Below are 115,343 nucleotides of genomic sequence, written 5' to 3' on the forward strand. Positions count from 1 at the left end.
GCCGGTTTTCGGTTGATGTGACCCACTCGCAGAACCGTTCCCAAACGTTGGCGCTTTCGCGGCGTTGGAGAGTTGTGGTCATTTGTTTATGATTGCTATTGATTTTTCGAGGTTCTTATGATGTTGGGCAGGTGTTTGCCTGCTTGAATATTATATTACTCAGTTTTCTTTACATTTAGCAACATTTTAAACATTATTTTTACTTGTACCTGTGTTTTGATTAACTTATCTAAGATTCAATAGATCGAAAGAATAGAAGCTTGCTGTGAGCTGTGCCCCGTTGCGTTCCTGTAGCGTGTTGCCTTAACTCAGTCAGGCCGGCAACTCCCGTAGAGGAAAACCCCATGAACTTCTTCGACAAATTGCTTTATGCGATTGAACGCAATCAGAGCTTACTCTACGCGGGACTTGACCCCGATCCAGAGAGTTTACCTGAGCGATATCACACCGGCACCGGCACTAACAGTCTCCTGACAGGTTTGCGGGATTGGTTGCAAGACTCTATTACCCAAACCGCAGATTTCGTTTGCGCTTACAAACTCACCCTCGGCTTTTACCAGGCGCTTGGTGTTCCGGGACTAGAATTGCTCCAGCAAACCTTAGCTTCCATTCCGGCGCTGATTCCAGTCATTTTAGATGCCAAGCACAGCGACCTCAACACCAGCACAGTTTTTGCTCGAACAGTGTTTCAAGAGTGGGGCGTGGATGCTTGTACCTTAAGCCCTTATGCCGGCCTTGATCAGGTTGCCCCCTTTTTGGTTTATCCCGGCAAAGCAGTGTTTGTTCTTTGTGCCACTGCCAATTCTTCGGCGGCAGAATTGCAGGAATATCCAGGTCAAGAATTGCCCTTTTATTTACACTTGGTGCAGGCAGCGAAAACCTGGGGGACTCCCGAACAACTGGGTTTAGAAGTGGGTGCAGCGACACCGGAAATTTTGGCCCGCATCCGTGGGGAAGTACCGGAACGCCCCATTTTACTAGAGGGAGGCTGGCGAGATGATCGGGATCTGGCGAAGATCCTGGGTGCCGGCTTGAACGCTTATGGGGACGGGTTGTTGCTGCCGGCACCTTCACATTTGTTGGCAAGCGAACAGCCGGCTGAGGAACTGAGGGCATTACGCGACACAATTAATCATCAGCGATTTCAAGTTATGCAGGGAAGCCCCACCTGTGACTTATGGCTGCCAGATGTTTGTTTTTTACAGCATTCCGCCCACCGGGATTTAATATTGCAACTTTTTGACATTGGCTGCATTACGTTTGGCGAGCACGTCCAAGCCTCTGGAGCGATATTTCCCTATTATATAGACCTGCGTAAAATTATCTCCCAGCCGCAAATTTTCCATCAAATTTTAAGCGCTTACGCAGGAATTCTTCAACATCTTGAATTCGACAGAATCGCCGGCATTCCTTATGGTTCCTTACCCACTGCAACCGGCTTAGCACTGCGCTTGAAGCGTCCCATGATTTTTCCTCGCAAAGAAGCGAAAGCTTATGGAAGTGGACGGGTGATTGAGGGGAATTTCCATCCAGGGGAAAAAATTGTTGTGGTGGATGACATTCTGATTAGTGGAAAAAGTGCAATGGAAGGTGCGGAAAAACTTCAGTCTGCCGGTTTGAAGGTGGAAGATATTGTGGTGTTTATCGATCATGAAAAGGGCGTAAAAGATCGGTTGCAGGAGAAAGGATATCGCGCCCATTCGGTTTTAGGCATTTCTGAAATCGCTGAAACTTTACACCAAGCAGGCCGAATTGATAGTGAGCAATTTAAGATGTTTGCAGACGCACACTGATTGCCGCTCATTGACTTAAATTTACTTTGCTTTTTCAATGCAAAGGAGTCACGTAAAAGACTGGCAAGAAGTGTTAGGTTTTGCCGGCAAAGTTTTTGCTATCGGCTTACTTGGAACCTTCTGGGCTGGGAAGTGGAAGTAAGGTAATTTGAACGCCTTGGGTTCCTTGCGGAATTAATTTAAAATAAATTTCAGGAATGTAGGAAAGATTGTCATTTTTGATGACGCCGGCAGCAACCAGAGAATCAAGACAACTGCCAACAATATTGTCTCCATCTGCGTTCATTCGATGTTTTCCAATTAAACGAACTTTGACGGCTGCCCGTTGCAGGGGAAGCACCGGCAGCGAACTTTTTTCGCCCAATTGCTTAAAAATTTCAACTTCTGCATGATTTCGCCACGCGCGATAACGGGGGGGTAAAAATGTACCGTTAGCCGTGACTCTAGGGCGGGCTTTGGGAACTACACCACCTGGAATAAAAAAGGTGAGGGTATCGGTTGCCGGCACCAACGTTTCTTTGGGGGAAATTGGGGGTGCCGGCTCTAAAGTGGCAGCAATTTGAATCGGTTCCTCAACATTAGAATACAGCTCAGCTCGCTCACAATCTCTCAGCGCCAAGGCACTCGTTTCGCTGGCCGGCAGAATGGCGGGGGATGGCACTAATTTTGGCCAGCCTCTAGCTATTTGCATATAGGTTTGTGCAGTTCGTTCCGAGACGGTGCAACATTCCTTCAGCCAGGAAAGCCACCCTTCAGGAGTCAGTTGCTCCTGAGCTTGTAAAAGCCATTCTCCGGCGTTGCGGGCGTGTAGCAGCGCCGTTGTGGGAAATGCCACGCACTGCTGATGGGCGCTGTTAATGCGTGCTGCCAGTTCCGCTTGTGGGGGAATGGCCTGGGATTCCTGCACGAGCCGTTCTAGGAAGGGGGGTAGCAATTGGGTTGTTTGTGTCAAGGATTTTTTTAAACTCGCCGCTCTCAAGCTACCACAGCCAACCTACTGGGCAAATAAAATTAGCCGGTTGCCCAATGAATGTAGGGTTAAACCCCACCGGCTCCCTTACGGGTTCACGCCCCTACATCCACACTTTTAGGCAAAAGTCAACCCAAAAATTAAGATCCGATTAAACGCCCACTTATTTTTTGGCCCCATCCTTTTTCGCCTTCTGCTTTTCTCGCTTTGCCGCATCCTTTGCTGCTTTTTCTGCGGCTATCTTTTCTTGACGAACTTTCTCCTTTTCCTCTTCAATCTTGTTCAAATAATACTGATAATCTCCCAGGTACTCGCGCAACTCACCTTCGCGAATCTCGACAATTTTGTTAGCGACCTTAGAGATAAAATATCGGTCGTGGGAAACGAGAATCACCGTTCCCTCATAATTTTGCAGCGCTTCCTCCAGCATTTCTTTGGCCGGAATATCTAAGTGATTTGTCGGCTCATCCAAAATCAGTAAATTAGCCGGTCGCAGCAGCATTTTTGCTAAAGCTAGCCGAGCTTTTTCTCCACCACTAAGCGCCGCTACTTTTTTGAAAACCGTATCGCCGGTGAAGAGAAAGCGCCCCAAAAGGGTACGAACTTCTTCATTTTTCCATTCTGGAACTTCATCATGAATCGTTTCCATCACGGTTCGATTCAAATCTAAAGCTTCCGCTTGATTTTGCTCAAAGTAACTGGGAATAACATTATGCTCACCGAGTGTCACCATGCCTTCGCTGGGTTTTTCCATCTCCATAATTAGATGCAGCAAGGTGGATTTGCCTGACCCATTTGGCCCCAAGAAAGCCACGCGATCTCCGCGCTCAATCAGCAAATCTGCGCCTAAAAACAAGATTTTTTCGCCATAAGTATGAACTAAATCTTTGATGATGACGACTTCACGACCACTGCGCGGGGGGTTAGGAAATTGGAAGCGCAAGCTGCGGACATCTGCAACAGGTGCGTCAATGCGCTCAATTTTATCCAGTTGTTTCTCGCGGCTTTTGGCTTGTGTGCTGCGAGTGGCGCTGGCACGGAACCGATCCACGAAAGCTTGCTGCTGTTCAAGTTCTTTTTGCTGGCGTTCGTAGGCGCTGAGTTGGGCTTCTTTTAGCTCGGCTTTTTGGTTTAAATAAGCCGTATAATTACCCAAGTAGGTGGTAGAAACGCCGCGCTCGGTTTCGACGATTTGGGTGCAGAGCCGATCTAAAAATGCTCGGTCATGAGCGACGATCACCATTGGAATCGTTAAACCTTTGAGATAGGTTTCTAACCATTCAATGGTTTCTAAATCTAGGTGGTTAGTCGGTTCATCTAGCAACAGAAGATCGGGATTTTGCAGCAGGATTTTTCCTAAACTCATCCGCATCTGCCAGCCACCACTGAAGGCGCTAACTAAACGCTCGCCATCTTCAGGTTCAAATCCCATTTCTGGCAAAATTTTCTCAATTCGAGCGTCGAGTCCATATCCATCTAAGCCTTCAAATTGACGTTGCAGGCGATCCATTTGATTAATCAGTTTATCCAGTCTTTCTGGATTGGCTGTTTGCATTTCATGGTGTACCTGCGCTAGCGCGTGCTGCACGTCATTTGCTTCCTTAAACACCGTCCAAAACTCTTCGCGCACGGTGCGTGTGGGTTCAACCTCAAATTCTTGAGTTAAATAGGCGATGTGCAAACTCGCAGGACGAATGACTTCACCGGCACTCGGTTCAATTTCACCGGCAATGATTTTCAACTGAGTGGACTTGCCGGCACCGTTGACCCCAACCAACCCGATCCGATCGCCTGGTTTAACCTCCCAGCTCACGTCTTTCAGAACTTCGCCCGTGGGATAGATTTTACTAATATGTTCTAATCGCAGCATCAGAGTCTCCAGAATCAATGAGGTAACGGGAAATCAAATTTCTGAGTGAGCGCTTGGCTATCTCTTAAAAGTTATCAGCTACCCACTTAATCTTGCCAGAAAGTTTCCTCTGCTGCCGAACTTAAAACTTTCTCATTTTTCTGCCTTGGCTGCACCTCCTCAAATGCCGGCTCATCCTGACACCGGCTGCAATTTTTGCAAAAATTTCAAATAAGTGATATGCTTGTCGATTGTGTCTAAACAAATCTAGACAATGCCTAAACTAAAAACTCGCAAAGCAGCCGCCAAGCGTTTTAGAGCGACCGGCAGCGGCAAAATTATGCGCCGCAAAGCTTTCAAAAGTCACTTGCTACAGCACAAGAGTTCAACGCGCAGGCGCACTCTTTCTATGATGGCTGTGGTAGATGAACGTGACGCAGACAATGTGCGCTTGATGCTCCCCTATTTATAAGTCAGTCAGCGCTCAGTTGTCAGCCGGCTTTCAGGCTTGAAAAATGCAACTGACAACGGAGAGCTGCCAACTGAACCCTGAACCCTAGCAACTAACACGTAACCAACTAGCCATGACACGAGTTAAACGCGGTAATGTAGCCCGCAAACGCCGCAAAAAAATTCTCAAACTAGCCAAAGGATTTCGGGGTTCTCACTCGAAACTCTTCCGCACAGCTAATCAGCAGGTAATGAAGGCGTTGCGGAGCGCCTACCGTGATCGCAAAAAGCGCAAGCGGGATTTCCGACGTCTGTGGATCGCCCGCATCAACGCAGCAACGCGTCAACATGGCATGAGCTACAGCCAGTTTATGGGGAATTTGAAGAAAGCAAATATTCAAATCAACCGCAAAATGTTGGCTCAATTGGCAGTTCTTGATGCTGAAAGTTTCACCAAAGTGGTGGAAATGGCCAGCCAAGTCAAGTAAAAATTTCTCCCTTACCCCGTTTCCAGTAGAGGTGCGTCAGCGAACTATCTCTACTGGGAACGATTGAGAAATCAAAAATGAAGAAAAAGTCTCTTCAATTTTTAAGTTTTAATTTTTTATTTTTAATCGCTTTAGCATTTTGCTTGAGTGTAATACCGGCAGCCTTCACACCACCGGCACCCGTAGCGGCAGCAGAAATGAAAGCCATCCAAAAACGGGGCCGGCTGATTGTTGCCGTCAAGGATAATTTGCCGCCTTTGGGCTTTAGAGACAGCGCCGGCAACTTACAAGGGCTGGAAATTGATATTGCTCGCCAGCTGGCGGCAGAGGTGTTAGGAAGCCCCGACGCCGTGGAATTGCAGCCGGTAGCCAATCAAGACCGGCTTTCTGTTGTGTTAAATGGCCAAGTCGATATTACCATTGCCGGCGTGACTGCAACCGAAACGCGAGGCCGGTTGGTTGATTTCAGCGTTCCCTACTACCTGGATGGCACCGGCTTTGTCACGAAAAATGCCTCGGTGCGCCGGTTAGAGGACGTGGGAAAACAGACAATTGCCATGTTAGATAACTCTGACTCTATTGCCAATGTTCTGTATTTTTTCCCCAATGCCAATCTTGTTGGGGTAGATTCTTATGAAGCAGGACGAATGCTGATAGAACGCGGTGAAGCGGGTGTCTTTGCCGGCGATGGGAGCGTCCTTGCCGGCTGGGTGCAAGAGTATCGAGATTACCAGATTTTACCATTTCTCCTATCTGCTGAACCGCTATCGATCGTTATGCCAAAAGGATTGCAGTATTCCCCACTTCGTGTGCGAGTGCATAATGCAATTCGCCGGTGGACAGCAGAAGGTTGGTTGCGAGAACGGGCGATATACTGGGGCTTGCCGGTGCCTCAAGAATAGGCCGGCAAAAACTTTAAAAACCCCTATTTCCTCCCCTCAAAGATTTAGCACTATCTGCCTATACCTAACGGCACGGTGCGCTATCATCTGCGATTAAAAAATAAATTTTTAAAAAATATAGTTAAAAAGCTGCGACACGAATTTAATGGAATATCTAACTTATTAGATCTCATCAAAATTTTATTTTTTGATAAGATACACAGGAATTTCTACCACAAACTCCGCACCCTTTTCTGGGGATGAATAACACGTTAATTGTCCTTTGTGCTTTTCTACCACAATTTGATAGCTTGTTGATAAGCCTAATCCACTTCCTTTTCCTACCGACTTTGTTGTAAAAAAGGGATCAAACAAACGCAATAGCACTTCTTCGCTAATACCGGCACCATTATCTTTAACTCTAATCGTTATATTCTCTAAGCCGGTTAACTCAGTGCTAATCCAAATTGTTGGAGAAGAAGATTCTGGAAAATCTTTTCCTGTGCCTAGCTCAAAAGCATCTATAGCATTTGTTAACAGATTGAGAAACACTTGATTCATCTGGCTAGCGTAACAGGTAATTAAAGGTAAATTCCCATAGTTTTTGATGACTTTAATTTCTGCTCGGCTCCCTTCCTGTCTGAGTCGTGGCTGCAACAAAACTAAAGCGCTATCAATTCCCTCATGAATATCTACAGCTTTAATATCCGATTCACCCAAACGGGAAAAAATGCGTAATGCCAAGATGATTGTGTGGACGCGATCAACTCCCGTTTGCATAGAAGTGATCAGTTTCTCAAGATCGACCACAAGGAAACTCAGATCAATTGTTTGAATAGCTTCTTGAATAGAAATAGAAGGATTGGGGTATTCTTGCTGATAAAGATTGAGCAAGTTTACCAATTCATGGATGTATTGCCGGGCGGGACTAAGATTGCCGGCGATAAAGCTAATCGGGTTATTAATTTCATGAGCAATCCCAGCCACTAACTGATTCAAGCTGAGCATTTTTTCTTTATGAATTAATTGGGCTTGAGTTCTTTTGAGTTCGCTTAAAGCTTCTTGAAGCTGTGTGTTTTGAGTTTGAAGCTTATTTTGAAGATTTTGGATGGTTAGTTGATTTTGAATCCGAACTAAAATTTCTTCAAGATGAAAAGGCTTGGTGATATAATCTACGCCCCCAACCTGAAATGCTTTAACTTTATCTAAAACATCATCCATTGCACTTAAAAAAATTACTGGAATCGTTCTCGTTTTCTCGTCTTTTTTTAAAAATTCACAAACTTCATAGCCGTTCATTTCCGGCATATTAATATCTAACAAAATTAGATCAGGAAGCACAGTTCTTGCTGCAGTTAATGCCATTTTTCCATTAATTGCTTTACGAACACTATAACCCTGTTCTAGCAAAACAGAAGATAAAAAGCGAATATTATCCGGAGTATCGTCAACAATCAAAATATCAGGTTTTTCGAGAGCGGGTGGATGGTGAATCATTTGGCTCAACAGAGAAAAGTGATTTATGAAAATTTAGATGCTTCAAAAAACTGTTTTTAAAGTTTATAATCTGATATCTTTACCGAACAAAGTAATATAAATTAACAGCCTCAAAAATACTTTTTTGCTTATACCCTAACCAACTACTCTCCACCGGCACAAGCCACTCAATCTTCACACATCTTTCACCACTGAGGGGCTGATATAATAAGGTCAGTTGCCTGTTTTTCTGCCAAAGGTTTAGAAAACAAGTAACCTTGACCAAAGCTACAGTTAAGATTCCTTAATTGAGCTAACTGTTCCCCTGTTTCAATGCCTTCTGCAATGACATTCATTTTAAATGCCTCGGCCATGCTCATAATGGCTGGGACAAGTCCTAAACTATCTGGGGTTCCGTCTATATGACGCACAAAAGCGCGGTCAATTTTGAGGTTATCAACGGGAAAGGAATGCAGGTAACTCAGAGAAGAGTAGCCCGTTCCGAAGTCGTCAATACTCAACTCAATGTGCCGTTCTCTAAGTTGTTGGAGAATTTCAGCAGCGGATTTAGCGTTATCCATAATTACACTTTCGGTAATTTCTAATTTGATGGTGTGTGGCTCAAGTTGCGTTTCCTTCAAAATTTGGTCGATTTGTTCAATTAAGTCTGGTTGGGCAAACTGACGCACCGAAAGATTGATACTCATCGTGAGGGGATAATTTGTGAGTCTTGCCTGATTCCACTGGTGAAGCTGATGGCAAGCTTCGCGTAAAACCCAGGTGCCAATCGGGTTAATTAAACCTGTTTCTTCGGCGATAGGAATAAACGCTGCGGGAGGAATCAGCCCCCGTTCCCGGTGTTGCCAGCGTACTAGAGCTTCAAATCCAACAATGGTGCCGGTGTTAAGTGCAACAATTGGCTGATAGTGGAGGATAAATTCTTGTTGATTAACAGCCCTGCGAAGATCCGTTTCGAGATGCAAACTTTCGAGGGCTGCATCGTGCATTGCCGGCTCAAAAATGCGATACTGACCTTTCCCGGAAGTTTTCGCGCGGTACATTGCTGTGTCTGCATCCCGCAACAAATGTTCAGGCTGCTCGTAACTAAAATTTCCTAAAGCGATGCCTATACTGGCATTAATAAACACTTCTTGTCGTTTCAGTTGAAACGGTAATGAGATTGTTTTAAGTATTTGATCAGCGGCTTGGGTGGCATCGTTAATCGTTTCAATTTCTGTCAGCAAGAAGGCAAATTCATCACCACCAAAGCGAGCAATCGTATCGTTTTTGCTTAGTATTTTTTCTAAGCGACGAGCGAGGGCTATAAGCAATTCATCACCGGCTAAATGACCCAGAGAATCATTGACGACTTTAAAACGGTCACAATCGAGAAATAAGACTGCAAATTGATAGTCTGATTGTTCTTTGGCATAATTGAGCGTCTCTTCCAGACGATCCATAAATAAAACGCGGTTAGGCAAACTCGTGAGATCGTCATAGAGTGCCATCTTCAGCAGCTTATGTTCGAGGATCTTGCGTTCATTAATCTCCCGTTGCAATTCTTGATTCGCAACTTCTAGCTGATGGGTGCGCTCTTTAACTCGTTCTTCAAGTAAGATATTAAGTTGTTGGTTTTGGATTTCTGCTGCTCTTACCGCTAGTTGATTTTGAACTCTGACTAACACTTCTTCTATTTGAAAGGGCTTGGTAATATAGTCTGTCCCTCCAACTGCAAAAGCTTGAACTTTATTAAAAGCCTCATTGGAAGCACTCAAGAAAATCACCGGAATCTTGGCGGTTTTCAAATCTGCTTTTAGCTTTTCACAAACTTCATAGCCATCCATCATCGGCATCTTAATATCAAGCAAAATCAAATCGGGCACAAGCGTTTGTACAGCCGTCAAGGCCATCTGCCCACTCAACGCTTTGCGAACGTTATACCCCTGACCGCTGAGCATGGTAGAGAGAAGACGCAAGTTTTCAGGGGTGTCGTCAACAATGAGGATGTCTTTTTGGGTAAGGTTAACCTGATAAGAATTCATCTCAAGTTTGTTTAAATTATTGATTTAAAGCTGCTCATTGATGTGGTACATGGTAAAAAATTCCAAAGTTCCTCTCAATCTCCCGATTTTAGCCCAAAGCCGGTTGAGATAATTCCCTAACCTTATCAAAGCGAAAATTTTCCACTAAATCAGTCAAAGCGATAGCCAAAGAGGAATATTCTGGTGGAATCTGCTCAATTAGTTGCAACATCAACAAATCGCTACCTTGAGAGGCGGCATGATAGAGCTGTTGCACCCAATGAGCCGGCATCACTTGCAAAGCAGACGGCTCCAGCCGTGGCGAAATGGGGCACTCTTCAGGGGCAAAACCGGCTCTAAATTGGTCGTTGGCTGGAGTTTGATAGAGATAGCGCACCCCTAAATGTTGGCTGATTTTTAGCAGCATTTCCTGTTCTCGGAACGGTTTGCGAACGAAGTCATCACAACCGGCATCCAAAATCACTTGGCGATCTTCTTCAAAGGCACTAGCAGTCAGAGCAATAATCACCGTCGATTGACCCAATGCAGTGGCTTTAATGCGTTTAGTAGCTTCATAACCATCCATCACCGGCATCTGTATATCCATCCAAATTAGGTGCGGCTGCCAGCTTTGCCACAGCGTTATACCTTGTTCACCGTTCTCAGCTTCTTTCACCTCAAAACCGAGTGAAGTTAACATTTTGAATAGAAACAGTCGATTTGTTGGTTTATCCTCAACGATCAATAGTCGGTAGGTTGGTTGATCGGGAGCTAATCCCACGATCTTCTCATTGGCCGGCCCGATAGAATTGAGTTCACAACTCAAAACCGGCACCACCTGAATATCAAACTCAAATACACTGCCTTCCCCAACCGTACTGCTCAGGCTAAGGTTTCCCCCCATTAGTTGCACAAACTTTTGCGAAATTGGTAAACCCAAACCTGTGCCGGCACCTGACTTCAAGCCAGAAGTGGTTTGTCCAAAGGCTTCAAATAACTTATCAAATTCCATCGGGTCAATGCCCACGCCGGTATCACTGACCTCAAATCGCAATTGCATCCCCTTGCCGGCCGTGAATTCTCCCACCTCTACCCTCAGAGTTACACGGCCTTTTTGCGTGAACTTAATTGCATTTCCCAGCAGATTAATTAAAACTTGACGCAATTTACTTTCGTCTGTTTTAATAAATTGTGGCACGGATTGAGCGTGTTCAAAGCTTAGTTTTAATCCTTTATCTTTGGCTTTGATTTGCAGCAATTCAAACAGATTATTTAGCAGGCGATAGAGGTCAAATTCATTTTCATGCAGTGTTGTTCGCCCTGCCTCAATTTTTGACATCTCCAAAACATCGTTAATCAATTCCAGCAGATGTTCCCCACTGCGTGAGATGATCCCCACTGACTGCCGGTGTTCTGTATTTAAGCTGGAGTCTCGGTTCATCAGTTGAGTAAAGCCGAGAATCGCGTTGAGTGGAGTTCTTAATTCGTGGCTCATATTAGCCAGGAATTCACTTTTAGCGCGGTTCGCGCTATCGGCGGCGACTTTAGCTTTCATCAGTTCCACCGATTGTTGTTGAGTTTGGGCCAGCAGGTGCGCTTGTTGGATGGCCACTCCCAATTGTGCGCCAATCTGAACGACCATTTTAATTTCCGCCGATTGCCAGTGGCGAGGGCCGCTATTTTGATAGGTGGCAAGTAATCCCCATAACTGGTTACTGCAGAAGATGGGCACGATGATGTAGGCTCGTGCTTGAAATCGTTCTAACAGTTCCAGGTAACATTGATCGAAACCGGCCTCATAGACATTTGGCACGCACGTGTAACTGCGTCCTTGTTTGTAGATTCCGCCGGCAGTTTCTTGTAGGTAGGTATCGTGTACGGTGCTGTCCTCTGTCCCCAAAGTTGGGACGATGCAATCAACTTGATTAACCGCAACTTTGTTGAGTTCAAATTCCTGCTTTTGTTCTTCTACGAGCGCTTTCCAGCCGGCTGCCAGTGATTCTGATACGAATTCCCCACTCCAGTCTGGGTTGAAGCGATAGACTGCTACGCGTTCGCAGTTTAATGCTTGGCGCAACTCTTGGGTGGTGGCGCTAAAGATTGTCTCAATTTCTAAGGTTTGCCGCATTCGCTGGATCACGAAGGCGATGGCTTTTTCTCGTTCTGCGCTTTCTTGCAAGGCTAACTCTGCCTGCTTGTGCTCTGTGATGTCAGTCACCAAGCCATCCCAGATGATACTGCCATCTGGTTGCGGATCAGGCCGAGAGTTGCCTCGTAGCCACTTGAGTTCGCCGGCAACGAAAACTCGCCAGATGCAATCCCAAGGTTTAAGCGTTTTTGCTGAAGTTGCAATTGATTGATTGACAATGGCAATATCATCAGGATGCGTCAGCTTCCAAGACATATTAGCATCCTCTACCACCGCCTCTGGTTCTATCCCAAAGAGTTCTCGGCAACCGGCACTGGCATATAGAAAAGCCCTTGAACCATCGGGGTAGAGAATAAATTGATAAATCATCCCCGGTACGTTCTGTGCCAAATTCTGATACCGACTATTGCTCTGTTGCAGTGCCGCTTGTGCTTCTTGACGAGCCTGACTGATGGCGATAAATTCATTGACTAATCTCAGCCAATTAATCTCTTCTTGGCTCCAGAGCTTTGAGGAGTGAACCGCATCCAGCCCCATAAAGCCTACAACCTTGGCAGAGTAGAGCGTGGGAACGGCAAGCCGGGATTGAAAGGATATAAGTTCCTGATCGGCTACTTCGGTATCTGTGAGTGAGAACTCGGCGGGGATTTGAACAGTTTTGCCCATCAATAGCTGGCTGTGACCCCACACATCTATCTCGACTGGCCATAGTTGGAACTTATCGATCAATGGCTCAATTCCCTTGTCGCACCACTCGTGGGTCATCATTAAGTAGTGCTGGTTGTCGCAGTAACGGAAAAGATAGGTGTGATCGCTCCCCAGGAACTCACCAACGGCTTGCAGGGTGAAAGTGATAGCAGTGTCTAGGTTTTCGTCAATGAAAATCCGGGAAATACGGCTGAGCAAACTGTCCATTTCAGCTCGTTTTTTCAGCAAGTCTTCTGCTAATTTACGCTCTAGTTCTGCTCCCGCTCTAGCGACAAAAATTTGTAAAATCATCTCTTTGCCCGGATTTTGAACTATTGGCTCTACATCCAGCACAACTAAACTGCCGATTGTCTTGCCGGCAGAATCTAAAAGCGGAATTCCCCAGTAGCTTTGTGCCCCTAATTGAGCCAAATCTCGGTCGTTCGGAAAAAGTTCTTGCACTCCGGATGGGTAAAAATGGACGATTCCTTCCACAACATTTTTGCAAGGGGTGCCGGCTAATTCGTACTCAAAGTTTTCGCCAAAGTCTTCGCCCTTCCAGAATGCTAAGGTTCGTACTTTGGTTTTGCTATCATTTGCCACTTGGGTAACTAAGGCATAACGAACTTCCAAGACTTGGGCGAGATAATGGACACAGGCACGAAAGAACTCATGGCCGGTTGCAGAAGCTGTCCCCTCAGCAATTAATTGCAGTGCGGCTTCTCTCTGTTTGCGTTCGGTAATATCGGTATGGGAACCGGCCACGCGGTAGCTTACGCCCGAACTATCCCACAATGCCACTCCACGGGTGAGAATCCAACGATAGCTTCCATCCTTATGTAATGCTCGGAATTCTACCTCGTAATTAGGAATTTTTTTGGCTAAATAGGCAATCAGCACCGCCAACACCCGCTCTGAGTCTTCTGGGTGTATAACTTTTTTGAAGGAATCTATGTGGTTGGGAATTTCTGAGTCTTCATAGCCCAACATACTTTTCCACCGGGGGGACAGATAGGCATAGTCGGAGGGAATATTCCAGTCCCAAATCCCGTCGTTGACTCCTTCTACAGCCAAGGCGAACCGCTCTTCACTTTGGCGAAGTGCCGCTTCAGCTTGCTTGTGATTTGTGATATCGCTGAGGGTGCAAACAATTCGCTCTACACTCCCATCCTCTGCAATCTGCGGATCTGCATTTACTAGCAGCCATTTTTGAAGAAACGGGGATGAAGGATAAACGATGAAGGTAGAACTTTTTTGATCGTTTATCCGTCCTGTTTCAACCTTTTTTTGGATTCCCATGACTGTGTTGTGAATGGGTTGGCGCAGGGCGATGGCCTGTTGCACAGGTAGCTCTAGAGTTCGGAAAGGTGTACCATCTTCATGCAGAAAAAGCCAGTCCTCACCAAACACCTGATGCGGTAAATCCTGTGGTGGCTTGAGATTGAGAAGATTAGTCGCAACTTGATTGCAGATGAGAATTTCGGCATTAACATTGAGCAGCAACACACCCACTGGCATTTCGCGGATCAGCATCCGAAAGCGTTTTTCACTTTCCAGTAAGGCTTTTTGTCGTATTAAATGAGCTGTCAAACGCCGGTCGAACAGAGAGGTGATCAGGGCTAAGCTTAAAATGAACAGAGTGGCAATCCCAATGGCAATAGCCAGCCAGGACTGATTCATTGCTGGGGACTGCTGTACCGGCAAGAGGCTGTAAGGAATAAAGTGAGTCGCCATCATGCCGGTGTAGTGCATCCCGCTGATGGCCAATCCCATGACGAAGGCACTGCCGCATTTCTGCCAGATCAGCCCTTCTATTGATTGATGCTGTAGCCGGAAAGCCAGCCAAAGTGCGGCAAAAGAGGCTGTGATGGCGATGACGACTGATAGGCTGACTAACCTCCAGTCATACTCTATTCTGGCCGACAGTTGCATCGCTGCCATGCCGGTGTAGTGCATCCAAGCAATGGCAATTCCCATGCAAACGCCACCGCCGGTTAACAGATGGATTGAAACAGAGCGACTCAGCAGCCACAAAGCAATGCTAGATGCAAGAACCGCGCACATCAGCGAGAATAGGGTGATCCACATATCGTAGCTAACGGATTGAGGCAATTGGAAAGCAAGCATGGCAATGAAGTGCATTGACCAAATGCCGGTTCCCATTGCCGCTGCTCCTCCCAGAAGCCAAAGTAGGCGTCCCCGTTTCACCGCAGATTGCACTCGCCCTGCTAAGTCTAGGGCGGTGTAGGAGGCAATGACCGAGATCGCAAAGGAAAGGGTCGCTAAGCCTAGGTTGTAAGTGCCGGCCATTTCGATATGCATATATCTTTTTAAAGTTACAGATTGCTAAAAACTGATTAGTATGAAGTTCCAGAAGAAACTTACTTGATGATAGCTTTCCTTTCCTCAGATTTATTTATTATTGATTTAATGCAGAACTAATCTTTTTTTTATTAAATCGTTTAAAAAATAGTCATCAAAAATTTTTCGACAAAAAAAGTAAATTTGTTATTGCAAATTAATCGGATTTCTTTGAATCTATCTTTTTAATTTTCGAGCTTTCTAACCTACAGGAGATTGAGATAATTCCATAATTTTATCAAAGCGAAAATTCTCCACTAAATCAGTTAAAGCGATAGCCAGAGCGGAATGTTGTGGTGGAATCTGCTCAATGAGTTGCAACATCAACAAATCGCTGCCTTGAGAGCCGGCATGATAGAGCTGTTCCGCCCAATGAGCCGGCATCACTTGTAACGATGAAGCAGAAAGCTTAAACGCACAATCAAGCAATTCATCCTGGATGGCTTCGGCTTGTTCCCTCTGTAGGGCGTTGTTGGCTTCGTAAATATATTGCACCCCTAAATGTTCGCTGATTTTCATCAACAGTTCTTGTTCTCGGAACGGTTTACGAACGAAGTCATCGCAACCGGCATCCAAGATGCCTTGTCGCTCCTCTTCAAAGGCGCTAGCAGTTAGGGCGATAATCACAGTAGACTCACTGCCGGCACTGGCTTTGATGCGCTTGGTGGCTTCATAGCCATCCATCACCGGCATCTGCATATCCATCCAGATCAGGTGCGGTTGCCAGCTTTGCCACAGGGTTAAAGCTTGTTCACCGTTCTCAGCCTCTTTCACCTCAAATCCCAATGAAGTTAAGATTTTGAATAAGAAAAGTCGGTTCGTCGGCTGATCTTCAACAATCAACAGCCGATAGATTGGTTGGTTGGGGGCTAACCCCAGGATCTTCCCACTAGCTGGTTTAGTGGGGGCAATATTAGAACCCAAAACCGGCACCACCTGAATATTAAACTCAAATACACTGCCCTCCCCAACCGTACTGCTCAGGCTAAGGTTTCCCCCCATTAGTTGCACAAACTTTTGCGAAATTGGTAAACCCAAACCTGTGCCGGCACCTGACTTCAAGCCAGAAGTGGTTTGTCCAAAGGCTTCAAATAACTTATCAAACTCCATTGGAGCAATACCTGATCCTGTATCACTCACTTCAAATCGCAATTGCATCCCCTTGCTAGCAGTGGATTCTCCCACCTCTACGCTCAGAGTTACACGGCCTTTTTGCGTGAATTTAATCGCATTTCCCAGCAGATTAATTAAAACTTGACGCAATTTACTTTCGTCTGTTTTAATAAATTGTGGCACGGATTGAGTGCGTTCAAAGTTCAGTTTTAATCCTTTATCTTTGGCTTTGATTTGCAGCAATTCAAACAGATTATCTAACAGGCGATAGAGGTCAAATTCATTTTCATGCAGTGTGGTTCGCCCTGCCTCAATTTTTGACATCTCCAAAACATCGTTAATCAATTCCAGCAGATGTTCCCCACTGCGCGAGATGATCCCCACTGACTGCCGGTGTTCTGTATTTAAGCTGGAGTCTCGGTTCATCAGTTGAGTAAAGCCGAGAATCGCGTTGAGTGGAGTCCTTAATTCGTGGCTCATATTAGCCAGAAATTCGCTTTTGGCACGGTTAGCGCTATCGGCGGCAACTTTAGCTTTCATCAGTTCCAGCGATTGTTGTTTGGTTTGGGCTAGTAGTTGCGCTTGTTGGATGGCCACTCCTAATTGTGCGCCGATCTGAACGACCATTTTAATTTCCGCCGATTGCCAGTGGCGAGGGCCGCTATTTTGGTAGGTGGCAAGTAATCCCCATAACTGGTTACTACAGAAGATGGGCACGATGATGTAGGCTCGTGCTTGGAATCGCTCTAACAGTTTTAGGTAACATTGATTGAAACCGGCTTTGTAGATGTCTGGGATGCTTTTGTAACTGTTTCCTTGTTTGTAGATTCCGCCGGCAGTTTCTTGCAGGTAGGTGTCTTGAATTAATTTAGGACTGCTTTGTAGAGTTTTGGCTGTGCAATTGCCGGTGTTGACTGCGATTTGTTTCAGCTCACTTTGTTGGGTTTGTTCCTGTACTAGCACTTTCCAGCCGGCTGCCACTGATTCTGATACGAATTCCCCACTCCAGTCTGGGTTGAAGCGATAGACTGCTACGCGTTCGCAGTTTAATGCTTGGCGCAATTCTTGGGTGGTGGCGCTAAAGATTGAATCGATCTCTAAGGTTTGCCGCATTCGCTGGATCACGAAGGCGATGGCTTTTTCGCGTTCTGCGCTCTCTTGCAAGGCTAACTCCGCCTGCTTGCGCTCTGTGATGTCGCGCACGATGGAGATCACTTCAGAGCTGCCGCAGGCTACAATCCGAGCCTCATAATCGTGAAGTTGGTCATCAATGGGTAATTCATACTCTAAGCGTTGAATCTCGCCTGTTTCAAGCACTTGATCGCAGGCGGAGCGTAGATACTGAGCAAGATTTGGTGGGAAGATTTCTTGTAACGTTTTCCCCAAAAATTGGTCGGCAGGGAGAAAAGTTTTAATGTCTTTGGCCGGCTTGAAATCAATAAAAGTGCCATCAGCGCGGCTGCGGAAAATCATATCTGGTATCGCATTCAACAGAGCGCGATTCGTTGCTTCGCTTTGACGCAGTACCTCTTCTGCTTGCTTGCGATCCCGTGATTCCATCGCTAAGGCAGCCATATAGGCCAAATAACTGGCAAAATTTTGCTCCTCAATCGGCCAGTGTCGCGCGGTTCCCCTATGTTCTAAACAAATGACTCCCACCGTTTGCCCTTTGAAGTGAATCGGGACATCCAACATGGAGGCAATTGACAAAGGAGTTAGATAGGCAGTGCTAAACTCGCGCGTTCTCGGATCGGTATGAGCATTTCTTGCTGCAATGACTCGGTCTGTCTGTAAGGCTTGGAAATAATGGGGATAGTCAGTTATAGCAAGCGTCATCCCCTTGGTATGCCGGTTAGGCGTCAATTCATATAAATCAGCACAATACAAAGAAGATTTATCTGGCTCATAAAGCCACACACTGCCTCGTTCAACGTTGAGAATTTGGGTTGCCAGTTGGGTAATGGCTTCTAAAGCGGCACTAAGATTGCCGGCATACAAGCTCTTACTTTTTGCGAGTTCAAGCAATCCAGCTTGTTGCTTTCGCAGGCGAATTCCGCTTTCTCGCAAAGCAGATTCTGCGGCAATTCTTACGTTAATTTGTGTTTCCAAGACAGCGTTTGCTTGTACTAACTCAGCGGTGCGTTGGCGCAGTCCTTGAGTCGCCTCATTGACCCGAATTTCTAATTCCTCATAAGCATGACGCAGCGCCTGTTCTGCTCTCTCGCGCTGGAGTTCGGCTGCGGCTCTGGCAGCGAACACCTTCATAATCATCTTGGCGCTTTCTTCATTTGCTAAGGGCCGGTCATTGTTAATACATAGCGTCCCGATTACCTGCTGCTTTCCATCTAACAGGGGCGTTCCGAGGTAACATACTGCTCCCATTGCTTTCAACCCCTCAGCATTGGGGAATAGTTCCCCTACTTTGTCTCGGTAGTAGCATAAAGTGCCTTGCTCGACAACCGGCTCGCAGGGAGTGCCAGCTAGGTTATATTCAAAGTTCGTCTCTGCGTTGCTACCGGCCCAAAAAGCAAGGGTTTTTAAACTTTGAGGCTGTTCGCTCCCCAGTTCTGCAACAAAGGCGGAGCGAACGTTTAAAGCCGTTGCTAGATTCTGCACTAAGGCTGGGAAAAATTCTTCTCCTGTTACAGAAGCGGTTCCTGCCAGAATACTTTGTAAGGTTTGCTCGGTCTGCTGGCGTTCTACAATTTCTTGCTGTAGTTGCCGATTGATTGCTTCCAGTCTTTCTGGAGTTTGAAGCCCTAAAAATTGAGGCAGCAGCTTTACCAGTTGTAAGGCTGTGCAACAGGAAACTAAGGCGGTTAAAGCTTGCTCGATTCCTGTTAACCAGTAAGCTGGATGCCACAGCGTCCAAATGTCTAGCAAGTGTCCTGTTCCACACAGAATAATAAACGCTCCGAATAAGGCAAATCTCCCTAGAAAGGGCACATCCTTTCGCTTATACACGGAATAGATGAGCATTGCCGGTATTGAAAAATAGGCGAGGGCAATTATTAAGTCACTGACAATATGTAGCCCTACCAGCGGGGTTTTCCACAGGTAGCAGTGACCATGAGGCATGAATTGGCTCGGTGAAACGAAGTTTTTAAATATTTCCCACATTGGCCAACGCTCTAAAATCTCTCTAAGGTTAATTGTGCTTTATTTGAAATTTTGAAGCAGCCAAAATAAATTATTTTTTGATATAAATGCATTCATTAAAACTAATCAAAAGCAACGCGCTCAATGAACGCCCACCTTTTTTGCAAATCTTCATATATTTATGATATTTTCTTTTTACCGGCTTGTCCACTCTGAGCAACTACAGCAGAACTCGGTCAAGGGAAAGAGGTAGCTTAACTGCTTAACACAAAAATATCTTTTTTTTAAATAGATTATTTTTCATAATTCATTATTTATCTACTCTACAAAAATAGTATCTTGTGTTATATAGAGTCGATAATTTCATCATTAATGGTTACTAGGAGTCTCTTATTTAGAAATCTCTACATATTTTATAATTTATGTCAATTAGAAAATGTACTGTTTTTTTTAGACAGTTTATATTAGCCTGGACGGTTAAACGTTCGCTGTGGCGGGTTGGGAAAACAGCTTCAACATCTGTTGGCTAGAGGGCACCTTGCGTATAACTTTGTTAGCACAGAGTGTGATCATCCGGCAGATAGATTTTAGCCCTGATGGTTAGATGAAATAAAAGGGGAAATCGGGTGAAGGGGAGATGGGGTGAGGAATGCGCGGAGTTTAGCCGGCTCGTTTACAAGCCAAATGAGACGCGCCTTCGCTTAGTGGGTTGCCGGCTAGTGCAAATTAGATGTACGTTTCTGTAGTGGCGCGCCGGCAAAGTAAGGAGTCGTTCGCAGAACTGCCAAGCCAGATACAATAGTTAACAGATATTGAACTGTAGGCCAGATGACGCCTTCCCCAAAACTGGAGACTTCAAAATCAGTGAGCCAAAAATCGGCACTGCTATAGTGCGCTTGAGGTTGAAACGGCTGACTGCGCTTAAGAAAAATTTTCTCGATCACTTTGAAATCTTACTAAATTGGAGTGGAGAAAGGGAATGGCTGATGAGACAGCGCCACAGGAAAAGCGCGTCATTCAAGTAGCGCACGCAATACCGGGACGTGTGCGCCTGCGAATTACGGACAAAACCTTTGAACCGGCACTCGATGCCTTAGCGGATGAGTTACGGTTGCAAGATGGCATTTATGAAGTTTGTAAAAATCACGAAACCGGCAGTGTACTGATTTCCTTTAATTCAACGATGCTGCCGTTGCCGGTGTTGTTAGAAGAACTTGAAGAGTATGGGGTTGCCGGTTTAAACTCTCAAATATCGGCAGCAAATCAAATTGATCCGCTGGCTGCCTGGAAAAAACAAAGCCAGTCATTACTGCCGGTGATTGCCGGCTTACTACTAACCAGAAGTTTAGGATTGTTCGGCTGGCGGGCGATCTTTGCCTATATAATTACTGCCGGCACAACTCGCGAAATTATAAATATATTAGATTCGGAAAAGCCGATTATGCAATCTTTTAACAGTCCAGAAAGCAATATTAAAAATGGCAGCAAGGAAGTGAACGAAGCACAGCATTCAGTTGAAAATTCCACCTCTAGAATTGAATATCGCCTTCTCCATGCAATTCGCGGACGGGTGCGGTTTGGGGTGCCTCGCCTCACCACCGATCCAGAATATGCCGCACACTTAGAGCAGTTGAGCGCAGCAGCAGCCGGTGTTACAGATGTTCGGGTGAACCCTACAGCCGCATCTATTGTTATTAGTTATACTGCCGGTGCGATTTCTGATGCTCAGATGCGTTCTCATCTTGCCGAGTTAATTCAAGCTGCCGGCAATTCTCAAATTTTGACTGAACCTGTGCCAACTTCAGAAATTGAATCTGAAGAACTTACTGATTTACCGCCTAAATTTCCAACCCTTAATTCAGAGGTTGAGCCTCAGATATATCCGCCAAATGATCAAGCCTTGCTCTCAAAAGTTGAGTCTGAAATATCTCAGGTAAGCTTGGATGAGGTCGGAGAATCTCAACGACTTGATCGATTAACACCCAGTGAGCTATTACCGGCAAGCCTTGAGGTGCCGGTTGAGAGTCAATCGTTTGATAATCAGCTTGAAATCGAAACTCTAGAAAAACGTTCAACTGATCTAGCTTTGCTGCCGGCACCAACTGATAGTAGTATCATGCCGGCATCCGTCGATCAAGATGACGAGCTTGATGAATTCCCCGATGATGTTGAGATGTCTTTGTTCGATCATTTGGAAGAATTGCGACAGCGGATTTTTTATTCGCTGATCGCTGTATTCCTAGGTATTGTTGGCTGTTTTGTCTTCGTCAAGCCAATTGTACAGATATTAGAAGTGCCGGCTCAAAGCGTCAAATTTATTCAAATTGCTCCCGGAGAATATTTCTTTGTTTCCATGAAAACTGCCGGTTACAGCGGTTTGCTAGTAGCCACACCCTTTATTCTCTACCAAATTATTCAATTTGTATTACCTGGACTGACAAAGCGCGAACGCCGGTTCTTGGGTCCCATTGTGCTAGGTTCTAGCTTTCTATTTGTAGGCGGTTTAGCGTTTGCTTATTTTGCGTTAATCCCGGCAGCCTTGCAATTCTTAATCAGCTACGGTGCCGATGTCGTTGAGCAATTGCTGTCAATTGATCGCTATTTTGAATTTATTTTGCTGCTGTTGTTTAGCACCGGCATCGCCTTTCAAATTCCCGTCATCCAAATGCTACTCGGTTTGCTGGGTATTGTTTCCTCAAAGCAAATGCTGTCTGGCTGGCGTTACGTGTTCCTGGGTGCTGCCATTTTAGGCGCGGTTCTCACGCCTTCCACCGATCCTTTAACCCAATGCCTGCTGGGTGGTGCTGTCGTTACGCTCTACTTTGGCGGCACGGGTTTAGTGATGCTTTTGGGGCGCTGACATCGGGCCGGTTAGAAGCTTTGATGCAGTTATTTTATCTAGTTATGCTTCCTGAACAATCGCCAAAGACCTAGTAAAAAGAAGTATGTAATCAGTTTAAGGGTTGCTAGCACAAGAAAATTAGATGTAAGTTTGCTTGCCAGCGACCAGGCCGGTTTTGCTGAGGGTTAACCATGCCCTGTCCTGCAGTGTGTCATAATTCTAGGTATAAGGCACTACCGCGTTTAGGGCTAGGGAGAATGTAGAATATCCCAAAATAGCATTCCATAAATGTAATCAATACATTTTATAAAATATTTTGTAATGACAGATACCCATTCACCCACTAAATTTTCGTAACCTAGTATATAGCAAGCTTTTTATAGTTAGGAATGGAAACCCAAAAACCCGGATCTATACCACTGATGAAAAGCATCACCCTGAACCTCTAAAATTCCTTACCTCTGCTATAAGGACTGGATGACATCTACCGCTCAGTAGCGTTTAACCCTAATTGTTTGCGGTCTTAATTGAATTGCCACCCCCTGATGGCTGCATACGTTAGGTTAGAAGAGAAGATCCGTTGACTGGAACCATACAGCGTTTGTGACTTATCGAGCGTGCTAAACAATGTCTTTGAAAGTCGAACTTCTAGAGCCTCACGTAACAGAGTTTGAATCTAGACTCCTCTCCAGCAGAGAGCTAGCTGAGCAAATGCCAACGCCAACTGAAGTCATGTACCGCAGCTTTGTGGAAAACGCGGTTGTGGGGATGTTTCAAGCAACAACGAGCGGGCGTTTTTTAATGGCAAATTTGGCATTAACTCGCATCTGCGGTTATGAGATGCCGGCAGAAATGACAGCTTGTGCTATTAATCTGAAAGCTTTATTGTATGTCGCTTCAGGCCGGCATACAGAGTTGATCCATTTGTTGCAGCACCAGGCAAACGTCTACAAATTTGAATCTCAGATTTATCGCCTAGATGGCAGTAAAATTTGGATTTGTGAAAACCTCCGCGCTATTTTTGATGCTAACGGCAAAATGCTCGGTTATGAAGGGACAGTCGAAGATATTACCGAGCGAAAACAGGCAGAAGTCTCACTGCAAGACGCACTGCAAAAAGAAAAAGCACTCAAAAATCATTTCGTTTCAATGGTGTCTCATGAGTTCCGAGCATCTTTAACACTGATCGCAGCGGCTAGCAGCCTCCTCAAGCTTCACAGTCAAAAAATGACCTCGGATCTGAGGCAGAAATATTTCAATAAAATTTCTGAAGTTATCAACAACACAGTCGAGCTAATTGAAGGATTTATCACCATTAGCAAGGCTGAAGTTGGAACTTTAAAAATCAACAAATCGCCTCTTCTTTTACCCAAACTTTGCAAAGAGGTTTGGCAAGATGTTCAAATTATCACTGAAACAAACCATCGGCTGATTTTTTCTAATAATTGCCCGTGGGATACAGTCATTGCTGACAAAACCCTGCTTCGCCAAATCCTGCTTAATTTGTTCTTGAACGCGGTAAAATATTCACCTGAAGCTAGTTCAATCAGCTTAGAACTTGCCGGCATCAAGGGTAAGATCATGATTCGCATCAAAGATCAGGGCGTAGGGATTCCCTTGGAGGATCGGGAACACCTGTTTGAGCTTTTTCATCGCGCTCAAAATGCTTCTGCCTGCGCCGGCACAGGATTAGGACTAGCAATTGTTAAACAAGCAGTGGAACTGCATGGCGGCAACATCTCGGTTGAAAGTGAAGTGGGAGTTGGCACAACGTTTACCGTAACGCTGCCGGTGTTACCCGATTCAAATTGTTAGTTTAATGAATCTTGTTTCCAGCACAAAAAAACAGCTTAATCGGCAAAGCTTCTCGATTAACGAAACCCAATGCCTCAACCTTAAAACTGTTCCAGCAGCCATTCAGACGCTCGTTCACCCAAGTCTAAAGGAATGCTGACCGCTTTGCCAAGGCGGGGGTTTTCGCGTGTGTGCTGAATATACTTTTCCACTTGTGCCACGCTATCCCAAGCATGAAGATAACTCGCAATCGCATCGAGATGGGCTATATAATCTCCCTCATCCATAGGAAAAGAGGCTTGTTCCAGGTACTTCCACATGACCTGAACAAAAATTTTCCCTCGAGTCCGCCGCAGTTGAATATCGTATGAGCGTCCCCATTTATTCAGCAACAGTTGGCGCAGATCGTTGCCGGTCATTGATTACAATACCGATTTTTGATTTTGGCTGTAAAGCTAACGAAGCAAACGCTTTAACAAAAGCGAGTGCCAGATGTCTGGCTGCTGAGAAACGTAACTTGATAATAAGCCTTTAACGCTAGCATATTTTTGAAGACTAGGCTAGCGCCTTTACATTTATTAAGAATTCGATACTAACTTCAAAAAATGCAATAATACTCTCACAAAGCCTGTAACGTGCATTCTGAAAGGAATTGTAGTATCCTGGCCGGTTGGTGCAGACTGACTAAAATCACAAAAGTAGTCTGCCTAAACCAATTGTCTTATGGTTGGATTAGACAAATAACTTAACACATACATCAGCATAGGTCATGGCTCAAGCTTCTGGATCTGCAGACGTGCCCAGCATGGGGCGTCGTCAATTTATGAATTTTCTAACCTTTGGTGCAGTCACCGGCACAGCGCTGGGTGCCCTGTATCCAGTGATCAAGTATTTTATCCCGCCCTCAACCGGCGCTGCCGGTGGTGGTGTGACTGCCAAAGATGCGCTGGGTAACGATATCAGCGTCACTAAATTTTTGGCCAGCCATAATGCCGGTGAGCGTGCCTTAGCGCAAGGTCTCAAAGGCGACCCCACCTACGTTGTGGTAGACACGAACCAAGCGATCTCCAATTACGGTATCAACGCCGTATGTACCCACCTGGGTTGCGTTGTCCCTTGGAACGCCAGCGAGAACAAATTTATTTGTCCTTGCCACGGTTCTCAGTATGACAACACCGGCAAAGTCGTTCGCGGGCCGGCACCCTTGTCTTTGGCACTCGCTCACGCCACAGTAGCCGATGATAAAATCACCTTCACGCCCTGGACGGAAACAGACTTCCGCACCGGCGACGATCCGTGGTGGGCCTAATCGCGTTTAACTTTTAGATTGTTCTTTGTCTTTTGTCTTTTGTCTGCAAGCTTTTGAGAAATGACGATGACAAATGACCAACGACCAATGACAATTGATTGACCTTTGTTGCTGAAATCTTCCAATTCCAGATGAAGAAATTTGACTTGTCGGTGATGTTGCTTGGCAGCTACCGGGTTGTTGCCAAAAGTGTGCTGATTGCAATCGCAACGATGGCCATTTTTTTGGCCGGCGATCTAGCCTTGCCCCAGTCTGCTGCCGCCTATCCCTTCTGGGCGCAGCAAACTGCCCCTGAAACTCCCCGTGAAGCCACGGGTCGAATTGTTTGTGCCAACTGTCACTTGGCTGCAAAACCTACGCTCGTAGAAATCCCTCAATCCGTTCTGCCAGACAGCGTGTTTGAGGCAGTGGTAAAAATTCCCTACGACACTAGCGTGCAGCAAGTCTTGGGTGATGGCAGCAAAGGCGGACTGAATGTAGGTGCCGTCGTGATGTTGCCAGAAGGCTTCAAAATCGCTCCTGAAGACAGAATTCCCGAAGAAATGAAGGAAAAAGTCGAGGGCGTCTATTTCCAAACTTATAAAGAGGGTCAAGACAACGTTGTGATCGTTGGCCCATTACCGGGTGAGCAATATCAAGAGATTATCTTCCCCGTACTTTCTCCCAATCCGGAAACAGATAAAAATGTCCACTTTGGGAAATACTCCGTTCATGTCGGCGCAAATCGTGGTCGCGGCCAGATTTACCCCACCGGCGACAAGAGCAATAATGCCGTTTTTAACGCTTCCGCTGCCGGCACCGTTGCCAAAATTAATAAGCCCGAAGATGGTGGTTATGAAGTAACGATCCAAACCGCAGATGGCAAAACAGTGGTTGACACCGTGCCAGCCGGCCCGGAATTGATCGTTTCTGAAGGACAAGAAGTTGCAGCCGGTGAACTCTTAACTTCTAACCCCAATGTTGGCGGTTTCGGTCAGAGAGACGTTGAAATCGTCTTACAAAGTGCTACCCGAATCAAAGGATTAATGGCCTTCTTTGGGATTGCCACCTTGTCTCAAATTCTGCTCGTCCTGAAGAAAAAACAGGTCGAGAAAGTTCAAGCCGCCGAGATGAATTTCTAGAGATTGCTTAGCTCAGCATTTCAGCCATCAAAAAACATCTCAAACATTACAACACCGGCTTGCTCTGAAAAACCGGCAAGCTAGTAAACTAAATTTCAAAAGCGTTTCTTCAAAAAGGAACGCTTTTTTTTAATTAAAAATCAGTCAAGCAAAAAAGCCGGTTTTCAATAAACCTCTCGTAGAATTCAAAAATCCTGAATCTGTGATTTGGATTAAAAACTCCGACTTTTGCAACAAGTCTAACAGGTTTCTTTCAGTGAAAAAATCTCCTGATCCCCGCGCTGCCGGCTCAACTTCTCACTTGAATAAAAACATTTAATCCAACACCTTCTGCAACACCTCAGCCAAATATTCATACTGCTCTAGGGAATTATAAATCTGTGCTGAAATGCGAATCAGCCGGTGAGGAGCAGCCGGCCAAGGAATCACCGGCACCTCTAACCCAAACTGGTCAAACAACGTATCGTGCAACGCTAGATAGTTGCCGTCAGACACCGGCAGCGCCGCCATCGACCCGATCATTTCATCCGGACAGGGTGCCGGTATCCCCAAGCGTTCTAGGAGTATCTGCCGCGCCGCTAGCACCAGGGTTTTATTTTTTGCCATTAATTCCGGCCAACCGCCGTCTAGCAGCGAACCCATGAACGCAATCGCCACCGGCACGCATAGGGACGCCGTTGGATCATCGGTTCCCATCCAATCAAATTCGAGCTGGAAGCGGGAACGATCCTGGCGCGGTGAGTTGGCACCGTGGCTGATAGTCAGTGGGCGAATTCCTTGCTGCCGGTCGGATCGCACATACAGAAATGCCGCCCCTTTAGGCGCACACAGCCATTTATGACAGTTGCCGGTGTAATAAGCCGCCCCAATTTCGCGTAAATTGAGCGGCAGCATCCCCGGCGCATGAGAACCATCGACCAGCGTATCCACGCCGACTTCTGCCAGCCGGCGGACTATTTCCTGAATTGGGAAAATCAAAGCAGTTTGACTGCTGACATGATCCAGCAGCGCCAGCCGGGTTTTGGGTGAAACGCGCTCTAACACCGCTTCAACCACCTGTGCCGGTGATTCGATGGGAAACGGCACTGGCGCGACCACAATGCGCGCACCAGCACGCTCTGCGATAAAATTCAGGGCGTTACGGCAAGCGTTGTATTCATGATCTGTCGTGAGCAGCTCATCCCCAGGCTCAAAATGCAACGAACGCAGCACCGCATTGACGCCGGTTGTCGCATTGGGGATAAACGCCAACTCATCAGTGCCGGCACCCACAAAGTTTGCCAGCCGGTTGCGGGCTTCATCCAACAACGGTTCCAACTCCCGGACAAAAAACCGTACCGGCTCTCGTTCCAGTTGCTCCCGCAGCTGTTGTTGAGCAGCCAGCACGCTTTTGGGACAAGCTCCGAATGAACCGTGATTGAGATAAGTCACCGCCGCGTCAAGCGACCATAACTTAGCCCAACTAGATGGCTCACATGGCAAATTTGCAGATTGGGACATGAATTGATCAAATTTCAAATCTTAGGCTCCAGATTTTAGATTAAGTGTTAAATCTAAAATTCTCGCATCTAAAATCCAAAATTTTTTAACTCCCCGGGCCGGATTCGAACCAGCGACCAATCGGTTAACAGCCGACCGCTCTACCACTGAGCTACCGAGGAACGCGTTTTTTATAATAACGATACTTTAGGGGATTTGGCAAGTACCTTTATCAACTTTTTTTTGGGGGAGGTCGTGAGCAGTGTTTGGATCACGGTCGCCGGCCCATCCGCAGCTGCGCTAAACGCTGCTGAGCTATAGGGTCTAAAGAACTTGCTAACAGACGACGAGCCGAAGGCTTCGAGGATTGCTGTTTGCGTCGCACTTGATTGCCTATCGCTTCAATATCATACGCTAGTTGTTGCGCTGACATCCATTCTGCCCCATAACCGACAACGGTGAGTTGCTGTGCCCGGTCTGATGTGGCCACAATCACCCGCTGTTTTAACTTAGTAAATTCGTGGCGACAGTTGGCACAGATTTTTTCAATGTAGGTATCTGCAGTTTGCCCAAAGCCGGTGTAGTGGACTGATACGTGGCGCGTAATTTCTTCACGAGTGCTGCCCGTGTCTTGATATTGCGCGTCGAACACAAGGCGCGTCTCAAATCCCTGGAAGGCGCTGTAATTGACTAAAGCTTCAATTAATTCCCTCCGTGCTGACTCCATGCCATCATGATCGCGTGTCTTTGTCAGGTCGGGCCAAATACCAATGATGTTGTAGCCGTCCACGAGCAGGACTGTCGGCAGTGATGGGGGTGCCATTTTTTTAAAGGTGCAATTTTTTAGGTGGGCATATTTACCTTTTTTTTATATCCTAATCTTGAATTTTTTGCTAAGAGGGGCATTGGGCATGGGGCATGGGGCATTGGGCATTGGGCATGGGGCATTGGGCATTGGGCATGGGGCATTGGGCATGGGGCATTGGGCATGGGGGTATTCTCCTACTTGGCTTTTAGCAATCCTTTAATCCCTCCAGCCGGGATTTTGGTGACGTAGTAAACTCAGCTCTAGACTTTGGCCGTTCGGGTTGGGGGCGACGTTAATAATTGGGTCTGAATGACCTGTGAGGGTGGATTTCAATTCCCCAGTTTGCACGTCCCACAGTTTTATCGTTTTTTCTGTACTGCCGGTGGCAAGGGTTTGACCATCGGGACTGATGGCAATGGCTCTGACTGTGCCTGAATGCCCTGGAAGAGTGCTTTTTAGTTCGCCGGTGTCTAGATGCCAGATGTCAATTGTTCCGTCTTGGGAGCCACTGACAAGGGTTTGATCGTCGGGACTAATTGCGATGGAAACGACTGGATCTGTCCGCACCGGCAATATTCGCAGCACTTCGCCGGTGTCTAATGACCATACTTTCAGTGTTTTGTCAATACTGCCGGTGGCGAGGATCTTGCGATCATAACTAATGGCTATCGGTCTGACTGTGCCGGCGTGTGCTGCTATCCGGCGCTGTAGTTTGCCGGTTTCTAAATCCCAAATTTTTAGTGATCCGTCGTAACCGCCACTAATTAGGATTTGTCGGTCTGCACTGATAGTAATGGAACTCACGCCGCTACTATGGCCGGCAAGGGAATGACGCAGTGATCCGGTTCCTGCATGACATTGATAAAGCTTTTTGTCTGTGCTGCCACTGGCGAGGATTTGCCCGCCTCCGCCGGTAGCGATGGGATAAAATGACCAAGACTGCCCTGATAGCGCTGCTTGCAATTCTTTGTTATTCAACTGCCACAGCTTAACGCTGCCGTCATAATTGCTACTGGCAAGGATTTCTCCATCTGCGCTAATTGCAAAGGGATAGACATAGTTGGAACTGCCGGTGAGAATATGTAACCCGTCACTGAAGCTTGATTCTGTTTTGAAAGATTCTAGATAGCTGCGTAAGCCTCCTGCATAAAGCAGGTCTGCGATTCCCAGGTTGACTTGCCCCTGACGAATTGCAATGGTATTGGTGGGGGCAAAACCGGCCACAATGGCGTGATAGATTTGCCGGTCTGCACTGACTTCTTCTTGAAGCAAAATGCAGACTATGGCAACATTTTGCTTAACTTCTTCAACAGAGATAGACCACCGAACAGAATCCATGTTGCCGTATTCTGTTTTGACCTGAATGCCAAGGTTTGAGTCAAAAAGTAAAGTAAAATCGACAGAATCTTGCGTTTTTCGGCGTCTTAGCGGATCTATTTCCACTGCCAAACTTTCTAAATAGGTGGCGATCACTGCTTGACCCAACTTTTGTTTTAAAAAGCTAGGTATTATATCACTAGCTGGAGAGTGTTGCTCGATATTTACGGCTGTCTGCCGGCAAAAGTCTCGAATTTTTGTCAACTTCTCACCTGAGAGAACCATCAATTCACTGTGGCAACCTCTGGTTTGAGAGTGCAGCAGATTTGCCGCATCTGACTTCAGCCTTTTAATAAAATCAGCTTGTTGAAATTTCAGGGGAGTTGTCCAGTCCATGTCCAGCTTCTATGAATCTCCCATGATTCTACCTAGCTAGAAGCGAATCAGCGCAGCTCGTTTCCAGCGAAAGTGCTGAATTCTGGGCTTTCCCACTGCTCTGATATCTTACAACTTTCTCAATTATAGGCAGCTTCCCACCTTCTTCAGCCAAGATGGGTTTAGGAACCGATCGCTACAAAAAATTATCAATTTACGAGATCCAGTGGTGACATTTTGCCGGCACCATAGTCCCATCAAAATTGCCGGCTAGAACCCAAGAGAACACGTTCCGTCACATTTCCCAAATGTTAATTGTTGTGTCACGGCTGCCGGTGGCTAAAGTTTCTCCATTTCGACTAAAAGCGACCGACAACACCTCTTGAGAATGACCGGCGATTATTTGTCAGTATTTGGTTGCAATTTCTGCGACTGAGACAACTTGAAAATATTCTGAGTCTTCTTTTTATTTTTTAGACATGAATTTCTGTTGCTTTAATCGCTCTCATATTTATTTTGCCGGCTCGATACTAACGATGCCCTCATGCTAACGGGTTCACCCAACCCGGTGAGGTATTCTTGCGCCTGCTGCGAAATTTAGCCGGCTATTTTAGGTGTCTGCGATCACGATCACAAAATAAATAAGAAAATTTAAACCCTTGTATGAGAAGGTTTCCAGCTTATGTAAAGAAATGTAACAGAGTTTTTATTAAAATATATTGCACTCTCTTGATTTACTTGTTAGGGTGTGCATAAGGCTGATTCTGGTAGATACTTGTATCGAGGAGATGTGCCATTTATGCTCTACATCAATCCTGTCCATTTAGTAAGGAATTGATTCCTGGTATGACTGAAAGATGTTTCTCCAAATGCTCTGCTTCAACGTTCTTCAAGAACGTCAGAGAAATATCTTGATAGCTTAAAAAACGCTGGAGGATACTCTATGCCGTTACTACATCAAATCCTTTGCGTTTTGCCGGCTCAACCCAGGCTTTCCTAAAGTATTCCTGATCACAATTTCTCAGATTCGTCTAGATAAATCCGGTTCTACTGTGAGTTTCTGGGAAATATCAGGTTTTGAAAGGTTTAGTTTCACGAATCATGCAATGAGTTGTCAGTGTTTGTGTCTTTGATTGCTCAGGGTTGTGGATACAAAATTTTGACCCAAAGCAAATGTGAAAAGTACAGCAGTGACTGCTCAACTCTGGAGGTTTTAATTATGAACGTTCAAGGAAAAACAGCTCTAATTACAGGCGCTTCCCGTGGAATTGGGCGAGAGATCGCTCTAGAAATGGCACAACAAGGAGCGAAGCGGTTGTTATTAGTAGCGCGGGATCACGAACGATTGGCTGAAGTTGCCGCTGAAATTGAAGCACTAGGCGCAGAAGCGATTATTTTGGCTTTGGATTTAGCGCAGCCGGTGGAGGTGAATATTGCCATTGCCCAGGCTTGGCGAAATCACGGCCCTATTCAACTTTTAGTGAATTGTGCCGGTGTCGCCCATCAAGCGCCTTTCTTGAAAACTAAATTGCCAAATGTGCAGCAAGAAATTGCCATTAATTTAATGGGAATGTATACGATGACGCGCTTGGTTGCGCGGCGGATGGCAACCCAACGGGAAGGCACCATTGTCAATGTTTCGAGTTTGATGGGTAAGGTGGCAGCACCGACGATGACGACTTATTCTGCGACAAAGTTTGCAATTTTAGGGTTTACGCAAGCGTTGCGTGGCGAGTTAGCGCAATACAATATCCGGGTAATCGCTTTGTTACCTTCTTTAACGGATACGGATATGGCGCGAGATTTGCATTGGTTTCGCTGGGTAGTGCCAACAACACCCAAAAAGGTAGCGCAAGCATTGATCACCGGCTTGCGAAAGAATTCCCCCGAAATTTTAGTTGGTTGGCAAAGTCATTTAGCTGTCTTGGGCAATCGCATCGCGCCTTGGTTTTTGGAAAGGGTTTTATTGATGGCTGCACCGCTGTCTAGAGATAGCCGAAAGCGCTATCACAAACTTCGAGAGGCTGACGCGATTTCACGTTAGAATCGTTTAATAAATAGGGAGCGTGGAGGCGGTTGAGCGTTGCTTATTGCTTTTCCACCTCCCTATTATTAGATGTTGGATGAATTTTTAGAGCCGGCACTGCCGGTCGTTACAAAAACTGTTAATCGAGCCGAGCGAACTTGAATGAGTTTAATCAATCTAGGATAAGGAGACTTTCCTCTTCAGATTTGAAGTTAAGATAAATTGCGGATAAGGAGATTTTAACAGTGAGTCAGAATCGTCAAATCTTGGATGATATTGCTAAATTCGCTCAGGAAATTGTCAATGCTGAAACAGCCGTCGTAGCGCTGGCGGAGTCTGGGGGAGAAGTTGTTTATTATGCGGCGGCGGCAGGTAAACACGCTGAGGCGATTGTAGATAAAAAAAATACTTCGGCAAATTCTGGTTTGTGCGGCGTTGCGTTTCAGGGACGGGTGCCGGTTTTAGTTTGCCAAACTGAAGGGGATAGCCGAGTTCGTCAGGATCATGCTAAAGCGATGGGGATTAAAACTGCTTTGGCCGTGCCGGTTATTTATGAAGATAAACTTTTGGGTGCGCTGATGGCTTTAAACCGCACAGATGGCAGTGCATTTGATGAGGAAGCCGAGAAGGTTTTAGCCGGCTACGCTGCTGAAGTGGCTCCTGTTATTTTGCAATTTTGCATTATTAGTTGAAAATAGGATGCCGACGGCTATTTTACTGGATAAAAAGTCTTTGCAGGAGAAGCCGGCATAAACCAGAGCGACCGTAATTGCTCGCACATTTACAGTCGCTCTTTTACCGCTTTCTTAACGTTTCCTTATCTCACGTCATAACCAAACAAATTCGGATTAACTTCATCTAACTTTAAATCCGCTAAACCATACTCAGCCCAACGACGCTCAACCATCGCCGCTACATCCGGATCAGACTCTAAAGGTTCGCCCCATTCATGCTGGGTTTCCGGCGGAATCTTTGTTGTTGCATCAATTCCCATCCGTCCTCCCAATCCAATCTTTTCACTCGCAAAATCCAATGTGTCAAATGGTGTCTCTGGCAGAATAAAAACATCTCGCACCGGGTCAACTTTTGAACTAATTGCCCACACCACTTGACGCGGATCACGAATGTTGATATCTTTATCGACAACAATCACAAACTTCGTGTAAGTAAATTGCGGTAGAGCACTCCAAAACGCCAAAGCTGCCCGCCGCGCTTGACCCGGATACGCCTTATCAATGGAAATAATTGCGGCTTTATAACTGAGCGCTTCCATTGGTAGGAAAAAGTCAACAATTTCTGACACTTGCTGCCGCAAAATAGGCGTGTAAATTCGATTTAGCGCAATTGCCATCATCGCCTCTTCTTTCGGTGGACGCCCGCTAAATGTCGTTAGATAAATCGGATCTTTGCGATGCGTCATGCAGTGGAAGTGAATCACCGGCGAATCTTCTACGCCGCCGTAATATCCCATGTGATCGCCAAAAGGCCCATCCGGCAGCACCTCCCCAGGCGTAATCGTTCCTTCTAAGACAAATTCTGAGTCCGCCGGCACCTCCAAATCCACCGTCTTACACTTCGCCAGATTCACCCCAGAACCGCCGTAAAGCCCCGCAAACAGCCATTCTGAGAGGTCTACCGGAATCGGAGTTGCAGCCGCCATGATAATCATCGGGTCAACACCGAGGGCAATCGCCACCTCCAACTTCTTCCCCTGTTCCGCCGCTTTCCGTAAATGTCGCGCCCCACCCCGAACCGACAGCCAGTGTACCGTCATCGTATTGCGAGATTGCAACTGTAGCCGGTAAACCCCGACATTCGGCGTTCCTGTCTCGCAATCTTTAGTAATCACGAGTCCTAAAGTGACAATTTTGCCGGCATCCCCCATATAAGGGCGAATCATCGGGATTTTCGTCAAATCTACAGCTTCCCCTTCAAGCACCACCTGATGACACGGCGGGAAAAAATCGCGTCCCGGTTTCGCCTTGAGTACATCAAATAACACCTTGCCAAACTCTACCGCCTGGGAAATTTTCTTCGGCGGTTTCGGCTGCTGTAGCATCGCCAGCTTCTTGCCCAATTCCTCCAATTCTGCCGGTTTTTCCATATTCATCGCCCAGCAAACCCGTTCCTCGGTTCCCAGCAGGTTGATCGCCACCGGATACGCTGCGCCTTTGACATTCTCAAACAGCAGCGCCGGCCCGCCTGCTTGCAACATCCGGTTAGAAATCTCTGCAATTTCCAAATTAGGGTCAACTAAGGCATTAATCCGCCGTAGTTGTCCCCGTTCTTCTAAAATTTTGATAAACCCGCGCAAATCTCTCGCCATGATTAAGATGTGTAAATCTCCGTCTCTTATTATGGGGTGAGACTCCACTCCATGTTGTAATAGCTATGCTAGAAGACTCCCGTTTAAAGCCGATGAACCATTCATCTGTTATCCAATCAATTAGTCGCTATGTCTGCCAAGCCATTTTTTCCATCTATCTAAGCCATCCTGAATGGCTGAATGAAAAATTTAAAAATCAGCCGTGGGAGAGTCAAAAATTTCAAGATAAATTTTTCGTTAAAGTTGTTGAAGAATTCAGCAAAACGGAAGATAAAAATGAATTAATTGTCAAAACCATTAAAGTTTTTGATAATTTTTTGTTACCTAGCTTTTTTGTGTCTTCAACTTTCAGTGAAGTCATGGAAAATCTTCGTCAAATCACCCAGACAGAAACCGTTATTTCCTCGAATCAAGTAGAGGAGTCAAAGCCGGCAGACAATTTCGCCAGGGTAAGGGCGGAATCAACGGACTCTGCAACGGCGGTTCTGCTTCTTGATGCCGAAAATTTACCGCTAAATGTTGAAACAGAAAACTTCCTAGCCGGCTGCTGCACCTATCCAATTCGGATTAAGATTGCCTTTGCAAATTGGCGCAGTATGGGTAAGCAAGATATTGAATATCACGGACGCAGTTATGAACTTATTCATGTCCCAGCTTCTAAAGATAGCGCTGATATAAAAATGGCAACTGTGGGGGCATCAATTTTCTTGCACTACCCAACTGCAAAAGAAGTATTAATTTGTTCGTCAGATAAGGCATTGCTACATCTTCGCAATACATTACAAGCCCAAGGATTAACGGTTTATCTCGTTCGCAAACAGGGAGAAACTATCATAGTTGTCAATAGTATCACCGGCAACACGCAAACCTATGCAATCAAACCGATCCCGACGATTGATCAATTTATTCACCAAGTTAAAAATTTAATATTAGAAGAACAAAAAAATACTTCTAATCAGTGGGTGAAACTTTCGCGGATCTCACAACTTTATCAAGTTAAATATAAAACTCAAATTAACCAAGTGGTGACGGGCCACTTACCGGGAAAAAAAGCCCAAGATATTTTTGTGAATTATCCTGCCGATTTTGTGGTGCATCAGCCGGCAGAAAAATCGGAATTCTATGTTACTTTATTTCAGCCGGCTCGTTCGTCTGCTGCGCTTGAAACTCAAACACCTGACCAGATAACTACAGCGAAAGTTCTGTCTCAAACTCCATTAAATATTACTTCTAAAGATGAGATGGAACAAGCACTCGTGAAAATTGTTATGGCTTTAACTGCTAACTCTCCGGAAAGCTTCGTTTCACTCTCAAATGTGGGCGCTGAATTTTACAAGCACTATGGTCAACCGATTACTAAGGTGATGACAGCCTTAAAGTTAGGCAGTAAACTCTCTAAATTTTTGTTATCTTGTAGCGGTTTTAAAGTCAAAAATATTGAAAATCAGTATTTAGTTTCTCTTTCGCAAGTTTAAGTTAATTTAAATTTTATTATTGTAATTAAAATTAAATGAATTTAACGAAAATCCTATTTTTAAATTATTTTTATAAGCCACGCATGATAGCGTAGTATGCCGATTAGCATATACAGATGTTTGTCAAAATTGTTGGTTTATGTCAAAGGTTTAATCTATTAAAAATAAGTATAATTTAAAAATCTTATTTCATTAAAAATCCTATAAGCTCTTTAATTAATGATTTGTACGATTTGATAAACGATGACGTAGCTCACCTTCATTTGAGGGCATTTATGCTTTGCGATAAGTAAGAAGATTTGAATCGAATTTAAAATTGCTATATTTGATCGATTACTGGCACTCCTCATGTTGTTGGCGTTGAAAGCCTCAAATAAGTTTTTACATATTTATGAACAACAAAAAAAAGGTATAAAATAAATCAAATCAGAGCAACCCTGATTTCTACTTTACCGGCTGGTTCTTATGCTTGCATCTATCAACAGAATGATTTATAGTCGGCTTACAGTTTATCATTTTAAATCACCTTCAAGAGCCACAAAAAAGTATTTTTGTGTGTATTATAGCTAAAGTCATAAAGAAACATAAAAAGCTATGCAAGACAAAGTCGTTGTCGTTGTTGGAGCCACCGGCGGCATCGGTTCAGCAGTTACACGCCAGCTAGCCAAAGCCGGCGCACAGCTTGTACTCGCCGCCAGAAATAGTTCGCGCTTAGATGCGTTGGCAGCGGAATTACTCTCGCCGATGCAACTGATGCCGGTGCCTTGCGACATTACCGATCCGCTGCAAGTTGATAGACTGATGAAAAAAGCAGTGGGCCAATTTGGTCAGATAGACGCTTTGGTAAATGCAGCCGGTGCCGGCATCTTAAAACCGGGCCACCAAATCGAGCCGGCTGAACTCAACGCAATGATAGATGTTAACCTCAAAGGCAGTTTCTACACCACTCAAGCAGCCGCACAGCACATGAAAGAACAGCAGTCGGGTCATATTTGCAACGTGGTGGGAATTTTAGGCAAGCATTCGATGGCAATGGCATCGGCTTACTGCGCTTCCAAATTTGGGGTTGTTGGGTTCAGCAAGTGCATGGCAGATGAACTTAAGCGCTTTGGCATCAAATTCACACTGCTGTACTTTGGCGGCGTCGATACTCCTTTCTGGGATGACATTACCTTAAAAGTAGACCGGAAAAAAATGCTGAGTGCTGAAACGGCTGCCGGTGCGATTGTTTATGCCTTGTCTGCTGAACCGCAGGCGGTGCCAATGGAGATTAATATTCAGCCAGAAAGTCACTTATTCTTTTAAACAGTATTGACTGATATCAGCCTTGGCTAACGATGAGTGCCCTAAACTTCAAGAAAGCCACATAGCTGATGGCTAAATGTTGACTTTTAAGTGCAGCTTAAATTAGCAAATAGCAAAGTTCAACAAATTTATTTGACCGTTCCAGCGAATTCAGTTTATCTTCATGCAGATTGACCACGTTCACTTCTACGTTGAAGATGCAACAGCGTCACAAGACTGGTTTGTGAACCAGCTGGGTTTTCAAGCCGTCGCCAGTTTCACCGGCAACCACACCCGCACTGAAATTGTTAAAAATGGGCCAGTTTACTTTTTTCTATCTTCACCCCTAACAGCGTCCAGCCCAGCCGGCCAATTTCTTCAACAACATCCAGACGGTATCGCCGATGTCGCGTTTCGTGTGCAAAATATTGACGCGGTGATGGCTAAAGCCATCGCTGCCGGCGCTCAAGTATTACAGCCGGTGCGGCAGCAGCCACTCAATCGAGGGCATCTGAAGTGGAGTCAAATTGCCGGTTGGGGCGACCTAAAACATACTTTAATCGAAGCGATAGATACACAGGAAGACGACGTTTGTAACTTTTTGGGGCGAAAGAGTGCGGCGGCTATGGGGGGTGTCGAATTCACCCTTCACCCCCACTCAAAAGTCAAAACTCAAGACTTAGCACTTCAACTCACCGGCATCGATCATGTGGTGCTTAACGTGGCTGCCGGTGACTTAAAGCGTGCAGTTGCCTGGTATGAGAAAACTTTGGGATTTCAGCCGCAGCAGGCGTTTGCAATTCAAACAGAACGTTCGGGATTGCACTCTCAGGTAATGGTTCATGCCGATGGCGTCGTGCAGTTGCCGATTAATGAGCCTACCTCTGTCAATTCCCAAATTCAAGAGTTTCTGGACATTAATCGAGGTTCAGGAATCCAGCACATCGCCTTACGCACCGGCAATATTGTCCCTTTAGTCGAGCAGTTGCGCCACAAGGGTTTGCCATTTATCCAAGTTCCGCCAACTTACTACACCCAACTGCGATGCCGGCATAAAGTTCATCTGGCGGAAGCGGAATGGGAGGAAATTGAGCGCAGCCGAGTTCTAGTGGACTGGCATGAAGAGACACCCGACGCCTTGCTGTTACAGATATTCACCCAGCCCATTTTTGGCCAACCCACGTTCTTTTTTGAGCTAATTGAGCGCCGGTTACACGCGAGAGGGTTTGGAGAAGGCAACTTTCGGGCTTTATTTGAAGCGATCGAACAAGAACAGCTCAAACGAAGCAGCCGAAACGACACATTCCTTCACCAAACCCAACGGCAAAAGTGAGCTGGGATTTATAGCCGATTTCCACTCGCTGAGGTGAAAGTAGGGTGCTTAATAGCCATGCACCCCATGTTTCTTGTTGGTTTCTGCCGATTGAAAGCACAGCTAGACAAATAAACCCTCGGCTGTAGACTTCGCTTGTCTAGCCGCCTTAGGGTCGCATTGCCAAGCAATATTTTATTCGCCCAAATGCTTAACTTGACACGAATGTATGGGAACCGCCCCCATATAAAGGAAGTGAGCGGTGTTCAAAGCTAGCGCAAAAAGCTGCTGACTAACCAGAGGACGACAAACGTCACCAAGGTGATGAACTTCTCCTCTGTCAAACCAGTTGCACCAAATTGCGAAAGCAGCCCCCCTAAGACCAAACCAAAAACCAAGCCGGTGATCGTCAGTAATACAGCGCGACCGAATCGGTTTTCCTTACGATTAAGAAAATAGAGCGTTGCCCCCACACCCAAAGCCAGAGCAAGTTGCAGTAAAGATGCACCGGCTGCTGAGGTGATGCTGAGGACACTCAACGTGGCAAACAAGCCAGCCGGCCATAAAATATCTGTCCGGCTGGGGGTATCAATGAACTTTTGCAACCAAGCAGGACCTTGCTTCGGTGGTGCCGGCGCGGGTTTAGGTGGCGCTTGGGCTAATTTTTCTGGAAAACGAATGCCTTCCGGAACCTTGATTTTGCCTTCTTGACGCTGCCGCAACCGATCCATCAGGATGGCATCATAAGCCGCTTCAATCATTTCCACACGCTTACGATCCCCGCCGCACTGCTGCACCAGTTGATTGCGTGCTTCTTGGATTTCATCAAACGTCGCGTTTTCTGTAACCCCTAGCGTTTCGTAGTTACTTTGCTCACTCATTATCCAATAGACCTCCCTCCCCTTCAACTTAGCTTAGCCTGATATCTGCCTACAAGTTTTGCATTCAGCAAAGACTCTTTGAATGACGTTATTGTTACAAGACGCTGTAATTTTTTAATTTAAATTAATAGAATTCTTTCTCCCTTACTATCGCGATTGGAAGCCGCTGCTAGGAATTAGCCACTCCCCCATTTGACAGCCCTGTATTATACCGCTTGCTTAAATATAACGGTTCTCACTGCCATTCATCCGCCACAGGAGGGGATCAATAGATGATTGCGTCCCTACAGTGTTTCAAACGCTGTGGCGCACCGAATTGAGAATCCTGATAGAAGCCGGAAGGAGTCTGAGAAGGAATGAACCGGCATCGACAACGCGCAATCGGGTGGCCGGCAGCAATGAAAAACCGGCAGGCCAATCAGGAAGTTGTCCTAATTGAGAAGAAACCTGCCGGCTCAGTAAAAGTCACATCCCGATTTGAGTTACACACCACACTCCGCACAGCTTTCTGGTTACCGCTGTTAATCTTGATGCCACTTGTATTGTTTGAATACAACAGGTTTAAGCGAGGTTCAGGATCGCTGAGATTGAACCGGCCTATTTGTTTGCCGGCTTGATGCTGACAATCCCTGACCACTGCACCTTTTTCAAGTTGTCCCGCCGGTAGGAAAAAAAGTATTCGGGGGATTGGTACGTGCAATAAGGTGCGATCGCCACTTGCTCAGCAGTAATTCCCAACTGTTCCAGTTGCAGTGAAATCGTCCGCCGCACATCCAAGCGCACCCGTCCTGGCTCAGGATCTTCTAAAACCGGCGGATTCGGCAGCCGGTGTAGGGTAGACAGCACAGAATCTACGTCCTCAGTTGGGGCAACTGTAGCTCCCACCTGAGCCGCCACCTCCTCAGAAACTTGGTAAACTTCACCCGCGATCGCAGGACCCATCGCCACACGCAACTGATGCAGTTGGCTGCCTTCCTCCTGAAGTCTGGCAATCGCTTGCGGCACAATTTTAGCCGCTGTACCGCGCCAGCCGGCATGAACAGCCGCCACTTGACCTGTGTGCGAGTCAGCAATCAGCACCGGCGTGCAATCCGCGCTGCAAACCCACACCGCCTGCTGGGAGTTTTGTGTCGCTAAGCCATCCGCCTCGAAAAAATTCTGGGGTTCATCTGCCGCTTGCGTGGCAGCATTTTCCTCCTCAAAAGATTCTCCTCTGACAACAGACACCGGCATCACTTCACCTGTTTTGAAAACAGTGTTGCCGTGTACCTGTTTCACTCGGTAAACCTCAGCAGATGGCTGCAGCGCTGCCACCAGTTCATCGGGGGATTGTGGCCAAAACTGGTGTGTAAAAAAACCGTGTGGCCATTGCTCCAAAAGGCTACAGGTGAGATAAGACCGTCCGTTCCAAGTGCGCCAGTTCCAACTATACATAGGAATTTTTAGGGATTTAGATTTTAGATTTTAGATTTTAGACTCATCCAAAATCCAAAATTCATCCGCCAGCTAATCGGTTTTTGTGTTAACTTAGCCCTCAGTCTATCAACTTGACAGCTACTGTGGGATTTAGTCAAGAGCGGTTGGAGACAGCCCTCCAGTCAACCTTAAGACTTGGATGCGACCAGACACCGTTTACCGTCCATATTTTTAACCGGCTCGTCTCGACAAACCAGACGCTCTGGGAGTTAATTGATCAGGGTGCCGGTGCGGGAACGGTTGCAATTGCCAGCCAGCAAACGGCTGGACGCGGTCAGTGGGGCCGGCAGTGGCAGTCTCAACCGGGGGGATTGTATCTATCTCTGGCGATTGAGCCAAGGTTGCCGGCTTCCCAGAGTGCTCAGTTAACCCTTTGCAGTGCTTGGGGTATTGCAGCCGCCTTAAGAGAATGGGGCATTCCCGTCTCGCTCAAATGGCCCAATGACTTAATCCTAGCGGAACGCAAATTAGGAGGCATCCTAACCGAAACTCGCGTGCATCAAGGGAAAATTGCGAAAGCGGTCGTGGGTGTGGGCATCAACTGGGCCAACGAAGTTCCTGAAACCGGCATTAATCTACAATCTTTCTGTACTGAGGAAGTGTGCCCTTCGATTGCATCGCTGGAAATGCTGGCCGCTGTTACCCTGCGAGGGTTGGCGTCCGGATACCAGTTTTTGGCCGAGAAGGGAATAGCAGAGTTGCTGCCGGCTTACTGTGCATTTTTGACAAGCTTGGGCAAGCCGATTGTCGTAGAGGGGCGTCAGGGAGTTGTCGTGGGGGTCTCTTCTCAGGGTGAGCTACAAGTCCGCTTCCATGCCGATCCAGCCGGCTCAGAAATTTGTCTCCAGCCTGGAACAATTGCTTTGGGTTACAAATATTAAGTGTATAACTCCCTTATCAGGATAAAATTATCGGTGCCCCTCTTCCTGCTTCCGACAGATATTCTTTTACAAGGAAGGAAGAAGTATCAGGGTGTGCCGCATTAAGGGTGTCATGGCCAATCACTAAGGCACCAAGAACACCAAAAAGCGCTCTACTCACACCAGTTATCAGTCAATTATCTATCTATCAGCGATTTGTCCGCTTGTCTAAGTGATAGATGAGATAGGGCAAATGAAATTAGTTCATTACACAAGCAGTGTTTCTCAGATTCGTGTGGGGATGTTATGCAGCAACGTTCAGCAAAGCCGGGTTCTAATCATACCCCGCTAGTACGGGTAATGAGTTGGATTAGCAGTATTGGAATGCTAAGCAGCGGCATGGTGTGGGCGCAAAGCCAGACAACACCGGATGCAGCAATTGATAAAACTGCTTATGAAACGCCCGTAAGTTTGGAAATCGCGCCGGTGGAGCCGGCACCTGTGGCGCTTGAATCCGCTCCCTCTATAGAAATTCCTGAAAAAATTCCTCAGTGGGTGCAACCGGCTCCAGCCGCCCCAGAACCCGTCCCTGTAGAGGCGATGGCACCCGCACCGGCTCCAGTAGAACCGGCACCCCTTGCTGCCGATCCGGTGCCACCGCCTGCTGCCCCGGAACCAGCACCCCTGGCGGTGGAACTAGAACCCTCTCCAGTGCCGGTGGAGGCGCAAACGCCAACGGCTGCAGAGCGGTTAGTGCCAAAAGAACAGCCGCAGGTGGCAACAGAACCCATCCCTTTGCCAAATTCAATCGCCCTGCCAGAAACTTCGCCCGCTTCTGCGCCTACAAAAGCTCAAGCTCCTATTGATTACAGTAATGTTTATATTGACCCCACAAGCTACAGCCTTGGGGCAACAAAAACTTACGAAGAACCCAATTCAGTGGTTTTGTCTGAACGCTCTACCGGCTGTGAAGCGGTTGTAGGGAAAGGGCAAGGGGTGTCGGGCAACTTGTGTGACAGTGCCACTCAACCCCAGTCTCCACCGGCAAGTAATTCTTTGATTCTTCCACCGCCACCGCCTCCCGTTGCCGATCTGCCGACTGCCATAAATGGCGGGACTTTACCGAGTCTGGAGGCGCAGCCTTACGTTCCCCCGCAGCCGGTGCAGCCTTACGCGCAGACTCTGCCGGTGCCACAGTCTATCCAACCTGTGGCGACGCAGCCTTATGTTCCCTCACAGCCGGCGCAACCCTATGCTCAACCTGTGCCGGCGCAACCCTATGCTCAACCTGTGCCGGCACAACGCTATGCAGAAATTGAAGAAGCGCCGGTGGCAGAGCTTCAGCCGGTTTCAGTTGGAGTCTTTGAGGTTGCGTCCGGTGGAGTTAGTGTTGGCAATGTCGCGCCTCCCAGCACGGGTGGGTACTACTACAACCCCTCATCGCCTCGCCTTCTCGGCTTACCGGGTAATGGCAATACCAGCCTGCTCTTTCCGCTGAGTATGCCGGCTCCGATTACTTCAGCGTTTGGATGGCGAATTCATCCGATTTCTGGCGGGAGTAGTTTCCACGCCGGCACGGATATCGGAGCACCAATGGGAGCGCCGGTTTTAGCTGCCCTTACAGGTAAGGTAGAAATCGCAGACTATCTAGGCGGCTACGGTTTAGCGGTTATCTTAAAACACAATCAGGGCACAGAAGAAACCCTCTATGGCCACCTCTCACAAATTTTAGTCAAACCAGGCGATGTGGTGGAGCAGGGATCGGTGCTTGGCCAAGTCGGCAGCACCGGCAACTCTACCGGCCCGCACCTCCACTTTGAATTCCGTCAGCTAACGGCAAAGGGTTGGGAAACCCTCGACCCCGGTGCTCAGCTAGAGTACGCCTTGGCTCGGCTTGTTAAAGCCGTAGAAACGGCTCAATCCGCTCCCAAACCAACGGCTCAATCAGCTCCTAAGCCAGCGACTCAATCCGCTCCTCAACCCGGTGCTAGCTAACGGTTAAGAGAGAATTAAGGCAAAGGAGCAGGGTCAATCAAAGAAATCCATGCTCAGCTAAAAATGCCGGTGAGATGTCATCCCAGCCATTATCAGTAGCGGGTGACTCTAGCGCCGGCATTTCGGCTGAAGATTGATTTGAGCCAAAACCAAGAAACTTTTCCACGTATTTGCCTAAAATATCCCCCTCCAAATTCACCAAGCTACCGGGTTTGAGGTATTGCAGGTTGGTTTCGGCAAAACTGTGGGGAATGACGGCAACTTTAAACCAACTGCCGGCGCGATCGCAATCAGCCACCGTTAAGCTGACACCATTAACGGCGATACTGCCTTTCGGGACAATGTAACGAGCAATTTGTCCTGCCGGCACCGTAAAACTCATTTCCCAAGAAGTCGCAGTTTGCACCGACTCTTGCAGACAGCCGGTGCCATCCACATGGCCGGTGACGAAATGGCCCCCCAGCTTGCTGCCTACTCGCAGCGACGTTTCTAAATTAACAAAAGCGTTACTCAGCTCTTGGTGTCCCAATGTGGTGCGGCGCAAGGTTTCTGGGGACGCCGTCGCCACAAAACCGCGCTGTAAAATTTCCACCACTGTTAAACAAACGCCATCAACAGCAACGCTGTCTCCAATGGCCAAATCTTGCAAAATTACGCTGGAACCAGCAGAGGCGCATAAAACTTGCAATTGCTGCGAACCCAGGTAATTAATCGTGCCTAATGCTTGAATGAGTCCTGTAAACACGGTTTTTTAAGAAAATTTGAGTTTAACGTGCGTTTTTAACCGAATGATAAAATGCCGGCAACGATCCCGCCTTCTTCCAGTGTCAACTTTTTTGGCAAATTCTGGGAGCAGTCATTGTCAATCGGGGTAAAGATCAGGGCATACTGGAATGCAGGGAGTCTATCGAGCGGCTAAGCGGCTGAATGCCGGTGCCCATCTTTTTGATGGAGTTGCCACTTTATTCTTGTTTAACTATATCGACTTTAAATCAGTTACTTTTTATTATTAACTGGATGTTCAAGCGGTTGATTTTGTGGCATTAAAAGCCCGTTGATTTACGCCTAGCTCGTTCCTATCCTTTGCCGACAGTGTTCTAAGAGGCTGAGCAGATGATTGAGATGAAAGTCGCTGGAATTGCACTGGATGCAGCAACCCGCAGCCCAATAGTGCTGCTGAGAGATGCTGCGGAGCGACGTGCGCTTCCGATTTATATTGGTCAAGACCAGGCAAAGGCAATTATTAGTGCGCTGGAAAACCAAACGCCTCCCCGGCCCCTAACCCATGACCTGATGGCCAATATTCTAGAAGAATGGAATTTGACATTAGAGCGGGTGATCATTCATTCGCTACAAGACAATACATTCTATGCGGTGCTGACGGTTCGCCACGGGGAGGTCAAAAAAGAAATTGATGCGCGTCCTAGTGATGCGATCGCTCTGGCTTTGCGTACGAATACCCCCATCTGGGTGATGGAAGAAGTAATTGCCGATGCTTCTATTCCCGTTGATCGAGACGCAGACGAAGCAGAACGGCAAGCTTTCCGAGCGTTTATTTCTAACTTAAGTCCTGAAGATTTTATCCAACGCGGGCCTTTTAGCAGTGGCGAAACCTCGTAGGGGCATAGCATAAGCGCACAAAGTCTCTGGGCTGAAGCAAATACTGATCCGCTCATGCTTCGCCCTCCGGGCTGCGTTTAACTCAGCACTCAGCACTCAAGACTCAGCACTGACGATGCACTACCACCGGCTTGGTAAAACCAATCTGTACCTGTCGGTGTTTTCTTTAGGAACCATGCGCTATTTGGCTTCCCCAGAAAACGCTGTAGCGACAGTGCGACAAGCGGTTGCCTTGGGAATTAATCACTTAGAAACCGCCAGGGGATATGGCAAAAGTGAGGAGTATCTGGGGGCGGCATTAAGGGAAATGCCGGCAAGACGCGAGCATTTGTATATCACCACTAAAATCCCTCCCACCCAAGATGCCGGCGAGATGAGCCGGTGTATTGATGAATCCTTAGACCGGCTGGGTGTAGAGTGGGTGGACTGTTTGGCGATTCACGGGATAAATACGCCCCAGCATTTGGAGTGGGTGCTAGCTGCCGACGGCTGTATGCAAGCAGTGCAGCAGGCAGTTGCAGATGGCAAAGTGCGGCACGTTGGCTTTTCGACACATGGCCCGCTTGAAGTGATTTTAGCCGCAATTAATTCAGATTTATTTGAATTTGTCAATCTGCATTATTATTATTTTTTCCAACGCAACGCACCGGCAGTGGAATTGGCCCACCAAAAAGATATGGGTGTGTTAATTATTTCGCCGGCAGATAAGGGTGGTCAACTTTACACGCCACCGGCAACCTTAGAGCAGTTGTGCCATCCTTTTTCGCCGTTAGCGTTGAATTATCGATTTTTATTGAGCGATCCCCGCGTCACCACCCTCAGTCTAGGTGCTGCCAATCCAGAGGAATTGGAATGGCCACTGAGCGTTGCTGACCAAGATGAACCCTTGATGCCGGCGGAAATAGAAGTATTTAAGCGTCTGGAAACTCACGCGCTAACTGCCTTGGGTACAGACAAGTGTAGTCAGTGCTACGCCTGCTTACCTTGTCCGGAAAACATTAATATTCCGGAAGTGTTGAGGCTGCGGAATTTGGCGGTTGCCTACGAGATGAGCGAGTATGGGAAATACCGTTACGCAATGTTTGAAAATGCCGGCCACTGGTTTCCCGGTATGAAGGGCAGCCGGTGTACTGAGTGTGGCGACTGTTTGCCGCGCTGTCCGGAACAATTAAACATTCCTGCTTTGCTGCAAGACGCGCATCAGCGCCTCAAAGGGCCGGAGGGTCGCCGGCTTTGGGGTTAGGGAGAAGAGATGAAAATTGGATGTTTTTAACCACAGATCCACACAGATGATAGCGGAGCGTGCCGGCAGGCATATACAGATAAACACAGATGGGTTCAAGGCTGGGGGTTATAAATATTGGCAATTGGGGATTTTTCCCAGAAATTTATTCGTCATAGTCTGTGGAGATTCTTGGGAAACTACGGATTTTTGATTGCTATGAAAATTGTTAAGCCAAAATCGCAAACTGCAAACTGGTTATTGTCATTACTGATATTGAGTGTGGGTGCAAGCGTTGCGCCGGCAGCACTCACTCAAACACCCGCCACTGAGTTTGAAGAGATTCCTCTGGCACAAATTATTCAAAGACAATGTGCTGCACCGCTACCGGCTACTGAACCGCTGGATTTAAATCTTTTAGATGCGGCATCCGTCCCACCAGCGCCCATCATTACCCGCAATACGATTTCTCAACAAGGCATCACCAACCCTAGCTTGTGGTGGGCGGCAGAACAATTTGGGGGCAAGCTGCTGGATAATTGGCTGGCTTATCCCGCTGCCGATGGAGGCCGAGTGGATCTCGTTGTTAACCGGCAATTCTGGAGTTTGCTCAACTATTTAGAACGCTACCAATTTCTCAACGAGTTTGGCCTTGTTGCTCAGGATTATCGCTACAATATCCGCGTCTTCAACCCGCAAGGTGCATTTTTAGCGGCTTACACCTGTACCGGCGAGTCGGCTTCATCAGTTTGCCGCATCTGTCTTGATTCTACCGTCAGGGCGGGGGGAAATTAAATCAGAGAAGAGGTGAGGAGAGGCAGAATCCTTTCCTCGAAACTGTGAGAACCGGGCATCAAGCGCCTGTTGCCGCCGGCCCTAATCGCGTCTCCAACCACAAGGATTTATACTGCTCAAGGGCAGTAGTCGGCAAAGGTTTAAGAAATTCACTCTTGCTGATAATTTCAGGATCAGGCAGTAGTAACGTTGCTTTCTGTAATTCCTTAGACAACTCGGTTCGCTTCGTCTCTACAAGCACCGGCGAGGCACCTTTGCTCTGGCTAGAGAGTAAACGGGCAATCTGGGGCTGCCAGCAAAAGTCCATCCACTTGTAGGCGAGTTCGCTGCTGCTATTGTTACTGACTTGTGCCGGCTTCACCCATAAATCCGCCCACAGAGAAGTCCCAGACTTGGGTACAACTGCCGCAATTTCTTTGTTTTGGGCCATTGCCGACAATATATCACCCGACCAACCTACGGCAACCCAAGTATCTCCTAAAATCAGGGGTTGCAAATAAGCATTAGAACTGTAAAGTTTGGCTTGCCGATGCAGCCGGCTCAATTCCTCTTTTAGGTTTGGAACTTTATTGAGTTCTTGGGTATTGTAAGACTTGCCAAGTTTTTTTAAAGTTAAGCCGATGACTTCGCGGGGCTGATCGAGCAGAGAAATCCGTTCTCGCAGATCCTCTCGCCACAGATCACTCCAATCTTGGGGAGGTTTTAAGCCCAAGGATTTAAATTTTTCGCGGTTATAGGCAATTAAAACTGTACCCCACCGATAGGGTGCTGCCCAAACTTTGCCGGCTGGATCGATTTGTCCCTCTGCATTCCGCCGTACCAGTGTTTGCCACGGCTGGGGCAGATTCTTCCAGTTTTGTAGCTGTGCTGGATCGAGGGGTTGAATTAATTTCTGCTGGATCGCCTTTGCCAACCAATAATCCCCCAAAGTCACCAGATCGGGAATTTGGGGGGCTTTGGAAGCCATAAAAGGAATTGGCAGCGGGAAGCTTGAGGGCTTTTTCTCATTGGCTGCCGGCTGCCGGTGCAGGGCTTGCAGTTGCTCAAATAAGACTTTCACCTGGGACTCTGGCTTAAAGTCCAAAGCAAAAGCTTGCCCGATTTCCTTGCGAAATAAGCTCAACACAAGGGCCGGCAGAGAATTTTTCAGCAATTGCACTCTCAAGGTTGGCCGGCTCTGATCACCACATCCCGCTAGCAGATTGGTGAGCGTTAAGGTGCCGGCACCCGCGATAAAAAACCGTCGATTCACTCTATTTAATGCGCTTTTCTAAATACTGCCCGATCATCACCTGTTCGCCGGCATTTGAAATAATAGTTTGTCTTGTGCGATAGCTGTGACCGATTTGTTTTAATTCTTCTTCAAACACAGAGCCATTGTACTCTGTCCGCAAGCACAAGGTTTGAGGATTGGGCATATAAAACTGGGCTGTCACCGGCTTGGGAGTCGCAAAACCGCGATCTCGATACAAAATCTCACCCAATACTCCAAACAAGGTGGAACCGGCAGATTTTTTGCGATTAGAGACGGATTCTCTGCTTTCCCAGCTAACCTGTGTACCACAAGTTAGGGCAGTTTCGTCACTAAGCTCGTGCATTTGTGCCAATTTCAGCAGTTCTGGACTTCCTGCTGCCAGAAACCTAACTTTGATGAAACTGACTAGCTCTTGGATTTCTCCCTCCGGGAGTGTGTAGTAACGTCGCTCTGATCGCCATTCTCCCTCTGATTCGCGGAAAAAGTCTGCAATCAGCGATTCGGCGGTTGATTGAGATAGTTGTGCTATAGATGTCATGTGGCCCCTTTTTTGTTTGAACTACGTTTGACAGGGTATCAAGCTATCGCCCAAGCGTGGCGTCAAGTTTGTTACTTTTCTTCATAATATCTACATTATCTAGAATTTACCTGAGTGGCCACTGTCTAAAGAATGATGCGCGGACGGTGATCGGTGGATTTCAGGAGTGATAATCAATTGCAAAATTAGTGGAAAAGTAGAGAATGTTCCTCTGATATCTTGCAGCCTCTTCTAGAAAAAGACTTCTGCTTTCAAACGTGCGTTCCCAGTTGACAAGGGCTGTGACGAAAAAACACCCACAGAAACTGGAAGTGGATCTCGCAGTGGTGCAGCCAGCCGGCTTTTAAACCATCCCGAATCAGTTATAAATGGGGGGCAATGAAAGCACGCATTCTTACTCAATAAATTTCCCTGATTCAATCGGTGGCCACTCACATCAAGTTCTACTTTTTTGAACATTTGTTCTCAAAAGTTAAATAATCTAGAAATTAATCCAATTTTTACCAAGTGTTACCTAAGATTAAAAAGTAATAATTTAAGGGCAAGAGGGCGTCAAATGGAGTCACTGCAAATCCAAGTGAGTGCGTTGAACCAAAAAGTCGATGGGCTGCACCAAGTGATTGAGCAGCTCAGTAGCAAGATAGCCCAAGTGCTGTCAGAGCCAGAGTTAACTGCCGGCAAACCTGTGGCACCTGTAGCATTAAGTGTCGGGAGATACCATTATTCAAGCTATAGCAGTTTGGATATCTGTATGGAACATAAAGATGTCCTGGTTGATGCCAACCGCTTAGAAAGGAACGCTCACAGCTCAGAGCAAGAATTAACACCAGAAATTCAAATCCAACGACTGACCGCACAACTGACTGCTGCTTATAATCGGATCGCGGCTTTGGAAGAACAATTACTCGCCCAGAGAATTCACTAAAAAAGCGAAAAGCTGTCAATTTTAAGAGTAGTGAACCCTAATTGCTGAGTTTGCAGTTAAAACTCTGTAAGGGTGCATTTAGGAAGTCCATCTGTAAAAAACTAAAAACTTTTTATAAGCTGAAAGCTTCAACAACGCCCGACTAACGCTTCAATAGCATTGAGAAGTTGGGTTTGATTCCAGCCCTGGTAAAGGTGAGCCGCAATCGCACAGCCACCGGCACCCATGCCTTCCTTGACGTAGCCCTGTTCATAAACTTGCAGCACCCCATAGCGAGAGGCGGCAAACGTTAACCCAGTCGCTAGCAGAGGCACCGATCCAATCGCTTTGGCGAGTCCCACAGTGTCGCCACTGGGGTCTTCTGCCACCCATCGGGTCGTTCCCACGACAATTTCCTCTGAACGCCACTCTAGGGCGTATTGGCGGGCGATGGCCTTGATCAGGGCATAGACGGCGAGCATTTGCGTGCCGCCGGCTAGTAAGACGCCAGCAGTGCGACTGGCTGCAATCGCCATTCCAGCAACCGCGATTTGCATAGGATCTCCCACAGCTGCGATGAGTTGTAGGGGATCAGGTGAGGAATGTCTAGAAGTCAGGCAATCTCCGGGCCAAAAACCGGCTCGTTGCAAACCGGCTTGTACCACAGCCCCTTTTTGCCCATGATTGCAGTTGGGATGGCTGCTATTGACTTTACCGGCAGCCTGAACGCCCAAGCCGGTTAAAACAGCTAAGGCGGTTGTCGTTCCCCCAACCACGCACTCGCCAATGATTAAATAGTCAAAGTCTTTGGCTAATCGCTGCCCCCACTCTAGCCCCTGCTCTAGTAACAGTTTTACGGTAGAAAGTTCTAAGGCGCTGCCGGTGGTGAGACAACGTGCCGGTGTGCCGCCTAAATCAATTGCCGGCACAGTAAGCTTCACCGGCAAGCCGGCATTCAACAAATAAACAGGAATGCCTAACGCTTCCACAACCGCGCGGGAAATGAACACCGGCGAGGCACCGGCAGTCAGAGGCGGTAAAGGATAATCAGGTTGCGCTACAGGGCCGTTATATAAAAATTCAGCATCCGCCACTGCTGTGTAGCGCCGATCATCTGGTGTTGCACCGGCAGCGGAAATACCCGGAATCAGGCCGGTTTCGGTAAAGCCTAACACGCAAGCAAAAGCCGGTGATCGTCCCCGATACCGTTCCAGCCATCGCCGGCCCTGTTGTATTTGGGTGTAAGTGTAAATCATCAAAATTGAGTGATGTCTAGCTGTAAATTTTTCGAGGAATTGCCGGGATTAGGGGATTTGAAGTGTAGCCGGCCCTTCACAGAAAAATTTACAGTCGGGGCGATTAAGAATTTTGAACGAAGGGGAAATTTAACCTTTTTTATTCTTCATCCAGCAACACTTGTACCCAAGGTGGAGGCGGGGGAATCGGGTTGCCCAAGCGTTCTAGCAGTAGACACGCTGCTAGATGCACCGCAAACAAGTAAACAATGTTATTGAGCATCACCATTAACAGGGCAACTAATTGAACCACCGGCAAACTTGGCTCCTGCAGCAATCCCAGCCTTTCAAATCCCCATTGAGTGAACTCTGTAATTTGGATGGTTAGGTAAGCCCAGAGGTCTTCACCCAGCAGAATTGAGACCAACCAAAGCCGGAAGAAGAAGCCAAACGAGCCTATCAGCATTCCAATGAAAATTGAAACACTCCAGCCGGCACCACGCCGCCACAACAACCCCAGCACAACCCCTAATACACCAAAGGGGATCACATATTGAATGCTACGCATCGGACCCATTAGTACGGATAGCAGCAACCCAGACACTAACGCAGCCATCCACGCCGCCCGGTTGCCCCAGCGCAGATAGACTAAAGCGATCGGCACGGGAAAGAAGATTCGCAACACCGGCCCTAAGGGAAAATAGTAATTGATTAGCCAAATCAGGCTAGCGGTACTGGCCAAAAAAGCCGTTTCCACCATGATTAAGGGGGCTGGATTTCCCAGTTTTGGTTGGGAAAGAGAGTTTCCAGTTTCAGCATGGGGATGGGACTCTGGCGTGTCGCTTATCGGCTCAACCCCAGATTCAGGGTGAAGGAATTTTTCCAGATCATTCTCGTTTTCAGTTTCACCGGAGTTGTTGGGATGGGAAGAGTTGCTATCGCTAAAAGGATTGCTCATGCAAGTCACAAAAAAATGGTCAGCCGTCAGCCCAAACTGTCCTTAGAAAAGCCGGTTGCTGCTAGAAAGCCTGAGAGGGAGATTATACCCAGAACTGTGGACAAAAATATTGGTGGCTGTTCAGCCACCTCATTTACTTTAAACTTTATTTCTGACTGCCGGCTCGATCACGGTGCCGGCGCTGATGGGCGAATTACAAAACCATCGATTCTGGCATCTCCACTTGCTGAATCACTAGCACAGAACACGGAGCACGGTGTACGACATAATTGCTGACACTTCCCAGCAAAGCTTCTGCCCATCCTGTTCGCCCCCGACGTCCTAGGACAATCACATCCGACCCCCAATTCTTTGCGACTTGGCAAAGACACTCTCCCGCATCACCGATCTTGTAATCAAATTCCGTAGGGACTTCTAAAGCGGTTGCACTCTTGCAATACTCACTAAGCATTCCCTGCACTTGCTCGATGCGCTGTCCAACGCGCAGATGTTCAGCTTGGTAGTCATTATCCATTAGTTCTGGATACAAACCCAGCTCGACGGGCAGCACGGCTAAAGACTCACCGATCATTTCTTGGCTGAGGCAGTGACACAGCATCATCCGAGCATGATTCGCCTGAGCCATCTCTAGGGCACGGTTAAAGACAACCTTGCTTAATTGAGAGTCATCTAAGGCAACGAGAATCTTTTGAAAACTCATGGCTTTCTCTCCTGGACATGAAGGGTGTTTCAGGGTCAAACGCCGGATGATTAAGCAGTTGTGACTTCAATGGCATTCAGCCGAGCAGCCATTCCAGTTGAGCCTTGAGTAAAAGTTCAGTTAAGGCTGCGCCGGTGTGTTTTCTAACTGAAGGCCACATTCGCAAGATGATAGAACCGCTCTAGGCTGAGCGCTTGCAGTAATCGTTAGGGCGCTCGATTTCCCACCCTCAACTTAGCGCAATTGAGGGCTTTTCCTACGTTTTTGCAGTATTCCTTGACAATTCAACACCGGCTGTTTGCTTCAAGGCTAAACTTGCCTATCTTTGCCGGTATTGTTACACCAAAAGACGCTCTAGAGCGTGCATATCTGGAATGCAAAGAACATCACGTTCGCGCAAGATTAGCCCTTTTTTTTCTAACTTGCTCAGCACCCGTGTCACCGTTTCCCGCGCCAGTCCACTGAGACTGCTTAATTCTCGATGGGGTAAATTTGGGATCTCGGTTCCTTCAGCGGATAGTTTGCCCTGTCCCTCCGCCAAAAACAGTAAAATATCTGCCACGCGCGAGGTACTGTCCGACTCGCGCAACCGCAGGCGGCGGTTAACTTGTCGCAGCCGCCGCGCCATCAGTTGGGCTAGCCGAATGCCAGCCAGGGGTTCTGTGTTGAGCAGCTTGACAAAATCTTGAGCCGGTAAATTCCCAATCGTTGTAGGCGCAAGTGTAATCACATCTGTTGAGCGCGGCACTTCATCAAGCGCTGCCATCTCGCCAAAAAGTTCTCCCTTACCCAGAATATTTAAGGTCACTTCCTTACCATCAAGATTGTAGGTACGAATTTTGACCCAACCATCCAAAATAAAGTACACAGAACTGCCCCAGTCATTCTCCAGCAAAATCACTTGGTTCGGTGGATGGCTGCGGCTAACAATATGAGCGGTGGCTCTGTCAACGATCTCTTCTGGGAGACCTCCAAAAAAAGGAGTAGAGCGAATCAATTGCTCCACATTATGGTTGGACTCGCGTTGGCTGTATCGGTCTTCCATGTGGCCGTTGTGTCATAAAGGCTCTTGAGGATGTATTCAGTTATAGAGGGCGGCTGGCGGGATGGGAAAAGCTGATTGCGTTTCAAACCTGCACGACATCTGGGTTTTGAAGTTTTCTCTAATACCCGTATTATCCAACAAACCTATCTATAATAGTTGCTAACAATACACACACTTCTGTTTTTTAAGTTCGCCAGGAGCAACACTGACGCTCGTCAACTACAATACCCTATCCTATGGTCAAAGGTATTGGAATTGATTGATGAGTTCACTGGCTCAACCCCTAGATGCTGGGGTGAAGGTAACTCTTTTCCTGCTGCTGAAATTTAACAGCATGGGTGGAAACTGCATCAGCTAACTTGCCTGGGCCGGCAATACAGCGATTGACGAGTGCCTGTTTCCTCTCTAAGCGAGCTTTGCAGTGGCTCTCGCTTTAGCACTTATATCATTAAAATATATCACTTATAAGCTTTATAAGCTCACACGAGTGCCCGGTTGAGAGGCTGAGCTTGGCAATGACTCGCAGCTCAACTCCACAATCATCAGGCCGTCTAAATAAAAACCTTGGTAAGTCACGCCCTCTGAAGGGTGCCACTCATAGATTGGGAAGCTTTGCTCTTCATAATTTTCTGGAGTCATCACTAGATATCTCACCCTATCTTTTTGGGAAAGTAGCATCACTGGGATTTGTTCGCCGGCTGGGGCTACAAGTTTGTGAGTTGCTTCAAAAACACGCATTCTAGAAACCTTTTATGAATTCTCAGCTTGGAAATGTGGGATTTGAAACCTTGCCTTTTGATTCCTATAAGCATGAATGACTGAGCCACCGAACATGGTGATGCAATATCTTTATCAAAGGTGACAGTACACTCCTCAGGGTGTGATCCATATCATTGATAGCGCAAACGCGGATAAAATGCGAACTGTGGGCTAAATTGCCAGCCAGAGCTTAATAATCGGCATCCAATTGAGTTATCTGCGAGGCGGCTCACACCTGGCTCTGCTGCTGAAACCATTCTAAAACTCGATTCCACGCCCACCAGGGATCAGGATCGCCGGCTAGACGTTGACTCGTTTTGCTACTGATATAGCCCACATGACCGCCGTACTGGGTCAAAATTAAATCAATCGCCGGATTGCCGGCACAGGCTGCTTGTAAGTCAGGAATGATTGCCGGCTCAAACATCGGATCATCAGCGGCGTAGAGAATCAACGTCGATTTGTTGAGGTGAGGCAACAGCGGCAGGGCGCTACTGGCATCATAATATGCTTCTACTGAAGGGAAACCCAATCGTTCGATCACCAGTTCGTGGTCAAATCCCCAAATGCTATTCGCCCGCTCGATAGCGGCTGGATCGATTGCTTGGGGATGAACTTTATGCAATTGCCAAGCCAACTTTTTTAGTTCTCGCGCGATTGCCCGTTCTAAATACTTCCCCCAAGGATGTTGAATTAAATACGATAGAGAACGGTTGGAATCGAGACTCGGACAAATCACCGCACCGCCTCCAATGTCATTTGAGCTTAAGCCAAGCTCTTGACACAGCGTTAGATCCTGTGAAGCTTTGACAGCCCATAACGCTAATTGTCCTCCCAGAGAGAAGCCGGTGAACCAGAAGGGGGCGGGGCAACCCATTGCTTTCGCTTGTGCGGCAATACGGACAAAATCTTCTCCCTCGTACAAACCATCAGACGTCAAGGTGGGGGAGAGCAAGCCGGTTTTGCCGTGTGCTCGCCAGTCAAATAAAACTACTGCAAAGCCTTGGGCAAATGCTTTACGTCTTAACAGTTTCAGAAACCATTGATTCTCCAAATCGCCGGTGATTCCATAAGTGCCAACAATTGTGCTGTGGGGGTTGTCAGGGATGGCAACAAGTCCAAAAATCGGAACGTTGCCGGCACCAGAAAAAACCGTTTCTTGATAAGGCGGTTCTGGGTGTGGTGTGGTTTTTTCCCACTCAAGGCTAGCCCTGCGAGCCGCGTAGAGGGTCATTGCTAAGCCATTTCTCAGCAGAAAAGGTGGGATGTAGGCAGGATAAGTCATAAATCAGCAATTTCATCAAAAAAATTAAAAGCACGCATTAAGCAGCCAAACAGTGCCGACACCGGCTCAATTTTTTCTTTTGGGAGTGCCGGTTGGGCTTAGCCGTTAAAACGTCCTGTAGTGGTTACTCTAGCTACTTTTTGGCATTGAGCGAGCGTCCGCTTCCTCTCCTTATTTTGCCTGTTTTTCCCAGCTCATCTCCTCAAATAATGTATTTTTACTTATGCCAGAGCTTATGCAGTTCTTATGTAATTTGTGCGATCCCTAGGCATCAATCCAAGATAGGATAAACGTTAATTTTGATTGCAAATTTTTCTAATGAAGCTCATGAAGCACTATTTGTCACGTTTGCTGGCTCTGGTTTTAGCCGTCACAATCGGCTTGATGGGTTGTTCTGGGGGCGATGTGTCTGGTTTTACAGGTGACTACAGCCAAGACACTTTATCCCTTGTGAACAGCCTCAGAAGCGCCATTGAGTTGCCAGACGATGCTCCTGAAAAAGCAGCAGCGCAAGCACAAGCCCGTCAGCAAATTAATGATTTTGCCGCTCGCTATCGCCGGGATCAGTATACGAAGCTGGCATCCTTCACTACCATGCGGACGGCGCTCAACTCGTTAGCCGGTCATTACAATTCCTACCCCAACCGGCCTCTGCCTCAAAAATTGAAGGAACGAGTTGAGCAGGAATTAAATCAAGTAGAAGTAGCGCTCAAGCGAGGCGCTTAACTGATCCATTGAGGCGAGGGGCAGAGTACCTATTGAAACCGCTAGTGCCCAGCTGTTAGAGTCATGGCGCTTGGCACAAAGTTTGCTTTCACAAATTCCTGAAGGCTTCTGAGTTTTCCGCGATTTGTGTTTGGTAGGCTTTGCCCATGCAGCCATGACGTTAGCATGACTGTAAACGAGGAATTTCGACGCGGCAGGGTGTTGCTGTCTTTGGATATTGATGCCCCAGTGGCTTTATTAGCTGCTCAGACAACCGCGATTAGATTTCCTGATGTCGGGGTGCATTTGTGGAGTATGAGGTACATCATCTGCAACCACAGGGATTTCCCCTGGCATTTTGTTGTGCGATCATGCTGAAGCAGTCCATTGGGACTGAATCATCGCAACGTAGCTTTCCTTTCGTTCTGCACGCCGGCATGAGTAACTGTCTTATAAAATTTTACCGACCTCTGTTAGCTTTGCGACTCTGGCGGTCAGGGTATCGCGCTTTAGTGACCGCTATGGTGACTGGTGGACTTGTTTATCCCCAGATGCCAATCAAACCCGCCCTAGCAGAAGCCACCGCCTATTGCCAGTTATCTGTAGAGGAAGTTAGTGAAACTGATAACCTGCGCCAAGCTGCTTTTAAAGGGGGCAAAGATGCCCAAAAGCGCTACAAAGAGCGTCTAGCTGAATATGCAGAGCGCTTGCGGCAGTGCCGCAGCCGGACTTGGCCCCAAAATCAGGCGATTTGGCTGCGCTTATATCCCTGCGATATCCAAGAGGGGGTTTTAGAGGCTGTCCTTGATCGAATTGTGGCGCGGGGCTATAACCAAGTTTATGTTGAAGCGTTTTATGATGGCCAAGTGCTGCTGCCGGAGGCAGAAAACAAGAGTCCTTGGCCCTCGGCTGTACGAATGCCAGGCGCAGAAAAGGTCGATCTGCTAGCAGAGGCGATTAAAAAAGGCCATGAACGCGGCCTGAAGGTTTACGCCTGGATGTTTTCGATGAATTTTGGCTATGTCTACTCCCAACGTTCAGACCGGCAGCAAACGCTAGCGCGTCGGGCTAATGGCCAGACCAGTATCTCTGAACCTTCTAAAGATACTGAAACCGACATTAAGGCGGCTGAGGGTGATGTGAGTAAGGTTTTTATTGATCCTTACCACCCTCAAGTGCGACGAGATTATATGTCGGTGCTCAACGCCATCCTGCAGCGCAAACCGGATGGGGTGTTATTCGACTACATTCGCTATCCTCGCAGCACAGGGCCGGCTTCGGTGGTGAGCAAGGTTCAGGATTTGTGGATTTATGGGGAAGCTGCCCAGCAAACGCTCTATCAACGTGCCCTTAACCAGAAGGGTCGGGAATTGATCCGGCGATATGTTACGAAAGGGTTTATTTCTGCCGGTGATGTTGATGAGATTAACGCTCTTTACCCCAAAGAGTCAGAACCCATGTGGCAGGGTCGTAATCCTCAGTCTAGTAAGGCTTTGCAGTCGGTGGCGCAACTGCAATCGGAGCTTTGGTATCTCAGTGTCGCCCATGCTGTGCAAGGTGTTGTTGATTTTCTCACCCTTGCGGGGCAGCCGGTGCAACGCCAAGGAATTCCCGCAGGGGCGGTATTTTTTCCCGGCGCGAATAAAGCGGTGGGTCAAGGCGGGTTTGATTCTCGCTTGCAAGCTTGGGATCGTTTTCCCGGTTCGATGGAGTGGCACCCAATGGCCTATGCCAATTGTGGGGATAAGAATGCCGGCTGCATTATTGAGGAAATTCAGCGGGTTTTGAATATGGCACCGAAAGGAACCCAGGTTATCCCCGCCTTGGCCGGCACTTGGGGCGCTTCGATTAAAAGTCGTCCTTCCCTAGAAGCTCAAATGCTGGCCATTCGCCGAGCGTTCCCCCAAATTAATGGGGTGAGTCATTTTGCTTATTCCTGGCAAGAACCAGAGGCTGATCGCGACCGCAAATACTGCCAGCAACAGTAGTTTTCAGTAATTGTTCGTTGCGCGTTGCTGACTTTCGACCTTCGAGCAATGAACAATTACTGATTGGGACTTAATAAAATGCTGCCGGCATTCATTTTTTATGAAAACCTAAATAACTAAACGATTAAATTACATTATTTAATCAATTCAGAATAATAGAAATAATTGCTAAAAATTTTGGCATAATGCGCCAGGGATGTTGACATTATACAAACGTATCAGAGAAGGCAAGTGACTTTTAGCCATCATCCGGGGTAAACTGGAGTGATAGATTAAGTGGCGAACAGTTGACTTTGAAAAAAGGCTTGATAGAATTTAGGTAGTATTTTTACGGAGTCGGTTAAGTTTTATCGCCCTTAGCCAACCAACTTTTTTAGGGAAAAATCGTTTAAATTAGGATACAGCAACGTTTTAAGCCTGTTATCCTCCCTTCAGTGGCAAATTTATAAGTTCTGCTGAGGAGGTGGCTTTCCAATTTCCACTGCAATTTTGGGCCAAACTGCTGCTAAGTGCAATAGAGTCTAACCCATGAAAATGGTCTAACCTAGCAAATATGACCTCATCTATCCTGCCTTCGCTCCAGCAACTTCAGCCCGCCGCTCTTGTTTCAGGGATGGCACAGGCAGTTGTTTGGGGTGGATGTAGCCTTAAGCAGCAGCGTTATATCCTTAAGTGCCGGCTTTGGGAAATCAAGGCGTTGCAAAACAAGATTGAACAGCACATATTCATCCCATCTTTTCAGCTCGCTCGAAACAGCGACTGTTTTTCTATTGAAAATCTTCAGTCGGCAGCATTCAAACACAAATGCCGGGTTGGTGTGACAGGAAATTTAAAAGCTTTAACAACTTCTGGGTTGGCTAAGAATGAGGAATTTTTAGCACAAATTTTTCAGTTCGTGTCGGCAATTTGCCAAGTTATAAATCGGCTCTTACGCAGCTTAATTAAGCCTGGCGGCACCCCAACCGCAATTGGCGCTCAACTCTTAATGGAAAACAGTTACGGGCAATTGTTAACGAGGCAAAGAGTCATCTGGAAATCCACCATTAGCCAGCAGGCTCAAACGCTTTTGGAATGCGGCATAATAGCTTTTTTTAATCAACCCGAAGTCAACCTTGATCCCAAGAATCATCCGAAAGACACTTTGCGTCTTTTGGTGAGATATCGCAAACTTAATAGAGGAACCAGAAGGGACAGAGTAGTGTGCTGTGGGACGCGAATATTTAGCAAAAAGCGAGTCAGCGTGTTTGCTGGATGGATCAGCAGTGGATCAACTCTGTAATCCCCTACTCATTAATCAGCTGGAGCCGCTTCAGCAAACAACCGCCTTGTTGCTTTGAGCAATAGTGGGCTAACAACACAAAAACGATAAAAATTAACATGGAAACAGAACAAATTCCCCAATTATTATCAATTACCAAGCAGGCCAGACCATTGCAGCAACTACCACCCGTTGATAACGCTGAGTTTACCCCTCCACCTCAAAAAGGATTAAATCTGCGTCCGCTGCTGAGGACTTTGCAGCGGAAAGCTCTGATCGTTATAGGAATTACAGGTTTGGTAGCCGGGGCGGCTTGGTATTTAAACAAAAAATCTCTGCCGACTTATCAAGGGAGTTTTCAGCTTTTAGTCGAACCTGTTTCCTCTGAAGCAAAAATGAGTGAACCCTCTGCTCTTGCTCGGACTGAGGGAGACGCGCCCAATGAAAAATTATTTAGCCTAGATTACCCGACTCAGCTTGAGATATTAAAAGGGCCGGGAATGCTATCAAAGATTGCGGAAGACGTTAGCGCCAAGCACCCCGGCTTTAGCATCGGTAATCTTTACGCCAATTTAACGATTGAACGCATTGGTAAAACGCGACTTAATCAAACCAAAATTCTCCACGTTAGCTATCAAGGCTCAGATCCCAAACTTGTTCAACTTGTATTAGAAAAGACTGCTGAAAAGTATTTAAAATATAGCCTTGAAGAACGAAAAAGCCGCATTGGTGAAGGGGTGAAGTTTATTGACGCTCGACTGCCGGATTTGCAGACGCGAGTTAATACTGTTCAGTCGCAGATACAAAAGCTGCAAGAAAAATATGCCCTGACTGATCCGAAACAGAAAAGCGATGAATTATTTACACAAGTTCGAGAAATCTCAGCCCAGCAATTAGACACGCAAAGACAGATACAAGAGCTACGGGAGCTATACACAACCTTACAGCAACAATTAGACTTAACCCCTCAAGAAGCCCTCGCTGCATCAACTTTGAGCGAAAACCCTAACTATCAAGGGTTGCTGGCAAAGTTGAAAGAAACAGAAAGTCTGATTGCTGTAGAATCTGCCCGGTTTCAGCCTGGGAACCCTTATATTCAAGCTCTAGTGGCTCAACGCCAACAGCTAGTAGATTTGTTGAATCAGGAAGCACAGCGAATTCTTGGCTCGAATCTATCAGATGCGGTCAACACTTCTGAAATAATGAACTTCCAAAACTCTACTCGCTTAGAGTTGATCAAGCAACTGGTTGCGACAGCCAACCAACTTCAGGTGCTAGAGGTTCGCGATCAAGGAATCACACAAACTAAAGCGACCTTGCAAATGCAAGCCCAACAATTCCCAGCAATTGCAAGCCAGTACAGTGAATTGCAGCGGCAGTTAGATATTGCGACTCGGACACTTGATCAACTGTTGAGTCACCGGCAAAAACTGGAAGTCGAAGAGGCTCAAAATGAAGTACCTTGGGAGCTTATTTCTAAGCCAGAACTTCCTAAAGATGCTACCGGCAATATAGCCCCAATTCCCGGCGATTCTAGCAAAAAGCTGATCATCGGCGTGATAGCAGGCCTTGTCCTGGGTACGGGGACTGCTGTCTTCCTAGAGAAATTCCGCAATATTTTCTACAGCGCTAACGATATTAAAGATGCCATTCCTTTACCTGTCTTAGGTGAGATTCCCTTCAATCAAGGAGAGACAAAAGGCTCGAAATCAAGAGCAGGAAACGGCTTAAGAAAACCAATGAAGGACGCTCATAATAGTGCTTCTGAGTATTTGGAAGCTTTTGATTCTCTCTATGCCAGTATCCGTTTTCTGTTTGACAATCAACCAGTCCGTTCCTTGGCTGTTTGCTCGGCTGAAGCTGGGGATGGTAAGTCTATGATCGCTTTACAGCTAGCTCAGACGGCAGCAGCAATGGGACAGCGAGTTCTTTTGGTAGATGCTGATTTACGCCGGCCTCAGCTTCACGAGTGGTTGAATTTACCCAATAGCAAGGGACTTAGTGAACTGCTTGACAGCGAACTTGCTCCAAACAGCTGTGTCCAGCGCTCAACCCTAGCAGAAAATCTTTTTGTGCTGACTGCCGGCCAACCATTACCAGAATCTACCAGATTGCTGGCATCCGCTCAGATGCAATACTTAGTGAAGGAATTTCAAACAACTTTTGATTTAGTAGTCTACGATACTTCTCATCTTCTTAACCTGATGGACGCTAATTTCCTGGCTGCCCATACAGATGGAATTTTAATGGTGGTGGCACTTCGCAAAACCAAGCAGTCTGCAGTTAAAGAAGTTTTAGACCAAATAAACGTTTTTGGATTACCCACCTTAGGTACTGTCGTGAATCACGTGCAGGCTTAGTAAAATCAGAGCTATTTTATTGACAATATTGGGTTTATTTCAGCCCTCACCAGCATTTCAGCGTTTGAGAAGCTCGGGGCTTAGCTGATGCCGTTCTAGCAACCGTGATGCCGGCACAAGCCAAGGACAAGGTGCGAGGAACTGGCTGACGTGCTAGGCATTGAGGGGATATTACCCATGCATAGCCATGCAGCGCTCTTCATAACAGTTGCTTCATTCCTGCTGTTTTTACAGCAGTAGGTGCGTTCGGCAAAATATTCTGCCAATTTGGCAACATCCCATTGTCTCGTCAAGCCAGAATAGAGTGAGGACAGCGCCGATTCACCTGAAACAAACTTGTTCTAGGGGAACTGGCCTGATTAACTGACTGAAACAGAGGGCAAGGCTGCGCCAAACTAAAGTTCTCGGTGCTTGAGGAGGCAAAATTGTGAAAGCTTTAACCCTTAACAATAGCACTCTTAGAGGTTCTAGTTAACTTAAGCTGAGTGTAAGCAAGGTTGTTAAAGTTTTCTCTACCAAAAAGCATATTTTCTTGAAATTTTCATGCAGTCTTCACATTTCTTTGCTAAATTCAGATTAAACTAGGGTTTATACACAGGATGTGGGTGTAGGAGGGTTAGATGATAAAAACTTATGACCATAACAATTAAAGTGGCTATGCACCCCAAAGATAACCTGTTTGGGGCGGTTCCGTTACAGCTCGCAATTTTTAGTCACTGAAAGCTAGAAATACTTGGTTGGATCGCTGTAATTGATTTTTTAGAAGTTTCGTCAGTTAATTAAAGAGAGGTCACAAATGAAAAAAGTAAATATTCTCAATGTTTTCATTGATAACCTATCGATGTCCGAGCTACTAAAAGCACTCGATGTATCTGGGGGTGTGGTATTTACGCCTAATGTCGATCACTTGATTAAGTTACAAAAAAATTATGACTTTAACAAGGCGTACAGTATCGCTAACTACAAAGTTTGCGATAGTAAGGTTTTAATGTATGCTTCAAAATTTTTAGGAAGTCCCCTTAAAGAAAAAATTTCCGGTTCAGATTTGTTCCCAGCTTTCTATGAATATCATAAGAACAATGAAAGCATTAAAATATTCTTGTTAGGGGCGGCTGAAGGTGTAGCCCGGAAAGCCCAAGAAAAAATTAATCGGAAAGTTGGGAGAGAAATTGTAGTTGGTTCGTACTCTCCACCTTTTGGGTTTGAAAACGACGAACGAGAAGCTCAGAATATAATTGAGCGGATTAATGAATCGGGAGCGACGGTACTGGCAATTGGAGTCGGTGCGCCAAAACAGGAAAAATGGCTTTTACAATACAAGGAAAAGCTAAAAAACATCAAAATATTCTTGGCGATCGGTGCCACGATTGACTTTGAAGCCGGCCACAAACCCAGATCGCCAAAATGGATGAGTGAGTTGGGAATAGAGTGGCTGTTTAGACTTCAGTCTGAGCCACAGCGGCTATGGAAAAGATATCTATTAGAGGATACGGCTTTCTTCTGGCTGATCTTAAAGCAGAAGCTTAATCTCTACCGCGCTCCCCTGGCAACGCATGATGCGGGTGTGAAGCAAGTAACACCAAAAGCTCAAAACTTAAAACCCATCGGTCAGCTTTTGCAACAGGCAAACTTGCTCTCACCAGATCAGGTGGCAACAGTCCTCCAAGAGCAGGCTAAGCAAAAACACCACCAGCGGTTTGGGGAAATCCTGGTGCGCCTAGGATGGCTTAACCCAAAAACGGTTGACTTTTTTGCCGAAGAATTGCCAAAGTTGACGACGACTAGCTACAGACAGCCGTTAGGTCAGTATCTCAAATCTGCCGGCTTGTTAAATGACGCTCAAATTAACACCATCCTCAAATACCAAGCCCAAACAGGGTTGCGTTTTGGAGAAATCGCTGTCAGCCAAGGGTGGGTTAAGCAAGAAACTATCAATTTTTTACTGCATTACATTTCTCCTAACCAAATGTTAGTGCCGGTAGAAGCATCGGGAAATTCAACTCACCGCCAAGTGGTACAAAGTTATTAAACACATCTTTAGAAGGTGAAAGCAAATATTGAGTGTCTGATTTAGCAGAACCATTATTTGCTTAACCCTTCGTAAAGAGCGAACCTGAGCAAAGTTAAATCAGCGTAGCAAAGTTTTGTCACCCATTAATCAGTGAGCTTACTTCTTGACATTTTTTTGTTAGTAATTGCGCTCGGACTTCTCGTGCCGGTCGCAGTTCTTTTTATTGAATGCTGTGCAGCCTTACTGCCGATTCGCTCCGAATCAAACAGTGGTGAAATTCCTAGACCCTGCATTGCTGTTTTGATCCCCGCTCACAATGAAGCCTCTGGAATTGGCGAAACTTTAAAGACGATATTGCCACAGCTAACCGAGCGCGACCGCTTAATCGTTATTGCTGATAATTGTAATGATGAAACAGCACTCATTGCGCGTAGCTTTGGCGCAACCGTCCTCGAACGAAAAGATGCTGAACGAAGAGGCAAAGGGTACGCCTTAGATTATGGCTTGGGGTTGATTGAGCAAGACCCGCCTGAAGTGGTTGTTTTAGTCGATGCCGATTGTATCGTTCATACCGGCACAATTGATAGAATTGCCCGACTTGCTGCTGCAAAGGGGCAGCCGGTGCAAGCAACTTACCTGATGGAACAGCCGGCCAACCCAAAACCCAAAGATGCAGTTTCAGCACTAGCATTTACAGTTAAAAATCTCGTTCGTCCCAGTGGATTGAGCCGGCTAGGGCTGCCTTGCTTGCTAACAGGTACAGGGATGGCATTCCCGTGGTCAATCATTCGCGAAGCCCCTTTAGCGAGTGGCAATATTGTTGAGGATATGCAACTTGCTTTAGACTTAGCAATAGCCGGCCACCCAGCAGTATTTTGTGGCGAGGCGAGAGTTACAGGGCTTCTACCCCAGCAAGAGCAAGCAGCCACAAGTCAGAGAACGAGATGGGAACACGGTCATTTGCAGACCCTGCTAACACAAGTTCCCCGACTGTTAAAAGCCTCAATTCAGCAAACACGTTTCGATCTTTTATCAATCGCTTTAGATTTATTCGTCCCCCCGCTTTCCCTGTTAGTCATGCTGTGGGGTGCTGCTACGGGAGGCGCATTACTAGCAGCAACCTTGGGATTTTCATCGGTTCCCGCGATTATTTTAGCCTCACAAGGGCTACTCATTTTTATCTCAATATTCGGCGCGTGGGCAAAATTCGGGCGTGCAGACTTACCTATCCAGACACTTTTAGCCGTCCCGTTTTACATTCTTTGGAAAATCCCACTTTATTTCGCTTTTCTGATTCGGCCTCAAACAAAATGGGTTCGCACAGAACGAGATTCAGTGAACGCACCAAAACCTTAAACAGCTTTCCCACGTCAACCCTTAACTCAACATCTCATTCTATTTCCAACTATCAACAGATCCCTGACTGCCACCCTTAACCCATCTGCGTTTATCTGCGGTTAAAAACCTTAGCTTCAACATCTCACCCTATTTCCAACTACCCGCAGATCCCTGACCGCCACCCTTAACCGATCTGTGTATGCCTATGCCTATGCCTATGCCTATGCCTTCGGCACGCTACGCTTAACGGTAGGCTACGCTATCATCTGTGGTTGAAAAACACATTCTTGTTCCTCAAACGCACCAAAAACAAAAGTGAAGAGTGAACTAAAAACCAGCCCACTCTTCACTTCAAAAGTTAAACTCACACCTTGCCTTGATGCACCGTCTTCACCCATTTCAGGCGCTTAGGACGCACCGAAATCCGGGCAGTGACACTAGCCATCACAACGATCCAGTGGAACATATATAACATCCCGCGCAGCGTTTGCAACAGCGTGACAAAAAAGGAAGAAGAATGAAGCGATAAATTCTTCTGAGAAAGCAAAGAAGGAGAGTGAATTTGAGACTCATCCTTCAGAGTTCCTAATTTATCCCGCCCCAGACGGATACGCTTGATGCCGGTAAACATCGCCACCACAGACATCACGAGCATCACAGCACTAATTGGACTGTACACCGGCATCCGTTTAAGCGCCAGCGCCATCAAACTGTCTGGCACCGCCGCGATCGGCAAGAAATACTGGATAATCCAGAACATAAACATATCCCAAGTTTTCCGAAAACCCATGCGGTTGCGGAAAATCAGTGGCCAGTAGTCGAGATAGCGCTGGTAGCCCCCTTCTGCCCAGCGGTTACGCTGATGCCATAGCGCCCAGGGATGAGTCACGCCTTCCTCATCCACCGGCACCAAGGTAAATTCAATGTCCCACCCTTCCAGGTGCAGGCGCACGGTTAAATCCAGATCATCCGTGATCGTCAGTTCATTAAAGCCGCCGCAGCCTTCTAAAGCAGACCGGCGAATAAACTGGCCATTACCCCGAAGTTCTCCAACACCACCGATAGCTATGCGCTGCTGCTGAAAGTAAGAGTCTAAAGCCATCTCAGCCGCTTGGCCACGAGTCCAGAAATTAACATCCGTGTTGGCAATAGCTTTTTGCATCTGCACCGCCCCCACTTCTTCGCGTTCAAACAGTGGCAGCACCCGACGCAGCATATCCGGACTAACGTGGGCGTCAGCATCAAAAACAGCCAAAATTTCGCCACGGGTAAGCGGTAAGACTTGATTTAAAGCCCCAGATTTACCCCCGCCGGCACCGGCAGCCCGATGGAACACTTTAAGCTGTTCGTATTCAGTTTCCAGTCGATCTAACAGCTCTGGCGTGCGATCTGTGCTGTGATCATCAATAACCCAAAGCTCGTAACGGTCTGCTGGGTAGTCAAGATCACACAGCGTCTTCACTAACTGGGCAATGACCGCCTCCTCATTTTTGGCCGCCACTAATAAAGAGACAGACGGCCAATTATCTCGGCTGTCATCTGACAGCGGTTCAGGGGTTTCACCGGGCTTGGTTCGCAAGACACGCACCCCATGAATCACCATCGCCCCTGTAAAACCCAGCACCAGCCAGGTGCCCCAAGACAGTAAATGGAGAGCGATCGTACCGCTCCAGACAATCGTTAAGACAACAGCCGCCTTGCGTCTGCGACCCTCAGAGAACTGCCCTGTTTTGAGTTCTGAGTCTTGTGTGGGTTCAGCAGCAGAGGAGGATTCGGGCACAGGTGAAAAATTTCCCGCCCCTGTGCTCACTCGCTCCTCTGCTTCCCTACGCAAGAGTTCTGCCTCAGATGGATCAGCAAGATCAGACCACAGCTCGCTGTAAGAATCGTTTTCGGGCCACGAATTCGCCGGCATAGGTTATTTGATTCAAAAACCAATATTTGTCAACACCCTTAAAGAAACTGGGGATCAAGTAACACCATACCGTACAACCTTCGCACACGGATAACTTCCCTTGAGAAACGCGGAATTTTTCCACTTCTTCTGACTCTCGGTAGAGTTCATACAGCTTTCCATCAATGGGAACGCCGGCTTGGGCAAAGTGGTAACAGGGTAACAACAGCTTGTTATCTGGCGAAATAGCAATTACAGCTTCCACCGCTTTGCAGCGAGGATTGTTAGTGTCGTTGCCCCCAGCTTCAATGAAAGCTAATGCAGCCTTATTGTAGCCAAGATTGCTGTACTTCTTGCCTGCTGCTTCAATGGCAGCCACCATATCTGGGGTAGGGTTTTTCTTGGAGTTGTAGTTGTCGTGGGCGGTGAAAGCAGGGTTGAGCCACACTCGAACATTTAACTGTTGGCCGAGTTCTGCGACTTCTCCCAGGCGATTGTAGTTTTGGGCAGTGACGGTATGGTTGAGCACGGGATACTCACCCAGAGAAATGGCGATTTTGACTGATTCTACTAAGGTGTCAAAAATCTTTACGCCCCGTGATTGGTCGTGCGTTTCTGCATCTCCACCATCTAGAGAGAAATTTAAGAAATCTACTAAACCCTGAATTTCTTTGGCTTTTTTGGGATAAAGGATGGTGTTCGTGGTCATGCTGGTCACGAAACCCTGTTTTTTGGCTTCCGTGTAAATCTGGCCAACATCTTGGCGCAGCAGAGGTTCGCCGCCGGTGAAATCCACATATTTAACGCCTAAGCGCCGCAAATCTTTTAAATTTTGCTGAATAGTGGCAAAATCGGCTTCGTTGTTGGCTTCTAGCGCCCAAATGTTGCAAAAGTGACAACGGGCGTTGCAGCGATATGTTAGGTAGTAATTGGCTACGAGTGGGGCCATAGGTTCCTATCGTTTTGTTGCGTACTGTTAACCAATGAGGGGTTTGGGGAGTTATCGCCCCGCGCTTACCCGAAAAAGTCAGCGCCCTTGATATATGATGAACGCCTCAAGGCCGGGTGAGGGGTAAGTGTGCCCGAACACTGCCAATATCTTACGCTACTCATCCAAAATCTTTGTTATATTCATTGGGATTATTGCCTTAAGCAATAAAGCATAAAATTATTAAGGCTGAGGCAGGCTGTCAAAGACCGCATTTAGCCTAACGAGTAAGAACACTACATTCGCTCATAGCTTTGGCTGTGCTCGTTGGAATTATGCGCTAAATCAGTTCATTGAACTTTACAAAAAGACAGACAAGGCACTTGGGCAATCTCCTCTCAACCCATTGCTGTCAGGGCTGAAAAGAAAGTATAAATGCTGGCGCGAGTGCTACAGTCAGATATTTCAAGCAACCATACTCAACTTGACACCGGCTTGCCAAAACTTTTTTGAAAAACGAAGGCGAGAAAAGAAGCCCGTACTGTATGCGATTTGGGTTGTTCACACTTTTTCATGAAAATTGAGGCGGCGTTGAAAAACAGTCAACATTTATATTAATTGGAAAAAAGCAGTCGGGTTGGTTGCCGATGGCCGGCTTTTTCGCCTGAGCTAAGGCTAAGATCGGTTGACGGTAAGGGTGAGAGAGGTGGAGGGGCAACCCTAAATCCGATCTGAACGGGTAGCCGCTACTGAGGCTGAATGCAAACAAAACGGTGCGCTTGCCCAGTCGTGATCCCTTAACTCTGCCGGCGCTGATAGTGCCGGCAGCGAACTCGCACAATTGCCCTACTGTAAAGAATTCAGGGAAAGGAAACACAGAAAAATATGAGTATATCGGTAATTGATCAACTTCAGCCGGCAGATAACCGGCAATACAGTCTCTATGTGCCCTACTACCAAGGCAACAAGCGCAATGTTCTGCCCCTGGCAATTAGCCTGTATATGCGGGGAAATTTGGAAGGGGCGCGAAAAATAGAGGGCGGTGAGAATATTCCGTTTGTGGCGACTTGGAATGTTTCGACGATTCCTGCGGATCTGACAAATTGCCGGATGCAGTTTGATACCAAGGGGGAGCAACTGAGTTATGTGGTGACGATGGCCAATTTTGAGTTTATCGATTTTTTAATCGATATGATCGTCAATTACAAGCGTTCTGAAAAAAATTCACGATTGGTGGATTTTTCAACAGGATTTTACCGCAAACTGCTGCGCCGGGATGAATGATCTTTTGGTCAAAGAACCTTTGTTGGGGTGAGTGGCGGCGGGAGGCGAGAACCTACGGATGACAAGGAAAGGAGACGCATAGGGGCGCTTGGGTGAACCTGTAGTCATTAGTGAGGGTAGAGCAAGAGGGGCTGAAAGAGGTACACAAATCGGTCATCTGATCCGGGAAGGAGAATGATCACCGGCAGTTGTTTTTTAATCGACTCTGACAGCGCTATACTTGCTATTCCCCTTTTTCTCGTTTCACTTTTGTGGGGAAAAGATTCTTTCGGCATTTTTTAAAAGTCTTGGAATAAAGCGCTGCTGGGAAAATACTGGCTTTTGAGTTGGGTTTTTCCCGTGCCGGTTGGGGCGCAGTTTGTAAAGAGTCTTTAAAATTGGGTAAAAGACCGGCCTACGTGTGGATTTTGAAATAAGGAGTTAGGATGTGCCAAAAATTGCTAAGTATCTAGTGATTGGATCGACAGAAGCTTATAGTGGCAAGTCAGCAACGGTTGTGGGTATCGCCCATCAGTTGCAGCAAAAAGGAGTCGATATTGCTTACGGCAAACCGCTAGGAACCTGTCCTAGTGAGAATCAGGCAGATGGGATAGATGAGGATGTGCGGTTTGTGGGGGAGACTCTGAACCTTTCCGGCAACCGGCTGCTATCTCCTCTGGTGTTTCTGGATGAGGAGACGATTACTAAACGCCTTCAAGGGGAAGATCGAACGAATTATTCAGAAGCACTGGCCCAATCGATGCAGGGTCCAGCGGGTTCTTTAGTTTTGCTGGAAGGTGCCGGCACAATGGATGAAGGCATTTTGCTGAATTTGTCTTTGTTGCAAGTGTCGGAAAGACTGGACGCGTCGGTTCTATTGGTGACACGTTTCCGATCAGCCTTGACTGCTGGAATTGTTCTGGCGGCTAAACAGCGGTTGGGCGACCGGCTGGGAGGAGTGTTGCTCAATGATATTCCTCAGCAACAGATGGAGTTTGCGGAAACGCTGGTGCGCCCTTTTCTAGAGTCTCAGGGAGTGCCGGTGTTGGGGATGCTGCCCAGGAGTGCGCTGTTGCGAAGTGTGAGTGTGGCTGAGTTGACACACCGGCTGAAAGCAGAGGTACTGTGCCGGCCTGATCGCTTGGATTTGATGGTAGAAAGTCTCAAGATTGGGGCGATGAATGTTAATTCCGCCATTAAGTATTTTTCTGAAGGGAGAAATATGGCGGTGGTAACGGGTGGAGATCGCAGTGATATTCAGATTGCGGCCCTAGACAGTTACACTCAATGTTTGATTTTAACCGGCTCGATGGCTCCCTCTCAAATCGTTTTGAACCGGGCTGAAGAAATGGAGGTGCCGGTGCTGTCGGTTGATTTGGATACCTTGACAACGGTGGAAATTATTGAACACGCTTTGGGCCAGGTGCGGCTTCAAGAGCCGGTGAAGGTAGAATACATCCGTCAAATGATGGCTGAGCATTTCGATATTGACCGCTTGCTGGCACGGCTGGGATTGGAGCCGGTGGCGGCGAGGAAGTAGAACTCAGACGTTGACATCCTCCCACCGCTAACTCAAAGTAGCGAATATAGCGGGGGATGCCAAGGTGAATCGTCGCAAACAAGGGGCTATTACTTCCCTCACCCGCGCACCCCAATCTTCCCTACAGCACCGGCAGATTAACTCAGCGTCGTTCGACGACGACCCGAACCGGCATTACTACGCCGAGAGCGACCCCCTCGCGGTTGAGGTTCGGGTTTAGGCGCGGTTTCCTGCCCCCCCTGTGCAATGGGGATCGTAAAGTGAAACTCACTGCCCTGGTCTTTTCCAGGAGAGAGTGCCCAAATCTGGCCACCCCAGCCCGTAACAATTTGCCGGCAAATAGCCAATCCTAAGCCGGTGCCGCCGGCTGTGCGCCGCAACGCCCCTTCCTCTTGATAGAATCGGTCGAAAATAGCATCCAGCCGGTTGGGTTCAATCCCGCGCCCCGTATCTGCGACCAGAACTTCAACCAGTTGTGAGCCGTTAGAGTGAGCTTCGATCCTCACCTGACCCTGAGATTGGTTAAATTTGCAAGCATTGTCAAGTAGTTTCGCCAGCACCTCTACCAGCCACTCGCCATCAGCTTGCACCAAAGGCAAATCCTCTGGCACTTGCGTTGTAATCTGGATCGGCGCTTCCTCGGAACGACGGGCGCGAATACTGCTGAGAGCGAGTTCCACACACTCTTGTAAAGGCAAGGGTTCTGGATGCCATTCTACCCGTCCGCTTTCTAAGCGGGACAGGGTGAGAAAGTCTTGCACCAGTTTGCGGAGCCGGTCGGCGTCTGCTACAGCCGAACTCAGCATCACCTGTCGGACTTCTATCGGCATATCTGGATCGCTAACCATACTTTCCAGGCAAACCTGGATTGTGGACAAGGGCGTGCGGAGTTCGTGGCCGGTGATGGCAATTAAGTTGCTGCGGGTGCGGTCGAGGGCTTCTAACTGCTGGTTGAGGTCTTCTAGGTTGGCGTAGGCTTCTGCTTGAATCAAAGCAACGCCGACTTGAGCGGCAATGGCATCTACTAGCGCTAATTCGTCCTCCTCCCACCGGCGGGGGGTTGAGCTACAGTGCTGCAATTCCACCATGCCGACTAACTGGCTTTGATGCAACACCGGCACCATTAACCACGAACCGATTTGCCACTGACGCACGAGGGCTTGCATTTTTGCGCCGGCTAACCGAGTGTCTGTCTCGGCATTCTCCACGTAAACTCGCTCCCCGTGTCGCACTGCTTCTTGAAATAGGGGATTACTTTGAATTGGCCAGATCTGGCCGGCCAGGGGCTTGATGCCGGTGCCTAAAAACTCGTACAAAATCGTTGCGGTGGCATCTGTTGCCTTGCACCGATAAATCAAACACCGGCACGCATTCAGCGCCTGTCCTAATTCTTGTACTGCGACTTTAAAAATTTCTGCTGGATTGAGTGATTGCCGAATTGCCGCAGTAATCGAGTTAACCATACGCTCTTTCCGCTCTTGGGCGGCAATCGAGCCATAAGTCTTGAGCAACTTGTGCTGTCCTGCTTGCAGATAAGTCACCAAGCGCTGGGCGAACGGGCCGGGATCGACGTTTTGAAATCCCAGCTCTCCTGCTGCTTGCGATGATGTTGCAAGATTATAAAGATTTCTTGCCCGCTCTATTTTGTCAGCGAGTTCGGGCCGGTATTTCAAAATTCGGCTCAGGATTAACCCAGCGGCGGTGGAACTCACCTGCCGGTCAAATGTCCAAATTCCCTCAAACCGGCGAGCTTGATCCATTTCCGCCAGATCGGGAAGCTTGCCGGTCTGGCCGGTGCTGCGTTTGCTGCTGGCTGGCATCTCTCGTTCTTGACAGATCAAGCAGGTGGCATAAGCCGGCGCAATCACGATTAAATGCCACTCCTGACTCAACCGATCAGTCGGCTTGAATGCCACCGTCTCGTATACATCTGAGGCATTGGTGAAATCGGTTTCCGGGGCCGCCAGCACATAAACCTGATCGGTTTTTTGGGCGATGCGCCGATAACGGTGCGCCTCCTGACGGTAAAAGCGCTCTCGCTGGAAACTGGCAATCACCAAAGGCTGCTCCGAGCCGGCCAGAACTTGGTCTTCAATTGCGTGGGAAAGCGCCGTTAAGGAAGACTTGAAATAAATCTGTGACCGCAGCTGGGGCAAGGCTTGCAGCAGGTCTTCGAGCACGGAATTAGAGAAGCTCATCGATCGTCTATGTCAATCCAATCTGGGCAAAATCCATGACACAGCGGCGCGGCGATGGCTGTATCTGACGCCCAAGCCCCACATACAGCTACCCTCTTGCTCGTTGGCCATTCACACATCTGGGCACTCCACGGCAGCCAGTAAAGCTCGGCATCACCGGCAATCTGTGAGTGCAGAGGCAGCGGCGGGGAACCCGAAGCCTCCTTTAGTTATTGGAGCGCAGTTGATGCAATTGCCGTGGATAAGCGCAACAATCGGCTATTAGCTAACTATACATTTTCCGGGATCGCACAGCTGTTATAAGCCAAAGAAGAGCCGACGAAAGATGTTTGCCGTACTTAAAACTTAATCATTTGAGCAATAATTACTTACCCAATTTGAATTATTAACACACGTTAACAATGTTGAAGAACCGTTACAGTTCGTGGGGAAATGTTTATATCTGGGTATTTTTCTAGATTGAGCCGGTAGAGTCAGGCAGATGATGGACGCAATTGCCCATCATCAACCGACCTATCCCTAAGCGAGTAATTCACCTGTTTCTTGGAGGGTGTGAAGTCTTTGGTAAATGCCTTCTTGGCGCAGCAATTCTTCATGGCTACCGACTTCCACAATCCGCCCCTGATCGAGTACAACAATTTTGTCAGCTTCCCTTACGGTACTAAGCCGGTGAGCGATAATAATTGTGGTGCGGGTGCCGAGGATGGAACCCATCGCCAGCTGAATTGAGCGTTCTGATTCATAATCTAAGCTGGAAGTCGCTTCATCAAAGATCAGCACGTCGGGTTCAACCAGCAACGCTCGTGCAATTCCCAGCCGCTGTTTCTGACCGCCTGATAATCGAACGCCTCGCTCGCCTACCATTGTGTAGTACCCTTTGTCAAGGGTATTGATAAATTCATCTGCTCTGGCAATACGGCAAGCTTCCTGCACTTGCTCAAACGTTGCTTGTTTGTTGCCATAGATGAGGTTATCGAGCAAAGTGCCGTTGAAGATATCCACATCTTGGTGAACGATGGCTAATCTGCGCCGATACCGGCTGACATCGAGGGTGCGAATATCCTCGCCATCCATCAAAATGCGGCCTGAATTCGCTTCAAAATACCGAAACAGCAATTTTACTAGGGTAGATTTGCCTGAACCGGATCGCCCTACTAAGGCAACCGTTTGATAAGGTTCAATTAACAAATTCACATCCTGCAATACGGGACGTGCGGGATCGTAGCCAAAGGTAAGATGGGAAAATTCTACTTTGCCGGTGAACTGATAGAAGGATTCTGAAGGATTAACCTTGCCTTCTAAGGTTGGGGGTGCCGGTTTTGACAAGGTAGCGGCATCAATTCCATCTGGCATCTGCATAAATTCATGAAACCGCATCATCGAGGCATAGCGCCGCGCAAAGGTTTCAGCCAGTTGACTGAGAGGACTGAGTTCTGAGTAAGCCATGCTGGCTAGGGTAAAGGTGGTAACAAAGTGTCCCAGAGACATTTGTCCGCCAAGTGTGGCAACGAGGGTGAAGCCGAGAACCGAAAACAGACAAAATTGCACAAAGGTGGTTTGCCAAGTGCTTAATTGGGTGTAACCCCGGTGGATGCGATAGTCAACAACGGCGAACTCGCGATTTAAACGCTGGCGCTGCCGGTGGAGTTCCACAGATTCGGTGGCAAAGGCTTTGACGGTTTTGATGTTTGTGACAATTTCTGAGGTGCGGCTTTCGGTATTTTCCATGTAGCGATCTAAAATCTGCTCTCGCTCAATGAGTTGTTTGAGATTTTTGATCGTGAAGCTGAGGACAAATATGAAGGAAAGCAGAAAAAATACTGCGATCTGCCACTGCATTAACCAGATAATTGCAAAAATTCCTAGCAGCCGGCAAAGTTTGGGAATGAGTTGACCGGCAATTTCTGGATACCCCCAAGTGTGGTTGGCGATGCCTCTGGCAACCCGACCGGCAATGCGTCCGGGGTTATTTTCGTCGTAAAATTCTAGTGGCAGGGTGAGGATTTTTGCCAGGACACTTTGAGAGTGATCCCGGCGGGTACGCAGCGCAATATCCCAGTGAAACCAAGATCCCACCCAAGGTTGCACCGGCGCTTTGAACACGGTTACCAAAAAAGTTAACCCCATTAACACGCCTAATGAGAGGGGTTTTCCTGCCGGTAAGTCGCTAATTTTTCCAATGGTTGCAATTAAGTTTTGAGTGATCCCATCTACTTTGCCATCAGAAAGGACGTTGAGAATTTGGCCAATCGTGTAGGGGACAACCAAATCAATGATTTCAAAGGTACTAGAGGCCGTAATGCTAAAAATTGCGCCTCTTGAATACTGCCGGTAGTAGTTAAGGATATCCCGAAATGTTGCCATAGCCCTCCTTTTCAAAGCGGCTCATGCAGAACTTGAGGGGGAGTTCTTCACAAGCAGGCGCTTTTGTAATATTCGTACTACATTGTAAGCTAAAAAATCCTGCGTTTCTGCTTAACAAAAGTTAAAAATTGGGTTAACTTTAAGCTCTTATGCGGTTAAATTACATATTTGCATGAGAAAGGCAGAGGATATTCTGTTTCCCCTGCCTTTCTGTTTGCCGGCACTCTCCTGCACATTAGATGCATGACGGGCGCTGATACTGGGACGGATAGAGCGGCGTTTGGCTGGTGATAGGCGCTCTGGCTGCCGGTGCAGAATTGTTGTTACCCAATGCACCCAGGTGTCTCAGGCGCTTGCCTTAATTTTTTTTCAGCCTGATAATGAAATGAGATTTAGTTGAATGCGTAGGCCGATTGCAGACCCCACACGATGAGAAAGGCAACGCCGCCCAACACCAGAATTGCCGAGATCGCAATGATGACCGGGTTATCGGCTCCCTTGAATTTCATGATCCCACGGTTTAAATCTGACATAGCCCGTGATTCTCCCTCTGTAAAAGAGATACTTTACATTAATTTATGTTACTATAAATAAAGTGTTGTCGCATTGCGTCGTTCAGCGAGTCCTGATTCTCCCAAGGATGGGATAAATGGCCGGCAGTAGTGTAATATACCAACACCAAGCAACTACGACGGATTTTTAAATACTAGATGGGCAACAAGCCAACCATTGCCGTATCTCACTTAGGTTGTGAAAAAAATCGCATCGATACGGAGCATATGCTCGGCCTGCTAGTGCAAGCAGGCTACCAGGTAGATAGCAACGAAGAATTAGCCGATTACGTCATTGTTAATACTTGCAGTTTTATTCAAGCCGCACGGGAAGAGTCGGTTAGGACTCTAGTAGAACTGGCAGAGGCCAATAAAAAAATTGTTATCACCGGCTGCATGGCGCAGCATTTCCAAGACCAGCTACTGGATGAATTGCCAGAGGCAGTAGCACTCGTTGGCACCGGCGACTACAACAAAATCGTCGATGTTATTCAGCGGGTAGAAACCGGCGAACGCGTCAGCGAAGTTACGGCTGAACCGACTTATATCGCGGATGAAACCACACCGCGCTATCGCACCACCTCTGAAGGGGTGGCGTATTTGCGCGTTGCGGAAGGATGCGATTATCGTTGCGCCTTCTGTATCATTCCCCATCTCAGGGGTGCTCAGCGGTCGCGCTCGATAGAGTCTATAGTGGCAGAAGCCGAGAAACTGGCGGCTGAGGGTGTGCAGGAAATTATTTTAATTTCCCAAATCACTACTAACTACGGACTCGATCTTTACGGCGAACCTAAGCTTGCAGAACTGCTGCGGGCTTTGGGTAAAGTGGATGTGCCTTGGATTCGGATGCACTATGCCTATCCAACCGGCCTGACTCCTAAAGTAATTTCTGCGATTCAGGAAACCCGCAACGTCTTGCCCTACCTGGATTTACCCTTGCAGCATTCCCACCCGGAAATTTTGCGAGCAATGAATCGTCCGTGGCAGGGGCAGGTTAATGATACAATCATAAAGCGGATTCAAACAGCGCTACCTCAAGCCGTTCTCAGGACAACCTTTATCGTAGGTTTTCCAGGTGAGACGGATGAACACTTCGAGAATTTGCTACAATTTGTAAAGCGTCATGAATTTGACCATGTAGGTGTCTTTACATTTTCCCCAGAGGAGGGAACGCCTGCCTACAGCTTGCCAAATCAGCTGCCTCAAGATGTTATGGACGCCCGTCGGGACGCCCTGATGGAAGCGCAGCAGCCCATCTCTCTGAAGAAAAATCAAGCTGAGGTGGGGAAAGTGGTAGACGTTTTGATTGAGCAAGAGCATCCGGAAACGGGTGAGATGATAGGTCGTTCGGCTCGATTTTCTCCAGAGGTGGATGGATTAGTCTACGTTCAGGGAACCGCACGGCTGGGTTCTCTGGTGCCGGTAGCGATCACCGATGCGGACATCTACGATTTGTACGGTTATGTCGCCACGGCGGCAGACCTCTTGCCGGCTCCCCAGCTGGTAAAGCGGTAAGATTTGCCAATTTGTTGCGCGTTGCTTAACAAAAGTTTATTGTTGGGTTAATATTTCGCAAGGATCTGGTAATAGTGGAGAGAGTACAGAGGGTTTGAAGCCCAACTATCCAGACTCAGCAGCCGCTCCATCCCGATCCATTTCAAACCGCGCTCTTCAACAATGAGCTGACGAAAACCTTTGCCGGTGTGAGCAAAAGTGTTATTTAAACGCTTCCTTTATACCTGCCTTCAGATTGCAACGCTCAGCTCGAAGTCTGGCGATTCTGGAACCGCATTGAAATATTACGTTTATAACGGAGATTAAATGGATTTGTCATTCAAGGATCTAGGTCTTTCTGATTCGCGTGTTAGCCATCTAGAGACACTAGGTTTCACGACCCCAACCGCAATTCAAGCTGAAGCGATTCCCCATCTGTTGGCGGGTCGAGATGTAGTAGGACAAGCACAAACCGGCACAGGCAAGACGGCAGCGTTTTCTTTGCCGATGTTGGAGCAAATTGATGTCAGCAATTCAGCCGTTCAAGCGCTGATTCTGACACCGACTCGTGAGTTAGCCATTCAAGTATCTGACGCCATCCGCGATATTGGTGGAGATCGTCGGATGGGTGTGTTAGCCGTTTACGGGGGTCAAGCCATTGACCGCCAAATCCGCACCTTACAGCGTGGCGCACAAATTGTTGTGGGTACACCTGGACGGGTGATTGATTTGCTGGATCGCGGCAACCTCAAGCTGGGCCAGCTGAGCTGGCTGGTGCTGGATGAAGCCGATGAAATGCTCAGCATGGGCTTTATTGATGATGTAGAGAAAATTCTCAGCCAAGCACCGGCAAACCGGCAGACAGCCTTTTTCTCCGCCACAATGGAACCCTCGATTCGGGCGCTGGTAAGCAAGCACTTGCGTTCGCCGGTTAATGTCAGCATTAAACAGCCGAAAGCGACACCAAAGCAAATCAATCAGGTTGTTTACATGGTGCCCCGTGGCTGGACAAAAGCCAAAGCTTTGCAGCCGATCTTGGAATTGGAAGATCCGGAAACAGCAATTATCTTTGTGCGGACACGACGTGCTGCAGCCGAGTTGACAAGCGAATTGCAAGCAGCCGGCCACAGTGCAGATGAGTATCACGGTGACCTCAACCAAGCTCAGCGCGAGCGGTTGTTGTTCCGGTTCCGCCAGCAGCAAGTGCGGTGGATCGTCGCAACAGATATTGCGGCGCGGGGATTAGATGTGGAACACTTAACCCATGTGATTAACTACGACTTGCCGGACAGTGTGGAAAGCTATGTGCACCGGATCGGTCGTACAGGGCGTGCCGGCAAAGCAGGAACCGCAATTTCCCTGGTTCAGCCGTTTGATCGCCGCAAATTGCAGCAAATTGAGCGCCATGTGCGTCAAGCGCTGAAAGTTCAAACGGTGCCTAGCCGGTCACAAATTGAAGGTCGTCAGTTGGAAAAACTGAAAAATAAGGTGTTAGATGCTTTAACCGGCGAACGCCTTGCCTCCTTCTTGCCGATTGTGGCTCAGCTCAGCGAAGAGTATGATGCTCATGCGATCGCAGCGGCTGCTCTGCAAATGGCTTATGATCAAACCCGTCCTTCTTGGTTGCGTACAGATGCGCCGGCTGAGGAAGTTCCCGGTGCGCCCAAGCCGAAACTGATTAAGCGGATGAAAACTTCTGCACACGCTGACTAAGTAGCAATTCATTAATCGGCACTTACAGGGGCGCGGCATTGCCGCGTCCCTCTGTGTTTTTGTTGATTGGGCAGACTTCTTATGATGTCGGGGAGATTAGCAAATTGCTAGAACAAATAAGCCCCATTGTCACTGCCAATCACAATGCCATTGTTAGTGGCAGCAGCCGACATCCCAAAATTATTATCATCAGAAGGTCTAGGACTGATAAACGTGTCAGTTAAAGCGCCGGTTGTTCCGTTATACAGGTACGCGGCACCGGCATCAAAGCGCACCGCGTCCTCGACGGGTGCACCCAACAGAATATTATTGCCCACTGGTGTGATCGAATCCCCAAAATCTATAAGTTGACCTGGACGCGGGCTGCGGTAGGTTTGAACAAAACTGCCGGTGGCGCTGTCAATTCTATACACCACTTCTTGGCCGGCAGTCCCCACAAATTCGCTTCCCCTCGTCAAAATATTATTGCCAATTACGTTAATATCTCTGCCGAACCTATCAGATGTTAAAGGAACCGGATTTACAAACGTTCTGAGAACTCCACCCGTTGCCCGATCAAATAGGTAAAGGGTGCCGGTACTCGCATTACCCGTAACTGGGTCAAAACTAATTGCATTCGCTAAAACATTATTACCAACAACGGCGATTGAAGAACCAATCAGCGACTGACTTGGGTTGGGATTTAAGAATGTTTGCAACAGTGCGCCGGTGTTGCCATCGAATAAATAAACCGCCCCTTTATTCTCGCCGGCAGTGTCGTCACCCGGTGCGCTAATCACCACATCGTTGCCGGCAGTCGTAATGGATGCACCAAAGTTATCATTTGCATTCGGAGTCGGGTTCACAAATGTTCGCACAACTGCGCCGGTATTCCTATCAAACAAATAAACCGCCCCCGCATCTGTGCCGGCACTGTCATCATTCGGTGCCCCAATCAAAACATTATTGCCCAGTGTAGCGATGGCATCCGTTCTATAAAAAACTTGCCCCTGATTTTGGTTCGGCAGGCTAAACTTCCGCAGCAAAGCGCCGGTGAAGCTATCAAATAAATAAACAGCATCACTTGCTGATCCAATCAGTACATCCTTGCCGGCACCTACAACAGTTGAACCAAAACTAGCAGCCCCATCAGGGTTTTGGAAAGTTACTTTCGCAGTAGACTTTGCCTCATCATCCACAATTTCCAGAACCGCTGTATTTTGTTCAACAAACGCATTGCCGGTGAGCCTTTCCAAGTTCAAGTTAAGCGTCTCAGTAATTTCGGGCAAGGTATCATTAACAATCGGAATCGTCACCGTTTTAGGTGCTGCGTCCCCATCTGCAAAATTAACCGTTATCGGCGTTGCATTATAATCTGCGTTAGCAGTCGCCGTGCCATCGCTTAGCGACACAACTGCACTCGCTGCCCCACTACTGCCGCCGGTGCGAGTCACTGTCACCGCCGCAATTGGGGTTCCATTCTCATTAACCTGGAATCTGACATCACTAAACGCTAAAGTGCCAGGATTTGCAAAATCAGCACTGTTGATTAGATTACTGCTAACCCCTTGTAACACCGCCAATATCTCTTGTGAGAAAACATCCTGAATAACCGTGCTGCCGGCATATTCAGCAATGCCTTGAGAGATGCTGAGATCCTCATATCTCACCTCTCCTTCTAACCCAATAAAATCAACCCCATTAACAAAATCCGTAATAAAATTCGCTTCAGCAATCGTTGCACCGCCAACGCCTTTACGCAGGAAAAAGTAGTCCGTTCCATCCCCGCCGGTTAAGGTATCACTGCCCAGATCGCCAAACAGAAGATCGTCACCGGCATCCCCAAATAGCCGGTCATTGCCCTGCCCGCCCCGCACAATATCTTTGCCGGAACCGCCCTCAACGGTATCGTTACCTAAATTGCCATTGAGATAGTCATCCCCATCTTCACCAAACAGCCGATCCTCGTCTCTGCCGCCAAGTAAGGTTTCATTCCCCCCGCTACCTTGGAGAGTATCGCTGCCCATGTTGCCAAATATTAAATCATTGCCTTCATTGCCAATGAGCCGGTCATTATCTTCATTGCCGATGATAATATCGTTGCCCAACCCGCCATCAATGGTGTCATTGCCTTCGTTACCAGATAGAGTGTCATTACCGGCATCCCCCGTCACGCCGTCATCATCTTTGCCGGCATCGACTTGATCATCACCGTCAGCCGCTTCAATCAAATCCGCCCCGATATTGCCGGCGATATAATCATTTCCTACTAATCCACGCAAGGTGTCATTGCCACCTAACCCCAGGATGATGTCATTTTCTGGCAATCCTGCAATCAGATCGCTTTCAAAAGTGCCGGTAAAATTAGCCATGATGGAAGTTCCTCGCTACTGCTGAATGGATTCGACCTGTCTAGTGGTGTGGGGATGGGCCGGGATTTGGGGTTGCCTTGAAGTTTCCTGGTCGATTTTTTTTGGTTGTGATGCCCTCTCAAGTGGCAAGTTTGGAGGCAACTTGATGATATTAACAGATAGGGGGCATGGCGCTAAGCAGCTCCCAGCAGAACGGTAAGGATATGGGATCGAAAGGTCTGCCTTTTATTTTTAGGTGTGGTTAGTTCGCAGAAATAAATCCTAACGTTTATCTGTAGAATTGTTGTGAGTTTTTAATAGGAGTCTTTCATTGAAAATTTTAAAATCCTAAATTTTCTATCATTTAAAAATAAATTTACTGTCTCGAAACTAAAAAATATAATTTTGGTGAATAGCCGATTAAGAGTGAAAAAGCAAAAAAATAGAGAGGAAAGCACTTTTATACTTCCCTCTCTATTTTCAATTCATCCTAATTGGACTGCAAGCGTTAGAACTAATTGTTCTTGCTAGCCTTTCTGTTTTTGCGCCATTTCATCAAAGCTGCCAAACCTAACGCTGAACCGGCCATTGTGGTGGGTTCGGGAACTTGTTCGGCGTCCCCACCCGGTCCTGGGTTGGAAGGTGCGGGAGTTCCGGAAGGCTCACCGGGTTGCTCAGGAGTTCCACCACCCGGTGCATCAGGAGTTCCACCAGTGGGTTGCTCAGGAGTTCCACCACCCGGTGCATCAGGAGTTCCACCAGTGGGTTGCTCAGGAGTTCCACCACCCGGTGCATCAGGAGTTCCACCAGTGGGTTGCTCAGGAGTTCCACCACCCGGTGCATCAGGAGTTCCACCAGTGGGTTGCTCAGGAGTTCCACCACCCGGTGCATCAGGAGTTCCACCAGTGGGTTGCTCAGGAGTTCCACCACCCGGTGCATCAGGAGTTCCACCAGTGGGTTGCTCAGGAGTTCCACCACCCGGTGCATTAGGAGTTCCACCAGTGGGTTGCTCAGGAGTTCCACCACCCGGTGCATCAGGAGTTCCACCACCTGGTGCATTAGGAGTTCCACCACCCGGTGCATTAGGAGTTCCACCAGTGGGTTGTTCAGGAGTTCCACCACCCGGTGCATCAGGAGTTCCACCGCTCGGAGTGCTGGGGCCACTGGGTGGATTGACGGCTACGGTTGCTGGAGCTGTACCGGCAGTTTTGCTGCTGAGTTCACGACTGCCGTTAGGATCGCCCACACTCATCAGACGAGCGCCAACAGTCTGAGAAGTAAAGGCACTCAGGGTCAAACCATTACCAGAGATAGTAAATGTGGTGCTTTGATAGTCGTCACCATCAGGGATTCCTTGGCGTCCAACTTCTACACCGGCATTGAAGGATAGCTTTGTCCCTTGCAAGTCAGCGCTATTGCTGAAGCTTTTGAAGTTCCCATTTGTAGAGATATTGGTGAGTGGGCCACCAGCGACGGGTGAAATTGTGAGTCCGCTAACACCCGGAATGTTAAAGTACACACCCCGGAGGTCGCCGATGTAGCCGGTTTTGCCTGGTACAACCTCAACTTTAGCGGTAATTTTGCCAGGATTGCTGGTATCGTCCAGGGTTACCTTAACTGTGGGGTAGTCGGCAGTATCCGTGTTTGTCTTATCGCTGAGGTTGACTTGTACAGTGGCGGCTTTTGCCGGCAGGGCGATTAAGGCAGCAGAGGCGCTCAATAAACCAACAGCCAACAAACTAGACTTCGATGCAAAAAATTTAGCGTTTTTCATTGTATTGAACCTCTGTGGCTTAGTAGAGTAAAATTTCAAAAACTGATTGGTCGAGGGCGGTAGATGCAAGAGTTTAAGTTAATAAAAGCAAGTCGAAAATATTCTTTCAGACTTTACTAGCAGTTCCTAAAACAAGGCGGTTAGATGTCCTGACTTTACTTAAAAGTTCCTAAAATAAGGAGAGTAGATGTTTTTCCGAGGATTGTTTAGCTTGTGGGCGTCGCGTTCCTTTGCTTTCTCTTGCTAAATTTATATTGGCATTTTATGTTGGGAACTGACAAGAGGTAATCGGCATCTTTAATCAAACAATATATTTTTTGATGTCTGATTGAAGATTGATTGAAAAGAGAAAAAATCCGTAGGATTACAGTAGTCACTATTGATTAAAAGTAGCTTGAAAAAAATCTAAACCTTTAATTTATTGATTTGTACGGATAAATCCTTTCAAAAAATTTGAAAAGGGTAAGAGAAAACCCTGGTATTTTGCAGATTGGATAAAGCATAAGGGGCGAAACCCCCCGCCACTCCTACAGATTTCGCACCGGCAGGGACTGGAAGCGCAGGAAATCAGGCGTCAAACGCTTTGCCGGCAGGGTATTGATGAGCCGGCTACACTGGGGTGCGACTTGTGCCAGAACGTGTAGGAAACTTAACGATGACCTGTGGCAAACACGTAACGGGAGTGCGGAATGGGAGATGGGGAGATGAAAAAAACCGGCATCAGTGAGCGATGCCGGGATGGGAGTTATCAACTTTGCGTTTTAAAACGGAGATCAGTCTGCCGGCTGCGGTGCCGGTTGAGACAGAGTTCTTGCTAGGGTATGTAACTCTAACCACCACTGCTCTTTGGGTCGTTGGTAATCTTTGTTCACCATACGGGGAAGATCGCCTAAGTCAAAAAACTGTATTTGCCCAGCCTGTAAGCCGATGAACGCACTCACCGGCGATGCTTTTTGAGCTTGTTCGATTAGGAAATCAAGACCTTTGGCGGCAAAGCGGGTCGCTTGAATGCGATCAAACGGAGAAGGATCTCCACCCTGTTGTAAGTGCCCTAAAATCGCTTGGCGGACTTGGAAAAGCTGCCGGCCTTCTTCTTCAAAGAGAGCGCAGATAAAATCTGAGGTGTACACTGTATGAGCATTTTCATTACAGATAATTAATCCCACCCGTTTGCCTTGCTTAAACCCATCTATTAGATTGGTTAAGTCTTGCTGCAAGTTACTCAGGCTCACGCCTTCTTCGTGAAGGTAAATTCGTTCAGCGCCGGTGGCTAAACCGCTCATTAGGGCTAAATAACCGCAGTAGCGCCCCATAACTTTTACGATAAAGCAACGGTTGGAAGCAACAGCAGACTGCTTAATTTTATCGACGGCTTGAATAATATTATTCAAAGCTGTATCCGCACCAATGCTCAGTTCGCAGCCGGGTAGATTATTATTGATGCCGGCAGGTAGGCATAAAATAGGAATGTTGAACGCCGAAAAGGTATCTCGCTGAGCGTAAAGCTGGTAAGCTGCCTCGTAACCGCTCCAGCCACCGATGATTAATAATGCGTGGATATTTTGCGCTTCGATGTGCCTTGCGATCTCGTAAAAATCTTTAGTTTGAGGAATTTTTCGGCTGGTTCCCAATTCAGATCCGCCGGTTGTCGCCCAACCCCGCACGCTTAGCCAATCCAACTCTTTGATACTGCCGTCAATCAGTCCTCGGAAGCCGTGTTCAACTCCCAGCATGGTTTGTCCTTTGTCAATCCCCAACCTGACAGCAGCCCGAACTGCGGTATTCATTCCAGGTGCTGCCGCGCCACAGTTGAGGACGGCGATTCGCAGGGGTGAATGGGAGAGGGTATTTTCTCCGGTGTTTCTTTCCTGGGAGGGGGAAGCTTGCATTAAAGTATGCAGGGTATGGAAGGCTTCTTTAAAGCTGTTGCCGCGCAGATCCATTGCAGTTTCGTAGTCACCGGCTGCGATCGCATCGGCAACTGCGTGGGTTTGCTCGACACAGTGCATTAAAGGTGGACGGGTGATGCGGTTGCCTCGCATTCCAATCAGCACCGGCTCAGTTGCCGATGTAGCTGACAGCAGTTCTTCAACGGCTGCATGACCTAATAAGGTGCTTAAATTGCGATCAAAGGCGCTAGGAGAGCCGCCGCGCTGTACGTGACCTAAAATTGTGACGCGGGTATCTTCATCAAGTCGTTCTTCTAGAACCCGTTTGACATCATCGCAGTGAATCGGGTGGCCTTGCCGGTCTTTTGCGCCTTCCGCCACAATCACAATGCTATCCCGACGCCCGGATTCACGACCGGCTTTGAGCACGGCACACATCTGCTCTTCCCAATTGTCTGTTTCTGGGGGGCATTCTGGAATCAGTACCCAGTCAGCGCCGGTGGCGAGTGCCCCCATTAGCGCTAAATAACCGCAGTGACGCCCCATCACTTCTACAACAAAGGTGCGCTGATGGCTGGCAGCCGTTGAGGAAATGGCGTCAACGGCTTCGGTGAGCCGGTGTAGCGCCGTATCCGTGCCGATCGTCATATCGCTGCCATACATATCGTTATCGATAGAAGCCGGCAGCCCCACAATTGCTAAATAAGGATGTTGATCCGCCAGTTGCCGGTCGATTTCGCCAAGCTCTACCAATTCTGCCAGTAGTTCCGGCCATTCTGCGCGGAACGTATCCGCGCCGGTGAGGCTGCCATCGCCTCCGATCACAACTAAGCTGTCAATCCCGTTTTGCAAAAGATTTCGAGCCGCCACCCGACGTCCTTCCCGGCTGCGAAATTCCAGGCAGCGTGCTGTGCCGATGATGGTGCCGCCTCTGTGCAAGATGCCGCCCACGTCGTCCCAGTTGAGTTGACGGATACAGGGGCGAATATTACGAGATGGGCTGGCGGCTGTTTCAGAGATGCGGCATTCGCTCCCATCCACCATGCCTTGGTAGCCTTCGTAGATTGCATACACTTCAACACCTTTCGCCAGTGCTGAGCGAACCACCGCCCTCACGGCAGCGTTCATTCCAGGCGAGTCGCCACCACTCGTTAAGACACCTATCCGTTTTTTACCCATATAAAGACTCTCCGCACAACCGGCCCAGGCACCTGAGAACTCAATCAGGAGTATATCGTAATAGCTTCATTTAGTTGGTAGCTAACTTGGCGACTGGTTATAGATAGTTACAATAGGACTGGTAAGTTGCCGGCTTCCGAAAAAAGTTTCCCTTTGCAATCGTTAAGCCCGCCTGCCGGTGGGCTTTTTTATGTTTGGATTATTTGATAATTTTTTAAAAAAGTGAATAAAATACCCTTAAAAACAAGTGACGACGATGAGACGCTGGCAACTAGCATTAATCAAAAAAATCAGAATTGCAAGTAGCTAGAAATTGTCAGTATGAGGACTACACAGAGCAATACCTAGCTTCTTGCAATTCTGAAAATGTTTAGGCTGAATGAAAAATGGACATTTATGCTATGTTTACTATAACGCCATCTTGAACTCATAATTTGATATGCCACTTGAGATAACAATTAAGAACTATCGGTGCTTCTCTGACTCTAATCCGGCTCGTTTTATTATTCAAAAAGGTTTCACGGCTTTCATAGGAGTTAACAACTCAGGAAAGTCTTCTCTACTTAAATTTTTTTATGAGTTTCGCTCTCTCTTCACTTCTGTTTCAGAACGCCGCAACTTTGTGGGAGCTATGTACGGGCAGGCGCAAAGCTTCAATTTCCCCAAGGAAGTTTTAGATCCTCAAGAAGTATTCTGTAACGTTAATAAGCGGCCGCTGATAATTGAATTGAAATTTTTCTATGAAAATGGTGCTACAGAGAAAGATAATCTACCAATTGCTGAAAAAATCATCATTACCATTCCAAGAAATAATACTTACACTGCCCAAATATATTCAGCTAACAAAATTTTACCTTCTGGAGGTGACGTCTCGGAAGAAATGAAATGGATGTTCGAGAAAACACCGAGAATAGATGTATCTGATATTATTAAAAGTTTTAGAGATTTAAGTAAGACGCTGTATATAGGCCCATTTAGAAATGCTCTTAGTCTTATAGCAATTTCCGGCTACCAAAGACAAATAGATTCACAATACTTAGATTATTTTGATGTCAAAGTTGGGCGAGCTTTTATTCAAGAATGGCGACGATTAAAAACAGGTTTTGACAGAGACCTTAATTCAGTAAGTATTAAAGTTACAAATTCTATTCAAGATATTTTTAAATTTAGAAAATTAGAAATTAATGCCTCTGATGATGATCAAACACTTAAATTTTTTATAGATGAAAACCCCTACACAATTTCCGAGCTAGGATCGGGACTTTCCCAATTCTTTTTGGTTCTTGCTAATGCAGCTATAAAAGAGCCATCTTATATTCTTATCGATGAACCTGAACTTAATCTTCATCCCTCGCTCCAATTAGACTTTCTAACGACTCTGGGTCAATATGCTAGCCAAGGAGTTTTCTTTGCGACACACAGCATTGGGCTAGCAAGAGCTAGTGCCGAGCGAATTTATACAGTTCGTAAGGGTGATGAGAGCAGCAAAGTTATTAAGTACGAAACAAGTCCAAGCTTGGTAGAGTTTCTAGGAGAACTTAGCTTCTCCACTTACAGAGAGTTTGGTTTTGATAAAGTTTTGATGGTTGAGGGCAGAACAGATATTAAAACAATGCAACAGTTCCTACGCAAGTATGGAAAAGATCATGAAATTTTAATCTTATCGTTGGGTGGAAGCAGTTTTATTACTCCTGAATCCGAGTCTGAACTTGAGGAAGTTAAACGTATTTCTGATAATATTTTTGTTTTAATAGACAGTGAAAAAGAATCTCTCGATGAGACCTTAGAGCCAAAAAGACAGGCGTTTGTGGAAATGTGCGAACAAATCGGAATTACCTGCCATGTGCTTGAGCGTCGAGCTACTGAAAACTACTTTACAGATAGGGCTATTAAGAAAGTTAAAGGAGAGAAGTATGGGGCGCTGGCCCACTATGAAAAACTGGAAAACGCACCACATGGCTGGAAGAAAGCAGAGAATTGGCGGATAGCTCAAGAGATGAGCAAAGAGGAATTAGAAGCAACCGACCTGGGTAAATTTATAAAAGCTTTGTGTGGAATCGAGTCAACGACAAACTAAAGTTAGGGCGAAGGCCAAAATCGCGCCTTGAGCACGTTAAACTACCCTTTTTCATTCAGGCTGGAAGAAACCGGCATTCCTTAAAACACTCACAAATTGGGTTTGATAGCTACTCAGAACAAGACCTTGCTTAACTAGCTGGGATATCTCGCCTCGGCTGAGTGGTTTTTCTCTGTTGATGAATGGCAGAGAAATTGCACAGCCGGCTAGAGACAGGATGAACTAAAGAAACCTTAACCGGCAAATTAATTCGAGTCAGCCGGCACCCGACATGACGATGATGCCATCGTCAACACCGGCATTCCGCTAAAATTTAATTAAAACGTTCTATTTATCTAAATACGCACCTTATGATATTCAAAGAATTAGAATCCCAACTTCTTGCCTTAACTCCTGAAGAAAAAGCCGAAGCCCTGGAAATTTTGACCAAAATTTTAAAGCCTGGTTCACAAGGAATTACCAAAACTCCGGGTGTCTGTGGCGGGGATGCCTGTATCGCCGGCACTCGTATTCCAGTTTGGGTATTAGTCAATGCTCGTCATTTAGGAATCGATGAAGCGCAACTCCTATACGACTACCCGCATATTAATGCTGCCGATTTAGTCAATGCTTGGGCTTATGCAGAAGCGTATCCTAATGAAATTGAACAAGCCATCACAAAGAATGAGGAAGCATAAATCGTGGCCCGTCTGTATGCCGATGAACAATTCCCGCGCAAAGTCAGCGAATTACTATCTAGTATGGGCCACAATATCCTGACGGTGCAACAAGCAGGGAATGCCAATTTAGGAATTCCCGATGAAGAAGTATTAACATTTGCTGTGAGTGAGAATCGCGCAGTTTTAACCATTAATCGGTTTGATTTTATTCGATTGCATCGGTTACAGTCTGACCATGCAGGTATCATTGTTTGTACAGACGATGTCAATAGAAATCAGATGGCCATACGCATTAATGAAGCGATTTCTGCTGAAGAACCATTAACCGGCAAATTAATTCGAGTCAACCGGCCCTCCTCATAACAGGCATGAATTCCCGAATGCCGGCCCCTATCCAATCAAAATTTATCGAAGAGATTGCTTAAATAGACTTTAAATGATCTAAATCTAATAAAGTGAAAGGAAGCGTTCTACCCAATCACCTTCACCGTGTCCTTACTAACTACAGTCCCTTTGCTCGCATCTGACCCTCAATTGTGGCTTCAAATGACCGTCGTTGGAGTCTGGATGGGAGGGGTGTTGTTGTTGGCGGAGTTGTTAAACCGCTTTGCCTCTGTAGATTCAGAAATTACCCGGAAAATCGTTCACATTGGCACCGGCAACGTGATCTTACTGGCGTGGTGGTTGCAGATCCCGGCATGGGTTGGGATTACAGCAGCGGTTTTAGCCAGTGCGATCGCCCTTCTATCCTACCGGCTTCCCATCCTCCCAGGCGTCAACAGCGTTGGCCGGCTCAGCTTTGGCACATTATTCTATGCCATCAGTATTGGCGTTTTAGTTGCCTGGTTCTGGCCGCTGCAACAACCCCAGTATGCGGCTTTGGGGATTTTGGTCATGACCTATGGCGATGGATTAGCCGCCATTATTGGCCAGAAATTTGGCAAACATCCTTACAAACTCTGGGGAATACAAAAAAGTTGGGAAGGATCTCTGACAATGGCACTCGTCAGCTATGTCGTTAGCTGCTTGATTTTGCTTGCAGTTCAGGGCGCTATATGGCCCACCTGGTTAGTGCCGGCAGTCATTGCGATCTCCGCTACCAGCTTGGAAGCTTTCTCTAAATATGGCATTGACAACCTTACCGTTCCTATCGGCGGCGCGGCTGTTGCCTTTTTCTTAAATCAATTCCTGATGTCAATTTATTTGTGAGTAAATTAACCCAATAAAAATCGGTGGAGACAGTATTTATCCCCACCGATCTTTATGAAATCCACCAAACGATTGCGGTGGCATGAGTTCGCCACAACACAAGTGATTAATACCTGAAGCCAAAATTATCTGTCCTTAACTCCAATTATTCCATCCACTGAGAACCTTCGTAAGGATCTCCATCAAACGGTTGAACACCGACCATTGGGTACGCATCATCACTAGGGCTGAAGATCCGGGCAACCGCAGCAAAAAGATACTGCATGGCACTAGAAAGCGATTGAGAAATATTCATAAACCCTCCGCTGGGATCAATGAGTTCGCCACTTCAACTGGTCTATAAATAGTAGTGTAAGGGTTTAGAGAATCCCTGCGTTAAACTCTCAATAATTTGATAAGATTCCCGGAAATTAACAAAAGATCAATGATTCATTATTGAGATTTGTTGTTATTAATTAAGTTTTGTTTAAAAAGTTTGAAAAACCGTGTCTATTTTAATTTTTTGCAACAACCAGGGAGGAGTTTTGAGTTTTGAGTCCCATGCCCAATGCCCAATGCCCAATGCCCAATGCCCATACCTTTAGGTTGGCGAAGCCTTGCCCCATCCCCCATGCCCCATGCCCATTTACTGCTGAAAGTTCCAACCGGCAACAGCTAAGCAAGCCCAACCAATCATAAAAGCGACTCCCCCTATCGGCGCAATGGCACCCAGCCAAGAAATGCCGGTGAAACTCAAGGTATATAAACTTCCTGAAAACAAAGCAATGCCGGCAATAAACGCAAATCCAGCAACGACTAAGCTTGTTGGGGGTTCACCGGCACGACTCAACAGCACAGCCACCAGCAGCAAGGCTAGGGCGTGATACATTTGGTAGCGAGCGCCGGTTTCAAAAATCGTTAGCGCTTGAGCGCTGAGTCTATCCTTCAAGGCATGAGCTGAAAACGCCCCAATTGCCACAGACAAGCCGGCTAAAATCGCCGCCGTTACCAGAAAAAAACGAACAATCACGTCACTATTTTCCCAAATCTTATTAATTTAAAAGTGCTAAGGAACCTCTTGTTAAGCGAATTCTAAATAGCACTAATCAACCCGCCGCCACTTTTTTAATTCCCTTCATCGTTGTTGCCGGTGTCGTTAGTATTGCTGAGATTCTAGCCGGCTCATTAAAGAACCGCTATCCCCCCAGCAGCACCCGATCATCGATTACCGGCGAGTCGCTTCCAGAATGCGCGAAAAGTAAAAACTTGTACTCGTCATTCCTTGCCGCTGAATTGAAAAACCGTTATTTTCCAGAATTTTCACAACATCCGCTTCCCGGTGTTGGTAAGCGCGAGTGGCTTTACTTGGGCCTGGAAAAAACTCCCCAATTTTCTTTAGCATCGTCAGCGCTAAAGTTTTCGGCGCAAAACTAAGAATCATCCGAGATTCTGCTAAAGAACAAAGGTGAGCGATCATATCCGCTGCCTTTTCTTGCGGATAGTGAATCAACACATCCAGGCAAATCACTGTATGATAGCGACCACTCAAACTTTCTAAATCCTGGGCTGTAAATGCGAGATTATTCATTTGAGGCATTACAGCCTCAGCTCTTTCATAAGCTTCTCTCACCATTTTTTCAGAAATATCGCTGCCGTAAACCCTCGCGCCGGCTTGTGCGAGGGGAATGCTGAGACTGCCAACTCCGCAGCCGGCGTCACACACCGACAACCCAGGCAAATTGCCATCAGCACTCAGCCAGCTAATCACAGTATCGACGGTTCGCTGATGTCCCTCGCGGATGTCACGCTGGACTTTATTCACCTCGCCATCGCCATAGATTCGCCGCCAGCGATCAAAGCCGGTGGCATTGAAATATTCTTTAACAACGGTCTTATCATCCAGTGCGTTCATCTACTTTTTTGATTCCCAATAGCTCTCACCCGTTAAATCTTATTGCTTAACTGCCCTTTGAAGCTAGCCGGCAGTGCGGATCTGTAACCAAGTCAAAATCAATGGGTATCATCCCTGTGCTGTGAGAACCCCTTCTTGACAAAGATACATTCTAAATGATATATCACAGCTATCTAGGTGCGGGATTTTCCCTAACGACTTGTTTAATGCAGAGAGCGACAGAGGGAAATAACCCGAACTCATGCCAAGCCATAGAGACAGAAAACTTGGCATAAGTTAAGGCATCGAAGCACAGCCACAGGGTTATCATGAGGCACATCTTCGCTAATGTAAACCGAGGCATCATTCTTCGCACGTTGGCAAGACTTGCGCTGATTGGCTCAGCAACTTTTGGTTTGGCAACCGTCTTGAACTGGGGAAGATATAACGGTTATTGGAATGGAACCCATTACCGAAGCCAGACTACAGATTTCAAGATTTTAGCGCGTCAACTTCCGGCTAACTTATGGGCTGCTTTACTGTCAGGAAGTCAAACAGAGATTGGGGAAGCCGGCAGCAGCAACAATGGCAAATTAGGCATTCTCGTAACTAATTGCAAACTCGAAAGAAAAGACTGCCCCGCTCAACAAATTCTTTACGCTTCCCCCTCTTATTTTGCCCTCCAAAAGCCGCTAGAAGTCGCTGATTTATCTAGTTACCCTTACGCCTTACTGCGAAACCCAACTCCCCTGCTAGCTGGAAAAGATTCTGCCCCCAAAAAAGATGCAAATATAGAAGCCGGTAGCCGAGAACAAATCGGTGAAATTATCGGGCGCGTGTACTATTTTCGAGAAAATCCCCCAAGCTTTTTTGCCGACTATACAAGCTGGTTATTTCAACCGTGGAATCTTAGCGGTCTTCATAAATATTACTCTTTAACAGTCGGATTACTGCTTGCCAGTGGGATTGCCGGCTGGGCAATTATTGAAACCATTCTCTGCCGCAAACGCCGGCAGCAAAAACGAGTACAAGATGAACTCAACCGGGTGCAGCGCGAGTTACAAGAAAAAAATCAACGAATGCACTTAGTCAGCCTAATTGCGCCTAAACTAATCGCTCAAAAAGAGCGAATTCTTGCTGAAATGAAGCGCTGTCAAATAGAACAACAGCAGACTATACAGGAATTAGAAACCGAAATTGCTGATTATGAAAACCAACTCACGCAAAAAGAACAGCAACAGCAACAGGGTAGCAGCACCTTAGAGCAATTGCAAACCGAACTCATAGAGATGCGGCAATCTCAGAATCAAGCTCAAGCGGGAATTCAGGAATATGAACAAGCGCTCCATAAACTTCAAAAGCAACTTGTAGCCTGGGAAGCAGAGAAGCACAAAAGATTGCGAAGTTTGAAAAAACTGGAGGAAGAATTGCAAGAAACACAAATAAAAACTTTAGCCTTTGAAACTCAAGTAGAAGAAAAAAATCATCTTATTCAATCTCTATCTAAAAAACTCGAAGAAACCGAACAAGAAACTTGGTTCTTAGAGGAACAACTAGCCGAATCTGAATCAGTAAAAGCCCAAGCAATAGCCAGAGAAGAATATTTTTGGCAAGAGTATCAAAAAGATTATGAAAAATTAGAAAACGATTATAAAGATTTACAAACCGAATGCGAAGAACTCAAACACCAGTACGAAGAAGCTTGCAAAACCATTGGAGAATTAGAAGAACAACTTCACGACTGTGCAGAAAAAATAGTTGAAACCTCATCAACTATCGACTTATCGCACATTCATTTAGGATTAGTTGGAGGACAACCAAAAATCCGACAGTGCGTGCTTTCAGAATTATCTAAAAACTATGGATTGCGAGAGTATAGCGAAATCGAGCATCCAAACATGACTGAAAAAAAAGTTAAAGACAAACTAACCAGTTGCAACCTAATCATCTTAATCAACGGCAGCGTCAGCCATAGCATATATAAACACGTCCGCAGCTTAAAAAGTAGAGGAGCATTGCAAGGAGAAGTCCTGCAACTCCCCCTACGATGCAACGCCACAAGCAGCATCGTGAGAGTCATCCTTGCCCACTGTGCACCCAAACATTAAACCTCCTACCAACCACCCATCATCAAAAAACCTATCCTCCCAACCCTAAACCCATCTGTGTTAATCTGTGTGCATCTGTGGTTAAAAAACTCTTAAAATCCCCAAAAACCTATCACCCTAACCCGAAACCCATCTGCGTTTATCTGCGTTTATCTGCGGTTAAAAAAATTACAACCGGCACCAACAAACATCCCGCGTCACCTCATCCAAATGCCAACGCAATAAACAAGCCGGCAACCCAACCGAAAATCCCGGCAACCCAATCGCTTTCCGAGGTGCATCAGTCGCCAACAAAATCGCTTTTTCAACCTCACAAATCCCCCATTTCACCACATTCTGCACACCCACCAATAACGGCAACGTTGTCCCCGCTAACGTACCATCTGATAGACGACAAGTGCCGGCATTCACCGTAATTTGCCGAGTATCCCAAGGATAAACACCATCCGGCAAACCCACCGGCGCTAAAGCATCACTCACCAAAAAAATCCCTTTTTCATAACCACCGGCACGCAATAATAAATCAACCATCGTTGGCGAAACGTGTTCCCCATCCGCAATTAACCCACAATAAACACCCGGATGGACAATCGCTGCACCCAATAATCCCGGCTGCCGGTGATGTAAACTCGGCATCGCATTAAACGCATGAGTCACCATCGAAGCACCCAAGTCAAAAGCTTTCTCAGCTTCGGCTACAGTCGCTTGCGAATGCCCCAAACTAACAGTAATCCCCAAAGATCGTAAATAAGCAATCACTTCGCCTGTGGCATCTAATTCCGGCGCTAAAGTGATGACTTTAACGATGCCGGCAAACTCACCTAACAAACCCTTAACATTTTCAACCGTTAGCGGCAATAAATATTCAGCCGGGTGAGCACCACGCTTTTCAAAATTAAGAAACGGCCCTTCTAAATGTACTCCCAAAATCTTCGCCGCCGGCAGATGATCTTGAGGGTTGCGTTCCATAAAATCAGCCAAAGTTGCCAGTGATCTCTGAAAATTTTCCACCGAAGTTGTAACCAGCGTCGGTAAAAATCCATCCACACCCTGCTGCCACAAAAATTCACAGATCGCCGGCAGTTGGTGACGATTTTCTGAGTTCAAATCTGGAAACGCCAAACCCAGCGCCCCATTAATTTGAAGATCGACACCACCCAAAGAAATCCAGTCGCCACCGGCATCCAAAACATCAGACTCTGAGGAGGTGCCGGGAGATACGCCCATCGGTTCAATTGAGCGAATAATACTGTTAGCATCGATTTCAAGCCGGTGTAAACCTTCGTATCCCGGCAGTCGGGCGTTAATAATCTCCACATTCACCAAGCCAGTATCAGCGGTTGAAGTTAATTGCCTTGTTGCTTCTGTCATCACTTTCGCGAGAGGATAACAAACCAGTCCTAGGATTTTTCAGGAGCACAGTGCTCTAAAATCCACACTCTAAAATTGAAAATCCCATGAGTCAACCACAAATCGGCATTATCATGGGCAGCGATTCCGATCTGCCCACCATGCAGGCTGCGATCGCTGTCTGTGAAGAATTTAACATCCCCTGTGAAGTTGCCATTGTCTCCGCCCACCGCACACCGGCACGCATGGTAGAATACGCCGAAACTGCTCACGTGCGCGGCTTAAAAGTAATTATCGCCGGCGCTGGGGGTGCTGCTCATCTACCGGGAATGGTAGCATCGCTAACACCACTGCCGGTGATTGGGGTGCCAGTGGCAAGCCGGCACTTACAGGGTGTTGATTCTCTTTATTCCATCGTACAAATGCCGGCAGGCATACCTGTCGCCACCGTCGCCATCGGGAATGCAAAAAATGCCGGTTTACTCGCCGTACAAATTTTAGCCGCCCACCAACCAGATTTATTAGAGCGGGTGCAGCAGTACCGGCAAAACTTAGCTCAATCCGTGATAGACAAGCAAAAACATCTGGATCAGGTGGGCTATCAGGAATATCTCACTCAAATGAGCTGAGATTTTTTCGGCTGTCTGCATAAATCTTCACCCCCTGTCTGAGTTAAAATTCTCAGGCAGAAACTTCAAAAAATGTTTTAAAAAATACAGATTATATTAGTTACCAATTGATTTAATGAGTCATTTACCTGACTTATCAAAAGTTAGGGTAAGTTTTGACTTCAACAGACAAGCTTTTTTTGTCTTGTGTGGCTGGAAAGCCACTTTAAGTATGTGTTTCATTGGGAGGCTATATCTTTTTAAAAGTCAGAAAAACCTAGGAGTGTTGCAATTTGGAAATCAGAAAATAAAAGCTTCACTTCGAGAAATCGTGCGGCTAAACCTAAGTTAAATAAAAATATTCGATTAGGAGGTGGAAGCCAGCCTGAATTTAAAAGAAAGCCAGTATTCTCTACAGATTGTATTCGCCTGGGAATTGCGGGTGCCGGCAATTTCCGAATTCCACTCACCTTCGTCACAGCCTTGATTTCGAGCCGGCTGAGCCATCTACTCTGAACTTGCAACCAACAACAACGATCAAACTCCACAGTTTCAGGTAAACTGACTTAACCGTGTTTGGGATCGAGTACGCTTAATTACTCATCATGAGCCATCGGGTTCAGCACCCCCCGATTCGCCCTAAACGAGAACCGCTCAGATAAGTTTTGAGCAAGTGGTTTGGGAAATGTAATCTAAGATACAGAATCAAAAGGTCGAGAATTGGTGCAATCGTTGTGATTCGTAGCGGGTTGAACTGTACTGAGTTGTTTTTGTAACACCACCACTTAGAGATCACCAGACCTTTGGGGTGTCAAACAGAACCACCCGCCGCTCGCCTCGGAAAAACTGCACTCAGGAAAATGCCGGCTGTGGCTAAGTTTCACCTGATTGCGAGTCTCCTCACTCAAACTGTTATGTCTATTGCCGCTTGAGGGAAACGTTGACTGATGACGTATAAACTAACGCACAAAAAGAAGTTAAAAACTAGAAATCGGCGGCTGTCGCCCCAGTGGGACACCCAGTTTCCCGCAACTGCCAAGCTGCTTAAACAGTTGAAATTAGCAATTGGACGGCTATCTCCGAGTTGGCAAGCTTGCATCCCCTTAGCAACATTGATTGTGCTGATTTGGGGTTACGCAGCCGTTGCCCAAGATCCGACAGCAATACCCGCGTCGCCGGTAGACTTAGCCCAGGCGACAGCCCAAGCGACAGCAGACCTGAAGGTGGGGCTAGACACCATGTGGGTGATGGTGGCTGCGATGTTGGTGTTCTTTATGAACGCCGGCTTCTGTATGCTAGAAACCGGCTTCTGCCGGCAGAAAAATGCGGTCAACGTACTCGCCAAAAACTTAATCGTATTCGCCCTGTCTACGATCGCGTACTGGGCAATCGGGTTTGGTCTGATGTTCGGTGATGGAAATCCCTTCTTTGGAACGAGCGGATTTTTCTTAGCCGGCGCAGATAACAGCCCAGCCACAGCAGACGCCTATAATGGCGTTTTCGACGCGCTCAATTGGACGGGCGTGCCGCTTGCCGCCAAATTCTTTTTCCAACTCGTCTTTGCCGGCACCGCCGCAACCATTGTTTCTGGGGCTGTCGCTGAGCGGATTAAGTTTGTTGACTTCTTAATCTTCAGCCTGCTGCTGGTAGGGATTTCCTATGCCATCACCGGCCACTGGATTTGGGGCGGTGGCTGGCTGTCCGTTGCCGCTGGAGCACCTGGATTCTGGGATTTTGCCGGTTCAACCGTCATTCACTCGGTTGGGGGCTGGGCGGCGCTGATGGGGGCTGCCATCCTCGGCCCTCGCATCGGTAAATATCAAGACGGTCAACCCGTTGCGATGCCGGGGCACAACATGAGTATCGCTACCTTGGGCTGTTTGATTCTCTGGTTGGGCTGGTTTGGTTTCAACCCAGGTTCCACAATGAGTGTGGGCTGGACGATTGCTCACATTGCAGTCACCACCAACATGGCAGGGGCAGCCGGCGGTATTGCGGCGACCATTGTCGCTTGGCTGTATCTGGGTAAACCGGATCTTTCGATGATCATTAACGGCGTCCTCGCCGGCTTAGTTTCTGTTACCGCATCTTGCGCCTTCATTAACATTCCTTCCGCTGCCATCATTGGTGCGATTGGCGGCATTTTAGTCGTTTTCGCGGTGCCCTTCTTCGACAAGTTGGGCATTGATGACCCCGTGGGTGCAATCTCAGTCCACCTGGTTAATGGTGTCTGGGGAACCCTAGCCGTCGGTCTGTTCGCCCTAGGGCCAGGATCTCGGATTGGGGAACTCGAACTCTATGGAGAAGGTGCAGGGCCGGCAGCAGGACTATTGTTCGGTGGTGGTTTGACCCAACTCATCCCTCAAATCGTCGGGATTCTCTCCGTCGGCGGTTTCACCGTTCTCATGTCAACTATTTTCTGGCTGGTACTCAAGTCAACCCTTGGCATTCGGGTGTCTGAAGAAGAAGAAAAGAAAGGTTTGGATATCGGCGAACACGGCATGGAAGCCTACAGCGGATTCCTTAAGGATAATCGCGGGTAGTTAGCGGCCCTTAATTGTTGATTATTTAATGATTAAATATGCGGTAGGAGTGTTTTTCAGGCGAGCAGCCACTCCTAGCCGCATTTTTTATGTGTAGTTAACTTAAGCGCTGGTTGAAAGGTTCTGGTTGAGTGTCGTAGTCTAGTGGGAGACGCGGTACTGATTCTTGTTAAGAGAGGGTTGAGCCATTGCAATTAAAATCTGCTAACCCTATTCCTGAGCGCGTGTCCATTGCTTTAAAGAAAGCTCCTACATGGGCATTGCTGTCTCTTCTAACGAACATCCTGTTAATCCTGACTATCTTTGTGCTGCTGCTACGAAATGAATTTCGTTCAGCTAGCTTGCAAACGAGTGAGGGGAATACAACAAAGCTTGAGCAAAAACAGCCGGTGCCTCCAGAATTGGGTCCACGCCACCAGTGGACTTACCAGCAGTGGGTGGCCCAACTGGAACGCGAAGCCCAAGCAGCAGCGCAAAACAAACCCAAACGTTTGACGGTTCTAGCCGGCGATTCTCTCAGTCTATGGTTTCCTGCTAAGCTACTGCCTGCCGGTCGTGCTTGGTTGAATCAGGGCATTTCTGGAGAAACTTCAAATGGTTTGCTGAGGCGTTTGACACTGCTAGATCGCACTCAGCCGGAAACGGTTTTCGTGATGATCGGCATTAATGATTTAATTCGCGGGGTAACGGATGAAGCAATTTTAGATAATCAGCGATTGATTATTCAGGATCTTCGGTGGGTTCACCCTAATGTAGAAATTATTATCCAATCGATTTTGCCCCACAGTGGTGCTCAGGCAACTTGGGAGGGACGTGATCGCTTACTAGCAATTCCGAATAGCCGCATTCGCGAACTTAACCGGCAATTAGCTTTACTTGCCGAAGAAGAAGGCGTAAAATTTCTTGATTTATATCAGTTATTTACAGATCCTCAAGGAAATCTGCGGATTGAACTGAGTAGTGACGGGTTGCATTTGAATGAGCAAGGTTATTTAGTTTGGCGCTCAGCATTACAATTGTTTACCCAATTGGAACTAGATCGGCAACCGCCGGCAGAGTATTAAATCTCGAAATTGGGCATGGGGCATTGGGCATGGGGGATGGGGCATGGGGCATGGGGCATGGGGATTGGGCACATGGGGTGATCAAAGCTGAAAACTCTCTTTTCCCCTTACTCAGCTTCCCCAATCACGGTGAATGCTGCCCAATCTCTGGGGTTGGGATGTTGCTGCTTCGTTGTTAACATCGCTTGCCGCAATGCCTGGGCTTTATTCGGGTCTTGCTGTAAATTTCGATAAAATTGACTCATTAAATTTGCGGTGGGAGCATCGGGAACTGCCCACAAAGACACAATGACTGTTGGGGTGCCGGCGCTAATTAACGAGCGAGATAAGCCGATTACTCCATCGCCGGTGATTTCTCCCCTGCCGGTGTCACAGGCGCTTAAAACTACTAATTCAGCATTAATTTTTAAATCCAGAATTTCCCCAGAAGTCAGCAACCCATCCTCCTTGCCACCAGGGGCGAGGGCAACCGCGCCGGGAACACCAAACCCAAAATCATCAATCAATCCGTGGGTTGCTAAATGGACGATTTTAGCCCCATAAATTTGCTGTTTAATTGCCGTTTCTGTTGCTTGACTTCCAATCAGCGGTTGTGTATTAAAAAGTTTGGCAATTTCCTGAGCTTCTGTCTCTGCACCCTTTAATTCTGACAGTTGAACCGGCTCCTCTCCAACTTGCAGAGAAATGCTCGGCATCGTCGGATTGCCAACAATCAGCATTTCTTTACCTAATACAGTTTGTCGCTGCTTGCGGGTAAGTTCCAAAACTTGAATGGATGGAGCCGTTAAAATCGTATGCTTGTCAATTAAATAAGTGCCTTTTTCATCTTGTAAAGCAGCGAATGGCACGAGAAATAAGGCTTGTTGGGGAATAAAAACCACCGGAGAATTCGCATCGGAGGGCAAGAGATCCGCAATCGGTGCAATCAGCAATTGATGAAGTTTTTGTAAGGATTGTGTTTGATTGGCTTGCTGTTTTTGAACCGCTTCCGGGCCGAGTTCAACGCTAATAATGCCCAGTCCTCTCACACCGATTGATTCGCGGGTAACGGTGACAAGTTTAGCTAAGTTGGTATTTTGTTGCTGCCACAGAGGTTTGAGATCCGCTTTGCGGAAGGTGACAACACCTGCGGGGTTAATAACCCAGATATAAAGTTCTGATTCCCGCCATTCTTGTTTGTCCCCAATTTTGAATTCTTCGCGAATAATCGAATATTGCACCAAGGTGGCATTTTGCGCTTTGGCAATTTGCTGAATTTGGGTGAGGGTGGGTTTGAGAGCCGGCAAATTGTTGGGATTATTAGAGAGTTTTTGCGAGAGTAATTCGACAAAGGCTCTAGCTCGTCCCCGTTCCGCAACTTCTAAGGCCGAATTAGTTTTATTTTGGGCGATTAACACTTTCTGCAAAAATTCGTAAGCTCCCTGCTGCGTTTCAAAAATAGAAATTTTCTGAGCATCAGTTAAATCGGGGCGTAGAGATTCCATAACTTCAAGAGCAGCCACTAAGTTGGTTTCCGCTTCGGCATACTGTCCTAGATTGTTGTAAACTGACCCAATATTGCTCAGAATCCTCCCGTATCCCGCTTGATCGCCAACTTCTTTAGCAATAGCTAAAGCTTGGTTGTAAAATTCCAATGCTTTGGGATACTGTCCTAGACTAAGGTAAACTGACCCAATATTGCTCAGAATCGTCCCGTATCCCGCTTGATCGCCAACTTCTTTAGCAATAGCTAAAGCTTGGTTGTAAAATTCCAATGCTTTGGGATACTGTCCTAGACTAAGGTAAACTGACCCAATACTGCCCAGAGCCCTCCCGTATAGCGCCTGAGCGCCAACTTCTTTAGCAATAGCTAAAGCTTGGTTGTAAAATTCCAATGCTTTGGGATACTGTCCTAGACTAAGGTAAACTGCCCCAATACTGCCCAGAATCCTCCCGTATCCCGCTTGATCGCCAACTTCTTTAGCAATAGCTAAAGCTTGGTTGTAAAATTCCAATGCTTTGGGATACTGTCCTAGACTAAGGTAAACTTACCCAATACTGCCCAGAATCGTCCCGTATCCCGCCTGATCGCCAATTTCTTTAGCAAAGGCTAAAGCTTGATTTAAGAATTCCAAAGCTTTGGCATACTGTCCTAGATTGCGGTAAACGAACCCAATATTATTGAGACTCTTGCCGTATAGCGCCTGATCGCCAACTTCTTTAGCAATGGCTAAAGCTTGGTTGTAAAAGTCTAAAGCTTTGGAATACTGTCCTAGACTGACGTAAACTGACCCAATATTGTAGAGAGTCGTCCCGTATAGCGCCTGATCGCCAATTTCTTTAGCAAAGGCTAAAGCTCGCTCAAATGTCTCTAACGCTTCTCTAAACCGGCCTTGATTATACTGCTGAAGCCCTATCCCGTTAAGCCGAATCGCTTCGTTTCTTCTGTCTTGCGTGGTTGACACCGGCACGGCAATTACCGGCTTTCCTAAACTTATCGGCAGCAGGGGAATGCCGGCATTTGTGAGCAGAACAAGGGTGAGTGAACTGAAAGAAAATAAAGGCCGGCGCATGGGTAGATGCCTCCGCAAATCCGATAAAATTTGGTTGGTTTAATCTTATCTATGTTTGGCCGGCGAACACTTATGCAATTTTAAAAAGAAGAACCGGCTTGTTTGAGAAATTCCGTTTCTTCTGCTGTAGATTCCCGTCCCAGAATTTCGTTGCGATGGGGAAAGCGCCCAAATTGCTCAATGATTTTTAGATGCCGAATTGCATAATCAAGGGTTAAGGCGCTGTCGGGAGAATCTTTTAGTTGTTGAAAAAGCTCAACACACTGGCGTTGATGTTCTAAGTTTTCGCTGTGTTCAAATGGCAAGTAAATAAACTGTCGCTGCACCGGCAGCAGTTGTTGATCAAATTCGTGATCAACGGCATACTGAGCGGCAGCTAACGCTTTATAATCCGTCGCAAAGGCTTGTGGTTGACCGCGAAACATATTGCGGGGAAATTGATCCAGCAAGATAATTAAGGCGAGACAACTTTGGGGTGATTCTTGCCAAGAATCATAGTTGCCGGCTGCTGCTAATTCGTATTCAGTGAAAAACCGCGAACGAATTTCTTCATCAAATACTGGATTTTTGGTATACCAGATGTTCCGAGTGTTGCCATATTCTGCATCTTCAGGATGACCAAACCAGAAGTTTAAGATTTCATTCACTTGTGGATGTAGATTCATAGTATTTGTTAGGTAAAGGTGAGAAAATGAGGCCAGAATTTAGGGGATGTAAGGTTTTATAGCGAAATCTCCGAGGGTGAGGGTGTAATTTTGTTGGGTGCCGGTGCCGGCGAAGGTAATAATCACTTCACAGGCGACTGCTACGGTGAGCATAACTAAATTTCTGGCAAGTGGATAGTCGCAGATGTCATCATTGGCAGGAGAAGGAACGCGGTAGTTGTCATTCCAAATGATTTCAGCATAATCTGAAGCTAACCCGACGTGCAGGCAGGGAACGGATGCGCCGGCACAGTAACTTTTTACGGCGTTTCTGCTTGTACTGTTGTCGAAAGTATCGATAACAATAGCAGGTTTTCCTAACAGTTGTACGGCGTTTTGCTCGGTTAATTCTTTAGTTTGCGCCTCTACTTTTACTCCTAAAGCGCGGTAAAGTGTATTTGCCAGAATTTTAGCTTTAAAAGCTCCCACATCTGAGCGATAGTAAGGTTGGGTGGATAGGTTGCGTTCTTCAATGCGATCACGATCAATCACTTTGAGTTGAGCGAAGCCGGCACGCGCTAAATTTTCAGTAATATTGGCACCTAATGCGCCGGCACCGCATACGATTACAGGCAATTCACGGATTTTTGCCATGACTGCCGGTGTTCTGTGAAGTTGTTCGTGAAAAAAGATAGACACTCTTACCTCCTACTTATTAACAAAAAATTGATAATTTATTTTGAAATATTGCAGCTTTATAAGAATGAGTTATTGCCAAATAACATTGCTAAAGTAACTGAAAAGATTGCAGACATATAATCCATAACTCATGATTATTTATTTCTAATTACAGAAAAAACAACAACAATGAGTTGTTGCAATCTTTTCAAGATACTTAGATTAAATAGGTTAGCCGTTTTTATACCTAACGTGCTAATACTATCTTTACCGATCTTCAACAACTCCGACGAGAGATTGCAGGTCAAAATTACGATCCAATCCGCTAAGGCAGATGCCGGCGCTGATGGCGGTGAGATCGTTTTTGGAAATCGCACTGGTATGTTGTTCGCCATTGCCGGTTGTCCACTCAACGATCCAATAGTCATCGCGATCATGGAATTGTTGCAGTTGACCTCCACCCATTTGCAATGCTTTTTGCAGGCGTTTTTCATCCCATTGCTGTTGCATTTGAGCTTCAAATTCTTTGGTTTGTTGTGCCACGAGTTGATAAACAGTCCGCATTTCGGGAGTCATGCCTTTAAAGCGCACCTCTGCCGGCGGTGTCACTTGCTTTAGCGCTTCTCTTAACGCTTCAGCCGGCATGGGATCGGCGCGGCGATCAGTTTCTTCAAACCACCAACTGCATCCATCCCATCGAGCGATAATTGGCTCAAATGTTGCACCCTCACTCACCAAATACACTGGCACCGGCTTGACACAACCCAGACGCTGACGGACATCTGATTCATTAACAGGGTAAGCGAACCACGTTTGTTTTTGCAACTTATAGGCTAGCGACAAACGCACCGCCGGCAGATGTTGCAGATATTCTGTCACCTGCGGTAAGTCGGCTTCTTCAACGACTTTGGCGACTTTACTGGTAGCCGGTTGAAAAATTCCCCAACCTTCAAAATTTCGGGGTTCAGGGGTGAAGGTATACACGATTCCTGCTACTTTTGTCCGCACTCGTCCTCCACGCACGCAAGGTGCCAAAAATTGAGTGTCGTGCAGTTGATATTCCTGCACGGAAAGTTGCTTAAGAAGTTTGCGAATATTAGTCACTGCTTTTACCTCATTGTTGGATTGATAGATGCAAAACTAACTGATTTTTTTAAAAAATTGCTTAAAATGCGACCTATTTTTAAAGTTAACCCTATTTCATTTTCTTAACCTTTATAAAATTTATTCAAAATCAGGCGCTTTATAAATGTATTCCTTTTCAAAAGTAAAAACTTTTGCACAGTTACCAAGATATACAATTTTGTCCAAATCGAATAAATCAAAAATATAATCGATTAACTCATGTTCATTAACCCAAGGGCGGTTATAATAATAATTCCCAATAATATCTCTATTAACAATTTTTTCTTTGATTAATTTAGAGCGTATTGGCTTAATATAACGATAGAATAATACAACTTGAGTGGAATAATTTTCTTGTAATTCAAAAAATCTTTGCTGTTCAACAAAACTCATAAGAAATAATAACTTTGACATTTCAACCCCTAAAATAAAATTAACTAAAATATTCAAATATTCATTAGTCACTTCTTCAGGAATTACGCCAGTGATTGTATAATATTTATAATAATATTCCGCGATTTCTTTTTCTGATAAAGGTTTTTCAATAAACATCCTTTTTAAGACAACTTTAACATTTTGATGTAAATATTTTTTAGATTGCTCAGCTAGATTCATTAATTCCGATTGAATTAAATCATTTAAGATTTGATGTTGTTGCTCAGGGGAAATACTGGCAAACAAAGTCATGGAATTTAATAAATAACGCCGGGTGCTAGCATCTTTACTCCGAAAGTCCTCTAAAAATGAATAAGGGATAACTCCAAATCTATCTAAGCGTCTGTTAGAAAAATCTTTATTCATACAAAACCCTCAATAAACCCTTTCTATTTCGATGGGTTGCGGAATTGCTCGCTTTCCTAAATTCTCAGGCTATAGCAGGAAGGTTGGGAAAGGGAGTATTAAAATGGTAAATCGATCTAAGCCGGTAAAGGAAAAAAAAATAATAATTTAATGTAGGGGGGTGAAAATCGGTTCGGCTGCCGCCACCTGTTTCTCAGTGCATTCAGCAAGGACAGCCATCGTTGCTAAACTCAACAAGCAGCAAGTTAGGGTGGGTTTTGCGCTCAACCTTATCAGCTGGCTAAACTCACCCTAACAATCCTATCAATTTTAACCAACTGGAACACCCGTGCAATTGCCGGTTTTGCCTTTGTCTCACGGCAAAAGTCAAAGAGCCGGTAAAACGAGCTATTCTACAAATCGGTGATGAAATTCATACATCAAATCAACTCTTCCTTTGCGTAAAACGGCAGGATCGAGCCTTTCTGTGGTATTGCAAGTCATCAAGATTACCAGTTTTTGCTGTGATTGAATTCCCGATTCTTCAATCACGCTTTGATACAAAGTTCCATCCAGCAAACTGAGGATATGTTCAGTTTTAGTATTACCTTGAGCGGCTAAGCTGGCTCGATTTTGAGCTAAATTATCAGCTTCGTTAATAATGATACAAATCCGCTCTAAGTAACTGGGGGGAACAAAGTTTTCCACGGCGTCGTGGTCTAGAATAAAAATGACATATCCTAGAGGTACAAGGATTTCTTTTGCCACCGCTTGTGTCCAGGCAGTTTTACCTGTGCCAGGATCTCCATAAACCAGTACAGCTAGCTGATTTTGGTCAAGAATTGCCTGCTGCACAGCGTCGGTAAAGCTTTGAATGTCTGCCGGAAAAGTCCGAATAGGAAATTGGCTGTGAACTTGTCCCACACGGCTTTTGTAACCACTGAGAATGACCGCTAAATTATAAGTTGCTTTGTTAATTAGCGGGGCTAAATTTTGAGCGATCAGTGTGTACTGTTTGCGGCCTCTATCGAATCTGTCAATTTGCAGCCAAACCCCGTATTGAGACCAATAAGCAAAAACGGTGCCAATTGTTTCCAGACGTTCCCAATTAACAAAGCGTTCAACAGGATAGTAAAAATACCGCTCCAAATAATATTGAGTAATAATATCCGGTTTTCCCAATAACTCCAAGATTTTGAGAATGGTAATTTCCTGTAGCTTATTCAGCACATAATCAATGGGAATACTGGTGCGGCTGACAAGTTGAGCGACCGGCGTTTCAATATTTAAAACGTCTTTAAATCGATAATCTGGCGCTGGTGGTTCTGGAGTAATATAATTCCAAAACTCATCAAGTTCGTAGCGCGTATGCTCAGAAAAAACGTTTAAAATATTGGCCCACCAAGTAAACTCATTGCGTCCCAAAGCATCCGCAATATCACTGGCAATATCCAAGGCTTTTCGGCTAAGTTCCCATGTGTCTGTAGACACAATATGCCACAAAAATCCCCAGTCAATATCTCGATTTAGCGGTCGCCAGCCGGCTCCTAATAAGCCTCTGCTTTGAGGGTGGTTATATCCGGATGCGTCCTCATTTCCAAAGTTTCCTGATGCCATAAATCCTGTATATTCGATAATGACTGGCAAATCTTCAGTTAAAGATGAAAAATCGCTTCTTCTTGATTTTTAACTAGGCGTTTCTATTTTTTTCCTTCACGTTATTTTCAAGTATTTGGAAGGAACATGATCCACCAGCCAAACTCCATTATTAGAACAGTAAAACTTATAACCGGCCTGATGCATGGCGGCAGCATTCACCGCAAATACAACGGGCCGTCCGTGACGTTTGCCAACTTTTATGGCAGTTGCCATATTGACCGATAAATGAACGTGGTGCCGCGACATTTTGCTCAAACCCATTTGCAGAATTGACTCAACTGCACCCTGTCCTGTTCCGTGATATAACACCTTTGGCGGAACAGCTTCCTCTAGCTGTAAATCAACCTCTAGGCTGTGCCCTTGGTTGGCGCGAATCTGGGTGCCGGTGGAGTTGAATGAAAATCGTTTTTTATCATTAGAAGCAACGACTTCATCCAGTTCATCACGCTCAATATCAAACGAATGTTTTTTAGATGCAGCTAACAGTTCATCCACCGATACCCAGCCACCCGGCGCAAGTTCAAGACCAATTTTATCAGGCCGATGTCGTAGGTGGTAACTCAAAAATTTGCTAATTTTAATGGCGCGAGATTCGTTTATCATGATCTTATTTTACTCTAAAAAATTAACAACATCTAAATTTTATTAGATCAATTCTATTTTAAAATTCATTGCTTTCTTCCTCCAAAAATTGCAAAATTGAGATAACGCCAATGACAACCGACCTCTTCAAAACCCGCTGACTTCAACCACTGAAGTTGATCTTCAACTGAAGATGGTCTATCTTCTTTAAGGTAATTCTGAAACCACTTTTCATCATCTTCCCCATTCGCTTTCATATACTGACGCCACAATCGCTCATACTGCTGCGTTAGCTGGGGAGTCGCACCTGTAACGGTATCTCGAATCAGCAGCAAGCCGCCGGGATTTACTGCATGAAAAAGATCCTGGTACAGCTTTTGTTTTTCCGGCTCGTCGAGGTGGTGTATGGCTAACCCCGATATTACCAAATCGTACTCAGAACCTACATCATCTTCCGCAAAGTTTCCCTGATGCAATTTTACCCGTTCTTGATACGCTGAAAGGTTTTTTTTGCAAGCTGCGATCATGTTATCAGCCATGTCAAATGCCACGACTGTTGCATTCGGAAATGCCTGAAGAATTAGGAAGGATAAAACACCAGTGCCGGCTCCTAAATCAAGCACCTTCAAGCTAGCCTCGCGCTCGAACGGAATTAGCTCTAGCATCAACCCATGTTGCTCGTGATAGTGCGGAATTAGCCGGGGAATTAGGCCATCATAATCAAATGCTTCTGCCTCAAAGTGGGCACGTACTACGTCTAGACGCACAGACTAATCCTCCTAAAACTTTCGCAACTGTGAGAGAAAAGCATCAAACCCATTTATCACTATCAGAGCCATAACAGTGCTGGTGTAAGGTCGAGCTTAGTTGATAATTGATTGCTAGGAAAGACAATTTTTTCTCAAAACTCACCCATACAACGACTTCTCTTTTCGGAAAATGAAACAGCTTCAATCGGTTAGTAAATAACCTGCGTAAAAGTTACCAGATCAATGCGGTTTCTTCACTCAGAAGGAACTCCACCGGCTTGTTATTACACACTCATTAAAGGATAGCTACTTTTAAGCCAACCTACCGGGTTCTTTGTGCCTTCCTCGCTTCACGCCCGACAACTATGGTGTCGTTACTCTTCCTCTCGTACTAAGTATGTAAGCTCTGCCAATTAAGGTACGCAGGTATTCGTATTATATCGTACTACATTATAAGTTGACTGGCTATCTTTGGAGCCGGCATTTAATGCGCTGACTTTAGTATGCCGGCGCGAAACTGCACGCACACACCGTTGGGCGACTAACTCCGTTGAGGTTGCCGCACTCTGTAACTGCGCGAAGTTGAGCGTGTTTGCCTCAATGCCGGCACTTTAAGGCAACTCAAAATATCCTCAACGCGATTATAGCTGCCAGAGAACACTGCCACATCGCCAGGGAGGAGCCGGTTGAGAATGGCCAAATTCTCTGCTGTTCTGCAAAGCGCCGGCGCACCCGCTGCGACTTTGCCGGCAGTTTGCATATCGTTTATGACCTTATCTCCACAATTTAAAAAAAGCCAATAACCGCCTGGTCATGGCGATTTTTTATTATTTACAAGGCATGATTAAGGGGTTTTTTAATCTTGAGCGAAACGGCTTATTGCCTTGAAGAAAGGTTAACTTAAGAAAATCTGCATTTTATTTAACCCATAAAAATTTGCTGCTTTAATAATATAAGTTTATAACTCCCTAATTCTCGCAGGAACGTTCCACCATGTTTCACCGCTATTTTCGTCGCGTTATCGTAGCTACAGTGTTCTCGTTACCTATTGTTTCATTGATCGTCCCATCCGCCCAAGCAGAGGATCTGAACTTTACACTAAAAAACGAAACTTCCGGAACGCTCGTAGAGTTTTACGTGGAGCCTTCCGACCAAGAGAACTGGGGTTCTAACCTTCTTCAAGGCCAGAATATCAAAGCAGGAGAATCCGGGATGGTAATGATTGGTGATGGTAAAACCACTTGCGTTTATGACATCTTGGGCGTTTGGGCGGATGGGTCGAGAACAGAAGACTATAAACTGAATCTTTGCGAATTAGGCTCCTACACTTATACCGAATAGTTATTCAGTTGCAGCAGTCATGTGAACTTCTTTCACTAAATTCTTTTTAGGCATGGCTGCGCCTCGAAATTGTCTAAATATCACTGTAATAAAATCTAACAGGATATGTTTTGCTAAACTTGCGAAAAGCCAGGTTATAATTAGGAGGCGTTTCAGTATATTTATTTAATAAAAGCGGTTTTTATAAATGCCTGTAAGTGCCGAGTGTCGAAATGTACTTATTTAATTTGATAACATTTTTTTCCTGAAAAAATGAATTAACAATCTTTTCATTAGCTGTAATAACCTCCGTGAATACACGGATTCTGAAAGCAAAAAATTATGTTCTGATATGGATGTACCGGGAGCATCAGTTGAGACAAGAGAATAAAACAATGATTCATAAATCTTTCCGCTCCATTACAGCATCTGCCCTCCTAGCACTACCACTCGTTGCATTGAGCATCCAAAGTGTTTTAGCTGAAACTGAAGCTGTTACCTTTACCCTTACTAACGGAACCGAGCGTGTTCTCGAAGCATTTTATGCCGCGCCTCCCTCTTCAGATGATTGGGAAGAAGATATCTTAGGGGTGGACGTCCTGCTTCCTGGAGAATCCGCTGAGATAACCATTGACGATGGACGCGAAGACTGCAAATATGACTTCAAAGGTCGTCTTCGTGGTACAGAAGACGGCACAGTTGGTGAGGGAGAATTGATCCAGTCCGCAGTTCAAGTTTGTGATGGTGGAACTTACACTTATTTCCCGAAGTAACTAGCCTTTGTGCTAGTTAGATAACTACTAGCATCTATTTAAGTTCGGGCGCAGCAAAATCATATAAAAGTTCTTCTGCCTCACGAATAGTAAAGGGTTTACAACGCCGGGTTGGCGTTTCATCAGACTGGAGTTTGCTCTGACTCCAGTCTTTTTGTTGTGTAAATGCCTGAACCGGCAACCCCTCAAGAATCCAATATTTTTAGCTGCCGGCGTCAAGCATCTATTAAATTGAGCATCCCCTAACCCACCCTCACCAATTGCAACAGATCAGTACGCGGTAGTAACTTTAACAATGCCCTGTACGTTTGTAACAATACTGGGCTTAACTTGTTAGTTTGTGGCATGGCCCATCATGCCGGTAAGGTAGCTGTTCAGGCCACAATTCCAACTTAATCCAGTTGGCGGATTGCACTCGCTTCTGCTGTATTGGCTACCGACTTGCTCAATCTAATAATTCAGTATTCCAGTTTGCTTCTTGGATTCTAGTATCTAACTCCCGATAATCTCTAGCAAGCCGATCCATGTAGCTTTGCAGTTCCGCAATATTGACGGTACTGAAGGACTTGATTTCAGCTTGACTATACCGGCTTTGATTAACAGCGGCTGCATTCACTAAAGAATCATACACGCTTCGCTTTAGTAAAAGTGTATCTCTAGCAGCTAACGCATCTGAAATTGTCCCTTCTTGCAAATTTGTCAGAGAATTGGTTTTGTTGATTCTCTTAATCAAATCTGCGAGTTCATTCACTGTCGCCTCTAATTCTGCAATTAATGCTTGCGGATTTTCTGGCGGTTGATCTCCCTCTTGCACTTGGGCACTTCGGATCAGTCGTTGCCGCAGTTGTTCAATCCGCTTTTGGCAATCAGCTCTTAAAATTAAAGCTTCAGATAATTTCATCAGTTTTTACCTGATAATAATGGAACGGTGAAATTTTGGCAAACAATTAGCTAGATCTAATTTCCCAAAAAATTTGATAAAGTGCCGACGGGTGGATTGCTTTAGGCAAATTAGGCTCAGGCTACAAGAATGTTTTGAGGATTGTTGGCAGGTTGGTTTTTGGATCTATCTCCTCTTTGAAATTCTCACCGGAGTAAGCTGCTTCAATGTGGATTTTGCCAATGATATGGCGGTTGAATTCTGCCAGTTCTTCAGCCGGCACCCACAATTCTTGATGAATCCGGCTGCCAACCACATGAGCCTCAAACTTTTTCACATACTCATTTTCAACCTCAAACCTTGTAACAAAGCCGGCAAAACGATTGCTTTTGGTATTCCAATCCCGTGCAATCTGCTTAGCCTACTCAAAATTGAGAACAGGATAAAAAATAGGCTGTTCGGGCAGTCGAGGTGGAAATGCCTTAAAGTCAGCTTTAGCAATGAGTTCAAGTTCTCTTAAACCAACAGGCCGGTAGAGTTTCATTGCCTTCCTAGCCTCCTATCGTATTTAAGTAGGGTGTGTTTTGCACACCCTACAACAGTTATTTATCATCCCGCACCGGCAGCGATGTCTCCATAATTTCCATCAGCAATTCTAAACGTGATGGACGAGACAGCAACGGCACCAAATTTGGCAACGAGTAATAGTCGCCGGCAAAGGTAAAGGTTTCCACCGGCACCTGCTTTGCCTTCAACTGATTCTCCACATAATTACTCGCGTATCCCACCTTAATGAGAACAACATTTGGCATCACTGCCAAGTCACGGCAATAAGTTGTGTAAGCATCCACGAAGTAAGGCGCAGCGTTTTCACCTTCATCTGTCACCAGAATAATTTGCTCAACCGCCTGCTTCTTGATCCGCATCGCCTCCACCGCGCAACCGCAACTCGTACCGCCGCCGGCACGAATCAGCTTAAACGCCTTCTCCCAATCCGTCAGATCCTGACCTTCAGCCTTCACTGGGTAAGGCATCGTGTCAAAGGCGTAGACAAACAAATCCGCTTGGGAAATGCCGGAAATCAGCGAAGCGAGACGCTTACCCACTTCAATCGCATTTTCCATCGAACCCGACTTGTCAATTAACAGCGCCGTTGCCTTTGCGATCGCCCCCCGCTTCTTCACCTGCTCATTGGTGACTCGTTCTAGCTTTGCAGCCGTCGCTTCATCCAACTCGGCAACATCAGCCGCAACCCGCGCCTTGAATGCAGACACGCGATCGCTCTTTGCTGCCTTGTCAAGCTTCTCATCGATCAGCGCCTTCACATCCGGGTGATCCATCGCACCACGAGTCTGTAGAGACTTGAGGTTGTTGATGATTTCCTGCGGCGACATCGAATTAATCAGCGCCACCAGTACAGCCGGTGTCAACTGCTTTACAGCGCCCACTGCCACGGTGTAAGGGATATTGTGCTCGACAATAATCGCCGCCTGTTCTGCCGGCGACTCTGCCTTGGCAAGCTGCTTTAGCATAAAAGCAAGGCTGTCTTCCGGTGGCTTTTCCTTAAACAGCACCGCATCCGCACGCGCACCAGGTTTGATGTGCAAGCCGGCATACAGGTGCTTCATTGCCTTGCGTCCCCGTGCAGCAGCGCGATCGAAGAACTGCGGGTTCTTTTCCCGCGTCTTCAAATAGCGTGTTACAGCTGTGCGTGCGGAACGCGGCAGCTTGTTTTGGTGCTGCTTCATAAAGTCCACAATCCGAGACACCTGGTAAGGTGGGAACTCTTGCAGCATCACAAAGCCGGCATCCCGGTGTTCAATCACTGGAGAAGTGAGCAAGTTGCCAATAAAGACTTCCTTGTGATCACGCACATCACCGTTTCGCTGATACCAAACTGCTAAATGACCGTAAAAAAGCGGGTCAAGTTCAACAATTAATTTGTGAATTTCTGCAACCTTTTCTAGCTGCCGGTGAGGTGTAGTTAGCAAACTATTCAGCATTTCTAAACGCAGATCGCGCTCATCCTTATTCATCGAAACTACCTCCTTTAAATGAAGAGTATTGAGGAGATAGATGTCGCACGTCGTAAAGATTATATGGATTGCATCTTTACAAGACGCCGCGCAAGTTTAGAAAGCTTTATGTTTTACCATTACAAGGTATGTAAGCTTTCTCGGTTGGGGCGCAGCGACAGCTACCTAAATTACTACAAAAACTTTTATCTCATTACAGAGATTTCAAATCTGGTTCAACCCAGGTGATCCGAGCTTTCCAGGACATCAGCCGCTCACGGGTGTAATATTCAAGCGGCAGAGAGGGATTCCCACAATTGTGAATTAGACTCTTAGCCAGATTTACAAATGTGTGGTTTTCACCTTCACTTAAGAGATGCCGGCTCACCATTCGTATCCAAAAAAGGGTGATTGTTTCGTGATAACCACTGTCTTTTGTGGTTTGAACTCCATTAGCTCGATTAAGTTGCTGGATGTTCTCACGAATGCGATTTATTGCCTTTTGTTCTGGATAACGAGTGAGATACCACAACGCAACAATTAAATGTGCATGATGTGTCCATTCGCATCGAGGAAGCGTACAGTTCTCGAAGTTCCGAATTAGACTTTCTATCTCACTAAATGTTTGAAACACTAAAGTGTTATTACTCATTTTTAGGTACTTGCCTCACTTGCCATTTGTAAACTTCAAGATGAGGACATCGCCGCGCAAGTTGAGGGAGCTTTTTTATGCCGGCTATAGGTTCCGGCTTGCAGCGTACAACCCTTGTACGCACCTTTTTGTGTTTTGGTAGGGTATGTAAGCTCTCTCTGTCGGGACGCGGCGATAACCACGATTAATGACCTTTTGAATTAGGCAGATAGAATTTACCGAGTGCAGTTTATTGTTAGTACATGGAAACTTTCGCGCCGGCATCTTCTAGCTTTTGCTTCATTCCTTCAGCATCCTGAAGATTAATCCCAAACTTGACGACTTGCGGAGCCGAGT

Annotated in this window: 94 protein-coding genes, 1 tRNA gene and 2 pseudogenes (1 of these 97 running past the window's edge); 41 read left to right on the forward strand and 56 right to left on the reverse strand. The window is 46.7% G+C overall.

What is annotated here, in order from left to right; all coding sequences use genetic code 11:
• Nucleotides 1–344: 344 nt before the first annotated feature.
• Complete coding sequence (locus tag H6F73_RS09065) at nucleotides 345–1,793, forward strand: bifunctional orotidine-5'-phosphate decarboxylase/orotate phosphoribosyltransferase (protein ID WP_190758491.1); 1,449 nt, start codon at nucleotides 345–347, stop codon at nucleotides 1,791–1,793.
• A gap of 106 nt (nucleotides 1,794–1,899) precedes the next feature.
• Here H6F73_RS09065 and H6F73_RS09070 read toward each other — a convergent pair whose 3' ends face one another.
• Nucleotides 1,900–2,745, reverse strand: a complete 846-nt coding sequence (locus tag H6F73_RS09070; RefSeq protein ID WP_190758492.1) for a RusA family crossover junction endodeoxyribonuclease — start codon at nucleotides 2,743–2,745, stop codon at nucleotides 1,900–1,902.
• 181 nt (nucleotides 2,746–2,926) lie between these two features.
• Nucleotides 2,927–4,633 (reverse strand): ABC-F family ATP-binding cassette domain-containing protein, encoded by a 1,707-nt coding sequence (locus tag H6F73_RS09075; RefSeq protein WP_190758493.1) that lies wholly within the window; start codon nucleotides 4,631–4,633, stop codon nucleotides 2,927–2,929.
• 253 nt (nucleotides 4,634–4,886) lie between these two features.
• Here H6F73_RS09075 and rpmI point away from each other — a divergent pair, with 253 nt between their 5' ends.
• The 3 genes from rpmI (at nucleotide 4,887) to H6F73_RS09090 (ending at nucleotide 6,452) form a co-directional block, all read left to right on the forward strand.
• Nucleotides 4,887–5,084 (forward strand): 50S ribosomal protein L35, encoded by a 198-nt coding sequence (gene rpmI, locus H6F73_RS09080; RefSeq protein WP_190758494.1) that lies wholly within the window; start codon nucleotides 4,887–4,889, stop codon nucleotides 5,082–5,084.
• Between the two features lie 112 nt (nucleotides 5,085–5,196).
• Nucleotides 5,197–5,550, forward strand: coding sequence for a 50S ribosomal protein L20 (rplT, locus tag H6F73_RS09085; protein ID WP_190758495.1), 354 nt, complete (start codon nucleotides 5,197–5,199; stop codon nucleotides 5,548–5,550).
• A gap of 77 nt (nucleotides 5,551–5,627) precedes the next feature.
• Entirely contained in the window at nucleotides 5,628–6,452 is an 825-nt protein-coding gene (locus tag H6F73_RS09090) for a transporter substrate-binding domain-containing protein (RefSeq protein WP_190758496.1), read from the forward strand.
• A 180-nt stretch (nucleotides 6,453–6,632) separates the two neighbouring features.
• Here H6F73_RS09090 and H6F73_RS09095 read toward each other — a convergent pair whose 3' ends face one another.
• The 5 genes from H6F73_RS09095 to H6F73_RS09115 all read right to left on the reverse strand — a co-directional run bounded on the left by H6F73_RS09095 (nucleotide 6,633) and on the right by H6F73_RS09115 (nucleotide 20,281).
• On the reverse strand, nucleotides 6,633–7,928 hold the full coding sequence (locus H6F73_RS09095; protein WP_190758497.1) for a response regulator: 1,296 nt from the start codon (nucleotides 7,926–7,928) through the stop codon (nucleotides 6,633–6,635).
• Between the two features lie 185 nt (nucleotides 7,929–8,113).
• A complete protein-coding gene (locus tag H6F73_RS09100; RefSeq protein WP_190758498.1) occupies nucleotides 8,114–9,949 on the reverse strand; it encodes a GGDEF domain-containing response regulator in 1,836 nt (611 codons plus the stop codon).
• 88 nt (nucleotides 9,950–10,037) lie between these two features.
• Nucleotides 10,038–15,086 (reverse strand): MHYT domain-containing protein, encoded by a 5,049-nt coding sequence (locus tag H6F73_RS09105; RefSeq protein WP_190758499.1) that lies wholly within the window; start codon nucleotides 15,084–15,086, stop codon nucleotides 10,038–10,040.
• Between the two features lie 240 nt (nucleotides 15,087–15,326).
• Nucleotides 15,327–19,358: a GAF domain-containing protein gene (locus H6F73_RS09110; RefSeq protein ID WP_190758500.1), complete on the reverse strand. Its 4,032-nt coding sequence runs from the start codon at nucleotides 19,356–19,358 to the stop codon at nucleotides 15,327–15,329.
• Nucleotides 19,359–20,053: 695 nt separating this feature from the next.
• The gene (locus tag H6F73_RS09115) at nucleotides 20,054–20,281 is read right to left on the reverse strand and encodes a hypothetical protein (RefSeq protein WP_190758501.1); all 228 of its coding nucleotides are present in this window, start codon (nucleotides 20,279–20,281) and stop codon (nucleotides 20,054–20,056) included.
• Between the two features lie 35 nt (nucleotides 20,282–20,316).
• Between H6F73_RS09115 and H6F73_RS26475 the strand changes: the two are divergent.
• The 3 genes and pseudogenes from H6F73_RS26475 to H6F73_RS09125 all read left to right on the forward strand — a co-directional run.
• A pseudogene (locus H6F73_RS26475) lies at nucleotides 20,317–21,090 on the forward strand (HMA2 domain-containing protein); the annotation flags it as partial.
• A gap of 363 nt (nucleotides 21,091–21,453) precedes the next feature.
• A complete protein-coding gene (gene tatC, locus H6F73_RS09120) occupies nucleotides 21,454–22,197 on the forward strand; it encodes a twin-arginine translocase subunit TatC (RefSeq protein WP_190759582.1) in 744 nt (247 codons plus the stop codon).
• Nucleotides 22,198–22,806: 609 nt separating this feature from the next.
• Complete coding sequence (locus H6F73_RS09125) at nucleotides 22,807–23,994, forward strand: PAS domain-containing sensor histidine kinase (protein ID WP_190758502.1); 1,188 nt, start codon at nucleotides 22,807–22,809, stop codon at nucleotides 23,992–23,994.
• 80 nt (nucleotides 23,995–24,074) lie between these two features.
• Here H6F73_RS09125 and H6F73_RS09130 read toward each other — a convergent pair whose 3' ends face one another.
• Nucleotides 24,075–24,392 (reverse strand): DUF3067 family protein, encoded by a 318-nt coding sequence (locus H6F73_RS09130; protein ID WP_190758503.1) that lies wholly within the window; start codon nucleotides 24,390–24,392, stop codon nucleotides 24,075–24,077.
• 350 nt (nucleotides 24,393–24,742) lie between these two features.
• Between H6F73_RS09130 and petC the strand changes: the two genes are divergently transcribed.
• The gene (gene petC / locus H6F73_RS09135; RefSeq protein WP_190758504.1) at nucleotides 24,743–25,282 is read left to right on the forward strand and encodes a cytochrome b6-f complex iron-sulfur subunit; all 540 of its coding nucleotides are present in this window, start codon (nucleotides 24,743–24,745) and stop codon (nucleotides 25,280–25,282) included.
• Nucleotides 25,283–25,413: 131 nt separating this feature from the next.
• Nucleotides 25,414–26,403 (forward strand): cytochrome f, encoded by a 990-nt coding sequence (gene petA / locus H6F73_RS09140; RefSeq protein ID WP_190664948.1) that lies wholly within the window; start codon nucleotides 25,414–25,416, stop codon nucleotides 26,401–26,403.
• 315 nt (nucleotides 26,404–26,718) lie between these two features.
• Here petA and H6F73_RS09145 read toward each other — a convergent pair whose 3' ends face one another.
• The 5 genes from H6F73_RS09145 to H6F73_RS27250 form a co-directional block, all read right to left on the reverse strand.
• Nucleotides 26,719–27,903, reverse strand: coding sequence for an aminotransferase class V-fold PLP-dependent enzyme (locus tag H6F73_RS09145; protein WP_190758505.1), 1,185 nt, complete (start codon nucleotides 27,901–27,903; stop codon nucleotides 26,719–26,721).
• 89 nt (nucleotides 27,904–27,992) lie between these two features.
• Nucleotides 27,993–28,064 (reverse strand) — tRNA-Asn (locus H6F73_RS09150).
• An 89-nt stretch (nucleotides 28,065–28,153) separates the two neighbouring features.
• The gene (locus H6F73_RS09155) at nucleotides 28,154–28,705 is read right to left on the reverse strand and encodes an NYN domain-containing protein (RefSeq protein ID WP_147685541.1); all 552 of its coding nucleotides are present in this window, start codon (nucleotides 28,703–28,705) and stop codon (nucleotides 28,154–28,156) included.
• A 201-nt stretch (nucleotides 28,706–28,906) separates the two neighbouring features.
• Nucleotides 28,907–30,403 carry a WD40 repeat domain-containing protein gene (locus tag H6F73_RS09160; protein WP_190758506.1) on the reverse strand — a complete coding sequence of 499 codons (1,497 nt, stop codon included), beginning with the start codon at nucleotides 30,401–30,403 and terminating at the stop codon, nucleotides 28,907–28,909.
• A 274-nt stretch (nucleotides 30,404–30,677) separates the two neighbouring features.
• On the reverse strand, nucleotides 30,678–30,785 hold the full coding sequence (locus H6F73_RS27250) for a hypothetical protein (RefSeq protein ID WP_190759583.1): 108 nt from the start codon (nucleotides 30,783–30,785) through the stop codon (nucleotides 30,678–30,680).
• A gap of 816 nt (nucleotides 30,786–31,601) precedes the next feature.
• Here H6F73_RS27250 and H6F73_RS09170 point away from each other — a divergent pair.
• Complete coding sequence (locus H6F73_RS09170) at nucleotides 31,602–32,426, forward strand: SDR family oxidoreductase (RefSeq protein ID WP_190758507.1); 825 nt, start codon at nucleotides 31,602–31,604, stop codon at nucleotides 32,424–32,426.
• A gap of 227 nt (nucleotides 32,427–32,653) precedes the next feature.
• Entirely contained in the window at nucleotides 32,654–33,100 is a 447-nt protein-coding gene (locus tag H6F73_RS09175; protein ID WP_190758508.1) for a GAF domain-containing protein, read from the forward strand.
• A 125-nt stretch (nucleotides 33,101–33,225) separates the two neighbouring features.
• Here H6F73_RS09175 and H6F73_RS09180 read toward each other — a convergent pair whose 3' ends face one another.
• The gene (locus H6F73_RS09180) at nucleotides 33,226–34,734 is read right to left on the reverse strand and encodes a UbiD family decarboxylase (RefSeq protein ID WP_190758509.1); all 1,509 of its coding nucleotides are present in this window, start codon (nucleotides 34,732–34,734) and stop codon (nucleotides 33,226–33,228) included.
• A 92-nt stretch (nucleotides 34,735–34,826) separates the two neighbouring features.
• Between H6F73_RS09180 and H6F73_RS09185 the strand changes: the two genes are divergently transcribed.
• From H6F73_RS09185 to hppD, 3 genes are all read left to right on the forward strand, one after another.
• Nucleotides 34,827–36,209, forward strand: coding sequence for an NYN domain-containing protein (locus tag H6F73_RS09185; RefSeq protein WP_206754742.1), 1,383 nt, complete (start codon nucleotides 34,827–34,829; stop codon nucleotides 36,207–36,209).
• Between the two features lie 594 nt (nucleotides 36,210–36,803).
• On the forward strand, nucleotides 36,804–37,514 hold the full coding sequence (locus H6F73_RS09190) for an SDR family oxidoreductase (RefSeq protein ID WP_190758511.1): 711 nt from the start codon (nucleotides 36,804–36,806) through the stop codon (nucleotides 37,512–37,514).
• A 163-nt stretch (nucleotides 37,515–37,677) separates the two neighbouring features.
• Entirely contained in the window at nucleotides 37,678–38,826 is a 1,149-nt protein-coding gene (gene hppD / locus H6F73_RS09195; RefSeq protein ID WP_190758512.1) for a 4-hydroxyphenylpyruvate dioxygenase, read from the forward strand.
• 251 nt (nucleotides 38,827–39,077) lie between these two features.
• On the opposite strand, the gene H6F73_RS09200 is transcribed toward hppD, so the two are convergent.
• Nucleotides 39,078–39,686, reverse strand: a complete 609-nt coding sequence (locus H6F73_RS09200) for a CPP1-like family protein (RefSeq protein WP_190758513.1) — start codon at nucleotides 39,684–39,686, stop codon at nucleotides 39,078–39,080.
• 356 nt (nucleotides 39,687–40,042) lie between these two features.
• Between H6F73_RS09200 and H6F73_RS09205 the strand changes: the two genes are divergently transcribed.
• Nucleotides 40,043–40,303 carry a hypothetical protein gene (locus tag H6F73_RS09205; RefSeq protein ID WP_190758514.1) on the forward strand — a complete coding sequence of 87 codons (261 nt, stop codon included), beginning with the start codon at nucleotides 40,043–40,045 and terminating at the stop codon, nucleotides 40,301–40,303.
• On the opposite strand, the gene pgeF is transcribed toward H6F73_RS09205, so the two are convergent.
• The gene (gene pgeF, locus H6F73_RS09210) at nucleotides 40,284–41,120 is read right to left on the reverse strand and encodes a peptidoglycan editing factor PgeF (RefSeq protein WP_190758515.1); all 837 of its coding nucleotides are present in this window, start codon (nucleotides 41,118–41,120) and stop codon (nucleotides 40,284–40,286) included. The two genes, H6F73_RS09205 and pgeF, sit on opposite strands and share 20 nt — an antisense overlap.
• 125 nt (nucleotides 41,121–41,245) lie before the next feature.
• On the opposite strand from pgeF, the gene H6F73_RS09215 reads away from it, so the two are divergent.
• A complete protein-coding gene (locus H6F73_RS09215) occupies nucleotides 41,246–42,043 on the forward strand; it encodes a biotin--[acetyl-CoA-carboxylase] ligase (protein WP_190758516.1) in 798 nt (265 codons plus the stop codon).
• A 285-nt stretch (nucleotides 42,044–42,328) separates the two neighbouring features.
• A complete protein-coding gene (locus H6F73_RS26240; protein WP_190758517.1) occupies nucleotides 42,329–44,017 on the forward strand; it encodes a M23 family metallopeptidase in 1,689 nt (562 codons plus the stop codon).
• Between the two features lie 37 nt (nucleotides 44,018–44,054).
• Here the strand turns inward: H6F73_RS26240 and H6F73_RS09225 are convergent, their stop codons facing one another.
• The gene (locus H6F73_RS09225) at nucleotides 44,055–44,762 is read right to left on the reverse strand and encodes a riboflavin synthase (RefSeq protein ID WP_190758518.1); all 708 of its coding nucleotides are present in this window, start codon (nucleotides 44,760–44,762) and stop codon (nucleotides 44,055–44,057) included.
• Nucleotides 44,763–45,130: 368 nt separating this feature from the next.
• Between H6F73_RS09225 and H6F73_RS09230 the strand changes: the two genes are divergently transcribed.
• The 3 genes from H6F73_RS09230 (at nucleotide 45,131) to H6F73_RS09240 (ending at nucleotide 47,654) form a co-directional block, all read left to right on the forward strand.
• Complete coding sequence (locus H6F73_RS09230; RefSeq protein ID WP_190664820.1) at nucleotides 45,131–45,637, forward strand: bifunctional nuclease family protein; 507 nt, start codon at nucleotides 45,131–45,133, stop codon at nucleotides 45,635–45,637.
• A gap of 115 nt (nucleotides 45,638–45,752) precedes the next feature.
• Nucleotides 45,753–46,880, forward strand: coding sequence for an aldo/keto reductase (locus H6F73_RS09235; protein WP_190758519.1), 1,128 nt, complete (start codon nucleotides 45,753–45,755; stop codon nucleotides 46,878–46,880).
• Between the two features lie 240 nt (nucleotides 46,881–47,120).
• On the forward strand, nucleotides 47,121–47,654 hold the full coding sequence (locus tag H6F73_RS09240; RefSeq protein ID WP_190758520.1) for a hypothetical protein: 534 nt from the start codon (nucleotides 47,121–47,123) through the stop codon (nucleotides 47,652–47,654).
• 58 nt (nucleotides 47,655–47,712) lie between these two features.
• On the opposite strand, the gene H6F73_RS09245 is transcribed toward H6F73_RS09240, so the two are convergent.
• Entirely contained in the window at nucleotides 47,713–48,906 is a 1,194-nt protein-coding gene (locus tag H6F73_RS09245) for an extracellular solute-binding protein (protein ID WP_190758521.1), read from the reverse strand.
• A gap of 1 nt (nucleotide 48,907) precedes the next feature.
• On the reverse strand, nucleotides 48,908–49,447 hold the full coding sequence (locus H6F73_RS09250; protein WP_190758522.1) for a phycobiliprotein lyase: 540 nt from the start codon (nucleotides 49,445–49,447) through the stop codon (nucleotides 48,908–48,910).
• Nucleotides 49,448–50,003: 556 nt separating this feature from the next.
• Here H6F73_RS09250 and H6F73_RS09255 point away from each other — a divergent pair.
• A complete protein-coding gene (locus tag H6F73_RS09255) occupies nucleotides 50,004–50,372 on the forward strand; it encodes a hypothetical protein (protein ID WP_190758523.1) in 369 nt (122 codons plus the stop codon).
• Between the two features lie 128 nt (nucleotides 50,373–50,500).
• On the opposite strand, the gene cobT is transcribed toward H6F73_RS09255, so the two are convergent.
• The 6 genes from cobT to H6F73_RS09285 form a co-directional block, all read right to left on the reverse strand.
• A complete protein-coding gene (gene cobT / locus H6F73_RS09260) occupies nucleotides 50,501–51,607 on the reverse strand; it encodes a nicotinate mononucleotide-dependent phosphoribosyltransferase CobT (RefSeq protein ID WP_190758524.1) in 1,107 nt (368 codons plus the stop codon).
• Nucleotides 51,608–51,746: 139 nt separating this feature from the next.
• Nucleotides 51,747–52,544, reverse strand: coding sequence for a DUF2232 domain-containing protein (locus H6F73_RS09265; protein ID WP_190758525.1), 798 nt, complete (start codon nucleotides 52,542–52,544; stop codon nucleotides 51,747–51,749).
• Nucleotides 52,545–52,737: 193 nt separating this feature from the next.
• Nucleotides 52,738–53,244: a universal stress protein gene (locus H6F73_RS09270; RefSeq protein ID WP_190758526.1), complete on the reverse strand. Its 507-nt coding sequence runs from the start codon at nucleotides 53,242–53,244 to the stop codon at nucleotides 52,738–52,740.
• A 337-nt stretch (nucleotides 53,245–53,581) separates the two neighbouring features.
• Complete coding sequence (locus tag H6F73_RS09275; RefSeq protein WP_190758527.1) at nucleotides 53,582–54,289, reverse strand: Crp/Fnr family transcriptional regulator; 708 nt, start codon at nucleotides 54,287–54,289, stop codon at nucleotides 53,582–53,584.
• A 471-nt stretch (nucleotides 54,290–54,760) separates the two neighbouring features.
• Entirely contained in the window at nucleotides 54,761–55,027 is a 267-nt protein-coding gene (locus tag H6F73_RS09280; protein ID WP_190758528.1) for a hypothetical protein, read from the reverse strand.
• A 250-nt stretch (nucleotides 55,028–55,277) separates the two neighbouring features.
• Nucleotides 55,278–56,333, reverse strand: coding sequence for an alpha/beta fold hydrolase (locus H6F73_RS09285; RefSeq protein WP_190758529.1), 1,056 nt, complete (start codon nucleotides 56,331–56,333; stop codon nucleotides 55,278–55,280).
• Nucleotides 56,334–56,660: 327 nt separating this feature from the next.
• Here H6F73_RS09285 and psb27 point away from each other — a divergent pair, with 327 nt between their 5' ends.
• The 6 genes from psb27 (at nucleotide 56,661) to H6F73_RS09315 (ending at nucleotide 66,011) form a co-directional block, all read left to right on the forward strand.
• The gene (gene psb27, locus H6F73_RS09290; RefSeq protein WP_190759584.1) at nucleotides 56,661–57,059 is read left to right on the forward strand and encodes a photosystem II protein Psb27; all 399 of its coding nucleotides are present in this window, start codon (nucleotides 56,661–56,663) and stop codon (nucleotides 57,057–57,059) included.
• 287 nt (nucleotides 57,060–57,346) lie between these two features.
• Entirely contained in the window at nucleotides 57,347–59,026 is a 1,680-nt protein-coding gene (locus H6F73_RS09295; protein WP_347239508.1) for a family 10 glycosylhydrolase, read from the forward strand.
• Nucleotides 59,027–59,579: 553 nt separating this feature from the next.
• A complete protein-coding gene (locus tag H6F73_RS09300; protein ID WP_190758530.1) occupies nucleotides 59,580–60,305 on the forward strand; it encodes a hypothetical protein in 726 nt (241 codons plus the stop codon).
• 98 nt (nucleotides 60,306–60,403) lie between these two features.
• A complete protein-coding gene (locus tag H6F73_RS09305; protein ID WP_190758531.1) occupies nucleotides 60,404–62,644 on the forward strand; it encodes a polysaccharide biosynthesis tyrosine autokinase in 2,241 nt (746 codons plus the stop codon).
• Nucleotides 62,645–63,440: 796 nt separating this feature from the next.
• Nucleotides 63,441–64,673, forward strand: coding sequence for a WecB/TagA/CpsF family glycosyltransferase (locus H6F73_RS09310; RefSeq protein WP_190758532.1), 1,233 nt, complete (start codon nucleotides 63,441–63,443; stop codon nucleotides 64,671–64,673).
• 183 nt (nucleotides 64,674–64,856) lie between these two features.
• Nucleotides 64,857–66,011 (forward strand): glycosyltransferase, encoded by a 1,155-nt coding sequence (locus H6F73_RS09315; protein WP_347239509.1) that lies wholly within the window; start codon nucleotides 64,857–64,859, stop codon nucleotides 66,009–66,011.
• A gap of 346 nt (nucleotides 66,012–66,357) precedes the next feature.
• Here the strand turns inward: H6F73_RS09315 and H6F73_RS09320 are convergent, their stop codons facing one another.
• Together H6F73_RS09320 and H6F73_RS09325 are read right to left on the reverse strand one after the other, a co-directional pair.
• Entirely contained in the window at nucleotides 66,358–67,908 is a 1,551-nt protein-coding gene (locus H6F73_RS09320) for a glycosyltransferase family 2 protein (protein WP_190758534.1), read from the reverse strand.
• Nucleotides 67,856–68,836 (reverse strand): radical SAM protein, encoded by a 981-nt coding sequence (locus tag H6F73_RS09325; RefSeq protein WP_190758535.1) that lies wholly within the window; start codon nucleotides 68,834–68,836, stop codon nucleotides 67,856–67,858. The genes H6F73_RS09320 and H6F73_RS09325 overlap by 53 nt, the downstream gene beginning before the upstream one ends.
• An 864-nt stretch (nucleotides 68,837–69,700) precedes the next feature.
• Between H6F73_RS09325 and ebsA the strand changes: the two genes are divergently transcribed.
• Together ebsA and H6F73_RS09335 are read left to right on the forward strand one after the other, a co-directional pair.
• Nucleotides 69,701–70,099 carry a type IV pilus biogenesis protein EbsA gene (gene ebsA, locus H6F73_RS09330; RefSeq protein ID WP_190758536.1) on the forward strand — a complete coding sequence of 133 codons (399 nt, stop codon included), beginning with the start codon at nucleotides 69,701–69,703 and terminating at the stop codon, nucleotides 70,097–70,099.
• A 427-nt stretch (nucleotides 70,100–70,526) separates the two neighbouring features.
• On the forward strand, nucleotides 70,527–71,618 hold the full coding sequence (locus H6F73_RS09335; protein ID WP_190758537.1) for a DRTGG domain-containing protein: 1,092 nt from the start codon (nucleotides 70,527–70,529) through the stop codon (nucleotides 71,616–71,618).
• Between the two features lie 137 nt (nucleotides 71,619–71,755).
• Here the strand turns inward: H6F73_RS09335 and H6F73_RS09340 are convergent, their stop codons facing one another.
• From H6F73_RS09340 to H6F73_RS09350, 3 genes are all read right to left on the reverse strand, one after another.
• A complete protein-coding gene (locus tag H6F73_RS09340) occupies nucleotides 71,756–73,816 on the reverse strand; it encodes a DICT sensory domain-containing protein (RefSeq protein ID WP_190758538.1) in 2,061 nt (686 codons plus the stop codon).
• Nucleotides 73,817–74,335: 519 nt separating this feature from the next.
• Nucleotides 74,336–76,180 (reverse strand): ABC transporter ATP-binding protein, encoded by a 1,845-nt coding sequence (locus tag H6F73_RS09345; RefSeq protein WP_190758539.1) that lies wholly within the window; start codon nucleotides 76,178–76,180, stop codon nucleotides 74,336–74,338.
• A 392-nt stretch (nucleotides 76,181–76,572) separates the two neighbouring features.
• Nucleotides 76,573–76,713, reverse strand: a complete 141-nt coding sequence (locus H6F73_RS09350; protein ID WP_190758540.1) for a hypothetical protein — start codon at nucleotides 76,711–76,713, stop codon at nucleotides 76,573–76,575.
• A gap of 177 nt (nucleotides 76,714–76,890) precedes the next feature.
• Between H6F73_RS09350 and rimO the strand changes: the two genes are divergently transcribed.
• Nucleotides 76,891–78,246, forward strand: coding sequence for a 30S ribosomal protein S12 methylthiotransferase RimO (gene rimO / locus H6F73_RS09355; RefSeq protein ID WP_190758541.1), 1,356 nt, complete (start codon nucleotides 76,891–76,893; stop codon nucleotides 78,244–78,246).
• Between the two features lie 306 nt (nucleotides 78,247–78,552).
• Nucleotides 78,553–79,938 (forward strand): DEAD/DEAH box helicase, encoded by a 1,386-nt coding sequence (locus tag H6F73_RS09360; RefSeq protein ID WP_190758542.1) that lies wholly within the window; start codon nucleotides 78,553–78,555, stop codon nucleotides 79,936–79,938.
• A gap of 107 nt (nucleotides 79,939–80,045) precedes the next feature.
• Here H6F73_RS09360 and H6F73_RS09365 read toward each other — a convergent pair whose 3' ends face one another.
• From H6F73_RS09365 to H6F73_RS09380, 4 genes are all read right to left on the reverse strand, one after another.
• The gene (locus H6F73_RS09365) at nucleotides 80,046–82,289 is read right to left on the reverse strand and encodes a Calx-beta domain-containing protein (protein ID WP_190758543.1); all 2,244 of its coding nucleotides are present in this window, start codon (nucleotides 82,287–82,289) and stop codon (nucleotides 80,046–80,048) included.
• Between the two features lie 493 nt (nucleotides 82,290–82,782).
• Entirely contained in the window at nucleotides 82,783–84,042 is a 1,260-nt protein-coding gene (locus tag H6F73_RS09370; RefSeq protein WP_190758544.1) for a PEP-CTERM sorting domain-containing protein, read from the reverse strand.
• 527 nt (nucleotides 84,043–84,569) lie between these two features.
• Nucleotides 84,570–84,794, reverse strand: coding sequence for a hypothetical protein (locus H6F73_RS09375; protein WP_190758545.1), 225 nt, complete (start codon nucleotides 84,792–84,794; stop codon nucleotides 84,570–84,572).
• Between the two features lie 21 nt (nucleotides 84,795–84,815).
• Entirely contained in the window at nucleotides 84,816–87,110 is a 2,295-nt protein-coding gene (locus H6F73_RS09380; RefSeq protein ID WP_190758546.1) for a 6-phosphofructokinase, read from the reverse strand.
• A 439-nt stretch (nucleotides 87,111–87,549) separates the two neighbouring features.
• Here H6F73_RS09380 and H6F73_RS09385 point away from each other — a divergent pair, with 439 nt between their 5' ends.
• The 4 genes from H6F73_RS09385 (at nucleotide 87,550) to H6F73_RS09400 (ending at nucleotide 91,055) form a co-directional block, all read left to right on the forward strand.
• Complete coding sequence (locus H6F73_RS09385; protein WP_190758547.1) at nucleotides 87,550–89,187, forward strand: ATP-binding protein; 1,638 nt, start codon at nucleotides 87,550–87,552, stop codon at nucleotides 89,185–89,187.
• Nucleotides 89,188–89,537: 350 nt separating this feature from the next.
• On the forward strand, nucleotides 89,538–89,864 hold the full coding sequence (locus H6F73_RS09390) for a DUF433 domain-containing protein (protein WP_190758548.1): 327 nt from the start codon (nucleotides 89,538–89,540) through the stop codon (nucleotides 89,862–89,864).
• A gap of 3 nt (nucleotides 89,865–89,867) precedes the next feature.
• The gene (locus tag H6F73_RS09395) at nucleotides 89,868–90,209 is read left to right on the forward strand and encodes a DUF5615 family PIN-like protein (protein WP_190758549.1); all 342 of its coding nucleotides are present in this window, start codon (nucleotides 89,868–89,870) and stop codon (nucleotides 90,207–90,209) included.
• 183 nt (nucleotides 90,210–90,392) lie between these two features.
• Nucleotides 90,393–91,055, forward strand: coding sequence for a diacylglycerol/polyprenol kinase family protein (locus H6F73_RS09400; protein ID WP_190759586.1), 663 nt, complete (start codon nucleotides 90,393–90,395; stop codon nucleotides 91,053–91,055).
• A gap of 145 nt (nucleotides 91,056–91,200) precedes the next feature.
• On the opposite strand, the gene H6F73_RS09405 is transcribed toward H6F73_RS09400, so the two are convergent.
• The 4 genes from H6F73_RS09405 to bchM form a co-directional block, all read right to left on the reverse strand.
• Nucleotides 91,201–91,350: a hypothetical protein gene (locus H6F73_RS09405; protein ID WP_190758550.1), complete on the reverse strand. Its 150-nt coding sequence runs from the start codon at nucleotides 91,348–91,350 to the stop codon at nucleotides 91,201–91,203.
• 199 nt (nucleotides 91,351–91,549) lie between these two features.
• A complete protein-coding gene (locus H6F73_RS09410) occupies nucleotides 91,550–91,699 on the reverse strand; it encodes a hypothetical protein (RefSeq protein WP_190758551.1) in 150 nt (49 codons plus the stop codon).
• Nucleotides 91,681–92,064 carry a DUF423 domain-containing protein gene (locus tag H6F73_RS09415; protein ID WP_347239510.1) on the reverse strand — a complete coding sequence of 128 codons (384 nt, stop codon included), beginning with the start codon at nucleotides 92,062–92,064 and terminating at the stop codon, nucleotides 91,681–91,683. Before H6F73_RS09415 ends, H6F73_RS09410 begins: the two co-directional genes overlap by 19 nt.
• Before the next feature lie 195 nt (nucleotides 92,065–92,259).
• Nucleotides 92,260–92,946: a magnesium protoporphyrin IX methyltransferase gene (gene bchM, locus H6F73_RS09420; protein WP_190758552.1), complete on the reverse strand. Its 687-nt coding sequence runs from the start codon at nucleotides 92,944–92,946 to the stop codon at nucleotides 92,260–92,262.
• Between the two features lie 308 nt (nucleotides 92,947–93,254).
• On the opposite strand from bchM, the gene H6F73_RS09425 reads away from it, so the two are divergent.
• Nucleotides 93,255–95,033, forward strand: coding sequence for a hypothetical protein (locus H6F73_RS09425; protein ID WP_190758553.1), 1,779 nt, complete (start codon nucleotides 93,255–93,257; stop codon nucleotides 95,031–95,033).
• A 168-nt stretch (nucleotides 95,034–95,201) separates the two neighbouring features.
• Here H6F73_RS09425 and nagA read toward each other — a convergent pair whose 3' ends face one another.
• On the reverse strand, nucleotides 95,202–96,404 hold the full coding sequence (gene nagA, locus H6F73_RS09430; protein ID WP_190758554.1) for an N-acetylglucosamine-6-phosphate deacetylase: 1,203 nt from the start codon (nucleotides 96,402–96,404) through the stop codon (nucleotides 95,202–95,204).
• 86 nt (nucleotides 96,405–96,490) lie between these two features.
• Here nagA and purE point away from each other — a divergent pair, with 86 nt between their 5' ends.
• Nucleotides 96,491–97,012 (forward strand): 5-(carboxyamino)imidazole ribonucleotide mutase, encoded by a 522-nt coding sequence (purE, locus tag H6F73_RS09435; protein ID WP_190758555.1) that lies wholly within the window; start codon nucleotides 96,491–96,493, stop codon nucleotides 97,010–97,012.
• A 345-nt stretch (nucleotides 97,013–97,357) separates the two neighbouring features.
• Here purE and H6F73_RS09440 read toward each other — a convergent pair whose 3' ends face one another.
• Entirely contained in the window at nucleotides 97,358–97,498 is a 141-nt protein-coding gene (locus H6F73_RS09440) for a hypothetical protein (protein ID WP_190758556.1), read from the reverse strand.
• A gap of 440 nt (nucleotides 97,499–97,938) precedes the next feature.
• On the opposite strand from H6F73_RS09440, the gene H6F73_RS09445 reads away from it, so the two are divergent.
• Complete coding sequence (locus tag H6F73_RS09445) at nucleotides 97,939–99,534, forward strand: ammonium transporter (RefSeq protein ID WP_190758557.1); 1,596 nt, start codon at nucleotides 97,939–97,941, stop codon at nucleotides 99,532–99,534.
• Between the two features lie 224 nt (nucleotides 99,535–99,758).
• Complete coding sequence (locus H6F73_RS09450; RefSeq protein ID WP_190759588.1) at nucleotides 99,759–100,598, forward strand: GDSL-type esterase/lipase family protein; 840 nt, start codon at nucleotides 99,759–99,761, stop codon at nucleotides 100,596–100,598.
• Between the two features lie 107 nt (nucleotides 100,599–100,705).
• Here the strand turns inward: H6F73_RS09450 and H6F73_RS09455 are convergent, their stop codons facing one another.
• The 11 genes and pseudogenes from H6F73_RS09455 to H6F73_RS09500 all read right to left on the reverse strand — a co-directional run bounded on the left by H6F73_RS09455 (nucleotide 100,706) and on the right by H6F73_RS09500 (nucleotide 110,127).
• Nucleotides 100,706–101,818 (reverse strand): CHAT domain-containing protein, encoded by a 1,113-nt coding sequence (locus tag H6F73_RS09455; protein WP_347239544.1) that lies wholly within the window; start codon nucleotides 101,816–101,818, stop codon nucleotides 100,706–100,708.
• A gap of 27 nt (nucleotides 101,819–101,845) precedes the next feature.
• Nucleotides 101,846–102,613: pseudogene (locus tag H6F73_RS26945) on the reverse strand (tetratricopeptide repeat protein); the annotation flags it as partial.
• Between the two features lie 12 nt (nucleotides 102,614–102,625).
• The gene (locus tag H6F73_RS09460; RefSeq protein WP_190758559.1) at nucleotides 102,626–103,150 is read right to left on the reverse strand and encodes a tetratricopeptide repeat protein; all 525 of its coding nucleotides are present in this window, start codon (nucleotides 103,148–103,150) and stop codon (nucleotides 102,626–102,628) included.
• Nucleotides 103,151–103,230: 80 nt separating this feature from the next.
• Nucleotides 103,231–103,815, reverse strand: coding sequence for a DUF924 family protein (locus tag H6F73_RS09465; protein WP_190758560.1), 585 nt, complete (start codon nucleotides 103,813–103,815; stop codon nucleotides 103,231–103,233).
• A 39-nt stretch (nucleotides 103,816–103,854) separates the two neighbouring features.
• Nucleotides 103,855–104,493, reverse strand: a complete 639-nt coding sequence (locus tag H6F73_RS09470) for a ThiF family adenylyltransferase (protein WP_190758561.1) — start codon at nucleotides 104,491–104,493, stop codon at nucleotides 103,855–103,857.
• A 246-nt stretch (nucleotides 104,494–104,739) separates the two neighbouring features.
• Nucleotides 104,740–105,576, reverse strand: a complete 837-nt coding sequence (locus H6F73_RS09475) for a hypothetical protein (protein ID WP_190758562.1) — start codon at nucleotides 105,574–105,576, stop codon at nucleotides 104,740–104,742.
• Nucleotides 105,577–105,696: 120 nt separating this feature from the next.
• Nucleotides 105,697–106,398: a hypothetical protein gene (locus H6F73_RS09480; protein ID WP_242072403.1), complete on the reverse strand. Its 702-nt coding sequence runs from the start codon at nucleotides 106,396–106,398 to the stop codon at nucleotides 105,697–105,699.
• Between the two features lie 387 nt (nucleotides 106,399–106,785).
• The gene (locus H6F73_RS09485) at nucleotides 106,786–107,994 is read right to left on the reverse strand and encodes an ATP-binding protein (RefSeq protein ID WP_190759590.1); all 1,209 of its coding nucleotides are present in this window, start codon (nucleotides 107,992–107,994) and stop codon (nucleotides 106,786–106,788) included.
• A gap of 96 nt (nucleotides 107,995–108,090) precedes the next feature.
• Complete coding sequence (locus H6F73_RS09490) at nucleotides 108,091–108,639, reverse strand: RNA 2'-phosphotransferase (protein WP_199330490.1); 549 nt, start codon at nucleotides 108,637–108,639, stop codon at nucleotides 108,091–108,093.
• A 65-nt stretch (nucleotides 108,640–108,704) separates the two neighbouring features.
• Nucleotides 108,705–109,385 (reverse strand): methyltransferase domain-containing protein, encoded by a 681-nt coding sequence (locus H6F73_RS09495; RefSeq protein ID WP_190758563.1) that lies wholly within the window; start codon nucleotides 109,383–109,385, stop codon nucleotides 108,705–108,707.
• Nucleotides 109,386–109,908: 523 nt separating this feature from the next.
• A complete protein-coding gene (locus H6F73_RS09500; protein ID WP_190758564.1) occupies nucleotides 109,909–110,127 on the reverse strand; it encodes a hypothetical protein in 219 nt (72 codons plus the stop codon).
• Nucleotides 110,128–110,504: 377 nt separating this feature from the next.
• Between H6F73_RS09500 and H6F73_RS26480 the strand changes: the two genes are divergently transcribed.
• A complete protein-coding gene (locus tag H6F73_RS26480) occupies nucleotides 110,505–110,708 on the forward strand; it encodes a hypothetical protein (protein WP_242072404.1) in 204 nt (67 codons plus the stop codon).
• A gap of 437 nt (nucleotides 110,709–111,145) precedes the next feature.
• Entirely contained in the window at nucleotides 111,146–111,460 is a 315-nt protein-coding gene (locus H6F73_RS09510) for a hypothetical protein (RefSeq protein ID WP_190758566.1), read from the forward strand.
• Between the two features lie 445 nt (nucleotides 111,461–111,905).
• On the opposite strand, the gene H6F73_RS09515 is transcribed toward H6F73_RS09510, so the two are convergent.
• The 5 genes from H6F73_RS09515 to rplL all read right to left on the reverse strand — a co-directional run.
• A complete protein-coding gene (locus H6F73_RS09515; RefSeq protein ID WP_190758567.1) occupies nucleotides 111,906–112,361 on the reverse strand; it encodes a DIP1984 family protein in 456 nt (151 codons plus the stop codon).
• Between the two features lie 121 nt (nucleotides 112,362–112,482).
• Nucleotides 112,483–112,677, reverse strand: coding sequence for a hypothetical protein (locus H6F73_RS25950; RefSeq protein ID WP_199330491.1), 195 nt, complete (start codon nucleotides 112,675–112,677; stop codon nucleotides 112,483–112,485).
• Nucleotides 112,678–112,942: 265 nt separating this feature from the next.
• The gene (locus H6F73_RS09525; RefSeq protein WP_190758568.1) at nucleotides 112,943–114,376 is read right to left on the reverse strand and encodes a vWA domain-containing protein; all 1,434 of its coding nucleotides are present in this window, start codon (nucleotides 114,374–114,376) and stop codon (nucleotides 112,943–112,945) included.
• A gap of 193 nt (nucleotides 114,377–114,569) precedes the next feature.
• A complete protein-coding gene (locus H6F73_RS09530; RefSeq protein ID WP_190758569.1) occupies nucleotides 114,570–115,007 on the reverse strand; it encodes a hypothetical protein in 438 nt (145 codons plus the stop codon).
• Between the two features lie 235 nt (nucleotides 115,008–115,242).
• Nucleotides 115,243–115,343, reverse strand: the 3' end of a protein-coding gene (rplL, locus tag H6F73_RS09535; protein ID WP_190758570.1) for a 50S ribosomal protein L7/L12. It continues 289 nt past the right edge of the window; the window shows 101 of its 390 coding nt (coding positions 290–390); its start codon lies off the right edge, out of view; the stop codon is at nucleotides 115,243–115,245.

The organism is Microcoleus sp. FACHB-68 (assembly GCF_014695715.1).
In the GTDB taxonomy this organism is placed as follows: Bacteria; Cyanobacteriota; Cyanobacteriia; order Cyanobacteriales; family Oscillatoriaceae; genus FACHB-68.

Excerpts from the sequence above, each read along its gene's own strand:
- H6F73_RS09320 (WP_190758534.1), bottom strand. The coding sequence starts at position 67,908 with ATGCCGGCGAATTCGTGGCCCGAAAACGATTCTTACAGCGAGCTGTGG.
- H6F73_RS09280 (WP_190758528.1), bottom strand. The coding sequence starts at position 55,027 with ATGCGTGTTTTTGAAGCAACTCACAAACTTGTAGCCCCAGCCGGCGAA.
- rplT (WP_190758495.1), top strand. The coding sequence starts at position 5,197 with ATGACACGAGTTAAACGCGGTAATGTAGCCCGCAAACGCCGCAAAAAA.
- H6F73_RS09365 (WP_190758543.1), bottom strand. The coding sequence starts at position 82,289 with ATGGCTAATTTTACCGGCACTTTTGAAAGCGATCTGATTGCAGGATTG.
- rpmI (WP_190758494.1), top strand. The coding sequence starts at position 4,887 with ATGCCTAAACTAAAAACTCGCAAAGCAGCCGCCAAGCGTTTTAGAGCG.
- H6F73_RS09160 (WP_190758506.1), bottom strand. The coding sequence starts at position 30,403 with ATGGACTGGACAACTCCCCTGAAATTTCAACAAGCTGATTTTATTAAA.
- H6F73_RS09490 (WP_199330490.1), bottom strand. The coding sequence starts at position 108,639 with ATGATAAACGAATCTCGCGCCATTAAAATTAGCAAATTTTTGAGTTAC.
- cobT (WP_190758524.1), bottom strand. The coding sequence starts at position 51,607 with ATGATTTACACTTACACCCAAATACAACAGGGCCGGCGATGGCTGGAA.
- H6F73_RS09305 (WP_190758531.1), top strand. The coding sequence starts at position 60,404 with ATGGAAACAGAACAAATTCCCCAATTATTATCAATTACCAAGCAGGCC.
- H6F73_RS09200 (WP_190758513.1), bottom strand. The coding sequence starts at position 39,686 with ATGAGTGAGCAAAGTAACTACGAAACGCTAGGGGTTACAGAAAACGCG.
- H6F73_RS09405 (WP_190758550.1), bottom strand. The coding sequence starts at position 91,350 with ATGAATATTTCTCAATCGCTTTCTAGTGCCATGCAGTATCTTTTTGCT.
- H6F73_RS09255 (WP_190758523.1), top strand. The coding sequence starts at position 50,004 with ATGGAGTCACTGCAAATCCAAGTGAGTGCGTTGAACCAAAAAGTCGAT.
- H6F73_RS09155 (WP_147685541.1), bottom strand. The coding sequence starts at position 28,705 with ATGGCACCCCCATCACTGCCGACAGTCCTGCTCGTGGACGGCTACAAC.
- H6F73_RS09385 (WP_190758547.1), top strand. The coding sequence starts at position 87,550 with ATGCCACTTGAGATAACAATTAAGAACTATCGGTGCTTCTCTGACTCT.
- H6F73_RS09095 (WP_190758497.1), bottom strand. The coding sequence starts at position 7,928 with ATGATTCACCATCCACCCGCTCTCGAAAAACCTGATATTTTGATTGTT.
- H6F73_RS09390 (WP_190758548.1), top strand. The coding sequence starts at position 89,538 with ATGATATTCAAAGAATTAGAATCCCAACTTCTTGCCTTAACTCCTGAA.
- H6F73_RS09340 (WP_190758538.1), bottom strand. The coding sequence starts at position 73,816 with ATGAGCTTCTCTAATTCCGTGCTCGAAGACCTGCTGCAAGCCTTGCCC.
- H6F73_RS09275 (WP_190758527.1), bottom strand. The coding sequence starts at position 54,289 with ATGGAAGACCGATACAGCCAACGCGAGTCCAACCATAATGTGGAGCAA.
- H6F73_RS09205 (WP_190758514.1), top strand. The coding sequence starts at position 40,043 with ATGAACCGGCATCGACAACGCGCAATCGGGTGGCCGGCAGCAATGAAA.
- H6F73_RS09180 (WP_190758509.1), bottom strand. The coding sequence starts at position 34,734 with ATGGCGAGAGATTTGCGCGGGTTTATCAAAATTTTAGAAGAACGGGGA.
- H6F73_RS09300 (WP_190758530.1), top strand. The coding sequence starts at position 59,580 with ATGACCTCATCTATCCTGCCTTCGCTCCAGCAACTTCAGCCCGCCGCT.
- H6F73_RS09250 (WP_190758522.1), bottom strand. The coding sequence starts at position 49,447 with ATGACATCTATAGCACAACTATCTCAATCAACCGCCGAATCGCTGATT.
- psb27 (WP_190759584.1), top strand. The coding sequence starts at position 56,661 with ATGAAGCACTATTTGTCACGTTTGCTGGCTCTGGTTTTAGCCGTCACA.
- H6F73_RS09130 (WP_190758503.1), bottom strand. The coding sequence starts at position 24,392 with ATGACCGGCAACGATCTGCGCCAACTGTTGCTGAATAAATGGGGACGC.
- H6F73_RS09285 (WP_190758529.1), bottom strand. The coding sequence starts at position 56,333 with ATGACTTATCCTGCCTACATCCCACCTTTTCTGCTGAGAAATGGCTTA.
- H6F73_RS09185 (WP_206754742.1), top strand. The coding sequence starts at position 34,827 with ATGAACCATTCATCTGTTATCCAATCAATTAGTCGCTATGTCTGCCAA.
- H6F73_RS09090 (WP_190758496.1), top strand. The coding sequence starts at position 5,628 with ATGAAGAAAAAGTCTCTTCAATTTTTAAGTTTTAATTTTTTATTTTTA.
- H6F73_RS09190 (WP_190758511.1), top strand. The coding sequence starts at position 36,804 with ATGCAAGACAAAGTCGTTGTCGTTGTTGGAGCCACCGGCGGCATCGGT.
- H6F73_RS09125 (WP_190758502.1), top strand. The coding sequence starts at position 22,807 with ATGTCTTTGAAAGTCGAACTTCTAGAGCCTCACGTAACAGAGTTTGAA.
- H6F73_RS09380 (WP_190758546.1), bottom strand. The coding sequence starts at position 87,110 with ATGGGTAAAAAACGGATAGGTGTCTTAACGAGTGGTGGCGACTCGCCT.
- rimO (WP_190758541.1), top strand. The coding sequence starts at position 76,891 with ATGGGCAACAAGCCAACCATTGCCGTATCTCACTTAGGTTGTGAAAAA.
- H6F73_RS09235 (WP_190758519.1), top strand. The coding sequence starts at position 45,753 with ATGCACTACCACCGGCTTGGTAAAACCAATCTGTACCTGTCGGTGTTT.
- H6F73_RS09110 (WP_190758500.1), bottom strand. The coding sequence starts at position 19,358 with ATGTGGGAAATATTTAAAAACTTCGTTTCACCGAGCCAATTCATGCCT.
- H6F73_RS09485 (WP_190759590.1), bottom strand. The coding sequence starts at position 107,994 with ATGGCATCAGGAAACTTTGGAAATGAGGACGCATCCGGATATAACCAC.
- tatC (WP_190759582.1), top strand. The coding sequence starts at position 21,454 with ATGCCGGCATCCGTCGATCAAGATGACGAGCTTGATGAATTCCCCGAT.
- H6F73_RS09400 (WP_190759586.1), top strand. The coding sequence starts at position 90,393 with ATGACCGTCGTTGGAGTCTGGATGGGAGGGGTGTTGTTGTTGGCGGAG.
- H6F73_RS09515 (WP_190758567.1), bottom strand. The coding sequence starts at position 112,361 with ATGAAATTATCTGAAGCTTTAATTTTAAGAGCTGATTGCCAAAAGCGG.
- H6F73_RS09350 (WP_190758540.1), bottom strand. The coding sequence starts at position 76,713 with ATGTCAGATTTAAACCGTGGGATCATGAAATTCAAGGGAGCCGATAAC.
- H6F73_RS09145 (WP_190758505.1), bottom strand. The coding sequence starts at position 27,903 with ATGTCCCAATCTGCAAATTTGCCATGTGAGCCATCTAGTTGGGCTAAG.
- H6F73_RS09480 (WP_242072403.1), bottom strand. The coding sequence starts at position 106,398 with ATGAATAAAGATTTTTCTAACAGACGCTTAGATAGATTTGGAGTTATC.
- H6F73_RS09425 (WP_190758553.1), top strand. The coding sequence starts at position 93,255 with ATGAGGCACATCTTCGCTAATGTAAACCGAGGCATCATTCTTCGCACG.
- H6F73_RS09445 (WP_190758557.1), top strand. The coding sequence starts at position 97,939 with ATGACGTATAAACTAACGCACAAAAAGAAGTTAAAAACTAGAAATCGG.
- H6F73_RS26240 (WP_190758517.1), top strand. The coding sequence starts at position 42,329 with ATGCAGCAACGTTCAGCAAAGCCGGGTTCTAATCATACCCCGCTAGTA.
- H6F73_RS09525 (WP_190758568.1), bottom strand. The coding sequence starts at position 114,376 with ATGAATAAGGATGAGCGCGATCTGCGTTTAGAAATGCTGAATAGTTTG.
- H6F73_RS09500 (WP_190758564.1), bottom strand. The coding sequence starts at position 110,127 with ATGCAAACTGCCGGCAAAGTCGCAGCGGGTGCGCCGGCGCTTTGCAGA.
- H6F73_RS09360 (WP_190758542.1), top strand. The coding sequence starts at position 78,553 with ATGGATTTGTCATTCAAGGATCTAGGTCTTTCTGATTCGCGTGTTAGC.
- H6F73_RS09105 (WP_190758499.1), bottom strand. The coding sequence starts at position 15,086 with ATGCATATCGAAATGGCCGGCACTTACAACCTAGGCTTAGCGACCCTT.
- H6F73_RS09075 (WP_190758493.1), bottom strand. The coding sequence starts at position 4,633 with ATGCTGCGATTAGAACATATTAGTAAAATCTATCCCACGGGCGAAGTT.
- H6F73_RS09530 (WP_190758569.1), bottom strand. The coding sequence starts at position 115,007 with ATGAGTAATAACACTTTAGTGTTTCAAACATTTAGTGAGATAGAAAGT.
- H6F73_RS09100 (WP_190758498.1), bottom strand. The coding sequence starts at position 9,949 with ATGAATTCTTATCAGGTTAACCTTACCCAAAAAGACATCCTCATTGTT.
- nagA (WP_190758554.1), bottom strand. The coding sequence starts at position 96,404 with ATGACAGAAGCAACAAGGCAATTAACTTCAACCGCTGATACTGGCTTG.
- H6F73_RS09370 (WP_190758544.1), bottom strand. The coding sequence starts at position 84,042 with ATGAAAAACGCTAAATTTTTTGCATCGAAGTCTAGTTTGTTGGCTGTT.
- H6F73_RS09270 (WP_190758526.1), bottom strand. The coding sequence starts at position 53,244 with ATGAGTTTTCAAAAGATTCTCGTTGCCTTAGATGACTCTCAATTAAGC.
- petC (WP_190758504.1), top strand. The coding sequence starts at position 24,743 with ATGGCTCAAGCTTCTGGATCTGCAGACGTGCCCAGCATGGGGCGTCGT.
- H6F73_RS09440 (WP_190758556.1), bottom strand. The coding sequence starts at position 97,498 with ATGGCTCAGCCGGCTCGAAATCAAGGCTGTGACGAAGGTGAGTGGAAT.
- bchM (WP_190758552.1), bottom strand. The coding sequence starts at position 92,946 with ATGAACGCACTGGATGATAAGACCGTTGTTAAAGAATATTTCAATGCC.
- purE (WP_190758555.1), top strand. The coding sequence starts at position 96,491 with ATGAGTCAACCACAAATCGGCATTATCATGGGCAGCGATTCCGATCTG.
- ebsA (WP_190758536.1), top strand. The coding sequence starts at position 69,701 with ATGAGTATATCGGTAATTGATCAACTTCAGCCGGCAGATAACCGGCAA.
- pgeF (WP_190758515.1), bottom strand. The coding sequence starts at position 41,120 with ATGTATAGTTGGAACTGGCGCACTTGGAACGGACGGTCTTATCTCACC.
- H6F73_RS09065 (WP_190758491.1), top strand. The coding sequence starts at position 345 with ATGAACTTCTTCGACAAATTGCTTTATGCGATTGAACGCAATCAGAGC.
- H6F73_RS09170 (WP_190758507.1), top strand. The coding sequence starts at position 31,602 with ATGAACGTTCAAGGAAAAACAGCTCTAATTACAGGCGCTTCCCGTGGA.
- H6F73_RS09325 (WP_190758535.1), bottom strand. The coding sequence starts at position 68,836 with ATGGCCCCACTCGTAGCCAATTACTACCTAACATATCGCTGCAACGCC.
- H6F73_RS09265 (WP_190758525.1), bottom strand. The coding sequence starts at position 52,544 with ATGAGCAATCCTTTTAGCGATAGCAACTCTTCCCATCCCAACAACTCC.
- H6F73_RS09460 (WP_190758559.1), bottom strand. The coding sequence starts at position 103,150 with ATGCGCCGGCCTTTATTTTCTTTCAGTTCACTCACCCTTGTTCTGCTC.
- hppD (WP_190758512.1), top strand. The coding sequence starts at position 37,678 with ATGCAGATTGACCACGTTCACTTCTACGTTGAAGATGCAACAGCGTCA.
- H6F73_RS09345 (WP_190758539.1), bottom strand. The coding sequence starts at position 76,180 with ATGGCAACATTTCGGGATATCCTTAACTACTACCGGCAGTATTCAAGA.
- H6F73_RS09230 (WP_190664820.1), top strand. The coding sequence starts at position 45,131 with ATGATTGAGATGAAAGTCGCTGGAATTGCACTGGATGCAGCAACCCGC.
- petA (WP_190664948.1), top strand. The coding sequence starts at position 25,414 with ATGAAGAAATTTGACTTGTCGGTGATGTTGCTTGGCAGCTACCGGGTT.
- H6F73_RS09310 (WP_190758532.1), top strand. The coding sequence starts at position 63,441 with ATGAAAAAAGTAAATATTCTCAATGTTTTCATTGATAACCTATCGATG.
- H6F73_RS09465 (WP_190758560.1), bottom strand. The coding sequence starts at position 103,815 with ATGAATCTACATCCACAAGTGAATGAAATCTTAAACTTCTGGTTTGGT.